Source organism: Halostagnicola alkaliphila (assembly GCF_055379965.1).
Window position 1 is genome coordinate 724608 of record NZ_AP043826.1, and the last position, 110338, is coordinate 834945.

Annotated in this window: 112 protein-coding genes, 5 tRNA genes and 1 pseudogene (2 of these 118 only partly in view); 81 read left to right on the plus strand and 37 right to left on the minus strand. The window is 61.2% G+C overall.

Annotation, left to right across the window (positions count from 1 at the left end):
• Positions 1-216 carry the beginning of a tetratricopeptide repeat protein gene (locus tag ACZ5C7_RS08715; protein WP_464375941.1) on the minus strand. Its footprint begins 546 nt before the window's first position, so 216 of the gene's 762 nt are visible here — the first part of the coding sequence; it begins with the start codon at positions 214-216; the stop codon falls past the left edge of the window.
• Positions 217-379: 163 nt separating this feature from the next.
• Here ACZ5C7_RS08715 and thpR point away from each other — a divergent pair, with 163 nt between their 5' ends.
• Together thpR and ACZ5C7_RS08725 are read left to right on the plus strand one after the other, a co-directional pair.
• Complete coding sequence (gene thpR, locus ACZ5C7_RS08720) at positions 380-937, plus strand: RNA 2',3'-cyclic phosphodiesterase (protein WP_464375942.1); 558 nt, start codon at positions 380-382, stop codon at positions 935-937.
• Positions 938-1059: 122 nt separating this feature from the next.
• The gene (locus ACZ5C7_RS08725; RefSeq protein ID WP_464375943.1) at positions 1060-1821 is read left to right on the plus strand and encodes a protein-L-isoaspartate O-methyltransferase family protein; all 762 of its coding nucleotides are present in this window, start codon (positions 1060-1062) and stop codon (positions 1819-1821) included.
• On the opposite strand, the gene ACZ5C7_RS08730 is transcribed toward ACZ5C7_RS08725, so the two are convergent.
• The 3 genes from ACZ5C7_RS08730 to ACZ5C7_RS08740 form a co-directional block, all read right to left on the minus strand.
• Positions 1802-2254 carry a DUF7382 domain-containing protein gene (locus ACZ5C7_RS08730; protein ID WP_464375944.1) on the minus strand — a complete coding sequence of 151 codons (453 nt, stop codon included), beginning with the start codon at positions 2252-2254 and terminating at the stop codon, positions 1802-1804. The two genes, ACZ5C7_RS08725 and ACZ5C7_RS08730, sit on opposite strands and share 20 nt — an antisense overlap.
• Positions 2255-2497: 243 nt before the next feature.
• Positions 2498-2570: transfer RNA gene (locus ACZ5C7_RS08735), tRNA-Asp, on the minus strand.
• An 899-nt stretch (positions 2571-3469) separates the two neighbouring features.
• Positions 3470-3542 (minus strand) — tRNA-Asp (locus ACZ5C7_RS08740).
• 301 nt (positions 3543-3843) lie between these two features.
• On the opposite strand from ACZ5C7_RS08740, the gene ACZ5C7_RS08745 reads away from it, so the two are divergent.
• The 8 genes from ACZ5C7_RS08745 (at position 3844) to ACZ5C7_RS08780 (ending at position 13382) form a co-directional block, all read left to right on the plus strand.
• Positions 3844-4071 (plus strand): DNA-directed RNA polymerase subunit H, encoded by a 228-nt coding sequence (locus tag ACZ5C7_RS08745; RefSeq protein ID WP_464375945.1) that lies wholly within the window; start codon positions 3844-3846, stop codon positions 4069-4071.
• Positions 4072-5652, plus strand: a complete 1581-nt coding sequence (locus ACZ5C7_RS08750; protein ID WP_464375946.1) for a DNA-directed RNA polymerase subunit B'' — start codon at positions 4072-4074, stop codon at positions 5650-5652.
• A gap of 7 nt (positions 5653-5659) precedes the next feature.
• Positions 5660-7489 (plus strand): DNA-directed RNA polymerase subunit B, encoded by a 1830-nt coding sequence (gene rpoB / locus ACZ5C7_RS08755; RefSeq protein WP_464375947.1) that lies wholly within the window; start codon positions 5660-5662, stop codon positions 7487-7489.
• Positions 7490-7492: 3 nt separating this feature from the next.
• On the plus strand, positions 7493-10456 hold the full coding sequence (locus tag ACZ5C7_RS08760) for a DNA-directed RNA polymerase subunit A' (RefSeq protein ID WP_464375948.1): 2964 nt from the start codon (positions 7493-7495) through the stop codon (positions 10454-10456).
• Positions 10449-11642, plus strand: a complete 1194-nt coding sequence (gene rpoA2 / locus ACZ5C7_RS08765; protein WP_464375949.1) for a DNA-directed RNA polymerase subunit A'' — start codon at positions 10449-10451, stop codon at positions 11640-11642. Before ACZ5C7_RS08760 ends, rpoA2 begins: the two co-directional genes overlap by 8 nt.
• Positions 11642-12061: a NusA-like transcription termination signal-binding factor gene (locus ACZ5C7_RS08770; protein WP_464375950.1), complete on the plus strand. Its 420-nt coding sequence runs from the start codon at positions 11642-11644 to the stop codon at positions 12059-12061. Before rpoA2 ends, ACZ5C7_RS08770 begins: the two co-directional genes overlap by 1 nt.
• Positions 12062-12342: 281 nt before the next feature.
• Positions 12343-12771: a 30S ribosomal protein S12 gene (locus ACZ5C7_RS08775; protein WP_004267302.1), complete on the plus strand. Its 429-nt coding sequence runs from the start codon at positions 12343-12345 to the stop codon at positions 12769-12771.
• 2 nt (positions 12772-12773) lie between these two features.
• Entirely contained in the window at positions 12774-13382 is a 609-nt protein-coding gene (locus ACZ5C7_RS08780; RefSeq protein WP_464375951.1) for a 30S ribosomal protein S7, read from the plus strand.
• A gap of 92 nt (positions 13383-13474) precedes the next feature.
• On the opposite strand, the gene ACZ5C7_RS08785 is transcribed toward ACZ5C7_RS08780, so the two are convergent.
• Positions 13475-14230, minus strand: coding sequence for a DUF5781 family protein (locus ACZ5C7_RS08785; RefSeq protein ID WP_464375952.1), 756 nt, complete (start codon positions 14228-14230; stop codon positions 13475-13477).
• A gap of 240 nt (positions 14231-14470) precedes the next feature.
• Here ACZ5C7_RS08785 and ACZ5C7_RS08790 point away from each other — a divergent pair, with 240 nt between their 5' ends.
• The 3 genes from ACZ5C7_RS08790 to ACZ5C7_RS08800 all read left to right on the plus strand — a co-directional run bounded on the left by ACZ5C7_RS08790 (position 14471) and on the right by ACZ5C7_RS08800 (position 17566).
• Positions 14471-16657, plus strand: coding sequence for an elongation factor EF-2 (locus tag ACZ5C7_RS08790; protein WP_464375953.1), 2187 nt, complete (start codon positions 14471-14473; stop codon positions 16655-16657).
• A gap of 280 nt (positions 16658-16937) precedes the next feature.
• Positions 16938-17171 carry a hypothetical protein gene (locus ACZ5C7_RS08795; protein WP_464375954.1) on the plus strand — a complete coding sequence of 78 codons (234 nt, stop codon included), beginning with the start codon at positions 16938-16940 and terminating at the stop codon, positions 17169-17171.
• The gene (locus tag ACZ5C7_RS08800; protein ID WP_464375955.1) at positions 17168-17566 is read left to right on the plus strand and encodes a PIN domain-containing protein; all 399 of its coding nucleotides are present in this window, start codon (positions 17168-17170) and stop codon (positions 17564-17566) included. The genes ACZ5C7_RS08795 and ACZ5C7_RS08800 overlap by 4 nt, the downstream gene beginning before the upstream one ends.
• Before the next feature lie 76 nt (positions 17567-17642).
• Here the strand turns inward: ACZ5C7_RS08800 and serS are convergent, their stop codons facing one another.
• Positions 17643-19022, minus strand: a complete 1380-nt coding sequence (gene serS / locus ACZ5C7_RS08805) for a serine--tRNA ligase (RefSeq protein WP_464375956.1) — start codon at positions 19020-19022, stop codon at positions 17643-17645.
• Positions 19023-19214: 192 nt separating this feature from the next.
• Here serS and ACZ5C7_RS08810 point away from each other — a divergent pair, with 192 nt between their 5' ends.
• On the plus strand, positions 19215-20423 hold the full coding sequence (locus ACZ5C7_RS08810) for a potassium channel family protein (protein ID WP_464375957.1): 1209 nt from the start codon (positions 19215-19217) through the stop codon (positions 20421-20423).
• A gap of 30 nt (positions 20424-20453) precedes the next feature.
• Here the strand turns inward: ACZ5C7_RS08810 and ACZ5C7_RS08815 are convergent, their stop codons facing one another.
• The 3 genes from ACZ5C7_RS08815 to ACZ5C7_RS08825 form a co-directional block, all read right to left on the minus strand.
• Complete coding sequence (locus ACZ5C7_RS08815; RefSeq protein WP_464375958.1) at positions 20454-20831, minus strand: hypothetical protein; 378 nt, start codon at positions 20829-20831, stop codon at positions 20454-20456.
• A gap of 82 nt (positions 20832-20913) precedes the next feature.
• A complete protein-coding gene (locus ACZ5C7_RS08820; RefSeq protein WP_464375959.1) occupies positions 20914-21492 on the minus strand; it encodes a magnesium transporter in 579 nt (192 codons plus the stop codon).
• A complete protein-coding gene (locus ACZ5C7_RS08825; protein WP_464375960.1) occupies positions 21492-22061 on the minus strand; it encodes a magnesium transporter in 570 nt (189 codons plus the stop codon). Before ACZ5C7_RS08825 ends, ACZ5C7_RS08820 begins: the two co-directional genes overlap by 1 nt.
• 158 nt (positions 22062-22219) lie before the next feature.
• Between ACZ5C7_RS08825 and ACZ5C7_RS08830 the strand changes: the two genes are divergently transcribed.
• The 3 genes from ACZ5C7_RS08830 to ACZ5C7_RS08840 are packed head-to-tail and all read left to right on the plus strand — an operon-like array spanning position 22220 to position 23326.
• Positions 22220-22372 (plus strand): 50S ribosomal protein L39e, encoded by a 153-nt coding sequence (locus ACZ5C7_RS08830; protein ID WP_049951558.1) that lies wholly within the window; start codon positions 22220-22222, stop codon positions 22370-22372.
• 8 nt (positions 22373-22380) lie between these two features.
• The gene (locus tag ACZ5C7_RS08835; protein WP_464375961.1) at positions 22381-22659 is read left to right on the plus strand and encodes a 50S ribosomal protein L31e; all 279 of its coding nucleotides are present in this window, start codon (positions 22381-22383) and stop codon (positions 22657-22659) included.
• Between the two features lies 1 nt (position 22660).
• Entirely contained in the window at positions 22661-23326 is a 666-nt protein-coding gene (locus ACZ5C7_RS08840) for a translation initiation factor IF-6 (RefSeq protein WP_464375962.1), read from the plus strand.
• Positions 23327-23469: 143 nt separating this feature from the next.
• Here the strand turns inward: ACZ5C7_RS08840 and ACZ5C7_RS08845 are convergent, their stop codons facing one another.
• Together ACZ5C7_RS08845 and ACZ5C7_RS08850 are read right to left on the minus strand one after the other, a co-directional pair.
• On the minus strand, positions 23470-23781 hold the full coding sequence (locus ACZ5C7_RS08845; protein WP_464375963.1) for an ASCH domain-containing protein: 312 nt from the start codon (positions 23779-23781) through the stop codon (positions 23470-23472).
• 60 nt (positions 23782-23841) lie between these two features.
• Positions 23842-24750 carry an AEC family transporter gene (locus ACZ5C7_RS08850; RefSeq protein WP_464375964.1) on the minus strand — a complete coding sequence of 303 codons (909 nt, stop codon included), beginning with the start codon at positions 24748-24750 and terminating at the stop codon, positions 23842-23844.
• A gap of 155 nt (positions 24751-24905) precedes the next feature.
• On the opposite strand from ACZ5C7_RS08850, the gene rpl18a reads away from it, so the two are divergent.
• The 10 genes from rpl18a (at position 24906) to ACZ5C7_RS08900 (ending at position 34508) form a co-directional block, all read left to right on the plus strand.
• Positions 24906-25082 (plus strand): 50S ribosomal protein L18Ae, encoded by a 177-nt coding sequence (rpl18a, locus tag ACZ5C7_RS08855; protein ID WP_464375965.1) that lies wholly within the window; start codon positions 24906-24908, stop codon positions 25080-25082.
• Complete coding sequence (gene pfdA / locus ACZ5C7_RS08860; RefSeq protein WP_464375966.1) at positions 25079-25537, plus strand: prefoldin subunit alpha; 459 nt, start codon at positions 25079-25081, stop codon at positions 25535-25537. The genes rpl18a and pfdA overlap by 4 nt, the downstream gene beginning before the upstream one ends.
• A 14-nt stretch (positions 25538-25551) precedes the next feature.
• Positions 25552-26970: a signal recognition particle-docking protein FtsY gene (ftsY, locus tag ACZ5C7_RS08865; protein ID WP_464375967.1), complete on the plus strand. Its 1419-nt coding sequence runs from the start codon at positions 25552-25554 to the stop codon at positions 26968-26970.
• A 143-nt stretch (positions 26971-27113) separates the two neighbouring features.
• On the plus strand, positions 27114-27965 hold the full coding sequence (locus ACZ5C7_RS08870; RefSeq protein WP_464375968.1) for an NmrA/HSCARG family protein: 852 nt from the start codon (positions 27114-27116) through the stop codon (positions 27963-27965).
• Between the two features lie 399 nt (positions 27966-28364).
• Positions 28365-30065: a nitrite/sulfite reductase gene (locus tag ACZ5C7_RS08875; RefSeq protein ID WP_464375969.1), complete on the plus strand. Its 1701-nt coding sequence runs from the start codon at positions 28365-28367 to the stop codon at positions 30063-30065.
• Positions 30055-31785 carry a Coenzyme F420 hydrogenase/dehydrogenase, beta subunit C-terminal domain gene (locus ACZ5C7_RS08880; RefSeq protein ID WP_464375970.1) on the plus strand — a complete coding sequence of 577 codons (1731 nt, stop codon included), beginning with the start codon at positions 30055-30057 and terminating at the stop codon, positions 31783-31785. The genes ACZ5C7_RS08875 and ACZ5C7_RS08880 overlap by 11 nt, the downstream gene beginning before the upstream one ends.
• A gap of 126 nt (positions 31786-31911) precedes the next feature.
• Complete coding sequence (locus ACZ5C7_RS08885) at positions 31912-32529, plus strand: N-acetyltransferase family protein (protein WP_464375971.1); 618 nt, start codon at positions 31912-31914, stop codon at positions 32527-32529.
• Positions 32530-32592: 63 nt separating this feature from the next.
• Positions 32593-33312 (plus strand): thiamine phosphate synthase, encoded by a 720-nt coding sequence (thiE, locus tag ACZ5C7_RS08890; RefSeq protein WP_464375972.1) that lies wholly within the window; start codon positions 32593-32595, stop codon positions 33310-33312.
• Positions 33309-34142, plus strand: a complete 834-nt coding sequence (gene thiM, locus ACZ5C7_RS08895; RefSeq protein ID WP_464375973.1) for a hydroxyethylthiazole kinase — start codon at positions 33309-33311, stop codon at positions 34140-34142. Before thiE ends, thiM begins: the two co-directional genes overlap by 4 nt.
• 93 nt (positions 34143-34235) lie before the next feature.
• Entirely contained in the window at positions 34236-34508 is a 273-nt protein-coding gene (locus tag ACZ5C7_RS08900) for a DUF7553 family protein (protein ID WP_464375974.1), read from the plus strand.
• 34 nt (positions 34509-34542) lie between these two features.
• Here the strand turns inward: ACZ5C7_RS08900 and ACZ5C7_RS08905 are convergent, their stop codons facing one another.
• Entirely contained in the window at positions 34543-35172 is a 630-nt protein-coding gene (locus tag ACZ5C7_RS08905) for a rubrerythrin family protein (protein ID WP_464375975.1), read from the minus strand.
• A 218-nt stretch (positions 35173-35390) separates the two neighbouring features.
• Between ACZ5C7_RS08905 and ACZ5C7_RS08910 the strand changes: the two genes are divergently transcribed.
• Positions 35391-36614 carry a polysaccharide deacetylase family protein gene (locus tag ACZ5C7_RS08910; protein WP_464375976.1) on the plus strand — a complete coding sequence of 408 codons (1224 nt, stop codon included), beginning with the start codon at positions 35391-35393 and terminating at the stop codon, positions 36612-36614.
• A gap of 1637 nt (positions 36615-38251) precedes the next feature.
• Here the strand turns inward: ACZ5C7_RS08910 and ACZ5C7_RS08915 are convergent.
• Entirely contained in the window at positions 38252-39118 is an 867-nt protein-coding gene (locus ACZ5C7_RS08915; protein ID WP_464375977.1) for a sulfurtransferase, read from the minus strand.
• Positions 39119-39400: 282 nt separating this feature from the next.
• Between ACZ5C7_RS08915 and ACZ5C7_RS08920 the strand changes: the two genes are divergently transcribed.
• From ACZ5C7_RS08920 to ACZ5C7_RS08930, 3 genes are all read left to right on the plus strand, one after another.
• On the plus strand, positions 39401-40195 hold the full coding sequence (locus tag ACZ5C7_RS08920) for a sulfurtransferase (RefSeq protein ID WP_464375978.1): 795 nt from the start codon (positions 39401-39403) through the stop codon (positions 40193-40195).
• A 99-nt stretch (positions 40196-40294) separates the two neighbouring features.
• A complete protein-coding gene (locus ACZ5C7_RS08925; protein WP_464375979.1) occupies positions 40295-40495 on the plus strand; it encodes a hypothetical protein in 201 nt (66 codons plus the stop codon).
• Positions 40496-40662: 167 nt separating this feature from the next.
• Positions 40663-41052 carry a hypothetical protein gene (locus ACZ5C7_RS08930; RefSeq protein ID WP_464375980.1) on the plus strand — a complete coding sequence of 130 codons (390 nt, stop codon included), beginning with the start codon at positions 40663-40665 and terminating at the stop codon, positions 41050-41052.
• 179 nt (positions 41053-41231) lie between these two features.
• Here ACZ5C7_RS08930 and ACZ5C7_RS08935 read toward each other — a convergent pair whose 3' ends face one another.
• Both ACZ5C7_RS08935 and ACZ5C7_RS08940 read right to left on the minus strand, forming a co-directional pair.
• Entirely contained in the window at positions 41232-42686 is a 1455-nt protein-coding gene (locus tag ACZ5C7_RS08935; RefSeq protein ID WP_464375981.1) for a dihydrolipoyl dehydrogenase family protein, read from the minus strand.
• An 89-nt stretch (positions 42687-42775) separates the two neighbouring features.
• Positions 42776-42982: a type II toxin-antitoxin system HicB family antitoxin gene (locus tag ACZ5C7_RS08940; protein ID WP_464375982.1), complete on the minus strand. Its 207-nt coding sequence runs from the start codon at positions 42980-42982 to the stop codon at positions 42776-42778.
• A gap of 136 nt (positions 42983-43118) precedes the next feature.
• Here ACZ5C7_RS08940 and ACZ5C7_RS08945 point away from each other — a divergent pair, with 136 nt between their 5' ends.
• A complete protein-coding gene (locus ACZ5C7_RS08945) occupies positions 43119-43649 on the plus strand; it encodes a cupin domain-containing protein (protein WP_464375983.1) in 531 nt (176 codons plus the stop codon).
• An 89-nt stretch (positions 43650-43738) separates the two neighbouring features.
• On the opposite strand, the gene ACZ5C7_RS08950 is transcribed toward ACZ5C7_RS08945, so the two are convergent.
• Positions 43739-44578 (minus strand): hypothetical protein, encoded by an 840-nt coding sequence (locus tag ACZ5C7_RS08950; RefSeq protein WP_464375984.1) that lies wholly within the window; start codon positions 44576-44578, stop codon positions 43739-43741.
• A 114-nt stretch (positions 44579-44692) separates the two neighbouring features.
• Between ACZ5C7_RS08950 and ACZ5C7_RS08955 the strand changes: the two genes are divergently transcribed.
• The 4 genes from ACZ5C7_RS08955 (at position 44693) to ACZ5C7_RS08970 (ending at position 48583) form a co-directional block, all read left to right on the plus strand.
• A complete protein-coding gene (locus tag ACZ5C7_RS08955; RefSeq protein WP_464375985.1) occupies positions 44693-45331 on the plus strand; it encodes a hypothetical protein in 639 nt (212 codons plus the stop codon).
• 88 nt (positions 45332-45419) lie between these two features.
• Positions 45420-46022 carry a hypothetical protein gene (locus tag ACZ5C7_RS08960; RefSeq protein ID WP_464375986.1) on the plus strand — a complete coding sequence of 201 codons (603 nt, stop codon included), beginning with the start codon at positions 45420-45422 and terminating at the stop codon, positions 46020-46022.
• A gap of 66 nt (positions 46023-46088) precedes the next feature.
• Positions 46089-47486 (plus strand): signal recognition particle protein Srp54, encoded by a 1398-nt coding sequence (locus ACZ5C7_RS08965; RefSeq protein ID WP_464375987.1) that lies wholly within the window; start codon positions 46089-46091, stop codon positions 47484-47486.
• Between the two features lie 146 nt (positions 47487-47632).
• Positions 47633-48583, plus strand: coding sequence for a hypothetical protein (locus tag ACZ5C7_RS08970; protein ID WP_464375988.1), 951 nt, complete (start codon positions 47633-47635; stop codon positions 48581-48583).
• A gap of 1 nt (position 48584) precedes the next feature.
• On the opposite strand, the gene ACZ5C7_RS08975 is transcribed toward ACZ5C7_RS08970, so the two are convergent.
• Together ACZ5C7_RS08975 and ACZ5C7_RS08980 are read right to left on the minus strand one after the other, a co-directional pair.
• The gene (locus ACZ5C7_RS08975) at positions 48585-49010 is read right to left on the minus strand and encodes an RNA-binding domain-containing protein (RefSeq protein ID WP_464375989.1); all 426 of its coding nucleotides are present in this window, start codon (positions 49008-49010) and stop codon (positions 48585-48587) included.
• The gene (locus ACZ5C7_RS08980) at positions 49007-49573 is read right to left on the minus strand and encodes an AAA family ATPase (protein ID WP_464375990.1); all 567 of its coding nucleotides are present in this window, start codon (positions 49571-49573) and stop codon (positions 49007-49009) included. Before ACZ5C7_RS08980 ends, ACZ5C7_RS08975 begins: the two co-directional genes overlap by 4 nt.
• Before the next feature lie 201 nt (positions 49574-49774).
• On the opposite strand from ACZ5C7_RS08980, the gene ACZ5C7_RS08985 reads away from it, so the two are divergent.
• From ACZ5C7_RS08985 to ACZ5C7_RS09010, 6 genes are all read left to right on the plus strand, one after another.
• Complete coding sequence (locus tag ACZ5C7_RS08985; protein ID WP_464375991.1) at positions 49775-50152, plus strand: YccF domain-containing protein; 378 nt, start codon at positions 49775-49777, stop codon at positions 50150-50152.
• A gap of 47 nt (positions 50153-50199) precedes the next feature.
• Positions 50200-50274: transfer RNA gene (locus ACZ5C7_RS08990), tRNA-Arg, on the plus strand.
• Between the two features lie 284 nt (positions 50275-50558).
• On the plus strand, positions 50559-50894 hold the full coding sequence (locus ACZ5C7_RS08995; RefSeq protein ID WP_464375992.1) for a hypothetical protein: 336 nt from the start codon (positions 50559-50561) through the stop codon (positions 50892-50894).
• Positions 50855-51232 (plus strand): hypothetical protein, encoded by a 378-nt coding sequence (locus tag ACZ5C7_RS09000; RefSeq protein ID WP_464375993.1) that lies wholly within the window; start codon positions 50855-50857, stop codon positions 51230-51232. The genes ACZ5C7_RS08995 and ACZ5C7_RS09000 overlap by 40 nt, the downstream gene beginning before the upstream one ends.
• A gap of 209 nt (positions 51233-51441) precedes the next feature.
• Positions 51442-51918 (plus strand): type IV pilin domain-containing protein, encoded by a 477-nt coding sequence (locus ACZ5C7_RS09005; protein WP_464375994.1) that lies wholly within the window; start codon positions 51442-51444, stop codon positions 51916-51918.
• Positions 51919-51995: 77 nt separating this feature from the next.
• Positions 51996-52769: an SDR family oxidoreductase gene (locus ACZ5C7_RS09010; RefSeq protein ID WP_464375995.1), complete on the plus strand. Its 774-nt coding sequence runs from the start codon at positions 51996-51998 to the stop codon at positions 52767-52769.
• Between the two features lie 138 nt (positions 52770-52907).
• Here the strand turns inward: ACZ5C7_RS09010 and ACZ5C7_RS09015 are convergent, their stop codons facing one another.
• Positions 52908-54014, minus strand: coding sequence for an aminopeptidase (locus tag ACZ5C7_RS09015; protein ID WP_464375996.1), 1107 nt, complete (start codon positions 54012-54014; stop codon positions 52908-52910).
• Positions 54015-54167: 153 nt separating this feature from the next.
• Here ACZ5C7_RS09015 and ACZ5C7_RS09020 point away from each other — a divergent pair, with 153 nt between their 5' ends.
• Positions 54168-55187, plus strand: a complete 1020-nt coding sequence (locus ACZ5C7_RS09020; RefSeq protein ID WP_464375997.1) for a threonine aldolase family protein — start codon at positions 54168-54170, stop codon at positions 55185-55187.
• A gap of 78 nt (positions 55188-55265) precedes the next feature.
• Here ACZ5C7_RS09020 and ACZ5C7_RS09025 read toward each other — a convergent pair whose 3' ends face one another.
• The 3 genes from ACZ5C7_RS09025 to ACZ5C7_RS09035 form a co-directional block, all read right to left on the minus strand.
• A complete protein-coding gene (locus ACZ5C7_RS09025; protein WP_283836856.1) occupies positions 55266-55400 on the minus strand; it encodes a DUF7859 family protein in 135 nt (44 codons plus the stop codon).
• A gap of 422 nt (positions 55401-55822) precedes the next feature.
• Positions 55823-56341 carry a metallophosphoesterase gene (locus ACZ5C7_RS09030; protein WP_464375998.1) on the minus strand — a complete coding sequence of 173 codons (519 nt, stop codon included), beginning with the start codon at positions 56339-56341 and terminating at the stop codon, positions 55823-55825.
• A gap of 68 nt (positions 56342-56409) precedes the next feature.
• Positions 56410-56922 (minus strand): hypothetical protein, encoded by a 513-nt coding sequence (locus tag ACZ5C7_RS09035; protein WP_464375999.1) that lies wholly within the window; start codon positions 56920-56922, stop codon positions 56410-56412.
• A 193-nt stretch (positions 56923-57115) separates the two neighbouring features.
• Here ACZ5C7_RS09035 and ACZ5C7_RS09040 point away from each other — a divergent pair, with 193 nt between their 5' ends.
• Positions 57116-59290 (plus strand): ATP-dependent DNA helicase, encoded by a 2175-nt coding sequence (locus ACZ5C7_RS09040; RefSeq protein WP_464376000.1) that lies wholly within the window; start codon positions 57116-57118, stop codon positions 59288-59290.
• A 33-nt stretch (positions 59291-59323) separates the two neighbouring features.
• On the opposite strand, the gene ACZ5C7_RS09045 is transcribed toward ACZ5C7_RS09040, so the two are convergent.
• The 3 genes from ACZ5C7_RS09045 to ACZ5C7_RS09055 all read right to left on the minus strand — a co-directional run bounded on the left by ACZ5C7_RS09045 (position 59324) and on the right by ACZ5C7_RS09055 (position 60539).
• A complete protein-coding gene (locus ACZ5C7_RS09045) occupies positions 59324-59689 on the minus strand; it encodes a hypothetical protein (protein WP_464376001.1) in 366 nt (121 codons plus the stop codon).
• A 75-nt stretch (positions 59690-59764) separates the two neighbouring features.
• Positions 59765-60265 (minus strand): 2'-5' RNA ligase family protein, encoded by a 501-nt coding sequence (locus ACZ5C7_RS09050; protein WP_464376002.1) that lies wholly within the window; start codon positions 60263-60265, stop codon positions 59765-59767.
• Positions 60266-60356: 91 nt separating this feature from the next.
• Positions 60357-60539 (minus strand): DUF7554 family protein, encoded by a 183-nt coding sequence (locus ACZ5C7_RS09055; protein ID WP_464376003.1) that lies wholly within the window; start codon positions 60537-60539, stop codon positions 60357-60359.
• 86 nt (positions 60540-60625) lie between these two features.
• Between ACZ5C7_RS09055 and ACZ5C7_RS09060 the strand changes: the two genes are divergently transcribed.
• The 13 genes from ACZ5C7_RS09060 to ACZ5C7_RS09120 all read left to right on the plus strand — a co-directional run bounded on the left by ACZ5C7_RS09060 (position 60626) and on the right by ACZ5C7_RS09120 (position 74117).
• Positions 60626-61762, plus strand: coding sequence for a helix-turn-helix transcriptional regulator (locus tag ACZ5C7_RS09060; RefSeq protein WP_464376004.1), 1137 nt, complete (start codon positions 60626-60628; stop codon positions 61760-61762).
• Positions 61763-62137: 375 nt separating this feature from the next.
• Positions 62138-63379 (plus strand): argininosuccinate synthase, encoded by a 1242-nt coding sequence (locus tag ACZ5C7_RS09065; protein ID WP_464376005.1) that lies wholly within the window; start codon positions 62138-62140, stop codon positions 63377-63379.
• A gap of 2 nt (positions 63380-63381) precedes the next feature.
• Entirely contained in the window at positions 63382-64941 is a 1560-nt protein-coding gene (gene argH / locus ACZ5C7_RS09070; protein WP_464376006.1) for an argininosuccinate lyase, read from the plus strand.
• 221 nt (positions 64942-65162) lie between these two features.
• On the plus strand, positions 65163-65327 hold the full coding sequence (gene lysW / locus ACZ5C7_RS09075; RefSeq protein ID WP_049951598.1) for a lysine biosynthesis protein LysW: 165 nt from the start codon (positions 65163-65165) through the stop codon (positions 65325-65327).
• Positions 65328-65329: 2 nt separating this feature from the next.
• Positions 65330-66208: a lysine biosynthesis protein LysX gene (gene lysX / locus ACZ5C7_RS09080; protein ID WP_464376007.1), complete on the plus strand. Its 879-nt coding sequence runs from the start codon at positions 65330-65332 to the stop codon at positions 66206-66208.
• Positions 66208-67284 carry an N-acetyl-gamma-glutamyl-phosphate reductase gene (argC, locus tag ACZ5C7_RS09085; RefSeq protein ID WP_464376008.1) on the plus strand — a complete coding sequence of 359 codons (1077 nt, stop codon included), beginning with the start codon at positions 66208-66210 and terminating at the stop codon, positions 67282-67284. The genes lysX and argC overlap by 1 nt, the downstream gene beginning before the upstream one ends.
• Complete coding sequence (locus ACZ5C7_RS09090) at positions 67285-68148, plus strand: acetylglutamate/acetylaminoadipate kinase (protein ID WP_464376009.1); 864 nt, start codon at positions 67285-67287, stop codon at positions 68146-68148.
• Positions 68145-69287: an aspartate aminotransferase family protein gene (locus ACZ5C7_RS09095; RefSeq protein ID WP_464376010.1), complete on the plus strand. Its 1143-nt coding sequence runs from the start codon at positions 68145-68147 to the stop codon at positions 69285-69287. Before ACZ5C7_RS09090 ends, ACZ5C7_RS09095 begins: the two co-directional genes overlap by 4 nt.
• A gap of 2 nt (positions 69288-69289) precedes the next feature.
• On the plus strand, positions 69290-70399 hold the full coding sequence (locus ACZ5C7_RS09100; protein ID WP_464376011.1) for a [LysW]-lysine hydrolase: 1110 nt from the start codon (positions 69290-69292) through the stop codon (positions 70397-70399).
• A complete protein-coding gene (gene argF / locus ACZ5C7_RS09105; protein WP_464376012.1) occupies positions 70396-71304 on the plus strand; it encodes an ornithine carbamoyltransferase in 909 nt (302 codons plus the stop codon). The genes ACZ5C7_RS09100 and argF overlap by 4 nt, the downstream gene beginning before the upstream one ends.
• Positions 71305-71383: 79 nt before the next feature.
• A complete protein-coding gene (thrC, locus tag ACZ5C7_RS09110; RefSeq protein WP_464376013.1) occupies positions 71384-72643 on the plus strand; it encodes a threonine synthase in 1260 nt (419 codons plus the stop codon).
• A gap of 131 nt (positions 72644-72774) precedes the next feature.
• Positions 72775-73110 carry a hypothetical protein gene (locus ACZ5C7_RS09115; protein WP_464376014.1) on the plus strand — a complete coding sequence of 112 codons (336 nt, stop codon included), beginning with the start codon at positions 72775-72777 and terminating at the stop codon, positions 73108-73110.
• 125 nt (positions 73111-73235) lie between these two features.
• A complete protein-coding gene (locus tag ACZ5C7_RS09120) occupies positions 73236-74117 on the plus strand; it encodes a transcription initiation factor IIB (protein WP_464376015.1) in 882 nt (293 codons plus the stop codon).
• Here ACZ5C7_RS09120 and ACZ5C7_RS09125 read toward each other — a convergent pair.
• From ACZ5C7_RS09125 to ACZ5C7_RS09135, 3 genes are all read right to left on the minus strand, one after another.
• On the minus strand, positions 74096-74782 hold the full coding sequence (locus tag ACZ5C7_RS09125) for a MinD/ParA family ATP-binding protein (protein WP_464376016.1): 687 nt from the start codon (positions 74780-74782) through the stop codon (positions 74096-74098). The genes ACZ5C7_RS09120 and ACZ5C7_RS09125 overlap by 22 nt on opposite strands.
• Positions 74779-75138: a DUF7857 domain-containing protein gene (locus tag ACZ5C7_RS09130; protein WP_464376017.1), complete on the minus strand. Its 360-nt coding sequence runs from the start codon at positions 75136-75138 to the stop codon at positions 74779-74781. Before ACZ5C7_RS09130 ends, ACZ5C7_RS09125 begins: the two co-directional genes overlap by 4 nt.
• Positions 75139-75274: 136 nt before the next feature.
• Positions 75275-77926 (minus strand): AAA family ATPase, encoded by a 2652-nt coding sequence (locus ACZ5C7_RS09135; protein ID WP_464376018.1) that lies wholly within the window; start codon positions 77924-77926, stop codon positions 75275-75277.
• Positions 77927-78515: 589 nt separating this feature from the next.
• On the opposite strand from ACZ5C7_RS09135, the gene ACZ5C7_RS09140 reads away from it, so the two are divergent.
• From ACZ5C7_RS09140 to gvpO, 5 genes are all read left to right on the plus strand, one after another.
• The gene (locus ACZ5C7_RS09140) at positions 78516-79166 is read left to right on the plus strand and encodes a hypothetical protein (RefSeq protein WP_464376019.1); all 651 of its coding nucleotides are present in this window, start codon (positions 78516-78518) and stop codon (positions 79164-79166) included.
• Positions 79163-80422 (plus strand): thiol-disulfide oxidoreductase DCC family protein, encoded by a 1260-nt coding sequence (locus ACZ5C7_RS09145; protein WP_464376020.1) that lies wholly within the window; start codon positions 79163-79165, stop codon positions 80420-80422. The genes ACZ5C7_RS09140 and ACZ5C7_RS09145 overlap by 4 nt, the downstream gene beginning before the upstream one ends.
• A gap of 93 nt (positions 80423-80515) precedes the next feature.
• Entirely contained in the window at positions 80516-80803 is a 288-nt protein-coding gene (gvpA, locus tag ACZ5C7_RS09150; protein WP_464376021.1) for a gas vesicle protein GvpA, read from the plus strand.
• Between the two features lie 5 nt (positions 80804-80808).
• The gene (gene gvpN / locus ACZ5C7_RS09155; RefSeq protein ID WP_464376022.1) at positions 80809-81831 is read left to right on the plus strand and encodes a gas vesicle protein GvpN; all 1023 of its coding nucleotides are present in this window, start codon (positions 80809-80811) and stop codon (positions 81829-81831) included.
• A gap of 43 nt (positions 81832-81874) precedes the next feature.
• Positions 81875-82462 (plus strand): gas vesicle protein GvpO, halophile-type, encoded by a 588-nt coding sequence (gene gvpO / locus ACZ5C7_RS09160; RefSeq protein ID WP_464376023.1) that lies wholly within the window; start codon positions 81875-81877, stop codon positions 82460-82462.
• A gap of 316 nt (positions 82463-82778) precedes the next feature.
• Here gvpO and ACZ5C7_RS09165 read toward each other — a convergent pair.
• A tRNA-Ile gene (locus ACZ5C7_RS09165) sits at positions 82779-82852 on the minus strand.
• Between the two features lie 67 nt (positions 82853-82919).
• A complete protein-coding gene (locus ACZ5C7_RS09170) occupies positions 82920-83546 on the minus strand; it encodes an FxsA family protein (RefSeq protein WP_464376024.1) in 627 nt (208 codons plus the stop codon).
• A 166-nt stretch (positions 83547-83712) separates the two neighbouring features.
• On the opposite strand from ACZ5C7_RS09170, the gene ACZ5C7_RS09175 reads away from it, so the two are divergent.
• Both ACZ5C7_RS09175 and ACZ5C7_RS09180 read left to right on the plus strand, forming a co-directional pair.
• Entirely contained in the window at positions 83713-85365 is a 1653-nt protein-coding gene (locus ACZ5C7_RS09175; RefSeq protein WP_464376025.1) for a DUF255 domain-containing protein, read from the plus strand.
• A gap of 81 nt (positions 85366-85446) precedes the next feature.
• Positions 85447-86250 (plus strand): TrmB family transcriptional regulator, encoded by an 804-nt coding sequence (locus ACZ5C7_RS09180; RefSeq protein ID WP_464376026.1) that lies wholly within the window; start codon positions 85447-85449, stop codon positions 86248-86250.
• A 211-nt stretch (positions 86251-86461) separates the two neighbouring features.
• Here ACZ5C7_RS09180 and mptA read toward each other — a convergent pair whose 3' ends face one another.
• Complete coding sequence (gene mptA / locus ACZ5C7_RS09185; RefSeq protein WP_464376027.1) at positions 86462-87397, minus strand: GTP cyclohydrolase MptA; 936 nt, start codon at positions 87395-87397, stop codon at positions 86462-86464.
• 363 nt (positions 87398-87760) lie between these two features.
• Between mptA and ACZ5C7_RS09190 the strand changes: the two genes are divergently transcribed.
• Positions 87761-88099, plus strand: coding sequence for a cupin domain-containing protein (locus tag ACZ5C7_RS09190; protein ID WP_464376028.1), 339 nt, complete (start codon positions 87761-87763; stop codon positions 88097-88099).
• Positions 88100-88214: 115 nt separating this feature from the next.
• On the opposite strand, the gene ACZ5C7_RS09195 is transcribed toward ACZ5C7_RS09190, so the two are convergent.
• A complete protein-coding gene (locus ACZ5C7_RS09195; RefSeq protein ID WP_464376029.1) occupies positions 88215-89144 on the minus strand; it encodes a ferritin family protein in 930 nt (309 codons plus the stop codon).
• Between the two features lie 132 nt (positions 89145-89276).
• Between ACZ5C7_RS09195 and ACZ5C7_RS09200 the strand changes: the two genes are divergently transcribed.
• Positions 89277-90308: an ABC transporter ATP-binding protein gene (locus ACZ5C7_RS09200; protein WP_464378419.1), complete on the plus strand. Its 1032-nt coding sequence runs from the start codon at positions 89277-89279 to the stop codon at positions 90306-90308.
• Positions 90309-90387: 79 nt separating this feature from the next.
• Positions 90388-91155 (plus strand): ABC transporter permease, encoded by a 768-nt coding sequence (locus tag ACZ5C7_RS09205; RefSeq protein ID WP_464376030.1) that lies wholly within the window; start codon positions 90388-90390, stop codon positions 91153-91155.
• 371 nt (positions 91156-91526) lie between these two features.
• Here ACZ5C7_RS09205 and ACZ5C7_RS09210 read toward each other — a convergent pair whose 3' ends face one another.
• Positions 91527-92534, minus strand: a complete 1008-nt coding sequence (locus ACZ5C7_RS09210) for an NADP-dependent oxidoreductase (protein WP_464376031.1) — start codon at positions 92532-92534, stop codon at positions 91527-91529.
• A gap of 287 nt (positions 92535-92821) precedes the next feature.
• On the opposite strand from ACZ5C7_RS09210, the gene ACZ5C7_RS09215 reads away from it, so the two are divergent.
• Together ACZ5C7_RS09215 and ACZ5C7_RS09220 are read left to right on the plus strand one after the other, a co-directional pair.
• The gene (locus tag ACZ5C7_RS09215) at positions 92822-94690 is read left to right on the plus strand and encodes a polysaccharide deacetylase family protein (protein WP_464376032.1); all 1869 of its coding nucleotides are present in this window, start codon (positions 92822-92824) and stop codon (positions 94688-94690) included.
• 68 nt (positions 94691-94758) lie between these two features.
• Positions 94759-94972: pseudogene (locus ACZ5C7_RS09220) on the plus strand (carbonic anhydrase); the annotation flags it as partial.
• A 114-nt stretch (positions 94973-95086) separates the two neighbouring features.
• Here ACZ5C7_RS09220 and ACZ5C7_RS09225 read toward each other — a convergent pair.
• The 3 genes from ACZ5C7_RS09225 to ACZ5C7_RS09235 form a co-directional block, all read right to left on the minus strand.
• Complete coding sequence (locus tag ACZ5C7_RS09225) at positions 95087-97552, minus strand: DUF2309 domain-containing protein (RefSeq protein ID WP_464376033.1); 2466 nt, start codon at positions 97550-97552, stop codon at positions 95087-95089.
• Positions 97542-99038 carry a proton-conducting transporter transmembrane domain-containing protein gene (locus tag ACZ5C7_RS09230; protein ID WP_464376034.1) on the minus strand — a complete coding sequence of 499 codons (1497 nt, stop codon included), beginning with the start codon at positions 99036-99038 and terminating at the stop codon, positions 97542-97544. The genes ACZ5C7_RS09225 and ACZ5C7_RS09230 overlap by 11 nt, the downstream gene beginning before the upstream one ends.
• Positions 99039-99313: 275 nt before the next feature.
• On the minus strand, positions 99314-99778 hold the full coding sequence (locus tag ACZ5C7_RS09235) for an Lrp/AsnC family transcriptional regulator (protein ID WP_464376035.1): 465 nt from the start codon (positions 99776-99778) through the stop codon (positions 99314-99316).
• 83 nt (positions 99779-99861) lie between these two features.
• On the opposite strand from ACZ5C7_RS09235, the gene ACZ5C7_RS09240 reads away from it, so the two are divergent.
• From ACZ5C7_RS09240 to ACZ5C7_RS09260, 5 genes are all read left to right on the plus strand, one after another.
• Complete coding sequence (locus tag ACZ5C7_RS09240) at positions 99862-100080, plus strand: hypothetical protein (protein WP_464376036.1); 219 nt, start codon at positions 99862-99864, stop codon at positions 100078-100080.
• A gap of 106 nt (positions 100081-100186) precedes the next feature.
• On the plus strand, positions 100187-100381 hold the full coding sequence (locus ACZ5C7_RS09245) for a cold-shock protein (protein WP_049951623.1): 195 nt from the start codon (positions 100187-100189) through the stop codon (positions 100379-100381).
• 319 nt (positions 100382-100700) lie between these two features.
• On the plus strand, positions 100701-101099 hold the full coding sequence (locus ACZ5C7_RS09250; protein ID WP_464378420.1) for a cupin domain-containing protein: 399 nt from the start codon (positions 100701-100703) through the stop codon (positions 101097-101099).
• 116 nt (positions 101100-101215) lie between these two features.
• Positions 101216-102745, plus strand: coding sequence for an NAD(P)H-dependent oxidoreductase (locus tag ACZ5C7_RS09255; RefSeq protein WP_464378421.1), 1530 nt, complete (start codon positions 101216-101218; stop codon positions 102743-102745).
• Between the two features lie 105 nt (positions 102746-102850).
• On the plus strand, positions 102851-104905 hold the full coding sequence (locus ACZ5C7_RS09260; protein WP_464376037.1) for a DEAD/DEAH box helicase: 2055 nt from the start codon (positions 102851-102853) through the stop codon (positions 104903-104905).
• A gap of 80 nt (positions 104906-104985) precedes the next feature.
• Here ACZ5C7_RS09260 and ACZ5C7_RS09265 read toward each other — a convergent pair whose 3' ends face one another.
• Positions 104986-105240: a pro-sigmaK processing inhibitor BofA family protein gene (locus tag ACZ5C7_RS09265; protein ID WP_283836915.1), complete on the minus strand. Its 255-nt coding sequence runs from the start codon at positions 105238-105240 to the stop codon at positions 104986-104988.
• A gap of 84 nt (positions 105241-105324) precedes the next feature.
• On the opposite strand from ACZ5C7_RS09265, the gene ACZ5C7_RS09270 reads away from it, so the two are divergent.
• From ACZ5C7_RS09270 to ACZ5C7_RS09300, 7 genes are all read left to right on the plus strand, one after another.
• Positions 105325-105397: transfer RNA gene (locus ACZ5C7_RS09270), tRNA-Pro, on the plus strand.
• An 88-nt stretch (positions 105398-105485) separates the two neighbouring features.
• Positions 105486-105779 (plus strand): DUF7563 family protein, encoded by a 294-nt coding sequence (locus tag ACZ5C7_RS09275; RefSeq protein WP_464376038.1) that lies wholly within the window; start codon positions 105486-105488, stop codon positions 105777-105779.
• A 295-nt stretch (positions 105780-106074) separates the two neighbouring features.
• Positions 106075-106566 carry a hypothetical protein gene (locus tag ACZ5C7_RS09280; RefSeq protein WP_464376039.1) on the plus strand — a complete coding sequence of 164 codons (492 nt, stop codon included), beginning with the start codon at positions 106075-106077 and terminating at the stop codon, positions 106564-106566.
• A complete protein-coding gene (locus ACZ5C7_RS09285; RefSeq protein ID WP_464376040.1) occupies positions 106563-107081 on the plus strand; it encodes a DUF488 domain-containing protein in 519 nt (172 codons plus the stop codon). The genes ACZ5C7_RS09280 and ACZ5C7_RS09285 overlap by 4 nt, the downstream gene beginning before the upstream one ends.
• Positions 107081-108493: a DUF7845 domain-containing protein gene (locus ACZ5C7_RS09290; RefSeq protein WP_464376041.1), complete on the plus strand. Its 1413-nt coding sequence runs from the start codon at positions 107081-107083 to the stop codon at positions 108491-108493. The genes ACZ5C7_RS09285 and ACZ5C7_RS09290 overlap by 1 nt, the downstream gene beginning before the upstream one ends.
• A 420-nt stretch (positions 108494-108913) precedes the next feature.
• Positions 108914-109696: a hypothetical protein gene (locus tag ACZ5C7_RS09295; RefSeq protein ID WP_464376042.1), complete on the plus strand. Its 783-nt coding sequence runs from the start codon at positions 108914-108916 to the stop codon at positions 109694-109696.
• 26 nt (positions 109697-109722) lie between these two features.
• A protein-coding gene (locus ACZ5C7_RS09300; RefSeq protein ID WP_464376043.1) for a hypothetical protein crosses the window boundary here: on the plus strand, positions 109723-110338 show its 5' portion. Its footprint extends 143 nt past the window's final position; only the first 616 of its 759 coding nucleotides appear in the window; the start codon lies at positions 109723-109725; the stop codon falls past the right edge of the window.

Sequence of the window (110338 nt, forward strand, 5' to 3'; positions counted from 1 at the left end):
GCCGACCTCGAGCAGTTCCTCGGCATCGACATCGTCACTCCCGATGTTCCGTTTGTCCAGAAGGTCCGTCACGGACCGGGAGTCGACCGGGTCGACTTTCGTCGGATCGACGCCGAGCTCGGGCGGGTCGAGATCGAATTCGTCGTACGACTGGTCGATCCCTTCCCCCTCGGAGTACTGATGTTCGGGATCTCGGTCGTCCTCTCGTTCGGTCATTACTATTTTTTGGCGGCGACGACTGTTAAGACCTGCGACCCTCGCCAACCGAGAACTCCTTAGCGCACGCTCTGCTCCGCGAGAAAAACGGGACGACACTGGTTTCTTTTCAAGCGTTGTGGCTCCCCATTCGTTGAATATCCTGCCCGTCGAACCGTCACCCATGCGACTGTTCGTCAGCGTCGATCTCCCCGAGACACTCACGGAGTCAGTCGCCGACCTCCAGGCAGTCTTCGAGGATGCCGGCGGCCTGAACTTCGTCGATCCCGGTCAGGCACACGTCACGCTCAAATTCCTCGGCGAGGTCGACGAGGAGCAGGTGCCGGAACTCGAAGCCGAACTCGAGGCCGCCGTCGCCGACGCGGCTATCGACCCGTTCACCGTTCGGTTCGGCGGTCTCGGCGTCTTTCCGGACCTCGAGTACATCAGCGTCGTCTGGATGGGCGTCGAGACGGGCGGCGATCAGCTTCGGCAGCTACACGAGGCGATAGAAGCTCGAACGACGGCGATGGGCTTCGACCCGGAAGAACACGACTTCACCCCACACGTCACGCTCGCACGGATGGAACACGCGGGCGGGAAGGATCTCGTCCAAGAGGCCATCCGAACCCGCGACCCGACCGTCGGCGAGACCCGCGTTACGTCGGTTCGGTTGACCGAGAGTACGCGCTCTCGAGATGGGCCGCAGTATTCGACGGTCGAACGGTTCTCGCTCGAGTAGCTAGCCTCGCATGCTCGACTTCGTTGTTGGCCACTGTGAGAGGGAGAGGGGCTTCTATTTGGCACATGACTGCACGGTAGCGCAAGCGCGTCTTTGATTACTGCCGGCGGTTTACTCGTCGTATGGATCTGGCGGTACTACGAGAGGATATGGTCGACGGACTCGAGTCCGCGGCTAAGGGAATCCTCACCGACGCCGATATTGGCGTCGCGATGCGTGATGTCCCTCGCCACGAGTTCTTCGACGACGAGCAGTTGGCGTACGCTGATCGGGATGCCGATTGCTTGGGAACGCGAATTCTCGCCCCGAGCGTCGCTGCGCGCCTGTTGCAGTTTCTCTCGCCTGAAGCGGACGACGAAGTCCTGATCGTCGGCGCCGGCGTCGGCTACACGGCGGCCGTCGTCGCCGAACTCGTTGACGAGACGAACGTCCACGCGATCGACATCGCGCGACCGGTCGTCTACGAGGCGCGGACGAACCTCGAGGATGCCGGCTACGAAGGAATTCTCGTCGACTGTCGCGACGGTGCGTACGGGCTCCCGGAGTATGCACCGTTCGATCGGATTCTCCTCGAGGCCGCGGCGATTTCTCCGCCCCAGGCGCTTCTCCAGCAGTTGGCCGACGACGGCCGACTCGTGTATCCACAGGGGAGCAACCCCCAGCGGTTGACAGCCGTTTCGGCCGACGGATCGCCGGTGGAAGTCGAACGGAGCGCCGTCTCGTTCGATCCGCTATTGGTCGAGGGCGAACAGTCCGGTGCCGTCGAGCGAAACCGCACCGCTCGAGAGGATCGCGAGCACGCCGTTCGACACGCCCAGTCCCGCCGCGGCTGGGAACAGGAGTGGATCGAGTGGGAAGACACGATCAGCCCTCGGTCACGATAATGTCGTTGTTCGCCTGCTCGTCGACGTAATCGGTGCTCGTCGGCGGATGGACGTCGATCTCGAGCGTTCCCGTTCCCTGCCCTTGTCTGATTTCCGGCTCGAGGTTTAACGTGGTCGTTCCGTCGCTGTTCGTTTCATTGTCTGTCGTCTCATCGATCGACGCGCTCCCGCTCGAGACGATGACGGTCGCGTCTTCGACCTCGTTTCCGTCTTCGCCGATAACAGTGATATTGACCTCTTGTTGTGCATCTGCGGGAATCGTGGTCGGATCAATTTCGACGTCGACTTCGGTTTCGGAGAGCGTCCCGATGCCGCTGAGCATGTTCATCATGATCCCGAGACAGGCGACGCCGACGACGAGTGCGATAACGAGCCGAATCGGCAGCCCTTCGATAGCTCGGTCGTCCTCGTGGAATCGTGAGGGAGTTCGCATACGCCGTATGGCAGCCACTTCGTATATAAACTCACGTCCGAACCGTCGGGACCGAACGACTTGTTCGTAGATTACAATCGAAGAAGACGCCCGAGGCGGGATTTGAACCGAAGCCAGACGTGCTCTCTCACTACGTTCGCTGCGCGCGACTGGCAGGGTTCAAATCTCTCTTTGCCGTCGTTTCCGCCCACGGAGACGAGCACACGCTAGGCGGTGCTCGTCGAAATTGTTCGCGGAAGAAGACGCCCGAGGCGGGATTTGAACCCGCGTCACAACCGTGACAGGGTTGTATGATGGGCCACTACACCACCCGGGCACCTGACAACCATTCCTTTCCCGGTGATGGTATTAAGGCTTTCCAATCGATGGCCGCGTGGTAGTGCGAACCGAGGGAGTACTCGAGCATCCCAACTCCGTTCACCATCTGTTCCATTTCGGTTCTGACGTTCCGGTGAAACTGGACGTTGCAGTACCAGTTTGAACGACCTCCGAACTCCCGTTGGAATCGCGAACAGGGTCGCTACCTGTTGAAAGGGTCGTCGAAGATACCGGTGTAGACCGAATTCGCGTCTTCGGATTCGTGTTGTTGCTTACGGCAGTCCAACTCTGTATCACCCAGGGTAGGGGCTACGAACTGTAGGTTCTCCCCGCACTGCTCACGATGGAGTTTGCACTCGCCGCGGTCGTGGTACTCTTTCGGTCGCTCGAGGAGGTTACCGGCGGCGGCTAACGTGGCGCAATCGATTGCGGTTCGTTCAGCACCTCGCTGTACCGCGTTACAACTGGCATTAGAGGACGGAAAGCGGAACTGAGTCCGCTCGAAGTCTGCTTTCTATCTTTGCTCGTCAGAAGTGCTTCTCGCTCCGACGTTGGACGGAGGGAAACGCTCGAGGCGGGATTTGAACCCGTGCGTAGACGTTCCGGGCATGCGGCCTCACTTCGTTCGGCCGTTCCGGGCAGTGCGACTACTTGTGTTCAAAATCCCTCTTTGCCGTTTCGCTGACGCTGTCACTCGTTCGTCGTTACACTCCTCACTCGCGATGTAGCGTCAGCAGAAAGCGCCCGAGGCGGGATTTGAACCGAAGCCAGACGTGCTCTCTCACTGCGTTCGCTGCGCGCGACTGGCAGGGTTCAAAATCCCGTACCGCGTTTCTCGAAATTCGGATGTTCGCAACACAGCAAGCTGGTTGCTCACGAGGTTGAATTTCGAGAAAGCGCCCGAGGCGGGATTTGAACCCGCGTCACAACCGTGACAGGGTTGTATGATGGGCCACTACACCACCCGGGCACCTGACAATCATTCCTTTCCCGGTGATACTCTTAAGGATTCTTACTCGGGAGCCGTGTGGTAGATATCCTCGAGGAAGTGAAATCCACCCCTCCAAAAAACTCAATAAAATAACATCTCCCAAAAGGGATTTAACTGATAACAGGGTATTTTGGAGTGTGAACGGCTACTCTGGTCAGGTTTGGCCGGCCGGATAGCGCTACGCTTGCGTCCAACTTAGAAACTCTTAACTGCCTGCCGCCGATAGCTAACTGTAGTATCTCGTGACAGCAGCTTCTCTCCCCATAGCCCAGCACAACCCATGGTAGACGTAAGCCAACATGAACTCGTTCCAGAGCACACTATCCTCGAGGACGATGTCCTCGATGAAGTACTCGACGAGTACGACATCGGCCGTACAGACTTGCCCAAAATCAAACGAAACGACCCTGCACTCCCCGACGACGCGGAGATGGGGGACGTAATCAAGATCGTTCGAGATTCTCGAACGACCGACCAGGCGATAATTTACCGACTCGTGGTGGAATAAATGGCAACAGAACTTAACAGAGCAAAACGACGGGACATTTCGCGCGAATATTTTTCGAGGGAACGACTCGCAGAACACCACTACCGTTCGTTCAACTCCTTTCTCAATCGGGGGATGCAACGGGTGGTCGACGAGAAGGAAACGATCGATACGGACATCGGCGACAAAGAAGGCGAGGAACCGGTTCACGTCAAGCTCGGTGATGTCCGCGTCGTTACGCCCCGCGTTCGAGAGGCGGACGGCTCGGAAGAATTGTTGTACCCACAGGAAGCTCGACTTCGAAACATCACCTACTCCGCGCCGGTCTTCATGGAGATGTCCATCGTCAAGGGCGAAGAGGGCGATCAGCGGGTCGTCGACTCCACGGAGACGAAGATCGGTCGGATGCCGGTCATGGTTGGTTCCGATAAGTGTAACATCGCAGGCTTTTCCGACCAGGAACTGATCGACATCGGTGAGGACCCCGCCGATCCCGGCGGCTACTTCATCGTCAACGGCTCCGAGCGAGTGCTGATGACCAGCGAGGACCTCGCGCCGAACAAGATCCTCGCGGAGTACGACACCAAGTACGGCGACGAGATTCAGGTCGCCAAGACGTTCTCCCAGCGCCGTGGCTACCGCGCGCTCGTTCTCTGTGAGCGAAACCGTGAGGGGCTGCTAGAAGTTTCGTTCCCGTCGGTTTCCGGTTCGATCAACTTCGTCACGCTCGTCCGCGCGCTCGGTCTCGAGTCCGACGAGGAGATCGTTCACAAGGTTTCGAACGACCCAGAGGTCGTCAAGTACATGCTCGAGAATCTGGAGGAAGCGGAAGTCCAGAGCGAAGAGCAGGCGATCGAGGAACTCGGGAAACGCGTCGCCTCCGGCCAGGGTAAGAATTACCAGCTCAAACGAGCGAACTACGTTATCGACCGCTATCTGCTCCCGCACCTCCACGAGGACGGTGTCGAGGAGGAAGACGTGCGAATCAACAAGGCCCACTACCTCTGTCGGATGGCCGAAGCGTGTTTCGAACTCGCACTCGAACGCCGCGAATCCGACGACAAGGACCACTACGCGAACAAGCGACTGAAGGTCAGCGGCGACCTGATGAAGGATCTGTTCCGAACTGCGCTCAACAAGCTGGCGCGGGACGTGAAGTACCAGCTCGAGCGAGCTAACATGCGAAATCGTCAGCTCTCGGTCAACACCGTCGTTCGATCGGACGTGCTTACGGAACGACTCGAGCACCCGATCGCGACGGGGAACTGGGTCGGCGGCCGTTCGGGCGTCTCCCAGCTGGTCGATCGAACTGACTTCATGGGGGTCCTTTCCCACCTTCGCCGTCTTCGCTCGCCGCTTTCCCGGTCACAGCCTCACTTCGAGGCGCGGGACCTGCACGCGACCCAGTGGGGTCGTATCTGTCCCTCGGAGACGCCGGAGGGGCCGAACTGCGGACTGGTGAAGAACTTCGCACAGGCGATGGAGCTCTCCCAGAACGTCGAGGACGAGCAGGGACTCAAACGCGAACTGGCATCGATGGGGGTCGAGGGAATCCCGGGCCTCGAAGGCATCGAACGAACGACATCGCCGGCAGACGACTGATCTATCAATGAGCAGCCAACAACGAGAAGCCAAGGTGTACGTGAACGGATCGCTGGTGGGGACACACGACGATCCGCACGAACTTGCCGAACAGATCCGCGAAGCGCGACGCATCGGCGACGTTTCGGAGATGGTCAACGTCTCCGTGAAAGATCGCACGCGAGAAGTAATCATCAACGCCGACGCCGGCCGAGCGCGACGGCCGCTCTTGGTCGTCGAGGACGGCGAACCGCGAATTACCGACGACGAAATCGAAGCGCTCCGGAACGACGAACTCGAGTTCGAAGACCTCGTCGCTCACGGTTATATCGAGTTCATCGACGCCGAGGAGGAAGAGGACATCTACGTGGCCGTCGAAGAGGACGATCTCAACGATCGCCACACTCACCTCGAGATCGACCCGCAGCTGATCTTCGGGATCGGTGCGGGGATGATTCCGTACCCCGAACACAACGCCTCGCCGCGTATTACGATGGGCGCAGGGATGATCAAGCAGTCGCTGGGGCTGCCGTCGGCGAACTACCGAATCCGTCCGGACACGCGCCAGCACTTGCTGCACTATCCGCAGCTCTCGATGGTCAAAACGCAGACGACCGAACAGATCGGCTTCGACGACCGACCCGCCGCACAGAATTTCGTCGTCGCCGTGATGAGCTACGAGGGGTTCAACATCGAGGACGCCCTCGTCATGAACAAGGCCTCGGTCGAACGCGCGCTCGCTCGCTCGCACTTCTTCCGGACCTACGAGGGCGAGGAACGACGCTATCCAGGCGGTCAGGAAGACCGCTTCGAGATTCCGTCACAGGACGTCCGCGGTGCTCGAGGCGAGGATGCCTACACGCACCTGGACGAGGACGGACTGGTCAACCCCGAAACGAAGGTCGACGAAAACAGCGTGCTGCTCGGGAAGACGAGTCCGCCGCGCTTCCTCGAGGAACCCGACGACATGGGCGGCCTCTCGCCACAGAAACGCCGCGAGACCAGCGTCACGATGCGCTCGGGAGAGAGCGGCGTCGTCGACACGGTCACGCTGATGGAAGGCGAGGACGGCTCGAAGCTCTCGAAGGTCTCCGTGCGCGACGAACGGATCCCCGAACTCGGGGACAAGTTCGCATCTCGACACGGCCAAAAGGGAGTCGTAGGCCACCTCGCACCGCAAGAAGACATGCCCTTCACCGAAGAGGGCGTCGTCCCCGACCTCGTGCTTAACCCGCACGCGCTGCCGTCGCGGATGACCGTCGGACACATCCTCGAGATGATCGGCGGGAAACTCGGCGCGATGGAAGGACGCCGCGTCGACGGAACGCCGTTCCTCGGCGAGGACGAAGACGAACTTCGAGGCGGACTCGAGGAGTCCGGTTTCGAGTCGTCGGGCAAGGAGACGATGTACTCGGGCATCACGGGCGAGAAGATCGAGGCCGAGATCTTCGTCGGGATCATTTTCTATCAGAAGCTCTACCACATGGTCTCGAACAAACTGCACGCCCGCTCTCGCGGGCCCGTGCAGGTTCTTACCCGTCAGCCGACGGAGGGTCGTGCCCGCGAGGGTGGACTCCGTATCGGTGAGATGGAACGGGACGTTTTCATCGGTCACGGCGCGGCGATGACCCTCAAAGAGCGACTCCTCGACGAATCCGACCGCGAATTCATCAACATCTGCGGGCAGTGCGGGATGAGCGCAGTCGAAAACGTCGAGCAGCGCCGGGTCTACTGCCCGAACTGTGACGAGGAGACCGACATTCACGAGATCGAGATGAGCTACGCGTTCAAGCTCCTCTTGGACGAGATGAAGGCGCTGGGTATCGCACCACGACTGGAACTAGTAGACGCCGTCTAACCCATGCAAAACAGCACACCAAAAGACATCGGATCGATAAACTTCGGGCTCATGGAGCCCGAGGAGTATCGGGAGATGAGCGCGACGAAGATCATCACCGCCGACACGTACGACGACGACGGGTTCCCCATCGACATGGGGTTGATGGACCCGCGACTGGGCGTCATCGACCCCGGTCTCGAGTGTAAGACCTGCGGAAAACACTCCGGGTCGTGTAACGGTCACTTCGGCCACATCGAACTGGCCGCGCCGGTCATCCACGTCGGCTTTACGAAGCTCATTCGACGGCTCCTTCGCGGGACCTGTCGAGAGTGTTCGAAGCTCCTGTTGACCGAAGACGAACGGGACGAGTTCCGCGACGATATCACGGAATCTCGAAAACTAGGCCGGGACTTAAACGACGTCACCAAAGCGGCGATCCGGCAGGCTCGAAAGAAAGATCGGTGTCCACACTGTGGCGAAATTCAGTACGACATCGACCACGAGAAGCCGACGACCTACTACGAGGTCCAGCAGGTCCTCACGAGCGAGTTCTCCCAGCGTATCGCGGGAGCAATGCAGGGCGACGAAGAGGAAGGCATCGAGCGAACGACGCCGGACGAACTCGCTGAAAAGACCGAAATCGAGATCACTCGAGTCAACGAGATTCTCTCGGGATCGTTCCGTCCGCGCGAGAGCCAGCGAAAGGCTATCGAGAAGGCGCTGGACATCGATTTGACGGAGGAGGACACGAACAAGCTGATGCCGAGCGATATTCGGGATTGGTTCGAGGCGATTCCCGACGAGGATATCGAAGTGCTCGGAATCGATCCCGATCGTTCCCGTCCGGAGTGGATGATCCTCACCGTCCTTCCGGTCCCGCCGGTGACGGCGCGACCGTCGATCACACTGGATAACGGCCAGCGGTCGGAAGACGACCTCACGCACAAGCTCGTGGACATCATCCGGATCAATCAGCGGTTCATGGAGAACCGTGAGGCAGGAGCGCCACAGCTGATCATCGAGGACCTCTGGGAACTGCTGCAGTACCACGTCACGACGTTCATGGACAACGAGATTTCCGGAACGCCGCCGGCCCGACACCGCTCGGGTCGACCGCTCAAGACCCTCAGCCAGCGACTTAAAGGCAAGGAGGGCCGGTTCCGAGGATCGCTGTCAGGAAAGCGTGTGAACTTCTCTGCCCGGACCGTCATCTCGCCTGACCCGACCCTCTCGCTCAACGAGGTCGGCGTTCCCGACCGGGTCGCCTCGGAGATGACCCAGACGATGCTCGTCACGGAGCGAAACGTCGAGGAAGCACGGCGATACGTCGCGAACGGACCGAACTCACATCCCGGTGCGAACTACGTTCGGCGGCCCGACGGCCGTCGACTGAAGGTCACCGAGAAGAACTGCGAAGCGCTCGCAGGAATGACTGAGGATTCCGACGCGGAAGGGATTCAGACGATCGGCCCCGGCTGGGAGGTCAACCGACACCTCATCGACGGCGACATCGTCATCTTCAACCGACAGCCATCCCTGCACCGGATGTCGATCATGGCCCACGAGGTCGTGGTCATGCCGTACAAGACGTTCCGTCTCAACACCGTCGTTTGTCCGCCGTACAACGCCGACTTCGACGGCGACGAGATGAACATGCACGCCCTGCAGAACGAGGAAGCCCGCGCGGAAGCGCGCGTCCTCATGCGCGTGCAAGAACAGATCCTGAGCCCTCGCTTCGGCGAGAACATCATCGGCGCGATTCAGGACCACATCTCCGGAACGTACCTGCTGACACACGACAATCCGCGGTTCAACGAGACGCAGGCACTCGACTTGCTCCGCGCAACGCGGATCGACGAGCTGCCGGAACCGAGCGGTATCGACGACGAAGACGAGCCGTTCTGGACCGGCCACGACGTCTTCTCCGAACTCTTGCCGGACGATCTCGACCTCGAGTTCGTCGGGACTGTCGGCGAAGACGTTGTCGTCGAGGACGGACAGCTCCTCGAGGGTACCATCGCCGAGGACGAGGTCGGCGAGTTCGGCGGGGAGATCGTCGACACGATCACGAAAGAGTACGGGAACACCCGCGCCCGCGTCTTCATCAACGAGGTTTCGACGCTGGCGATGCGTGCGATCATGCACTTCGGGTTCTCGATCGGGATCGACGACGAGACGATTCCCGGGGAAGCTCAGGACCGCATCGACGAGACGATTACCGACGCCAACGACCGCGTCGAAGAGCTGATCGACGCCTACGATGCGGGCGAACTCGAGTCCCTACCGGGACGGACGATCGACGAGACCCTCGAGATGAAGATCATGCAGACGCTCTCGCGGGCGCGTGACAACGCGGGTAACATCGCGGAGGAGCACTTCTCGGAGGACAACCCAGCGGTTGTCATGGCCGAATCCGGAGCACGTGGCTCGATGCTTAACCTGACCCAGATGGCCGGCTGTGTCGGCCAGCAGGCGGTTCGGGGAGAGCGTATCAACCGCGGCTACGAGGATCGGACCCTTTCGCACTACGAACCGAACGATCTCTCGGCTGAGGCACACGGGTTCGTCGAGAACTCCTACACGAGTGGACTCACCCCGCGTGAGTTCTTCTTCCACGCGATGGGTGGCCGCGAAGGGCTGGTCGATACGGCAGTCCGGACGTCGAAGTCCGGCTACCTTCAGCGCCGACTGATCAACGCACTCTCGGAACTCGAGACCCAGTACGACGGGACCGTTCGAGACACGAGCGATACGATCGTTCAGTTCGAGTTCGGCGAGGACGGCACCTCGCCCGTCAAGGTCGGCTCCGATGAGGAACACATCGTCGACGTCGACGGAATCGCCGACCGCATCGTCGAGGCCGAGTTCGAGGACGACGCCGAGAAGGCGGCGTTCATCGGCCCGAAACAGGAGACGACGAACCTCTCTGAGCACGCGGACAGTCGTCGATTGCCCGACGGCGCGGAGGTGAGCTCCGATGACTGAGGTCGCCTACGACGTCAGCGAGGATACGATCGTCCTCGTCGAGGACTCGGATCTGCCCCGGCGACTCAAGGACAACGTCTACGAGACGATCGAAGCTCGAGCCGGAATCACGAACGAGCAGATCGACGAGATCGTCACCGCAGTCGAGAACAAGTACGTCGACACGCGGGTCGATCCGCTCGACCCCGTCGGTACCGTCTCCGCGCAGTCGATCGGCGAGCCCGGAACGCAGCTGACGATGAACACGTTCCACTACGCCGGTGTTGCGGAGATCGACGTGACGCAGGGGCTGCCACGCCTCATCGAACTCGTCGACGCCCGGAAGACGCCGGATACGCCGATGATGACGGTGTTCCTCGAAGACGAGTACGCGACCGAACGCGAGAAGGCCCACGAGGTCGTCTGGAAGATCGAGGCGACGCAGATCCTCGCGCTCGGTGACGTGTCGACGAACGTCGCCGACATGCGTGTTCAGATCTCGCTGAACCAGGACACGCTCGAGGAGCGAATGATCTCCGCCGAAGAGGTCGCGGGGATCATCGAAGACAACCTCGGCGTGAAGACAGTCCAGCAGGGGCCAACGATCGAATTCGGCCCCGAAGAGCCGTCCTACCGCGATCTCCTCCAGCTCGTCGAAGAGCTTCGTGATATTACGTTCAAGGGAATCGAGGAGGTCTCTCGGGTCGTCATCCGGCGCGAAGAACTGGACGACGGCAGCGAGGAGTTCGTCCTCTACACCGAGGGATCGGCCTTCGGCGACGCGCTCGCGATCGAGGGCGTCGACGCCTCGCGGACGAAGTGTAACAACATCCACGAGATCCACCGTAATCTCGGGATCGAGGCCGCTCGAGAGACGATCATCGAGGAGACGAACAACACGCTGGCCGAGCAGGGTCTCGACGACGTGAACGTTCGCCACCTGATGCTCGTCGCCGACATGATGACCAACGAAGGGACGATCGAGTCGATCGGTCGTCACGGCATCTCCGGATCGAAAGACTCCGTCCTCGCACGGGCGGCGTTCGAGGTCACGGTCAATCACCTCCTGAACGCGGCGATCCACGGCGAGATCGACGAACTCGACGGCGTCACGGAGAACGTCATCGTCGGCAAACCGATCAAGCTCGGAACTGGGGACGTCGACCTGCGGATGGGCTCGACCGGGCCGAGTAGTCAAGCCGACTGATGGGCGTCACCCTCGAGGACGAGGCACGCCGGTACCTCGCGGCCTTCGAAGACGTAACGGAGACGACGGGGCGGGATTGTCTCGTCGACGACGAGAAGTTACTGATCGTCGTAAACAGCGGCGAGATGGGTGAGGCGATCGGTCCGGGCGGTCAGAACGTCATGCAGTTCGAGGATCGAGTCGACAAGTCGGTTCGGCTCGTCGAGGGCGCGGACGATCCCGAGACGTTCGTCGCGAACACCCTTGCACCCGCCGCGGTGTACAACGTGACGGTCAGCGAGAACGACGATCTCGTGGCGTACGTCGAGGTCGCGGACGAAGACCGCGGCGTCGCGATCGGCTCGAACGGCGAGACGATCGAGCGAGCACGCACCCTCGCGGATCGCCATTTCGGGTTCGACGACGTGCAGTTAATCTAACTGCGATCGTGAATTTTCTCTTGTGAATAACAAGTTGTTTCGAGAGGTGTCTCTCGAGATGATGGGGCCCGCGATGTGTTCTGGAACGGGACGGCCGAGTAGGTCCCTAACCGTTCGGAAACCTCCTGTCCGCCGAGGCGCGCTCCGCCGCGCTCTGTCCGTAACTCGAGGCGTTATGAAACGCGCTCAGATTCCTCGAGGGGGGTACGTCGGCGGTTCTCGAGGCGTAACGCCGACTCCAAAAGGGGACGCTTAAGTACCTCCATCGGATACCGACGTGCATGGCAAACGGCAAATACGCCGCGCGCAAACTCAAGAAGGACCGCCAGAATCAGCGGTGGTCCGACTCTGACTACGCGCGCCGTGCACGTGGACTTCGAGAGAAGTCGGACCCGCTCGAGGGTGCCCCGCAGGCTCGCGGGATCGTCCTCGAGAAGGTCGGTATCGAGGCGAAACAGCCGAACTCGGCGATTCGAAAGTGTGTCCGGGTTCAACTCATCAAGAACGGAAAGCAGGTCACCGCGTTCTGTCCCGGTGACGGTGCGATTTCGTTCATCGACGAGCACGACGAAGTGACCATCGCCGGTATCGGTGGGGCGAAGGGTCGTGCGATGGGTGACCTTTCCGGTGTTAACTACAAGGTTGACAAGGTCAACGGCGTCGCACTCAAGGAACTCGTTCGCGGAAACGCAGAGAAACCGGTGCGATAATCATGGCGGCAGAAGACCAACCAGACCCAGACGCACCCGCCGGCGATGCCGACGTTTCGGCACAACTGTTCGGCAAGTGGGACATCGGCGAGATCGAGTACGGCGACCCGTCAACTGAGCGCTACATCAACGCGACGCCAGTCGCACACACCGCGGGTCGACACGCGAGCAAGCAGTTCCAGAAGTCCCAGATCTCGATCGTCGAGCGCTTCATCAACCGACTGATGCAGACCGAAGAGAACACGGGCAAGAAACAGCAAACGCTGAACCTCGTCCGCGACGCTTTCGACATCGTGCACGAACGTACGGAGGAGAACCCCGTACAGGTGCTCGTTTCGGCCGTCGAAAACGCCGCGCCTCGAGAGGAGACCGTCCGCCTGAAATACGGTGGCATCTCCGTTCCGAAGGCGGTCGACGTTGCGCCCCAGCGGCGTGTCGACCAGTCGTTGAAGTTCATCGCAGACGGCGTCCAGAACAACTCTTTCAAGTCGCCGACGCCCGCCGAAGAGGCGATCGCGAGTCAACTGATTGGCGCTGCGGACTACGATGTCCAGACGTACGCGATCAGCCAGAAAGAAGAAAAAGAGCGCGTTGCGGCGGCCGCACGCTAACGCTCGAATTGGTTTTTCGATTTTTCAGGGTCGGTAGCGATCGCTCTCGAGCTTGGTACGATTCGCTTTCTCGAGTACGTCGTCGCTTCGACTCAATCCGCGGCCGTGCGTTCGTCGCTGACGTAGGACCGAGTCGCGTCTACTAACACTTGCTTGTAGGAACTCGAGTCGGGTTCGTCGGCTAGCCCCCGGAAGCGCCGCCGAAATCCTTCGAAATCGACCTCGGGGGCGTCCATCGAGGCGGCGTGGGCGAGGTCGTACAGTCGGTGGTCGTCCTCGAGGAGGTCGTGACGTTCGGCCAGCGCGAGCGCGAAGGCGGCGTTCACCGCCGTAATTTCGGGATCGGCGCTCGGCGAGATTCGCTCGAGGCCGGGGCGGGAGGGAGGCTCCGGACGATCCGCAACTGCCGCGGCCAGCGAGGATTCGAGGAAGGCGAGCAGCTTCTCGCCGGGGCCTACGGAGAGGGTGATGTCGTCGGCGTAGATGTCTTTCATGTGGTTGGCGATCTGGTAGCAGTGGGCGAGTTTTCGGCGCTCGACGCGTTTTCCCGCGAGCGCGAGATAGAGTACCTCGTCGATCGACTGGGTGTGAGAGGGGTGGGCTTCCTCGTTGCGGGCCATGTGAGCGAACTCGTGGAGGGCGAGTTCGCTCGCCATCGCGCTCGAGGCGACCTGTCTCGAGATGTTCAGGACGTGGTAGTTGTCGTAGTGGGCGGCCCAGGTTCGTTCGTCGGGGTCGTCTCTGAGACGAACGGTGACGGGCAGCGAAAGGTCGTGTTCGGTTTCGAAGCGGTCACGGGCGCTGAGAAAGGGAGCGGCGGGGCCCGATCCGCGAACGCGGAGATCCATGGTTATCAGTAGCAAGGGCTGGTCGTGTATGTCTTTTTCGCCCGTACGTGGGGAACGTTGCTCGAATTAGTGACGGGTTGGTTGAATATAGTCGTTTGAACGGCCGTTCGCTCGGCTTAGTCTTGCGTGGTATTCACTCACTAAAACAAGCGATTCACGCTAGCTAACCGGTTATTGTCTCGATTTCCGACGCCAGCGAAACACTACCCTTTTGACCCCACTGCCGGTAAAGGTGAATATATGGGCCGACGCAAGAAGATCGTACAGGAGTGTGAACGGCTGATGGACGAACCGGAGAACATCCGGAACATCGCTATCGCCGCTCACGTCGATCACGGTAAAACGACGCTTTCGGACAATCTGCTGGCCGGTGCCGGCATGATTTCCGACGACACTGCCGGTGAACAACTCGCGATGGATACCGAAGAGGACGAGCAGGAACGTGGGATCACCATCGACGCGGCGAACGTTTCGATGACCCACGAGTACGAGGACACGAACCACCTCATCAACCTCATCGACACGCCGGGCCACGTCGACTTCGGTGGCGACGTGACCCGTGCGATGCGCGCCGTCGACGGTGCGCTGGTCGTCGTCGACGCCGTCGAGGGTGCCATGCCACAGACCGAAACGGTCCTCCGGCAGGCACTTCGCGAAGGCGTCAAACCGACCCTGTTCATCAACAAGGTCGACCGCCTGATTTCTGAACTGCAGGAGGGTCCCGAGGAGATGCAACAGCGTCTCGTCTCCGTCATCAACGACGTCAACGAACTGATCCGGGGCATGACCCAGGATATGGACGACATCGAGGACTGGACGGTCTCCGTCGAAGGCGGTACCGTCGGCTTCGGTTCCGCACTCTACAAGTGGGGTGTCTCCATGCCCTCGATGCAGCGAACCGGCATGGACTTCGCCGAGATCATGGAACTCGAGCGGTCGGACAGTCGTCAGGAGCTCCACGAGAAGACGCCGCTGTCGGACGTCGTGCTCGACATGGTCTGTGAGCACTTCCCGAACCCGGTCGATGCACAGCCGCGTCGTATTCCGCGAGTCTGGCGTGGCGACGCCGAGTCCGAACTCGCAGAGCAGATGCGCCTCGTCGACGAATCCGGCGAAGTCGTGTTGATGGTCACCGACATCGCGATGGACCCACACGCCGGCGAAGTCGCCTCCGGTCGCGTCTTCTCGGGATCGCTCGAGAAGGGCCAGGAGCTGTACGTCTCCGGAACCGCGGGCAAGAACCGCGTCCAATCCGTCGGTATCTACATGGGTGGCGAACGCGAGGAAGTGGACCACGTTCCCGCGGGGAACATCGCCGCCGTCACCGGTCTTCGAGACGCTATCGCCGGTTCGACCGTCTCGAGCACGGAGATGACGCCGTTCGAGTCGATCGAACACATCTCGGAACCGGTCATCACCAAGAGCGTCGAGGCGCAGACGATGGATGACTTGCCAAAGCTGATCGAAACGCTTCGACAAGTCTCCAAGGAGGACCCGACGATCCAGATTACGATCAACGAGGATACGGGCGAACACCTGATCTCCGGTCAGGGTGAGCTCCACCTCGAGGTCATCACTCAGCGTATCGAGAAGAACCAGGGAATTCCGGTCAACACCGGTGAACCGATCGTCGTCTACCGCGAGGCGATCCAGCAGGCGAGCGATCAGGTCGAGGGTATCTCACCGAACCGCCACAACCGATTCTACATCTCGGTCGAGCCACTCTCGAAGGAGCTCGTCGAGACGATCAAGATGGGCGAGGCGTCCATGGACATGCCCGAGCAGGAACGCCGCGAGTCCCTGCAAGAGGCCGGTATGGACAAGGACGATTCCCAGATCGTCGAGCACATCCACGGCTCGAACATCCTGCTCGACGCCACGAAGGGTATCCAGCACTTGAACGAGACGATGGAGCTGTTCATCGAGGGACTCGAGGACGCCCTCGATAACGGGCCGCTCGCGAACGAGCCGGTTCAGGGAACGCTCATCCGACTCCACGACGCGCGACTCCACGAGGACACCATCCACCGTGGCCCTGCACAGGTTATCCCGGCAACGCGAAACGCCGTCCACAAGGCGCTGATCGACGGCCAGATCAAGATGCTCGAGCCGATGCAGGACGTCCGTATCGACGTACCGAACGACCACATGGGTGCCGCCTCCGGCGAGATCCAGGGTCGTCGTGGTCGCGTCGACGACATGTATCAGGAAGGAGACCTCATGGTCGTCGAGGGTATCGCACCCGTCGACGAGATGATCGGATTCGCGAGCGACATTCGCTCTGCGACCGAGGGACGTGCCTCCTGGAACACCGAGAACGCAGGCTTCGAGGTCATGTCCGACTCGCTCCAGCGTGACAAAACGATGGAGATCCGCGAACGCAAGGGCATGAAACTCGAGCTGCCGCCGGCAATCGAGTACATTTAAGCGACGACTCATACGGTCTGCTATAACGATTTACCGGTGGTGAGTCGAACCGTGTGAGACGAGCCTCGGTGGAGGAGCGAAGCGAGTCAACCGTTGCAACCGCAAGACGGGTCGCGGTTGCGCTGGAAATGACTTACAGCAGTCCGTATCAGTTGACAGCCGATTTGACGGTTCTTTTCGTTTCTTCTTGCTGCTGGGTGTGTTGCTCTCGAGTCGCTTTGATGCCTCGAACGAGTAGTTCTGCGGAAGCTTTTTCGTCTTGTAAATCCCATTTTACGACATGGCGAAGATGATCCGCGTTCCCGACGAGTACCACACGTGGGTCAAAGCTCACAATCGGGAAGGCGAGACGATGTTCGAGACGCTTCGACGGCTGACTCGAGAACCCGATCCGGAAGCGCTTGCAGGAATTCTCTCTTCAGAGGAGGTCGACGAAGCGCGAACGGCAGCTCAGCGATTTGGCGGGCGCGACGAGGACCGACTGCAGCGAGCGCGGGAGGCGTTCGAGGAGTGATTCTGGATTCGTCGTATCTCTTCGATCTGATGGACGGGAGTCAGGCGGCGATACAGAAGGGTCACGACCTCACGGAAACGGGAGAGGTGCAGTGGCTTCCGGAACCGGTTGTCGCTGAGGTGTACTACGGCGTCGTGTATACGAAAAGCGAGGACGAAAGACGGCAGGTACAGAACGCGTTTCTCGGCTATCCACGAGTGGATATTGACGAAGAGATCGCCCGGACCGCCAGTACGCTGCTCGCGCAAGCGGACAGAGAGGCAGACGGAAACAGTGGAGTCGAGACGAACGATGCGTACATCGGTGCGATCGCTGCTGTGTTGGACGATGCCGTGCTAACGGCTAATCCGACTGATTTCGAAACGTTAGGAGTCGACGTTTCGACGTATCGTTGACATCCTCCCGCGCTGAAGCGCGAGGTTTTGTGCCTGTTCATCGCATAACCCGTACTCGCGGCAGACGTCCACGTACCTACTCGCGCTCGCCCGCACCCAACGCGCTCTCGCCGACCTTCTCGTGGCCCTCGATGACCTCCTGACCGCCCATGTACGGCCGAAGGGCTTCGGGGACAGTCACGGTTCCGTCCTCGTTCTGGTGGTACTCGAGAACGGCCACCATCACCCGAGGGAGCGCGAGTCCGGAGGCGTTCAGCGTGTGGAGGTACTCGGCCGATTCGTGGCGTTCGGGTCGGTACCGAAGCCCGGCGCGCCGGGCCTGAAACTCCTTGAAGTTCGACGCCGAGGAGACCTCGAGCCACCGGCCGCCTTTTTCGGGGCCGTCCTCCATGTCGTCGCCGGGCGACCAGACTTCGATGTCGTAGGTCTTGGCCGAGGCGAAGGTCAGGTCGCCGGTACAGAGCTCGAGGATTCGGTAGGGAAGCTCGAGTTTTTGCAGGACTTCCTCTGCTTCCCCGAGCAGCGACTCGAGGCGCTCCTCGCTGTCCTCGGGGTCGACGAAGTTGACCAGTTCGACTTTATTGAACTGGTGGACGCGGACGATGCCGCGGGTTTCGGTCCCGTGTTCGCCGGCTTCGCGTCGGAAGTTCGGCGAGTAGGCCTGATGTTTGAGCGGGAGGTCGTCGGAAAGCAGGATCTCGTCGGCGTACATGTTGGTGACCGAGACCTCCGCAGTCGGACAGAGCCAGAGGTCGTCGTCGTCGTAGGCCTCCTCGTTGTCTCCGCCCAGGCGGTAGGCGTCGTCGGCGAACTTCGGGAGCTGTCCCGTTCCGCGCATCGACTGGCTGTTTACCGGCACGGGAGGGAAGATATCGACGTAGTCCTGTTCCCGGTGGACGTCGAGCATGAACTGGATTAGCGCGTGCTCGAGGCGGGCACCGTCGCCTTTCAGGAAGTAGAAGCCGGAGCCGGTCGTCTTCGCGCCGCGAGCCTCGTCGATGATATCGAGTTCCTCGCCTAAATCGTAGTGGGGGACGACTTCGTCCGGAAGGTCGTGCTGGTCGTCGAATCCCCAGCGGCGGTGTTCGACGTTGTCGGCCTCGTCCTCGCCGACGGGGACGCTCTCGTCGGGTACTTGCGGAACTTCAAGCATCCTCTCTTCGAGTTCGTCCTCGAGTTCCGAGGCCTCGGATTCGACGTCCTCGATGTCGGCTTTGAGCGACTGCGATCGCTCGATGGCCTCCTCGGCCTCGTCGTCTTTGCCCTCCTGTTTGAGTTCGCCGATCCGGGAGCTGATCTCGTTTCGCTCGTGACGAAGTTCGTCGCCGCGTGCTTTGAGTTCGCGCCACCGTTCGTCGATCTCGAGGATCTCGTCGAAATCGACATCAGCCCCTCGATTCTCGAGGGCATCGCGCACTGCGTCGGGGTTCTCGCGTAGATAGGTCCGATCGAGCATTGAACGGTGATTCTTTGTCATTCGGCAAAACCGTGTCGGAAGACGACGTTTTGCGTGAATCTGTCCCCGTGACACCACCCGATCCGAAACGGGCTGTCGTGATTCGTCTCGGGATGACTCATATCGGTACTGTCCGCTTCGAAGCCGCGGTTCGCGGGAAACGCTTTTTTGCCGGGAGCGCAGTTCTCCGCTATGGATCCGTTCGAGGGTGAGGCGTCGTCGCGGCCCGTCGAGTACGAGCCCGTCAGCGTCAAAGACGTTCTGGTCGAGATGAAAGACACTGCGGAGCTGTTGATAGACCTCTCCTACTCTGCGGTATTACACCGCAACGAAGAGCTTGCGAAGGAGGTCCTCCGGTTGGAAGAGCGCATGGACGTTCTCGAGCTTCGCGCACGAATGAGTTTGATGATGGCCGCTCGCAGTCCGGACGAAGCAGAACAGCTTGCGCCCGTACTCAGTATCGTCGCCGCGGCGGGACTGATCAGCGACGCCGCCGGGGATATCGCGAAGATCGTCCTCGAGGATATCAGGCTTCCAGAGGCGATGCGTGCGGCGCTTCCCGAGGCAGTCGAAATGCTCGTCCGCGGGGTCGTCGACGGCGATTCCGAGTATATGGGCCGGACGCTCGAGGAAATCGACCTCGAGTCCGAGACCGGCGTGCGCGTCATCGCGCTCCGGCGCGGTGACGACTGGCTGCTCAACCCCGGTCCGTCGACTCGTATCGAGGCCGATGACGTCGCATTCCTCCGCGGCCCAGAGTCGTCCATCGGTGACGTGTTCGAACGATTGGCCGGCGAACCTTACGACCCGCCGTCGGTTGATGCCCCGGCCATCGAGGACTTAGAGCGTGCCGTCGATACGATCGTTCACATGAAGAACCTCTCCGAGCTAGCCGTCGACCTGGCCTACAGCAGTATCCTCTTCGACAGCGAGGAGCTCGCCGAGGAAGTTCGGAATCTCGAGGTCGAAGTCGACGCCATGGAGTCACGCTTCGAGGCCTGGACGCTTCGTGCGGCCGCCGACGCCGAAGACCCGGTCGCGCTTCGGGGGCTGATTCACCTCGGTAGTAGCACGGAGGTCATCAGCGATGCCGCGGTCGACATCAGCGAGGGCGTCCTTAGAGATATCGACGTTCACCCGGTCGTCCACCTTGCGGTCCAAGAGAGCGACGAGATCCTCACCCGCGTCGAGCTCGAGGAAGGAAGCGAACTCGACGGCACGTCCGTGACAGCCGGCGTTCCCGATGTCGATGCGACGATGTCCGTTATCGCGATCCGTCGCCCCGAGGAGGGATGGTTACTCGTCGGCGAAGCCGGTGCCGAACTTCGCGGTGGAGACGTTCTCATTTCGAAGGGGACGCGAACGGCGGCCGACGAGTTCGAAAAATTAGCGCGGGTCTGACTCGCGAGCGTTGGCTTATCGTGGCGACCGTTATCGCTCGTCGAGAACGTATTTTCCGACGGCGATCACGAGGACGAGACTGATCAGAATCATCGCCCCTTGCGAAACCGTGGCGACGCTCGAGTCGACGCTTTCCCCGGTAACCAACGCGATGATGTCCGGAACTCCGCGCAGGGAACCCACGACACCCAGCAGTGCCAGGATACCGACCCCGTAGATGCTCAGCCGTTCTCGATCCGTTTCCCGGCCGACGGCACCCAGGGTGGCTATCACCACGCCGAAGATAGCCGGGATCAGCGCCGTAACGCTCGCGAAGTCAGAAAGCACGTATGCCCCGACACCGAGCGCGACGAGGACGATTCCGAGTACGATCGAGAGCGTCGTCTGTAGCGTTCCGTTGTCTCTCATAGTTGCTGCATGTCGGGGAGTGTGAATAAGCGTTTCTCGAGACCGTTCGCAGAGTCCACGATAGCGGGTTTCCCGGTACCGATCAGAACCCGAGCACGAGCGCCGAAACGCCGATGAAGATGACCATCCCGAAGACGTCGACGACGTTCGTGACGATCGGAATCGTCGTGTCGTCGGGGTCGATTCCGAGCCGGAACGAGGCGTACGTGGCGGCGAAGCTGAAGATCACGGCGATTACCGCAACCGACATGCCGCTGATCAGCGAAATCGTCAACAGGGCTGATAGCGGAAGGGCGGCCCCGATGACTTGTCCGATGAACCACGCACCGACCCCCAGAGCGGTGAATATCGTCGCCGCGAGTGCGAGGACGGCGAGGACGTTGGCCCACAGTTCTCGGTCTCCCGGATCGAAATCCGTCGTCCCCAGGTGGAGTCGCGTCGAGAGTCGCGAACTCAAGATCGCACCCAGGTTGCCGCCCATATCGACCATCGTCGGAACCATCACGGCGAGCAAACCGTACTCCGTGAGCATCTCTTCGGCGTCCTCGAGCGTGATTCCTGCGATCAGCACGATCACGGTGAGAACGATCAACAGCGGGAACATGTTCCCGACGATGCTCCGGACGTCCCACGTTCCGAGCGAGCCCTGGGGAACGACCATCAGAGGATCACCTCGACGATGCCGATGGCGAACAGCAAGAACAACATGCCGAAGATGTCACCGAGCGTGGTGACGATCGGCCCGACGAGGTTGTCGGGGTCGTACCCGTACTTGTAGCCCGCAAAGATCAACGTGAGCAACCCGAATATCAGCACGATCGAGGTCAGCACGCCCGCGATGAGCATGATCCCGACGAACTCGTAGAGCGCGGCTGACTCCCAGCCGAGCAACTGGAGCGCGAGCCACGTGACGACGCCGATGACGACTGAGATTCCGATTCCGTTGATGAACGACGCTACGACTGCGTTGACGAGTCGTTCGTCCCAGTTAAACCGCGGTTCGATCAGTCCCTGGTGGAGTCCGCTCGAGATGCGCCCGCCGAGTGCGCCGTAGACGTTTCCTCGGGTGGCCAGAAAGACGGGGACCATCACGAGCAGACCGGGGAATCGTTCGACGCTTTCGACCATTCCCTCGAGAACTAACCCGGCGAAAAGACCGCCTCCCAGCGCGATGAACAGGATGGGGATCGTTTCACGGTAGATCGACCAGACATCACCGCGGACACTCATATCTGTGACTCACACAGTACCCTGTTAAACCTAACGAGAAGGGTCTCTGACTCCCAGTTATCGGGCTCTCGTCGCTTCAGATGGCCTATCAAAATCGGACGGACGACCGGAGACGGATGGACAGGATTTTAAGCCAGCGTGGGTTAGACCAGCCCACTATGGGTAAAAAATCGAAGGGCAAGAAAAAACGTCTCGCTAAGCTCGAGAACCAGAACAGCCGTGTTCCGTCCTGGGTCATGCTCAAGACCGACATGAACGTCCAGCGAAACCCGAAACGACGCAACTGGCGTCGTAGCGACACCGACGAGTAAGGATATCTATGAGTGCAACTGATTTCGAAGAACGTGTTGTTACCGTCCCACTGCGCGATGTGAAGAAGGGTGCAAACCACGAAGCCGCAGATCGTGCAATGACAATCATCCGCGAACACCTCGCGAAACACTTCGCGGTCGACGAAGACGCCGTCCGTCTCGACCCCTCGATTAACGAGGCCGTCTGGTCGGAAGGCCGATCGAACCCGCCGCGAAAGCTTCGTGTTCGCGCCGCGCGATTCGACGAAGACGGCGAGGTTATCGTCGAGGCCGAGGTCGCCGACTAACTTGCTACGCGCCTCCTTCACCGGATCGTCCTATATCGGCGTTTTCGCCCGTGCGACCGATTCGTGTCTGTTCGTTCGGCCCGATGCCGACGACGACACCGTCGACGGGCTCGCCGACGAACTGGATGTCGATCCGGTACGGACGACCGTCGGCGGCTCTTCGACAGTCGGAGCGCTGGCTACCGGTAACGAAAACGGCCTGCTCGTCAGCACGCGGGTCCTCGAGTACGAACGCGAAGACTTAGAGGACGCCGCCCGCGTTCCCGTCGCGGAGCTTCCGGGGAATATCAACGCTGCCGGAAACGTCGTCTTGGCGAACGATTACGGCGCATACGTCCACCCCGACCTGCCGCGAGAGGCGATCAAAGTCGTCAAGGATACCCTCGAAGTGCCGGTCGAACGCGGCGATCTCGCAGGCGTTCGGACGGTCGGAACCGCCGCCGTCGCGAACAACACGGGCGTTCTCTGCCATCCGAAGGCGACCGACGCGGAACTCGACTTGCTCGAGGAGGCCCTCGACGTCAGGGCCGACGTCGGAACGATCAACTACGGCGCTCCGCTCGTGGGCTCCGGGTTGCTCGTAAACGAGTCGGGCTACGCCGTCGGCGAGGATACGACGGGGCCCGAACTCGGTCGGATCGAAGACGCGCTCGGTTACATCGACTGAGCCGCCGACTACACCGATTGAGCCGTCGAAGCCGATTTACTATTCCGTGGACGTTTTGAGATACTCTCTTTTCTTGATGGCCCCGTTCGGGACGCTTCTCGTGTCACCCTTCGTTTCAATCCAGTCGTTTCGCTTCGACACGGTCACCGTCTCTCGAACTCGTGTCGAACGACCTCGCTCTCTTCGTTCCACTCGAAATGGTCGTGGGCGCGCTCGAGCATGGATCTGTAGGCCTCGAGATCATCGAGGCCCTCGGCCCGCGCGTCCTCGTCGGTCACGTCGCCGAGGGTCCGCTCTGTGACCTCGGTGATTTCGAACGTCGTCCCGTCGATAGCGAACGTATCGCCCGAATCGGCGTACTGGTGGCCGCGGTGGATTTGGGTGACGTCGCCCTCGAGCGCTTGTTCTCGCATTCGTTCGCTCGGCAGGAGTTCGTCGGGTTCGATTTCGCTCATAGCTCGAGTTCGCCCGCCAGCAGGAAAACTGTACGGCCGAACGTGCCGGGCTCTCTCGAGTTAACTAACGAGCGTGATGAGTACGAACAGGGTTCCAACGGAGACGAGCGTCGTCGCAAAGACGTTCAACGATGCGAACTCCTCGTCGCCGCCGAGTTCGTTCGCGAATACGAACGTCGAGACGGCCGTCGGCGTTCCGAGCATGACGACGCTCGCGGTGAACGTCGCGTCGTCGACGGTCAACAGCGAGAAGACGATCCAGGCGAGCAGCGGCATACAGACGATTTTGAGCGCGACGACGGAGCCGGAAGCTCCGAAATCGACCGAAGGCAGATCGACTTGCAGAGATGCGCCGACACAGAGCAGTGCGAGCGGGAGCGCGAACGCGCCGACGATGTCGAGTCCGCTCACCGCAAGCGGGGGAACGGCGACCGACGACGACCCGACGCCGAGCCCGGCGATCAGTGCGAGGAGAACCGGATTCGTGAGGAGTCCTCCGAGCTCTCGGCCGATTTTCGTCTCCGCTTCGTTGACGAAGACGAGGATCAGAACAGTGAGGGGTACCTGAACCAGCGACAGGATGCCGAGAACCACGCTCGCGATGGCGGTTACCTCGGCGTCGAACGTCGCGGCGACCAGCGGAAGCCCGAGATAGCCGAGATTCGAGTGATACGATTGGACGATGGCGACGCTCTGGCGCGGCCTCGAGGAGCGATTTCGGTGGACGAGCCAGGCGAGCCCCGCCGTCGAGAACAGGACGAAGAGCAATCCGACGAGCAGGGCCGGGGTGAGGAGTTCACCTATCGCTTGATCGTACGTCGAGATGAAGATGAGTGCCGGAAGCGCCACGTAGTAGGCGATATCGTTTAGCCGCGCGGTTCTGCTCGTATCGAGTATCTCGCTCGCTCGTAATCCGGTCCCGACGAGTAATAACACGAGCAGGGCTAGCAGACGCCCGACAACCTCCATGCCCCCGCACAGTTCGTGCGGTGTCTTTTACCGTTCGGTTTGGAGCAAATCCGTTCATAATTCGTTATCCTTGTCCGAGCAGATTGGGTCGTCGTTCGGACACGACTTCGGATTGGAAGGCAAGGTTCTTCCGGCTCCCCGACGGAACAATGAGCATGAGTGAATTCAACGTTAGCGGTCGATTCAAGAATCGAGATGGGTACGCACCATTCGAGACGACAATCGAAGCCGAAAACGAGAACGTCGCCCGCGAGCACGTGCTTTCCCAGATGGGGAGCCGCCACGGTGTCAAACGCACCGGAATCGAACTCGAGGAGGTATCCCAGCAATGAGTAGTCAACAGGAACTCCAGCAGCTCTCCCAGCAGATTCAGGAGCTCGACGAACAGATCGAAGCCCTCGAGGGCAACGTCGAAGCGATCCAGCAAGAGCAGACTGAAGTCGACGAAGCGATCGACGCCGTCGAAACCCTCGAATCGGACTCGGTCGTTCAGGTTCCACTCGGTGGCGGCGCGTACGTCCGCGCAACCGTCGAAGACATCGATGAAGTGATCGTCGAACTCGGTGCCGATTACGCCGCAGAGTTCGAGCGAGAGGGCGCAGTCGACACGCTCGAGAACAAAAAGGAGAACCTCGACGACGAAATCGACGAGGTCAACGCACAGATCTCCGAACTCGAAGCCGAGAGCTCGCAACTCGAGCAGAAGGCTCAGCAGATGCAACAGCAAGCGATGCAACAGCAGATGCAGCAGATGCAGGGTCAGCAGGGCCAAGGTCCTGACGAATAAGCCGTCCACGCTCCATGTTCGATAACCTGAAGGAGAAACTCGGGAGCTTCCGGAAAGACGCCGAGGAGGCCGCCGAAGAGAACGTCGAAGAAGTCGAAGAGCCTGTAGAGGACCTCGCAGATGATGCAGTCGCCGAAGGCGAAAGCGAGAAAGTCGCCGAGGCGGATGCAGGTAGCGAGACCGCCGACACAGCGGCAAGGCCGGAAGCGTCCGAGGAACCACGAACAGATACCGTCAACGCGACACAGGACGGTTCTTCGGTCGATTCGGAGCTCGAGGATGTAACTGCGGCCAACGCGGCAGATGGCTCCGCGGCCGTAACCGATGCCGACACCGCTTCGGCCGACGAGGCTTCGAGCGATCCGTCGGCGCCAGTCGATAGTTCGTCTCCGTCGGGAACCGGTGGCGTGACGGCGGGTACTTCCGCCGACGAACCGGTGCCGTCGGAGACGGACGCGCCCGACGCCGAAGCGACCGCAGATGCCGCCGAATCGGGCACTGACCAGGCGGATGCGGACGACGAAAGCGACGACAACGGCTCGACCGGTTTCGGTCGCAAAGCCAAATCTCTCGTTCGCGGAAAGTTCGTTATCGAAGAAGAGGACCTCGAGGCTCCGCTTCAGGAACTCGAGCTCGCGTTGCTCTCGAGCGACGTCGAGATGGGCGTTGCGGAAGAAATCCTCGACAACATCCGCGACGAACTGATCGGCGAGACGCGGACGTTTACGACCTCGACGGGTGATGTCGTCGAGGAGGCATTACGAGATGCTATTTACGACGTTATCAGCGTCGGGCAGTTCGACTTCGACGAGCGCATCGCCATCGAAGACAAGCCGATCGTCATCATCTTCACCGGCGTCAACGGCGTCGGAAAGACGACCTCGATCGCGAAACTCGATCAGTACTTTGAGGAACGTGGATACTCGACCGTGATGGCCAACGGCGACACGTACCGGGCGGGTGCCAACGAGCAGATCCGCGAGCACGCCGAGGCGCGGGACAGCAAGCTCATCGCCCACGATCAGGGCGGCGACCCCGCAGCGGTGCTGTACGACGCCGTCGAGTACGCCGAAGCGAACGAGATCGACGTCGTCCTCGGCGATACGGCGGGTCGGCTCCACACCGACGAAGGGCTGATGGACCAACTCGAGAAGATCGGCCGCGTGGTCGGCCCGGACATGACGCTGTTCGTCGACGAGGCCGTCGCCGGCCAGGACGCGGTGAACCGCGCTCGAGAGTTCAACGAGGCCGCCGAGATCGACGGTGCGATCCTGACGAAGGCGGACGCCGACTCGAACGGCGGCGCGGCGATTTCGGTGGCTCACGTCACCGGGAAACCGATCCTCTTTCTCGGCGTCGGCCAGGAGTACGACGATCTCGAGCGATTCGATCCCGACGAGATGGCGGATCGACTGCTCGCAGACGACGAATAGATCGGCTCACTTCGTTTTCCGATTCGTCGTCTGTCGGTCAGTTCAACGTATTCGTTCCCGACCCACCGAGGTTTCACGTTGATTTTGGAGGTTGCAAGCGCCCGGACCAGTTTCTTACTCCCTGCTAGTATAACTCGCCCGTCATGGCTATCGACACAGTTCTCGTGGTCGGTTCGACCGGTACGCAAGGTGGTGCCGTTGCTCGGCACCTCCTTGAGCAGGATTTCGAAGTCCTCGCACTGACTCGAGACAAAGACAAACACGAGTCGCACCACCTCGCCGAACGGGGGGCCGAACTCGTCGAGGGAAGTCTCGAGGAGAAAAACAGCATCGAACCGCTCATCGAAGATGCCGACGGCGTCTTCCTGATGACCAACTACTGGGAGCACGGCTACGATGACGAGGTCGAACAGGGGCGAAACGTAGTCGAACTGGTCGAGGACGTCGGGGTCGACCACCTCGTCTTTTCCTCCGTCGGCGGGGCCGAACGCGACAGCGGCATTCCACACTTCGAGTCGAAGTGGGAGATAGAGGGACTGATCGACGACCACGATATCCCAGCGACCGTCGTTCGACCGGTGTTCTTCGCACAGAACCTCGAGGGCTTTCGCGAGTCGATCGAGGACGGAACGCTCGCGATGGGACTCGAGCCGTCGAATCCGTTGCAGGTCCTCGATGTCGAGGACCTCGGCGCGTTCGTTGCGGACGTGTTCTCGAATCTCGAGGACCATACGGGAGAATCGTACGAACTCGCGAGCGACGAACTCTCCCTTCGCGCGATGGCCGTTCGCTTCGCAGACGTGCTCGAGACGCCGGTTCGCGCCAAGCATCTCTCGATCGAGGACGTAGAAGAGAGTCAGGGAGAGGAGTACGCCGTGATGTTCGAGTGGTTCAACGAGGCGGGTTACGAGTCGCCGATCGACGAACTTCGAGCCGAGTACGAGATCCCGTTTAATCGCCTCGAGACCTATCTCGAGCGAGAGTGGCATAACTGAGTTCGAATCGGAATACATTCGGTTCGCCGTGACGTTCATATTGGACTACCGACCGCGCCGTTTTGATACTCGTAATTGGTCGAGAAATGATAGAAAGGAGGACTGTCTCTCGAGCCAATATTCAGTCCCGTAGCACCTACCGGAAACAATCTCCGCAACTCCGCTAGGACCGGTTCGGTGCCTGTGAGTACCGCACTAGTTTCGTTCGTCTCGAAGTCTCGTTTCGCTCACACCGGCTTTGGTTGTGGTAATACTCGCCGGATTATCCTAGCTCCGTCATGGTTCGCCTGATTACGGAGGCGTATAGTGTTAGGGTGGTAGTATCCAGTAACCGATGAGCGTGACAACTATCTCGAGTGCGCAACCAGCTGATCGTCTTTTGACACGGCGGTGGTCCGCGTGAATACGACCGAACAGTACAAACAGAACAAGCATCCTCTCGACGTCCTCGACGATGTCTACGAGTACGCCGAGGACGATCTCTCCTTCGAGGAGATCGAAGAACGAGCGGGCGACGGCGAGTGGGAGCGCCTGAAGTGGGCCGGCATGTACGCCCAGAAGCAGGAGGGCTACTTCATGATCCGGACGAAGGTTCCGGGGGGGAAACTCACTCCCGAGCAGGCCGAGGTCATTGGCGAAGTTACCGACGACCTCGCGGTCGCCCCCGAAGAGTACGGCGGCGAAGAGCAGAACGAACTCTGGGGAGACGCCTACCTCGACATCACGACCCGACAGGACATCCAGAAACACTGGATCCGAATCGAAGACGTTCCCGAAATGTGGGACCGTTACGACGAAGTTGGCCTGACGACGGTGCAAGGCTGTGGCGACTCCGCCCGGAACGTCCTCGGGTGCCCGGCTGCCGGACTCGACGATCACGAGTGTTTCAACGCACAGCCGGTCATCGACGCCGTCTCGGACTTCTTCACCGGCAACCGTGAGTACGCTAACTTGCCCCGCAAGTTCAAACTCACAATTACGGGCTGTGCTCACGACTGCGGACAGTCCCAGATCAACGATATCGGGCTCGTTCCAGCCAAGAAGGAAATCGATGGCGAGTACCTCTACGGCTTCCACGCCCGCGTCGGCGGCGGGCTCTCGGACGGGCCGCGGATGGGCTCCGAACTGGACGCGTTCATCCAACCCGAGGACGCCGTCGAGTTCTGTCGTGCCGTCGCCCAGACGTTCAAGGAGATCGGCGACCGAAACAACCGCGGTGTCTGCCGCATGCGCTATCTCGTCGAACAGCTCGGCCCGGAGAAGTTCGAAGAGGCAATCCGCGACCGTTGTACTGTCGACCTCCCCGACGGCGGCGAGAACCTCACCGTTGGCTACAAGGGCGACCACGTCGGCATCCACGACCAGAAACAGGACGGCCTGCAGTACGTCGGTTTCAACGTGATCGCTGGTCGCATGGGTGGCGACGAGTTCGCTGAGGCCGCTCGAGCGGCCGAAAAGTACGGTACCGAGGACGCCTCCGTGCGCCTCGCGACCGACCAGAACTTCCTCATTACGCACATTCCAGAGGAGAACGTCGAGGACCTCCTCGCCGAACCGTTCGCCGAGGACTACCAGCCAGATCCCGGTCCGTTCTCCCGCGGTGCGGTCGGCTGTACGGGTAACGAGTTCTGTAACTACGCTATCATCGAGACCAAAAAGCGCACCAAGCGCTGGGCTCGAGAGTTAGACGAGCGCATCAACACGCCCGACGACCTCGACGTCGTCCGGATGCACATGTCCGGCTGCTCGGCCTCGTGTGCACAGCCACAGATCGCGGACATCGGCTTCCGCGGCGAGACCGTCAAACTGGAAGACGAAGACAGTCCGAACGAGGAAGGAGACAACCTCGTCGAAGGGATGGACTTCGGTCTCGGCGGTTCGCTCGGTGAGGATAACGAGTTCCTCGACTGGATCGAACACGCCGTCCCGGCTGACTCAGTAATTCCTGCCCTCGAGCGGCTGTTCGATGCCTACGCCGAGGAGAAACACGACGACGAGCAGTTCTACGCCTGGTGTCGCCGCGTCGACAATGGGCGGCTTCGCTCGATCATGCAACAGGCCGACGCGCCGGTTGCAGGAGGTGTTGCCCATGGGGATTGATAGCGAGGCCGAACGTAGTGAGGCCTCGAAGAAGCGAGCGGGAGATGCGGGATCCGAGCACAGCGAGGATCCCGGTGAAGCGAGCGGTAAAACCGCGAGCGGCGAAGCCGCGAGCCCCGAGGACGGCGAGGACGAGCAGCCGTTCCCGGGCGTTCCCGAATCCAGTAGCGACGACGGCGACGATGACGTTATCGTCCCCGAAACGAGCGGTCGAGCGCCGCGCTCTCGAGCCGACACCGACCACGCTCGAGAGGGGGCCATTCAGCCCGCAGGGAGAAGTGCAAGCGGTGACTCCGACGCTGGCGACAGCTGTTCGCCGAACACCTGCACCTGCGGTGAGAAGACCCAGGAGAAAGCAGTCGCGACCGACGGTGCAGGGGTTGCAAACGTCGACGAACAGGGCAACCTCGGCGACCTCGAGTTTACCGAACCTGCAGAAGATGTCAGTCAGGACGTCGACAACGGTGCACCGGACCAGCGCGTCGGCGTTCCCGACGGCGTCGACCTCGATACCCCGACGTATTCGATCCGGTCGGAGATGAACGACATCGAGACGCCCGACGAGAAAACCTGGTTCATGGAACTGGACGAAGCCGTCATCGACGACGGCCGCTGTATCCAGTGTGGGACCTGTGTCGCCGCCTGCCCGTCCGATTCGATCGGGATCGGCGACGATGGCAAGCCGGAACTCGTCAAGATGTGTACCGGCTGTTCGCTCTGTTGGGACTTCTGTCCCCGCGGCGGCCTGCGCTATGAGCGCCAGTGGAAGATCACCGGCGGCGACGACAACGTCAAAGGCGCCGGCGATCCGATTACGGAGTTCTCCGCGCGGGTCGACGAGGACTGGACGAAAGGCGCACAGGACGGCGGCGTCGTCACGACGGTTCTCTCCCACCTCCTCGAGGCGGGCGAGATCGACGGCGCGCTCATCGCGACCGAGAGCGAGGACGAGGCCTGGAAGGCCGAAAGCTACCTCGCGACCAGCCACGAGGACCTGATCGAGAACGCTGGGACCATCTACAATCAGACGATGGCACTCGGCAACCTGAACCTCGACCGGTGGGAGCACAAGCTCCCGGACAAGCCGTTCGACGAACTCAGTCTCGCGCTCGTCGGCACGCCGTGTGAGATCGAAGGCATCCGTGCCCTGCAGGACTTCGAGTGGGACTACCAGGAACAGAACGAGGGCATCCGCGCGGTCGACTACACGATCGCCCTGATGTGTACGAAGAACTTCAACTACTACAGCCTCATGGGCGAGCAGTTAGAGGACCAACGCGGCATTTCGCCCGACGAGATCGGCAAGATGGACGTTCTCCACGGCAAGCTCATGGTCTACGACCACGACGGAGAGATGATTCTCGACGAAGATATCGAGAACTTCCACGACGCCGCGCTCAAAGGCTGTGACGAGTGTGCCGACTTCACCGGATTCTGTGCCGACCTCACCGTCGGATCCGTCGGCTCGTCCGACGAGTACTCGAGCGTCATCGTCCGAACCGAACAGGGACTAAAAGCCTGGGAGATCACCGAACCCGATCTGGACTACCACGATCTCGAGGACAAGTCCGCGGTCGGCAAGCTCCAGGGCTGGGACAAGAAGAAGGCCTTCGAGAGCCTCGAGCGGCCGTTCGATCCCGACGCGCCCCGGTTCATCGACTACACGGACCACGCCGAGAACTACGGCACCGAGCTGAACCCCCACGACTACGGCCACTAGCGGTCACCGCTGCGGTTTCGGCTGATTCGTTCTCTTTCAGTTTTCACGTTTATCGGCTCTCGAGCGTCAGCGCCGAGTCCTCGCCTCGTTCAGCGGACTTATTGGCGGACGGCCGGAAGTGCGGCCATGGAATTCGGAATTCGAGTCGCGACGCCGGGCGACGCTGGCGCGATTCGACGAATCTATGCACCGTTCTGCGAGGATTCGGCGGTGACGTTCGAGGAGGCCGTTCCCGCCAGAGCCGAAATGGTCGACCGAATCGAGGGGACGCTCGAGACCTATCCGTGGCTCGTCTGCGAGCGCGACGGCGAGGTCGTCGGCTACGCGTACGCGGGCAAGCTTCGCAAGCGTCGAGCCTACGAGTGGGTCGTCGAACTCTCCGTTTACGTCGACGACGACGCCCGTCGATCGGGCGTCGGCAGAGCGCTGTACGAGTCGCTGTTCGCTATTCTCGAGCGCCAGGGTGTCTACGATGCCTACGCCGTGACGACGCTTCCGAACCCGGCGACGGTTCGGTTTCACGAACGACTCGGTTTTGAGCGCTTCGCGGACTTTCCGCGGGTCGGCTACACGCAGGGCGAGTGGCACGACGTGCGGTGGTGGCGACGGGAAATCGCAGACAAACCCGAGAGTCCGTCCCGTCCCGATCCGTTCCCCGACGTTCGCGAGTCGGGCGAGTTGGACGAACTGCTCGATACCGGGAACCCCCATCTCGAGTTCGGGTATCAGGATGTAGCCAACTGATTTCGGCCTTTGGGACCTGACGCAGTCCAAAGCGATTTATCGGACCACCCCCTGGTATCTCCCATGAATCCATCGACGTGGCGGACCTATCTCGTCACCCAATCGTCGATTTCGGCCGGTCGATCGTCGCCCGAAATCGTCCGTGCCGCGATCGACGGCGGCATCGACGTCGTTCAGCTCCGAGACAAGGGACTCGAGACGCACGAGCGATACGAGATCGGCCTCGAGTGTCGGGAACTCACAGAGGCAGCCGAGGTCGATCTGATCGTCAACGATCGAGTCGACCTCGCGCGAGCGATCGACGCCGACGGCGTCCACCTGGGCCAGTCGGATCTCCCGGTCGCCGTCGCTCGAGACCTGCTCGGATCCGACGCGATAATCGGCTGTTCGGCCTCGACGCTCGAGGAGGCCGCGCGGGCCGAAGCCGACGGTGCGGATTACCTCGGCGTCGGCGCAGTGTACGGTACATCCTCGAAGGACGTCGAGGAGTCCAAAGACGGGATCGGCCACGATCGAATCCGCGAAATCGTCGACGCCGTGTCGATCCCGGTCGTGGGGATCGGGGGGATAACCGCCGAGAACGCGGCCCCCGTCGTCGAAGCCGGCGCTACGTGCGTCGCGGTCATCAGCGAGATCACGGCCGCCGACGACCCGAAAGCGGCGACCGAATCGCTCGCCGAGGCCGTCGAGGCGGGAAGGGCGGACGGCACCGAGACGAACGAGACCCCCGAAACGGCCGGGGAAACCGGAAAGACCGTGGACGACGGAGGGGTGGTACAATGACCGACTTCAGCTCGGTGACGGCCGAGGAACTCGAAGCGACACTCGAACAAATCGACGAGGCGGAGCCGCTCGTGCAGGCGCTGACGAATCAAGTGACGATGAACGACGTGGCGAATATCATCCTCCATTGGGGTGCGTTGCCCGTGATGGCAGACTCGTTCGGCGACGCCGGCGAGATGGCCGAAATTGCGGGCGCGATCCTCATCAACGCCGGCCAGATCGCGGACGACAACGTCGAAGCGATGCATGAGGCCGGTCGGATGGCTAACGACCGCGGAATCCCGGTCGTTCTCGACCCCGTCGGCGTCGGTTCCACGCCGTCGCGGGAAGCCGTCGCCGAGAGCCTCCTTTCGGAGGTCGATTTCGCCGTAATCAAGGGCAACTACGGCGAGATCAGCGCGCTCTCGGGCGTCGAAGCGGACGTCAAAGGCGTCGAATCCATCGGCGACTACGACGAGATCGACGAAACGGCCCGATCGCTCGCCGAGTCGACCGGCGCGACCGTCGTCGCCTCCGGCGTCGAGGATATCGTCGCGGACGCGGACGATGCGGTCTCCATCTCGGCCGGTCACGAAATGATGGGCGAGGTCGTCGGCACCGGTTGCATGCTCGGGGCGACCGTCGCCGCGTTCGCTGGCGCACTCGAGGACGACCGCGCGGCGGCGGTTCGAGGGACGCTCGCGTTCGGGCTCGCCGGGGAACGGGCGACCGACCTCGAGTACAACGGGCCCGCGAGCTACCGGACGAACTTCCTCGATTCCGTCGCCGGGCTCTCCGCCGAAGTCGTCGACGAGTTAGCACTCGAGGGGCGAGTAACCTCGATCGAGTAACAGTCGGGAGCCGTTTTCGTCCTCGCCGACAGTTTTCGGCATCGACTTGTCCAACAGCTATTGCGCTCGAGCGTGAACCTCGAACCGACACCAATGTCACGAACTGACCTCGAGAACGCGGCCGAATCGCTGGCCGATGCAGCCGACGCTGCCGGCAGCGGCGAAGCGCGTGAGCGCCTAGAGAAACAATCGAACCAACTCGAACAGCTCGCGACGGCCGATCGCGGCCCCGATCACGGTCGACTCGCCCGTCACGAACACATCATCACCGAAATCGCGGACGAGGAAGGCGGGGACGTTGCCGACCGCGCTGATGATGCTCTCGAGTCGATTCACGACTTCCGGGAAACGCTGGAAGGCGTCTGATCGACTCGGAGAACTGTCGATAGCTGCGATCAAATTAACAGACCGGCTTCGGGTTCGCGCCCATGGCCTCGAGATTCTCGACGTACTCGCCGTAGGCGGCTTCGATCGCTCCCGTTGCAGCTTCCTCGGCCCGATCCCAGTCGTCATCTCCGTCACAGACCGCCTCGAGCAGCTCGGTCACCCGCTCGAGTTGGTCATCTAAGTCGTCGCCAAAGTCGCGGAACAACTGCGCGCTCTGGGGATCCGCGTTCCCGACGAAGTAGCCGACGACCTGCTCTTTTGAGCGCTTGCTCGCGAGAATTCGTCCGGCGAACGCACCGGCTCGTGGTACCGTCGCCTCGAGCCCGCGGAGGTACTCGTGAAGTGCGGGAACGTCCTGAGGGTCGTACGCTTCGAGCTGTTCGGAGACGGTTTCGTAGTGTCCCCGCTCTTCGTCGGCGGTCGCCTCGAACGCCTCGCGCGCCAGGTCGTTCGATTCGTCCTCGGCCCACTCGCCGAACGTCTGCCACGCGGCGTACTCGGCGTCTGCGGTCGCCTCGAGGACGGGCTCGGTGTCGATATCGCCGTCCGTGGCGGCGTACAGTGACTTCGACGACCCGAGTCGGGACAGCGGCGTCTGGTTCGTCTCGCGAACGCGTTCGAGGAACGTGTCTGCATCGGTCATGGATCGTCCTACGTGCGGACTCGAGTTAGTAGTGTCGTGATCGAACCGTGATGGAGTTGCAGTGCGGTGCTATCGTGTCGACGACTCGGTGCGTTTTGCGCTGCGTGAAACAGCGGTTTTACGGCCCTTACTCCGCGGTATTCTCACCCTTCTACCGCTCATACTGACGGTAACAGGGCCATAACAATCACCAAACACGGACAGTCTCCGGATGAACAATGAAACGACGAACGTATCTCGCAACGACGGCAGGCATCGTCGCGCTCGCGGGCTGTGCGGGCTCGGGAGACGACCCGAACGGTGATGACGATCCGAACGGCGGTGACGACCCCAACGGCGGCGACGATCCGTCCGGAGACAACGGTGAGACAGGCGACGGCGAAACGTTCGACGATTTCGAGGATCTCGACTACTGGACGGAAGTCGAAGGCTCGCTCACGGCCGACGAGGATCGATCGCTCGTCGGTTCCCAGTCGGCCTTCCTCGAGGCGTCGGAATCCGAAAGCGGCGTCATGATCCGGCGCGAGTTCGATTCGCCGCAGGATTTCTCCGACGAAGTCCCAGGGCTCGCGGTCGCCTCCGATGACCTGCAGAATCCGATCATCCAGCTTACCGACGCCGACGGCGATCGGGTCGATTTCCGCGGCCGATCCGCGGCGGACATGCCGTTCATGCGGTACAACTTCGGTGTCGGCTCGATCGACGGCGACCCGGATCTCTCCGAAGTCGCTTCGATCCAGATCGCGGCCTGGACCGGCGACGAAAAGGAAAAGGAGTTCTGGTGTGACGATCTGTACTTCACGCCGCGTCCGGACACGGGCACGGTGATGGTCCAGTTCGACTACGGCTACGAAACGACCTACACCGAGGGGTTCCCGGTTCTCGAGGAGTACGACATCCCCGCGACGGCGTTCGTCAACACCGACTTCGTCGGCGGCGAGTCCCGGATGAGCCTGAGCGAACTCGAGGAACTGCACGACGCCGGGTGGACGATCGCCAGTCAGTCGGCGAACAACGGCGACCTGACCGACACGGACGATCCGTCCGCACAGATCGAATCCGCCGTCGAGTGGCTCGAGGATAACGGCTTCGAGGACGGTGCTGGCTACTTCGCCTATCCGCTCGGAAACTTCGACGAAGACGCCGTAGAAGCTGCGGGAGACAATCACGACCTCTGTTTCGCGAGCGGCTACGGTGCCGGCGGACAGCTCACCAACACCAAACTCTGTCCGCGCGTCGGCGATCCGGACCCGGACGACGCACGAGACTTACTCGAGTGGACCGCGGAGATGAACGGCCTCACGACGCTTTACTACCACGAGCTAGAGGACGACCTTCTCGAGTCGTTCGAGGAAACGATGTCCGATCTCAGCGAGATGGAAGCAGACGGCGACCTCGAGGTCGTTCTCCCCGGTGACGTCGAAGAAGCGTACGTGCTCTAGGGATTCGTATCAAGAACGCAAATTCGGGTAGTGAAGTGCGTCGACACCGTGTCTCGAGAAATCGGCGACCGAGATCGAATCAGACCCGGTTTGACGTCGCTGAGGAACGAGCGTTCGAGGTTCCCTGTTTGTCACGCTCCGCCTCGAGGGCTGGTTCGGCAGTGACGCCCAGTGGTGCCGTTCTGTCGGTCGTCCTTGAGTTAGTCGTTGACCTTGCCTTTCTCGAGGCGAACTCCTTCACTCCGCGCTCACGGCTCTCGCCGTTCGCACATACCGAGGACTCCTTAACAGTCGTCCTCGCGTCAGTCGTCAGCTTCGCCCGCTCCGCGGTTCCCTACCGGTCACCGCTTCGCCTCGAGGCTTCGTTCCCGTTGGTCACTCAGCTTCGCCCGCTCCGCGGTTCCCTACCGGTCACCGCTTCGCCTCGAGGCTTCGTTCCCGTTGGTCACTCAGCTTCGCCCGCTCCGCGGTTCCCTACCGGTCACCGCTTCGCCTCGAGGCTTCGTTCCCGTTGGTCACTCAGCTTCGCCCGCTCCGCGGTTCCCTACCGGTCACCGCTTCGCCTCGAGGCTTCGTTCCCGTTGGTCACTCAGCTTCGCCCGCTCCGCGGTTCCCTACCGGTCACCGCTTCGCCTCGAGGCTTCGTTCCCGTTGGTCACTCAGCTTCGCCCGCTCCGCGGTTCCCTACCGGTCACCGCTTCGCCTCGAGGCTTCGTTCCCGTTGGTCACTCAGCTTCGCCCGCTCCGCGGTTCCCTACCGGTCACCGCTTCGCCTCGAGGCTTCGTTCCCGTTGGTCACTCAGCTTCGCCCGCTCCGCGGTTCCCTACCGGTCACCGCTTCGCCTCGAGGCTTCGTTCCCGTTGGTCACTCAGCTTCGCCCGCTCCGCGGTTCCCTACCGGTCACCGCTTCGCCTCGAGGCTTCGTTCCCGTTGGTCACTCAGCTTCGCCCGCTCCGCGGTTCCCTACCGGTCACCGCTTCGCCTCGAGGCTTCGTTCCCGTTGGTCACTCAGCTTCGCCCGCTCCGCGGTTCCCTACCGGTCACCGCTTCGCCTCGAGGCTTCGTTCCCGTTGGTCACTCAGCTTCGCCCGCTCCGCGGTTCCCTACCGGTCACCGCTTCGCCTCGAGGCTTCGTTCCCGTTGGTCACTCAGCTTCGCCCGCTCCGCGGTTCCCTACCGGTCACCGCTTCGCCTCGAGGCTTCGTTCCCGTTGGTCACTCAGCTTCGCCCGCTCCGCGGTTCCCTACCGGTCACCGCTTCGCCTCGAGGCTTCGTTCCCGTTGGTCACTCAGCTTCGCCCGCTCCGCGGTTCCCTACCGGTCACCGCTTCGCCTCGAGGCTTCGTTCCCGTTGGTCACTCAGCTTCGCCCGCTCCGCGGTTCCCTACCGGTCACCGCTTCGCCTCGAGGCTTCGTTCCCGTTGGTCACTCAGCTTCGCCCGCTCCGCGGTTCCCTACCGGTCACCGCTTCGCCTCGAGGCTTCGTTCCCGTTGGTCACTCAGCTTCGCCCGCTCCGCGGTTCCCTACCGGTCACCGCTTCGCCTCGAGGCTTCGTTCCCGTTGGTCACTCAGCCTCGCCTCTCACGGGTCACTTCGTTCCCCGTTCGACTCTACGAGGCGAACTCCTTCACACCGTTCAGTCGTCCGCCTCGCCTGTCTCTACCGGCGCATTCACAAGATTACCCCACTCGGTCCAGGATCCGTCGTAGTTGACGGTGTCCTCGTAGCCGAGCAGTTCGTGCAGCGCAAACCACGCAACCGAGGAGCGCTCGCCGATTCGGCAGTAGGCGACGGTCGTTTCGTCGCCGTCGATGCCCTTCTCGGCGTAGAGTTCCTCGAGTTCCTCGGGACTCTTGAACAGCCCGTCGTCGTCCGTGACGGCCGCCCAGGAGATGTTCTGCGCGCCGGGGACGTGGCCGCCGCGCTGGGCCGTCTCCTGGAGCCCTGGGGGCGCGAGGATCTCGCCGCGGAACTCTTCGGGCGATCGAACGTCGACGAGCGGAACGCCGCGCTCGATCGCGTTTTCGACGTCTTCGCGGTAGGCGCGGATGCTCTCGCGCGGACCGGCGGCGTCGTACTCGACTTCCGAGAAGTCGGGCTCCTCGTCGGTCGTCGGATAGTCGTTCTCGAGCCAGTACTCTCGGCCGCCGTCGAGCAGGTAGACCTCGTCGTGGCCGTAGTACTTGAACTGCCAGTAGGTGTAGGCGGCGAACCAGTTCGAGTTGTCGCCGTACAGGACGACGGTCGAATCCTCGGTGATGCCGTGGTTTCCGAGGAGCTCTTCGAAGTCCTCCTTCTCGAGGATGTCTCGTCGCGTCTGGTCTTGCAGTTGGGTTTCCCAGTTAAACCCAATCGCGCCGGGTGCGTGTGCGTCGTCGTAAGCTTCCGTATCGACGTCGACCTCGACCAGTCGAAGCTCCGGATCGTCGCTCTCGAACTCATCGAGTCGTTCTTCGACCCAATCAGCCGTTACGAGCACGTCGTTGGCGTAATCTGTTGCCATGAAAATACCTTGGAGCGAGAACCACATAGAACCCCGTCTAACCGGACAATGCGGTCACAGCTTCACTTTTCCGGATAATATTACTCCTTGTTTCTGAGGGCGTTGACCCCTTCGAAGCGGAAACGGCACGTAGTGGAGTTCTGCTGCGAGTTCTAACGTTTCTTACGTGGATTTCACGAGCGCTCCCAACGGATGGCGGAAACATTTGCCACCACCTCGGCACCCACGAGAGCGGTGCCGGAATCGGTGCCCTCTCGAGTCTCCGACGACATGGAAAAGCCAATGGATAATTCGCTCGTCGTTTCGCCGGAGTGGCTCGCAGAGCACCTCGAGGATCCAACTGTCCGCTCCGTAGATGTTCGGGACGCCTGGGAGTTCGACGGTATCGGGCACGTTCCGGGCGCGACGAATATCCCCTTCGACAGCTACCGCGACGGGTCGAACGACGAACCCGGGACCCTCCCCGGCGCGGAGGCGTTCGCTGGTCTGCTCGAGGAGGCTGGGATCGAATCCGAGGATACGCTCGTCGCGTACGACGACATGCACGGCGTCTTCGCCGCCCGATTCGTCCTGACCGCACACGTCTACGGCCACGGGGACGTTCGGCTTCTCGACGGCGATTTCAGCGCTTGGAGCCGCGAGTACGAGACGACGAGCGAGACGGCCGAACACGAGCCCTCGAGCTACGCGCCCGAGCCGCTAACCGACGAGGAGAGCCCGCTGATCGACCTCGGGGGTGTGGAGGCGGCGCTCGAGTGCGACGCACTATTCATCGATACGCGCGAGCGTGACGAATTCGCGGAAGCCCACCTCCCCGGCGCGGTTCGGTTTGACTGGCGGGAGGTCGTCGACGACGAGACGCGGCGGCTAAAGCCCGAAGACGAACTCGAGGACCTGCTCGCCGACCACGACATTACGCCCGACCGCGAAATCGTCCTCTACTGTAACACGGCTCGGCGAATCAGCCACACCTACGTCGTCCTCCGGGCGCTGGGCTACGAAGATCTCGCGTTCTACGAGGGGAGCCTCGCGGAGTGGATCGCGGCGGACGGTGCAATCGAGAGCGGTGGAGCATAGAGCGTCGTCGAAACCACGGAACGAGAACGACCACCCTCGACCCCTGCAGATGCAACCCTCCCGAGTTTTGCGTTCGCGTTCGTTACCTGAGCCGTACCCATGACAGAATCTGGTAATCGAACGGACGCGCTGAAGAAAGCGAGCACCGTTACGACGGTAATCGACGCGATGATGGAATTTGGAAAGGGTCGACGCTCGAGCGGTCTCCTGTTGCTCGGTGCCGCGGCCCTTTCGTCGCGCATTCCCGGCGTGGGGACCGCCGCTTCACTCGCGCTTCGAGCGTATCGCCGATTCCGGTGAGGATCGTCCCCTCACGTCCGGCGTTTCTGGTTCTACTCGGTCGAAACCCGCGTTCGGAGGCGCTTTCTCGGCAACTGTGATCGATGCTTCTGGCTATGATGAGTGGGCAGATGTCGTCGATGAAGCATACTACAAAGGGTTATGAGTGAGTCACGTCAACTCTCTATATGATTTCTCGTGACACGACCGTTCACGTTGCTGCCGTCCTTTCGGGTTTCGGCGTTCTGGCGGGAGTCGAATACTTCGGGATCGGCCCGGAAACCGGTCCGGCACCGGTAGCGGTATTCCTGCTCTTCTACGGGTTCGTCTTCGGCGGTGCACACCTCTATCTCGCGATCCGCGGCGAGGACGGAATGGTCCCGGTCGAGGCGCGCTGGCGATACCTCGCGATGCTGGTCGTCCTCCTCGGCGGCGGGGTGGCGTTCTTCTACGGCGGCGATCGAACCGTCGGTTCGCTCGAGCTCACAACGCTCGGTACCGCCATTATCGTCGGGACGTTGATCGTCTACTTCCTGACCGAGTCCGTCGCCGGGTATCGAGCATCGCGCGGGGAGTAACGTAATGGTTGACTCGGCGAACTCGTCTCCCTCATCGTCATCGACCACCTCGTGCCTGGACCGGAGATGCAGTCGACGCGTCGTTCCCGTCCGATTTCTTCGTCGTTGTCGAACGAATTCTCGGTGACGTTGACGGCCCGCCTCGGCGAACTCTGGGAGGAAGAACAGGGATAGCTCCGTTAACTTTGCTTGCTTTCACTCACGTCTCGCCAGTCCGGCGTCGTCGAGTACGGCCTCGAGGCGACCTCGTCGAACGCCGACACCACGACCTCGTTCAACGCCGGGTGGACGTGAACCGTCTCGGCGATATCCGATACCGTTCCCTCGCCACGCTGGACGACGACGGCGACCTCGTGGATCAGCGTCGAGGCTTGCGGACCGACGATATGACAGCCCAAAATTTCGCCGTCGGAACCCGCGAGTACCTTTACGAGCCCGTCGTCGGCCTCGAGGATCAGTCCCATCGGCGCGGTGCCGTAGGAAACCGTCGCCGAGTCGTACTCTCGATTCTCGTCCTCGAGTTCCGATTCCGTCTTCCCCAGACTCGCGACCTGCGGCGACGTGAAAACGGCGTGGGGAACGCCCGTGTAGTCGACCGCACGCGACTCGTCGCCCAGCACGTTCGCTGCGACGATTTCGCTCTCGTAGTCCGCGACGTGTTTGAACGGGAACTCGCCGGTGACATCTCCGAGCGCCCAGATTCCGTCCACATCGGTCTCGAGCCCCTCGTCGACCGGTATCGATCCGTCCTCGGCCGCCTCGAGGCCAGTTTCTTCCAAATCGAGCGTGTCCGTGTTGGGTCGTCTCCCGGCCGCGACGAGGAGGTCGTCAGCCTCGAGTTCCTCCGTTGGGCCCCCGTCGTCTCCGCCGTCGGCCGGTTCGATGGTGACCGAGACCCCCCCGTTTCGACTCGAGACGGCCGTCGCCTCGAACCCGGTGTAGAGTTCGCAGTAGCGCTCGAGCGAATCGGTCACGACGGCGCTAATGTCGTCGTCCTCTCGAGGCACGACCCGATCGCTTCGTCCGACGATCGACACCTCGGTGCCGAGCGCGCCGAAGAAGTAACCGAGTTCGGCTGCGATGTAGCCGCCGCCGACGATGACGAGCCGTTCGGGTTGCTCATCGAGGTACAACGCGTCATCGCTGGTCAGGTACTCGAGGTCCTCGAGGCCGTCTATCGGCGGCTCTGTCGGTCTCGATCCGACGGCGATGATTACGTTTTCGCCCCGAATTCGGTGGCTCTCGGTATCGCTGCTATCGTCGACGATTTCAACGGTTCGCTCGTCGACGAACCGCCCCGCCGACTCATAGAGGGTGACGCGTTCGTTCGCCTCGAGACTCTCGCGTTGTCGATCCGCCTTTCCGAAAACGGCTTCGTGGATCGCATCGGTGATCTCCTCGTAGGCGACGTCGTGGACTTCGGCGTCGATTCCAAAGTGATCTGCGCAGTGAATCTCCTTGAGGATCTCCGCTCGGTGGATGAGCGCCTTCGAGGGAATACAGCCTCTGGTGATGCAGGCCCCGCCGAGCGGGCCGGGCTCGAGGACGGCCGCCTCGAGGCCGTCGTCGGCCGCCGCCGTCGCGACTTGCGAGCCCGAGCCCCCACCGAGGACGACGATGTCGTACTCTTCCATGGATGGTTCTTGACTACGAGCAGGTGCAAATAAGTGAAGCCTGCCGTTTGGGTCGAAAGCGGCCCGGCTCACTCGAGGAGTCGACCTGACTACAGCCAGCCGCTATCGTCGTCCGTCTCTCCCTCGCGGTACGTCTCGAGCGACGCGGCGAGGTTCTCGAGGGCCGCCTCCTCGGTCTGCCCCTGGCTCGAGATACCGGTTTCTTCGTCCTCTGCGATGAAGAGGTCGTTCTCGACTGTCACGGTGATCGACTCGTCATCCGAGAGATCGCTCGCGTCTCGAGGGTCGCCTGTCATACCCGAAGCTATCGCTGGCGGCGTCAAATATCTGCTGACAACGGGTTCCCGACCGAGTGTGGATTAGCTCTGGCTGCACGAAATCACGTCCGGCCCGGATCACAGTTATTTGCCACTCCGTATCCCTGTCTCGAGCATGGAGCGCGTTTCCATCGACGAGGTCGAGCCCACCCCCTACGACGACTGTCACTCGGATCGGCGCGCGTTAGCCGACCCGTTGGGAACGTCCAACGTCGCGATCACCCACCTCGAGCCCGGCGAACGATTCAGCGGCTCGATCCACACGCACATGGATCAAGAAGAAGTGTTTCTCGTCCTCGAGGGGACCGTGACGTTCGAACTCGCGCGGTCTCGCCGGAGTTCGAACGGAGAGGATGGGGATGGTCACTCGGGTAACGGAAACGAAATCACCGTCGACGCTGGCGAAGCGATTCGGTTCGCTCCGGGCGAATTCCAGTCCGGGAAAAACGACGCCGACGAGCCGGTCGTCGCGTTCGCGCTGGGCGCGCCGAAGGAGAGCGAAGACGTGCGAATTTCTCGAATTCCGACCCTTGGAGGGAGGGATATCGGGTGTCCCGAGTGCGAACTCGAGCACATGCGGATCTCGTCGGGAACCGAATCGGAACTCGTCTGTCCCGGGTGTGGCGCGATGATGGACGTTGAGTAAGTGGGTTCTCGAGTCGTTTTGCTCGCTGAATACCCGACGATCGGAGAGAACAGGAGTCAGTGAACGGTACGGTGTGTCTGTGCGTGTAGCTATTCGTCGCGGAACGTCCCTACGGTAAATTCAGTTTCCCACTGCGGGCGTTCTGGCCCCGGCATCTCGTCGACGAGATCTCGCAGCTCGGCCATCGTCGTCCAGGGGTGGCACTGATTCATCGCCTCAAACCGTTTGAAGAAGCTTAGGTGGACCCAGCTATATTCGGCGGGCGCCTCGTCAATGTCGTTTTGACGCTCTTTGATGATGTCTGTAAGTTCTCTCTCGGTGATGTCGACGCCTTCCTCTCGCGCTGCTGTCAGCAGTGATGCGATTTCCGCTTTCTTTATCTTGGCGACCCTCTGTTTACTATCGATATGATCGAATTCAGCGTAGTAGACCGCCAGAGCAGCTTGGATGACGTTTTCTCGCGTCTCCAGGCTATCGCGGGTGAGGCCAGTATAGTCACGCGGCAACACGAACGTCTTGTTCACGAAGAGTGCTCTGACAACCCCGAGCTCCGGACTCTCCCCACCGCTTTCCTTCTCATAGACGCCAGCGATGTAATCTGCTGCCTCACCGAGGAGGTTGATCTTGATGTCGAATTCGGGGACAACTTCGGTATCCAAGTCGATCGTATCTCCGAGAACGATTGATTCAGCGTTCGTTGGCATGTTGAGGCAGTTAGCGAACTCTCGAAGGCGTCGTCCGTATGCACTGCGGTAGCTACCAAGAATCAGGTAGCTACTATCGGCTTGCTCGAACCGGGGGAGTTCTTCGTTCATATACCGGACGACTTCGTGGTAGTCTCCCTGCGGTGGGGAGCTAACCCCCTCGAAAATTCGGTCGACAGCCCGGTAGATGGCGTGAGAATTGCGCGGAACCCCTGGACCGTTCATATCTTTGACTACAAACGTGTTCGACTTAAACGTTCGTACGCGGGTTGTAAATATACTATAATCCCAACCCGCCTACCCCGAACAGTTACAGGAGTAGAGACGAAACAGACACGTATGAGCAACAGTGCGGGGAGTCCACGAAGTTCGGGCGGCGGCGAGAAAGACCCATTTGGCGATGCTGACGTCATGCCGATCGAGAAACAGCGACGAGCACACCAATTCCTCACGCAAGAAACCCGCTACCACATCATCCAAGCCGTGCTTGGGCATCCGAAGTACCTGACGACGCTCGACGAACTCGAGTACCTCGTGCCCAAGAATCGCTCCACCATCCGGGAGCACCTCGACCGACTTGCAGAGAAGCAGGTGATGGCGAAGTACAAATACCGCGGAGATGAGGCCGAGCATAACGACCCGCGGGAGTTTTGGGGATTCACCAGTTACGGAATCTCCCTCTTAGATGAGTACGGCTACCTCCGGTACGTTCCGGTTCTGCGTGCCCTACAGGAAAACCTCTATCTTACCGAGAAAATCGAGCGACATCAGGATGCGCCGCGGCCAGAGCTGCCAGAAGCCGTCAGTGATCCCCTCAAAATCCCAGAAATCGACGACGAAACGGAGGCGATTATCGATAGCGCGCTCGCTGCCCGAGAACGTGATGGCGGCCGACTCTTCGATGCCCCCCCTATTGAGCCGGATGAGAACGTCGAAACCAAAGACGGAGCAGACCGGCCTCTCGACGAACTCTTCTGATCGGTGTCGAATTTTTCTACTGGTCAACCCTGTACTGACCGCACACTGTCGAAATATTTCAGTAGTCGCGACCGAGTAACTGACCAGCATGGTCATGCGAATTCGGATCGGATCGGGCGACGACGATGATGACGACGAAAGCGAGTGGCCAGAAGCCGACACCGAAAACGGGAGGTGGGGCGAAGCCGGTGAGGACGAAGACGGCGAGGGCGACGACCAGTCGTGGATCCGTGCGATCGTGATCCCGCCCGATCTGGGTGGGCTGTTCGCTCGGCTCGCGTTCGCGTTCTTTCTGCTGACGATACTCTCCATGCTCGCGTTGGTCGCGGTCTTGCTCGTCGAGTCCGACGAACCGTTCGTGGATCAACCCCACCTCGAGGACCCGATCACCGGATGGGTATGGCTGCTGTCGCTCACCGGAACTGCGGTTTCGATGGTCGGGTACATCGCGTGGTCGTTCTGGAAACAGCGGCGACTCCGACGACGCTACCTGCAGGAGCAGCCGCCGAGCTACCGCGAGACGCCGATTTATAATCGTCCGATTCGGGCCTTCCAAATTGCGACCGCCGACAGTGACGAACTCGGAGAGTACGAAAAACAAGTCCAAAAGACGGTTACAGCTCTCGTACTCTGTGTTTTCGTCGGATACCTCCCCGGCCGAATCGCGTTGGACGTCGTATTGGGACTGTAATCGCTCGAGTCGCTGTCGGCCACCACAGAAAAAGGCTTTAACGCCACCGCCTCGTACACCGAGCAAATGGTACTCGACGATCTCGGGAGTTCCCTTCGGGGTACCCTCGATACACTCCGCGGGAAGTCACGGATCAGCGAAGAGGACGTCGAGGAGATCGTCAAGGAGATCCAGCGATCGCTGCTCTCCGCCGACGTCGACGTCTCGCTCGTCATGGAGCTGTCGGACAACATCGAACGGCGGGCGCTCGAGGAAGAGCCCCCCGCCGGGACCCCGGCACGCGATTTCGTCCTCCGCATCGTCTACGAAGAACTGGTCGACCTCATCGGCGAATCGACGGATCTGCCGCTCGAGGAGCAGACAATTCTGCTCGCCGGTCTGCAGGGATCCGGTAAGACGACCTCCGCGGCCAAGATGGCGTGGTGGTTCTCGACGAAGGGCCTCCGCCCCGCCGTCATCCAGACGGACACGTTCCGGCCCGGCGCGTACGATCAGGCAAAGCAGATGAGCGAACGTGCGGAGGTCGACTTCTACGGCGACCCCGACGGCGAGGACCCCGTCCAGATCGCCCGCGAGGGCCTCGAGGCGACCAGTGACGCCGACGTTCACATCGTGGACACGGCGGGTCGCCACGCGCTCGAAGACGATCTGATCGCCGAGATCGAACAGATCGAAGGCGTCGTCGAGCCGGACCGATCCCTGCTCGTCCTCGACGCGGCGATCGGCCAGGGCGCGAAAGAGCAGGCCCAACAGTTCGACGAGTCCATCGGCATCGACGGCGTCGTCATCACGAAACTCGACGGGACCGCGAAGGGTGGTGGCGCGCTGACGGCGGTCGATCAGACCGATTCCTCGATCGCGTTCCTCGGTACCGGCGAGGAGGTTGAGGACGTCGAACGCTTCGAGCCCGACGGCTTCATCTCGCGACTGCTCGGGATGGGCGACCTCGGCCAGCTCGCCGAACGAGTCGAGCGGGCGATGGCCCAGACGGATGTCGAAGAGGAAGACTGGGATCCCGAGGATATGCTTCAGGGTTCGTTCACCCTGAACGACATGCAAAAGCAGATGCAGGCGATGAACAACATGGGGCCGCTGGATCAGGTCATGGACATGATCCCCGGCTTCGGCGGCGGGATCAAAGACCAGCTCCCCGACGACGCGATGGACGTCACCCAGGACCGGATGCGCACCTTCAGCGTCATCATGGACTCGATGACCGACGCCGAGAAGGAGTACCCGAAAGCGATCGGTGCGAGCCAGGTCGAGCGGATCGCTCGCGGCTCCGGCACGGACGAGGATAAGGTCCGAGAGCTGCTCGAGCAGTACAAGATGATGGAACGGACGATCAAGCAGTTCCAGGGTATGGGTTCCGAAAAGGAGATGCAGCGCATGATGCAACAGATGCAACAGGGCGGTGGCGGCGGAGGCGGCGGCGGAATGGGCGGCATGGGTCCGTTCGGATAATTCTCACCCGCTCCTCGCCCGCTCTCGTCCCACCCGCTCGTTTTCACTCCGTCCATCCCATTTCTCACCGTTGCTGACGGCCGTCCAACACCTTCTGAAGCCAATTCGGCCATCAGTTTCTTACCCTCGTAGCAGCGTTCGTCAGTATGAATCGCCGCCAGTATTTCTCGACTGCGGGTAGTCTGGCCGTCCTCTCTTCTCTGGCCGGCTGTCTGGGTGGAATTATGGACGACGACAACGGAGAAACGCTTCCGGACGACCACCGCGCCGAAGAACGCAGTATCAATCGCGCCGTTGGTAACCTGAACAAAGCGGCAGTTTCTATCGAAGGCGCCGAAAGCGGCCTCGAGAACCCCGATGATGTCGACTTTTCGCCCTCGGAGCCTCGAGCGTTCATCGACACTGCACGAACCGAACTCGAGGGGATCGACGAATCGGATATCGTCGACGAGTTACGGAGTTATTCGAACGTTCTCGAGGCGATGGTCGACGTTCTCGAGACGCTCACCGACGATACGCTCGAGGAGGATATCGAGACGGTTTCCGAGGAAATGGACGGCGGTGATACGGCGACGGCCAACGACACGATCGAGACCCGAAGTGCGGAGACGGACGACGCTCGATTGAGCCACGACGAGGCGATGGAAATCCTCGATGCGCTCGACCGAGACGGTCTCGAGGACCACTCGATCGTCGAACTCGCCCGCGTCGAATCCGGGGCCGAAACGCTCGGAGAGGTACTCGGATCGTTCGAATCGCTGATTTCGGGATACGATTCGATGCTCTCCGGACACGAAAAACTTGACGAGGGAGAGAAACGATTCGACGCGGGCGAGTACGAACGCGCGGCAACGGCGTTCGATAACGCGAAAAGCTCGTTCGCTGACGCAGCGGAGACGTTCGGCGACGGCGAGTCCAGCGCTTCATCCGGTCTCGAGGGGTACTTTGACACCGCTACCTGCCAGAGCGGTCACCTTGAGACGGCCGCGACGGAGTTCGCCGACGGAGCGCGGGCCGCAGACGACGGGGACGTTCTCAGTGTACAACAACACCAAAGCGACGGAGAGGATGCGCTCGAAGCGGCCGAAAACTGTTAACTCAGGAATCGACCGGCCGGCCGTCCTCGGTCGGCGGCGCGACGTGATCGACGTACTCCTCCAGGCTCGGTTCCTCGACCCGGACTCGGACCGCGATTTCGCCGAGTTCGTCGGGCTCGCCGACCGAGAAGTTTATCCGGTTTTCGAACGCCGCCTGTTTTTTCAGCGCGAAACTGAAGGTCTGTCCCTCTCGGTTCGAAAAGAACTCGCCGCGAGCGGTGTCGAGGATTTCCTGTCGGTGCAGTAGCTCCGAGAACTGCTCGAGTGAGTGTGTTTCGCCCCTGATTTCTCCGAGGCTCTCCTCGAGTTCGGCGTTCGGAAAGATGTTCGACACGGCGTCGGCGACGCGGGAGGTAACCTCCGTGTCGTACACCGGTGCCGTGATCTCGACGTCGACGCGGTAGATTTCGGTTTGATTGACACTCATGAATTTTGCACCTGTCGTTCGCCGTCTCGAATGACGGTTCGGATCCGGTCGTGAAACGCCGCGAGCGTCTCGGCGTTCTCGACGACGACATCCGCTCGCGCCATCGCGTCGTCCATCCCGAACCCGCGTTCGCGTTCGTCGCGTGACTTGAGGCCTTCGCCCCCGTCGTCCTCGCTCGCGTCTCGCCCGCGCGTATCGATCCGTTCAGCGCGAAGATCGAACGGCGCTTCGATACTTACGAGCGTGAAGTCCGCGCCGAAGCGCTCCTCGAAGGCGTCGACCTCCACGCCCGACCGAATGCCGTCGACGAGGACGGCGTCGTGATCCTCGAGGCGATCCTCGATCATCGGCAGCGACCGTTCGGCGATCGCCGCCGGACCGTTCTCCTCGCGAAGCGCTTGCGCGACTGTTCCGTGGTCTTTCGCGGGGTCGAGCCCGCGGTCGGCGGTCTCCTGACGGACGACGTCGCCCATCGTCACGACCGGAATTCCCGCTTCGCGTGCGACGGTGGCGGCCTCGCCCTTGCCGCTGCCGGGCAATCCCACCGTTCCGATGACGTGCATCGGGAAAGAGTACAGGCGAGGACTGCATAAGGGCTGTGTCTCGCCCGCGATTCGGGGGCGGTTAGACTCGGGATCCGCATCGAGCAGTCGTCTTTCCCGTCTCGAGAGTCGCCCATTGTCCGTCTCGAATTCCTCGAGAGTTGCCCACAGAGAACGGATTGACCGACGAAGTTATTTCGAAGGAAGAGCTTCTGTTATCCCATGTCCCAGCATTCGTTTTTCGTCCGGGCGCTCTGGTTCGTCTTCATCGGCTGGTGGCTCACGCCGATCGTGGTCAATCTGGCCTGGTTCCTGAACGTTACCGTCGTCCTCGCACCGATCGGGATCAAACTTATCAACCTCGTTCCAACCGTGTTGACCCTCCAGGAGTCCCGTTCGTTTACCGAACCGGATCTCGCTCGCGGTCAGCACTCTCTGCTCGTCCGTGCGCTGTATTTCGTCTTCGTGGGTTGGTGGCTGAGCTTCCTCTGGGCGAACGCCGCGGCCATCCTCGCGATCACGATCATCGGGCTGCCGATATCGATCTGGTTGGCTAACCGGCTCCCGTTTGTCACCTCGCTCTATCGGTTCCACGGCTGAGGGAAATCCCAACTGCTTATGGCCTTTGGGGGGCGAAACGTACTCGAGGGCACGTAGCTCAGTCTGGATAGAGCGTCGGACTTCTAATCCGACGGTCGTGGGTTCGAATCCCATCGTGCCCGTGATTCTGCGACGAACGGACGTGAGGAGCGAATCACTCACCGAGATGGGATTCGAATCAGGCTGAGGTTCTGCGCGAAGCGCAGAACCTCAGCCGTGGTTCGAATCCCTTGTCCCTTTCCTCGCTATAACTCGCTCGAGCGATTTCCTCCATCCCCACTCGAGTGCTCTACATTCACGTTCCGCTTTGGTTCTCCCCGAGACACAGTTTTCTCGAGCAGTACGCCTCGAGAATCGCGTCTCTCCACGAACCTTTTCCCTTCCTCTCGTGGTCATAGAACCCATCATGTCCGGGGAAACCGCCGCGCCCGCCGACTCGAGAACGAGCAGCCATCCACGCGAACTTACTCGAGCGAGCGCCGCTTTGATGGCCGCCGGAATCCCGTTTTATATCGGCGGACTGCTGGTCATCCAGACCGATACGCCGCCGTCGTTGTCGCCGACGCTGGGAATGCTCAGTCACGCGCTGTGGGCGCTCGCAGTCGCGATTCTGGCGCTGGGTGTCGCTTCTTGTTACGGTGGGCCGAGCCACTCAGACGGGGTCTCGCGGGCTTTCTCTCCGTCGGAATCCTCGGTCTGGGTGTGCTTCACGGCCTGCAGTGGGTCACCTGGGCCTACGTAGACGTTCGGGCCGCTCGAGAGGGCGAACACGAGCTGGTGGTCGACGCGATTATCGTTCCGTTCGGTGCCGGTCACCTCCTCATGTACTGCGTCCTCTTGGGGAGCGCGATGGCGTTGCTGGGGTGGGCGCTCCGTCGGACACGAATCACACACCGATACGTCGGACCGGTCGGCGTCGTTCTCGGCGCGCTTACCGTGGCGTTGACAACGTACCCGCTCGTCGCCGCCTACGGGGGTGGCTCGGAAGGGCATATTGTGTTCGACCTGGCGACGCTCATGCTCCCGGTGTTGTATCTGTGGGCGATGGCGCTCGGCATCGATATCTATCGACGGCAGTAGCTCGAGGGTGCTTTGCTGGTGGATTGTGACGTTCTCTCGGACGGGCGAGCGTTTTTAGTGGATAACGAGGGAGGCTTGCTTAGCACTACGAGTCGGACGAACCTCCGCGGCACTTTCAAAAGGCGCTCGAGACCCAACTCTCTTGAGGTCGCACGCGCCTCGGCGATCGTTCCGCGTCACCCCTCGTCCGTCCGCAGGTGTTTCCACCAATGGATCTGAACGCACCTTCACTCGAGCGAGCGGCACCGTCGGACGAACGCGCAGTGAGTCCCGTCATCGGAATCGTTCTGATGGTCGGAATCACGGTCATCATGGCGGCTATAATCGCGGGATTCGTCATGGGGATGATTCCCGACGAACCGTCACAGCCGACGGTCAATCTCGAGTTTCACCAGCAGGACGGAACCGTGACGGTTGCCCACGCCGGCGGCGACGACTTCGATGCGGCGGGCGTGCGGATAACCGGAGACGGGATGACGGGTGAACTGCGTGCGACGACGAACAGTTCCAGTAGTAGCGTCGATGCAACTACCTGGGGTAATTCGACGTCGACCGGCGATTCGATCACGATCGCCGAAGATTCGGATGCTGGGCTCGACGACGACGGCGGTACGATTCAGCTCGTCTGGGACGCCGGCGACGGAAGCACACCCATGGATCGGTTCGAGTACGGTGGTGGCGGATAGTTCGAATGTCGGGGTTCAGCCACTGAACACCCCCCCCTCTCGAGTTTATTAGCTCCCTCGTGGTCCCTCTCACTGCAATGTCTCCAATGCTCTCAGACCGCGTCGCAGTCATCACCGGTGCATCAAGCGGGAATGGCCGAGCGATCGCTCGGCGATTCGCCGAGGAAGGTGCCGACATCGTAGTAGCGGATATCCAGAAGGATCCTCGAGAGGGCGGCGAACCGACCCGCGAACTGATCGACTCGGAGACGGACGCCAGCGCGACGTACGTCGACTGTGACGTCTCAAGCCAATCCGATCTCGAGGATGCCGTCGACGCGGCCGAGGAGTTCGGCGGCGTGGACGTGATGGTCAACAACGCGGGCATCTTCCACGGGGACGAGTTTCTCGAGGTCGACGAGGAGACGTACGGCCGAATGATGGATATCAACGTCAAGGGGACCTACTTCGGAGCGCAAGCCGCGGCCAAACGGATGGTCGAATCGGACGGCGGTTCAATCATCAACCTCTCGTCGGTAGCGGGACTCGAGGGATCGGCCGACTTCGTCACCTACTGCGGCACGAAGGGGGCGGTTCGGCTCTTGACCTACGCGATGGCCGCGAACCTCGGTCCGGAGGGGATCCGCGCGAACGTCATCCACCCCGGATTGATCGAGACGACGATGACGACCGAGGACGCCGAGATCATGGGAACCGAAGCCGAAGAGGGATTCGTTCAGGGGATCCCCTCGCGCCGCGCCGGCCAACCCGAGGATGTCGCCGACGCCGCGTTGTACCTCGCGAGCGACCTTTCGGGGTACGTCAACGGCGAGTCACTCGTGGTCGACGGTGGGATGACGAACACTCAGTAATCCGCGACCGCTCGCGCAAAAACTTCGATGAAAAAGCGCGACTCACCGTCGTTCGTCGCGGTGCTCCTCCTCGAGTACGTTAGAACCCGTCTCCACGGCTCGCGTTGCTCGGCGTTTCGACTCGAGGCCCTCGCGGGCTTAGACCTCGCCGTCTTCGAACTGGAACGTTCCATCACGCTGGACGACCTCACCATCAACCTCAATGAACGAATTTTCGCTCATATCCACGATCATATCGACGTGGACGGCGGACTCGTTTGCTTCGTTGTTCTCGCCGACGGTATCCTCATACGCTCGGCCGACTGCCATATGGACGGTGTCGCCCATCTTCTCGTCGAACAGCATATTGTAGGTGAACTGGTCGATATCCCGGTTCATCCCGATGCCCAGTTCGCCGAGGCGTCGGGCTCCGTCGTCGGTCTCGAGGACCTCGGTGAGCGTCTCCTCGTTTTTTGCCGCGGAGTGGGAGATCACTTCGCCGCCCTCGAACTCGAGGTATGCGTCCGTGATCTCTCGGCCCTGATGGTACAGCGGCATGTCGAAGAGCACCTCGCCCTCGACGCTGTCGGGAACGGGTGCGGTGAAGACTTCGCCGCCTGGGAGGTTGTTCTCGCCGTAGTCGTTGATCGTCGGATTGCCGCCGACGGACATGGTCACGTCGGTCGTCTCGCCGCTGACGATGCGGACTTCGTCGGCGGGGTCGAGGATCTCGACCATCTGCTGTTGGTGTTCTCGGACCTCTTCCCAGTCTTTGTTGACGGCATCCCAGACGTAGTTCTCGTAGGCCTCGGTGCTCATCTCGGCAAGTTGGGCGTTGGCTGGGGCGGGGTACTGCGTGAGACACCAGCGCTTCGAGAGCCGCTCCTCGAGGATCGGTTGCTGGGCCTGTCGGTAGGCGGCGCTGAGTTCCGGATCGACGTCGCTCGTCTGGGTGACGTTGTCGCTCGCTCGAATCGCGATGTAGACGTCCGTGTTCTCGATGAGTGCTTGCTCGTGTTCTGGCGTTTCGAACTCGACGTCCTCGGATTCGCTTCCGGCGGCTTTCAGAAACGCGCGTCGATTTCGGGTTCCGGTTCGCTGGCTCGTTGCGACGGGGTTTGCTCCTTTGTCGCCGATCACTTCGTGGAGGGCGACGACGAGGTCTTCGGCGACGGGATGGGCGTCGATAACGACGTTATCACCCGCCTCCATGTCGACGGAGTGGTTTGCGATGATCTCGGCGTGTTCGCGGATGCGTGGGTCCATGCCCGGATACTCGGACCCGGCCGTGAAAAACGGTTTGTGATCCGGTCAGCGACGCGTATCGGTTGTTGGGACCGGTAGATTCGGCGATACCGGTTCGGATCTCCCTCAGCCGTCTCCGACAGCGTTAGGGAGGATCCGCTTTCAGTATCCGGTATGATCGACCTCCGCTCGGATACCGTAACGACCCCCGACGAGGAGATGCGCGAGGCCGCCCGGACCGCCGATGTCGGCGACGACGTGTACGGCGAGGATCCGACGGTCAACGAACTCGAGGCGCGCGCCGCCGACCTGGTAAACAAGGAGGCCGCCCTGTACGTTCCGTCGGGAACGATGGGGAACCAGATCGCCGCCCGCGTCCACGCGGAACGCGGTCAGGAGGTGCTGGCCGATCGCAAGAGCCACGTCGTCAAGTACGAACTCGGCGGGTTCGCCCAGCACGCGGGGCTTCAGGTCCGGATGCTCGAGGCGAGTCCTCGCGGCGTCCCGACCGCAGAACAGGTCGCGTCGGCGTCCGTCGAGGAGGATCTCCATCGGCCGGGAACCGGCTTACTCTGTCTCGAGAACACGCACAACGCTCGCGGCGGCCTCGCCATCGCGCCCGAACGCATCGCGACGGCCGCCGACGCCGCTCGTCAACGCGGCGTGGCGGTCCACCTCGACGGTGCGCGGGTATTCAACGCGGCCACGTCGCTCGAGGTTCCCGCGACCCGTCTCACCGATCACGTCGACTCCGTCATGTTCTGTCTCTCGAAGGGACTCGGTGCGCCCGTCGGGTCGATGCTGGCCGGCAGCGAGGAGTTCGTCGAGCAGGCCAGACGCGTTCGCAAGCTCTTCGGCGGGGGGATGCGCCAAGCCGGAATCGTTGCGGCCCCCGGAATCTGCGCCCTCGAGAACGTTTCCGATCTCGAGACGGATCACGAGAACGCACGCGTGCTGGCCCACGGACTCGACGGTATCGGGGGTCTCGAGGTCGCCGAACCCGAGACGAACATCGTCATCGTCGATGTCTCGGAGCTGGCTGGCGATGTCGAGTCGGTGATCGACCGATTACGCGAAAACGAGGTCGGTGCGACGCCCTTCGGTTCGACGACGATCCGGTTTTGTACGCATCGTTCCGTTACTCGGGATGAGATCGAGCGTGCGGTCGATCGAGTAACGAAAGCGCTCGCCTGAGAAACGAACGACCGCATAGAACGGTCCGCTGTGATCACGCGGCTCCGCGTCTGGGGTGGGTTGTCCGACAGGTTCCTCTCACCGACCGCCGTCCATTCCATCCCGAAACTCGAGGATGGTTCGACGGACCAGCAGATACGAAAAGAAGATCAGCGACAGCAGTATCAGGACCACCACGATGATGACCGGGTCGTCGGGAAGAAATCCCAGCATAGCCGAGCCTACAGCGCGGCGGCGCAAAATCGTTTCGACCTCTCTCGAAGGTCTCCCGTCTGATATGTCTCGTGCTCCCGATCGGAAAACCTGGCGTTCTCGACGACGATCCCGCTAGCTAAAACTGGAATTTTAGCTTACCGCGGGTATTTTTCAGTGGGGAACGTAGTCGTATCTGTCCCGGTCGAAGCCCTTCGCAGCCTTCGGCTGTTCCCCCGTGACCGGGGCTCCTGTCCGCGGTCCCCGTCCGTCGGACCGACCACAGCCGGTCCGACCATTCGACCACCCCTACTCAGAGTCCACCCGGACTCTCTCTGCCTCGGACAACCGAGCTGAGTTCCCCGTTCTGCTGGTCCCCGCTGACGCTCCCGAATTGCTGTCTTGCTGTCTCACTTTCCAGCCCGGACAGAGGATCCGGTCGATCAGTCAGTCCTTTTTTCGCCGCCGAAGGTCTCGAGCACCGTTCCGTCGGTCTCGAGCAAGCGCCCTTCGAATCCGTCCGGTCCGGACTCGATCGTGGCGAACCCGGGTCTGTTTCCGCGAGGATCGGCGTGACTGCCGGGGTTGAGGAGGATGCCGTCCTCCGTTTCGACGACGACGGGTCGATGGGTGTGTCCGGAGATGACGATGTCGGCGTCCCGCGACCGGCCGAACATCGCGAGGCCCGTTTCGCCGCCGTCTCGACGATGCGTCACGGCGATTCGGAGTCCGTCGTATTCGACTGTTCGTGCGGTTGGCAGTCGATCCCGGACCGCGACCGAGTCGGCGTTTCCGTGAACCGCGTACAACAGGTCGCACTCGGATTGGAACGCTTCGAGCGCCGTTGCGCTCGTGAAATCACCCGCGTGGACGACGACGTCGGCATCGCGAGCCGCCTCGAGCGGGGCTCCCTCGAGTTGGTGGCCACCGGTGCTGTGCGTGTCGGAAAAGATCGCGATCATGAAGTCGCTACTGTATCAGGGACGACGAATGTTTCGTTCGCCCGAGAAGCCGTTCGTTTCGAACCCAATCATTCGACCCGGCCTACCAGTTTCTCGTCGTTCTTCTCGTACATTGCGACGACCGTCTCCCCCGACGGTGGTTCCGGCAGAATAGCGGTGACGGTCGTCTTCTCGAGGTCGACTTCGGAGGGGAGCTGGTCGTATCCTGTCGGCGTCTCGAGGCCGACTGCGACGTCCGTCGGGCTCGCTCCGGGCGGGAGCCCCGCGGGATCGTACTCGAGCGTAAGTTGAATCGCCTCGAGTCCGTCGACCCCTTCGAGACCGACGAGTTCGACCGGTTCAGTAAGCGCACCGTCGGGTGCTTCGCGATCGCTCTCGCGAATACGAATCGAGTCGGGGACCGTGGTAGCGACGATCGCGGCGTGTGCACGTTCGCGAACGGCGGCGTCTTCTCGTTCGCCGGTTCCCTGCTCACCGGTTTCTTTCTCCCGTTCTTCCGAACCAAGCGCCGCCGGTCCGTCGTCCTGATACTCGAGGGCGATTTCGTGAACGTCGGTCGGGTCGTATCCGGGGATTGCCATGGTTTGCCGTCAGCGTGGCGGGGTAGTAGGGTTGGTGCGTGCGTACGCCGGGTTTCGACGTCCTCGAAGCGGGACGTTTCGTTCCGAATCACCTGGGAGAAGGGCTTCTTCCGCCACGCTGTAAGCTTCGCCGGTCGAACGGGTGTCGAACCGAGACGAATCCTTTTATCGGAGTGGGGACGTATCACTCATCGTGGCCGAGACTGACGGGTACATGCGCTTTTTCCCCTACGAAGAGCCGTACGATAACCAGCGTGAGGCGATGGAGCGGATGTACAACTCGCTCGTGCGCGGACAAGATGTCCTCTTCGAAGGTGCCTGCGGAACGGGCAAGACGTTGTCCTCGCTCGCACCAGCCCTCGAGGTCGCCCGCGAGCAGGACAAGACGGTCGTCATCACGACGAACGTCCACCAGCAGATGCGCCAGTTCGTCGCGGAAGCTCGAGCGATTTCAAACGAAGAGTCCATTCGAGCGATCGTGTTCAAAGGAAAGTCCTCGATGTGTCACATCGACGTCGGGTACGAGGAGTGTCAGGCTTTACGCGATAACACCCGGTCGCTCGTCGAGACGGAACGGGATCGCGAACAGCTAGAGCAACGCCAGCAGGAGCTTCTGGCCGAAAGCCGGGAGGGCAACGAGAGCGCGGCGGAGGCCAGAAGTGCGGTGATGGACGAACTCGAGGAACTCGAGGACGATATCGAAGACATCGACGACCAGAACGTGTGCGAGTACTATCACAACAACCTCACCGAGAACACCGAGGACTTTTTCGGCTGGCTGTTCGAGGACGTTCGAACGCCCGACCAAATTTACGAGTACGCCGACGAGCGGAAACTCTGTGGCTACGAACTTTTGAAGGAGGGGATCGAGGGCGTCGATCTGGTCGTCTGTAACTACCACCACCTCCTCGATTCGGGGATCCGCGAGCAGTTCTTCCGCTGGCTCGGGCGGGATCCCTCGGACGTGATCGCCGTCTTCGACGAGGCGCACAACGTCGAGGACGCCGCGCGCGAACACGCGACCCGAACCTGTACCGAACGGACCTTCGAGTCCGCGCTGGACGAACTCGCGGACACCGACGACCCGCTGGCCGAGGACGCGGCCAACGTCATCAGCGCGTTCGGAACCGCACTCGTCGACACGTACGAGGAGTCGTTCGGCTTCGGCAAGCGAGAGCGGATCGACGAGAACTGGGAGGACGTGCCTATCAGCAGCGACGACGGACGAGACGACCTTACGATCGCCTTCCTGCAACGGTACTCCGGTCAGGGCATCGATTCGGATCTCGAGATGGCGCTGAAACTCGGAAAACGACTCGACGAGAAGTATGCGGAGCAGTACCGAGAGGGAGAGACGGCGACGCGAACGGAGTGTCAGACGTTACAAGCGGCGGCGTTCGTCAGCGCGTGGATGGACGAGGGGGCGAACCAGGGATTGTACCCCGTCGTTTCGGTCCGCCAAGACGCGGGAACCAGCGAGGTCTACGGCCGTGCCGAACTGTACAGCTGTCTCCCGCGACAGGTAACGGGCGAGCTGTTCGAGGAAGTACACTCGACCGTCTTGATGAGCGCGACGCTCCAACCGTTCGACGTGACCGGAGACGTGTTGGGTCTCTCCGAACCGGTGACGATGGCCTACGGCCTGCAGTTCCCGGAGGAAAATCGTCGAACGTACGCCGTCGAGACGCCGCCGCTTTTCTCCTCGGATCGCGACGATCCGGCCGTTCAAGAGACCGTCACGGAGACGATCCACAACGCGGTTCGGCTCACGCCCGGCAACACGCTCGCCTTTTTCCCGAACTACAACGAGGCGACGCGGTACGCGGACCGACTCGAGCAGCGGGTCCCCGCCACATCAGTCTACAAGGACGAGCCGGGCGTGTCGGTCGAAGAATTGCGCCAAAAATTCGTCGCGGACGACGATGCCGTATTATGCACGTCGCTGTGGGGGACTCTTGCGGAGGGGGTGAGTTTCGACGGGGACGACGCCACGACGGTGCTCGTCGTCGGCGTCCCGTACCCGCACCTCGACGACCGGGCCGAAGCGGTTCAGGAGGCCTACGACGCCGCGTTCGACGGCACCGATACGGGCTGGCGATACGCCGTCGAAATTCCGACGGTAAGAAAAACCAGACAGGCGCTCGGCCGGGTGATTCGATCGCCCGAAGACGTCGGCGTGCGCGTCCTGCTCGATCGACGGTACTCGTCTCGAGCGAAGTCCGACCTCGGCAAGTACAGCGTCAACAGCACGTTCCCGCTCGAGGAACGCGAAGAGCTGATCGATATCGATCCGGAGAAACTCAAGTTCGCAATGCTAAACTTCTACGCGGATCACGATCGGTACGACGGCGAGGCGCCGGCGCCGTGAACTGAGACGCGTTTCGGTTCGTCCACCGCTTGCTCATTCGATCGTGATGTCTGCGGTACCGCTCGTGACGACCGCGAAGTGCGTGCCCTCGTTCTCGATGGTAACATCGAACGTCTCCTCGTCCTCGATACTCCACGTGCCGATGGGGCCCTCATCCTCGTGTTGGATCTGGAACCCGAGCGAGTCTCGTTCCGCCTCGATGTCCTCGTTTTCGTCGTCGCCGGGTTCTGCGATCTCCTGAACGTCGACGGTGACGGTTAGTTCGGCTCCTTCGTCCGCTTCGAACTCCGCTCGCTCTTCGTCGTCTAACGTGGTATCGACGCCACCGCCGCCTAACACTCCCCCGCAGCCGGCCAGTGGGGTGATCGCTACGATCGCCAGAAACGCTCGTCGGTGCATACAGTCAAATTTTGACACCGGCGTGTAATACTTTCTGGCTATTTTCTGACCCGATCAAACCAATCAGGGATTCGTTCAGGCCGGCAACGAGACTCGACTCACCGGTAACTTGTCCGTCCCGTCCCAGAACTCGAGGCCGTCGACCGTCCACGTGATCGGCTCGATCTCCCGTGAGGCGAGCCGTTTTGCATCTTCGAGATCGCCGCCGCGGGCGAGCGTGATGTGCGGGACGTAATCCGCTCCCTCGAGTCCGTCTACGGGTTCGAATGCGCTAGTCAACTCCCGATGGATCGACTCGAGTCCGGGGCTTTCGACGGCCAGATAGACGACCGGAGCGGTTCCAAGCGGTGGATCCGCGAAGTAGTCGATGCTTGTAATCCGTGCCTCGACGGCCGGCGTTCCCTCGAGTGCACGGTTAAATCGGTGTTGTAACTGCGAGATGTGATCGGCGTCGCCGAGTCGCTTAAGTACCATCGAGTGCTCCTCGCGAGTCGTCTCGAAGGCCTGCAGCGAAGGATAGAGATCGGACGCGAGCTTTCGAACCTGACCGGGAACCGGGACGTTGACGCTGTACACGTACTCGCCGGTTCGATTCGGTGCCGTATCAGTGTTCGGTTCGCGCTCGTTTTGGGTTCGGTTCGGTGGATGGTCGATCGCTAATGGAGCGCTATATCATGTCGAGCAGCCAGAGGATGATCAGGACGATTGTGCCCAACAGCAGGATCGGCATGAGAGCCTGGATCCAGCCGACGACCATACTAGCGATAGAGAGGACGAGCCAGATTGCGAGCAGTCCGAGGACGATTTTCAGCAGCGTTTCGACTTCGATGTTACCTCTCGTATCGATCATACGTTCACCTTGGCATGACTGTCTCATAAGCACTGTGTCGTCTGAGTCGGAAAGACCTATTTAGGCGGCCATACCATCACCGTACAATGGTCGGGAAGGGGCTTCGAGCCCTGGTTTGTGTGCTCGTGGTAACAGGTTTGTTGCTCGTGGTGGGCCCGTCAGCAGCTGCGATGTCGGAGACGTCGACAGCCCCGTCACCGACACTGCAGGAAGCGGCTGACGAAGAACTGACGCTCGACGACGCCGACACGATTAGTACCGAGATACAGCTCGAGCCGAACGGTAATGCTACCGTCTTTGTCGACTACCGGTACCAGATTGGGAACGATAGCGAGGCCGAACAGCGGTGGGACGAATTAGCGGACGATGTCGATTCGAACTCTGAAACGTATATAGACGAAGAATCCGACCGCTGGCAGAACACGCTTGAGGAAGGAGAGAACGCAACGGATCGCGAGATGAGTCTCTCGTCGTTCCAGGTCGAAACGGATGAGAGTTCGACTCCACGCGAGTACGGTCACGTCGAGTTCGCGTTCGTGTGGGACTCATTCGCATATGTCGAACTGAACCGTATCGAGGCGGGTGACGCACTGGAAGGGTTCATGTTCGACGACGATACCGAACTGCAGATGTCCTGGCCCGAAACGCACAACGTAACTGCGGTTGATCCGGAGCCAGATACGCTCAACGACAACTGGGTGATGTGGGACGGTGACAGCGCTGGATCCGACAGTCATCCGCCACAGATCGAACTCATCGAGGAAGGGGCCTCACAAGACGAGTCTCCACCCGCCAATGGCGATACGGAAGTTCTTCCGGTAGATGGTCTCGTTGCCGCACTCATCCTCGTCGCCGCTGGGACGATCGCAGTCGTTGCAGGATGGCTGTTTAGACGCGACGCCGACGATTCGGCGACCGATTCGGATATCCCGTCAGAATCATCGGAGTCGGCGACGGTCGACTCCGGTCAAGTGACGATGCCACCTCCGGATCTCTTGAGCAACGAAGAGCGCGTCCTGCGCTTGCTCGAGGAACGAGGCGGCCGACTCAAACAGCAACAAGTTGTTTCGGAACTCGAGTGGACCGAGGCCAAGACGAGCCAAGTTGTTAGCGGACTCCGTGAAGACGGCGAAGTCGACGTCTTCAGGATCGGTCGTGAGAACGTGCTAACGTTGCCCGAGGAGAGCGAAGACGACGGTTCCGAAACTGAAGCATCCAAATAGTGTCCGTAATCGTTCGATACGAGACTCATCTCGTTCGTTTTAACCTTCCTCGCTTGCTTTGGTTACTATCAGCGTCTACAACTCGGCTTCCGTAACATTTGCCCGGCAAGGAGGATTTAAGGGACTCGAGTGTGTTACACCAAGCAATGAGCAACCTCGTCGGTAGTTCGGATTGCGACTCCGCAACCGACAGGTTCGTCCCACGGCGGCGGCCGCGGCGGGCCCTTTGAGCCCGTACTATTTCATTCCCACAAGTCCCGATGTTTTCCACACCCTCGAACTCTCGATTTCGTAGTTAGCAGGCGCTCTATCTTAATTTTACGGAACTTAAACCAACGAACTTAAGTCTCCCCTTCCGTTCCACTCGAGTACGATATGACACGTGTGGCACTTGCGTTTTCGGGCGGACTGGACACGACCGTCTGTGTCCCGCTGCTCGAGGAAGAGTACGGATACGACGACGTCATCGGCGTCACCGTCGATGTCGGTCAGCCGGCCTCCGAGTTCGACGAGGCCGAAGAGACGGCCGACGCGCTCGGCCTCGATCACTACGTCGTCGACGCGAAGGAAGAATTTGCACAGCTCTGTCTTGAAAGCGTTCGCGCGAACGCGACCTATCAGGGATACCCGCTTGGAACCGCCCTCGCTCGCCCGGTGATCGCCGAGGCGATTCTCGAGGTCGCAGAGGAAAACGATTGTACCGGCATCGCCCACGGCTGTACGGGCAAAGGAAACGATCAGCTCCGATTCGAAGCGATCTGGCGCGACTCGGATCTCGAAGTCATCGCGCCCGTGCGTGAGCTCGGTCTCACCCGCGAGTGGGAACAGGAGTACGCCGACGAGAAGGACCTCCCTGTCGAGGGCGGCAGCGGCGGCGACTGGTCGATCGACACGAACCTCTGGAGTCGCTCGGTCGAAGGCGACGAACTCGAGGATCCGAGCTACGTTCCGCCGACGGAGATCTACGAGTGGACCGAGGACCCGACCGGCGAAACCGAAGAGATCGAAATCTCCTTCGAGCAGGGGTACCCCGTCGGGATCGACGGCGAGGAGTACGACGCCATCGATCTGATCGAGACGCTCAACGAGCTCGCCGGCTCCTACGGCGTCGGTCGCACGGACTCGATGGAAGACCGCATGCTCGGTCTCAAGGTTCGCGAGAACTACGAGCACCCGGCCGCGACGACGCTGCTCAACGCCCACGAAGCGCTCGAGGGGCTGGTCCTCACGCAGGAAGAGCGCCAGTTCAAACAGCAGATCGACCAACAGTGGTCCCAGAAGGGCTACGAGGGGTTGATCGACGCGCCCCTCGTCGACGCGCTCGAGGCGTTCATCGCCGAAACCCAAAAACGCGTCACCGGAACGGTGACGATCCGCTTCGAGGGCGGGAAGGCCCGTCCGGTCGCTCGCGACAGCGAGTACGCCGCGTACTCGGCTGCCCACGCTTCCTTCGACACCGAAACGGTCGGTAAGATCAAACAGGAAGACGCGACTGGGGTCGCGAAGTACCACGGCTTCCAGCGCCGTCTCGCCAACGCCGCGATCGAAGACATCGGCGGCGACGCCGTCTCTCTCGCGACGGACGGCGGCGAAGACGACGATTCGACCGAGGAGTAAGTATGACAGGAGAGAACGCTGACGACGGGACACTCGACGGCGGTAACGGGTGCGCTACGGACGAGACAGCCGACGCGGTCGACTCGACCGAGACAGCCGCCGCAGACGCGTCGACCGGCGGCGACGCCGTCGTCCGTCGAGACCGATTCAGCGGCGGCCCCGCACGGAGCTTTCTCTCCTCGCTGGCGGCGGACGAACGCATCTTCGAGGCCGACCTCGAGGTCGACCGCGCGCACGTCGTAATGCTCGCCGAGTGCGGAATCGTCGAGTCGGATATTGCGGGCGAGATCCTCACGGCGCTCGACGCGATCGAAGTCGAGGGCCACGGAAACTTACCCGACGGCGAGGACGTTCACGAGGCGATCGAGACCGCTGTCATCGAGCAGATCGGTCCCGATGGCGGGAAGATGCACACCGCCCGCTCGCGCAACGACGAGGTGGCGACCTGCATCAGGTATCGTCTCCGTGAGGACGTTCTCTCGGCGCTCGAGACGACCTTCGCGCTCCGTGAAGCCTTACTCGAGGTGGCGGCTGAACACACCGAGACGACGATGCCGGGTTACACGCACCTTCAGCCGGCCCAGCCGATCACGGTGGCACACTGGGCGCTCTCTTACGAGAACGCGGTGCGCCGCGACACGGCTCGGCTGGTGGATGCGTATGGCCGAATCAATCAGTCGCCCCTCGGCGGCGCGGCCTTTGCAGGAACCACGTTCGACATCGACCGCGAGCGGACGGCCGACCTGCTCGGCTTCGAGGCCGTTCTCGAGAATTCGATGGACGCCTCCTCAAGTCGGGATTTCCTGCTCGAGACGACCCAGGCGCTGTCGACGCTCGCGACCACACTATCGGGGCTTGCTGAGGACGTGATCATCTTCGCGAACCGCGGCTTCGTTTCCCTTTCGGACGATTACTCCTCGACGTCGTCGATCATGCCCCAGAAGAAAAACCCGGACACGCTCGAATTGGTTCGCGCGGTCGCGGGCGACGCTGCCGGCGAGGTGCAGGGACTGACGACGACGTTGAAGGGACTGCCGCGCGCGTACAACCGCGACTTACAGCGCGCCACGCCCCACGCCTGGGAAGCGGTCGACGCCGTCACCGAGGCGACTGACGTTGCGGCGGGTGCGGTCGCGACTGCGGAGTGGAACGAAGCCGCGCTCGCCGACGAAGCTGGTGCCGGCTTTTCGACGGCGACCGGCGTCGCGGATCTGCTGGCGGCGAACGGGCTGCCGTTTAGAACCGCACACGAGGTCGTCGCACACGCGGCCGAAGCCGACTCCTCGGACGAATTCGAGGCGATCGAAGCCGCCGCCGCGGACGTATTAGGGGAGCCACTCGAGACGTACGTCGATCCCGACGCCGTCGAGGCGGCGCTCGACCCGACCGGAAGCGTGGCCAGTCGAGATTCGCAGGGCGGTCCCGCACCGGCGGCGATCCAGCCTCAACTCGAGTCCGGCCAGACCGCGCTCGAAGCGGACAACGAGGAACTCGACGAACTCGAGGACCACCTCGAAAGCGCACACGAATCGCTTCGCGAAGAGGTGAGTGAGTATGTGTGACGCGATTTCGACACGCCGTCCGGGTGACTCCTCTCCAATCGGCCTCACGGCCCCCTCATTCCGGCCGCCCCCACGGGGGCAACTCATACCTAAATAGTGATATATCGGCTTGGATATTCCTGAAAAAGACACGTACACACCGTTAGTGTGGTGTGCAGTATTGTAATTGTGCTGTTAGGTTCGACAGGTTTAAGGGTAATCACCTCCCAGTTGCGAGTACAATGACCGAATGCGTCGAGTGTGGGGCAGACGTCGCCCTTCACGACGATCTGGAAGTTGGAGAGATCGTTGACTGTACGACCTGTGGAGCAGAGCTGGAAGTCGTCGACACCGCGCCGCCAGTCCTCGAACGGGCCCCGGAGCTCGAAGAGGACTGGGGTGAGTAACCTTGCAAATAGGATTACTCTACTCACGAATCCGCAAGGACGAGAAGCTGCTCCTCTCGGAGCTTCGCGACCGCGACCACGACGTCGAAAAGATCGACGTTCGCAAGCAGACGTTCGACATCTCGGGAGCGCCGGATTCGTTCGCCGATCTCGATGTCGTGATCGACCGCTGTCTCGCGACGAGTCGGAGCCTGTACGCGACGAAGTTCTTCGAAGCGTACGGCATTCCGATTATCAATTCGAACACGACCGCGGACATCTGTGCCGACAAGGTCAAAAACAGCCTCGCGCTCGAGGCTGCGGGCGTCCCGACGCCCGAAACGACCGTCGCGTTCACCAAGGATAGCGCGCTCGAGGCGATCGAGGAGTTCGGCTATCCGTGCGTCCTCAAACCGGTCGTCGGTTCGTGGGGTCGCCTGATGGCTAAAATCGACACTCGAGACGCCGCGGAAGCGATCCTCGAGCACAAGGCGACGCTCGGCCACTACGAGCACAAGGTGTTCTACGTCCAGGAGTTCGTCGAGAAACCGGGACGCGATATTCGCGTGCTGGCCATCGATGGCGAGCCCGTCGCGGCGATGGCTCGCTCTTCGGACCACTGGCTTACGAACGCCGCCAAAGGTGCCGAAACCGACGTCTTCGAACTCGACGAGGAAGCCAAAGACCTCGTCCAGGACGCGAGCGACGCCGTCGGCGGCGGATTGCTCGGTGTCGATTTGATGGAAACTGGCGATAGCTATACGGTCCACGAGGTCAACCACACCGTCGAGTTCAAGGCCCTCGATTCGGCCGTCGAAACCGACGTTGCCGGTACCGTCGTCGACTGGATCGAACGGAAAGCCGAGGAGGGAGTCGACTCCTCGCTTGAGGTGACCGCCTGATGGCGGTCGATTCGCTGGACGATGTTGCCACGGGAGCCGAGTCGGTAACCGCCAGCATCGTCGGCGGGAGCGGCTTTACGGGCGGCGAACTCCTGCGATTGATCGCGGGTCACCCGACCATCGAACTCGCTGAAGTGACCAGCCGATCGAAGGCCGGCAAGAGCGTCGGCTCCGTACACCCGCCGCTTCGCGGGAGCGACCTGCGCTTTACGGAACCCGACGACTTAGCGAGCGTCGATGTCCTCTTTACGGCGACGCCCCACGGCGTCTCGATGGGCCAGATCGACGACTTTTTCGACGTTGCGGACACCGTCGTCGACCTCTCGGCGGACTTCCGCCTCGAGAGCGAATCCCAGTACGACGAGTGGTACGACGGCCACGACGCGCCGGAGTACCTCGAGAAATCCGAATACGCGCTTCCCGAGATCAACCGCGAGAACCTCGAGGGTGCGGACCTCATCGCCGGCGGCGGCTGTAACGCCACGGCGACGATCCTCGGACTGTATCCGCTGTTCGAACACGATATCCTCGAGGGAGGAGAACAGATCGTCGTCGACGTCAAAGTCGGCTCTTCCGAAGGCGGAGCCGGCGGCGGCGAGGCCTCGAGCCATCCCGAGCGCTCGGGCGTCGTGCGCCCGTACGCGCCGACCGGCCACCGACACGAAGCCGAGATCGAGCAGTTCCTCGGCACGTCGGTTTCCTTTACCTGCCACGCCGTGGACATGATCCGCGGCGCGAGCGCGACGAGTCACGTCTTCCCGTCGGGTCCCGTCTCGAAGGGAGACCTCTGGCAAGCCTACCGCGGCGAGTACGAGGACGAACCGTTCGTCAGGATGGCCGCAGGCGGCTCCGGCGTCTATCGCTACCCCGAGCCGAAAGCCATTGCAGGAACGAACATGGCCGAAGTCGGCTTCGAACTCGACCCATCGAACAAACGCATCGTGGTCTTTTCGGCCATCGACAACATGATGAAGGGATCGGCCGGACAGGCCGTCCATGCGGCGAACATCGCGCTCGGCTTGGAGGAGACGGCCGGACTCGAGTTCGCGGGACTCCATCCCGTGGGGGCTCCGTAGATGGCCGTTGTCGTCAAAATTGGCGGCGCACGCGCCGTCGACCCCGAAGGGGCACTCGGCGATGTCGCACAGCTCTCCGAAGCCGGCGAAGACGTAGTCGTCGTCCACGGTGGTTCGACAGCTGTCGACGAGACGCTCGAGGAACTCGGCGAGGAGCCGACCTACGTCGAGACGCCCGGTGGCGTCGTCGGCCGATTCACCGACGAACGCACGATGGACGTCTTCAAGATGGTGATGCCCGGAAAGCTCAACACGGATCTCGTCGAGGCCCTGCAAAACGAGGGCGTCGATGCGGTCGGGCTCACCGGAACGGACGGGAAGTTGCTCGAAGGGAAACGCAAGTCCGCGGTCCGGGTCAAAGAGGACGGCAAGAAGAAGATCAAACGCGGCGACCACTCGGGGACGATCGAGTCGGTCAACGCGGACTTGCTCGAGACGTTGCTCTCGAGTTCGTACACGCCCGTCGTCTCCGTTCCGGTACTCGGGAGGGAGAAAAGCGGGGGTTACACCGCCGTCAACGCCGACGCGGATCGCGCGGCCGCCGCGGTCGCGGGCGCGCTCGAGGCTGACCTCGTTCTTCTGACTGATGTTTCGGGGATCTACGAGGATCCAGACGACGAGTCGACCAAGATCGATGAGGCCGCGACGCCCGAGGTGTTCGAGATCGTCAAAGACGCCGCGGAAGGATTCATGACGAAGAAAGTAATGGCGGCCGAGGAGGCTCTCGAGGACGGTGCCGTCTCGGTTGTCGTCGCCGACGCGAACGCGGACGAGCCGATCACGAACGCGCTCGAGGGCGAGGGAACGACCCTCTCTCCCGCTGCGCTCGCAGACGAGGACGAGACAATGGAGGCCACAGAATGAGCGACCACGATTTCATCTCCGGCAGCAAGCCGATCGGCATCGAACGCGGCGAGGGACCGCACCTCTACACCGCCGACGAGACGGAGTACCTCGATGCGGGTGCGAGCTTCGCGTGTACCCCGCTGGGTCACTCTCATCCCGCGGTCGTCGACGCGGTCCAAGAACAGGTGGGCGAGCTGACGTTCGTCGACTCCTCGTATCCCGTTCAATCGCGCGAGGACGCCTACGCTGCGTTCGTCGCATCCACTCCAAGCGGACTCGAGCAGGCCTGGTTCTGTAACTCCGGAACCGAGGCCAACGAAGCCGCGTTGAAGTTCGCCCGCTCGGCGACCGGCGACTCGAAAATCGTCGCCGCGACTCGCTCGTTCCACGGTCGGACGATGGGCGCGCTCGCGGCGACCTGGAAGGACAAGTACAAGGAACCGTACGAGCCATTGGCCGGCGACGTCGAGTTCGTTCCCTACGGCGATAGCGAGGAACTCGCAAACGCCGTCGACGGCGAGACCGCCGCGGTCATCCTCGAACCGATTCAGGGCGAAGGCGGGATCAACGTCCCGCCGGCGGGCTACCTCGAAACCGCCCGCGAACTCACTGACGAGGCCGGTGCGGCGCTCGTCTTCGACGAGGTACAGACCGGCATGGGCCGGACGGGATCGATGTGGGCCTGCCAGAACGCGGGCGTGACGCCCGACGTGCTCACCACCGCGAAGGGGCTGGGCAACGGCCTGCCCGTCGGCGGGATTGCAGTTCGCGACTGGATCGCCGACGGGGCGGCCTCGCACAACGCCACCTTCAGCGGCGGTCCCGTCGTCGCCGCGGCGGTTCACGCGACCATCTCGACGCTGGTCGAGGAGGAGTGGCCCGCCCACGCCGCCGAAATGGGCGACTATCTCGTCTCCGAACTCGAGGCCGCCCTCGGCGACGAGGTGCGCGAAATTCGCGGTGAGGGGCTGCTCGTCGGCATCGAGTTGAAACGCGGCGCGAACCGGGTCGCCCGCGATCTGGCGATGAACCACCAGATCCTGGCGCTTCCGGCGGGTCGGACCGTCCTGCGCTTGCTGCCGCCGCTCGTGATCGACGAGGGCGAAGCGGACCAGCTCGTGGACGCGCTGGCCGAAATCGTCGCCTCCGAGTCCTAATTATGAACGCGAGCAAACCCGAACCGAGCGACATCTCGCCCGAGAACGCGCGGAATCTGCTTATCGATCTCGTTTCGATTCCCTCGCCCAGCGGCGAGGAACGCGAGGCTGCCGAACGCCTCGTCGAGTTCTTCACTGCGAACGGACGTGGGGCCTGGATCGACGAGGTCGGAAACGTCCGCGCGCCGGCCGACGACGCGGTCTTGCTTACCTCCCACGTCGATACGGTTCCTGGCGAAATCCCCGTCGAAGTTCGGTCGGCCGACGCTGACGACCTCGAGGCCGAGGTCGTCCGCGAGGAGGGCGAGGACGTCCTCTGGGGCCGAGGTAGCGTCGATGCCACCGGCCCGCTCGCCGCGATGGCCGTCGCCGCCGTTCGGACGGGGGTTTCTTTCGTCGGTGTCGTCGGCGAGGAGACCAACTCCCGCGGCGCGCGCCACCTGGCCGTCAACCGGGAGGAACCCGACGCCGTCGTCAACGGCGAGCCGAGCGGTGCGACGGGTATCACGCTCGGCTACCGGGGTTTTCTCGCGGGCACCTACGTCGCAACCAGCGAGTCCGGTCACACCTCGAGACCGGAGCCGAACGCGATCCAACACGCGATCGACTGGTGGACGGCCGTCGAGGACGCGTTCGCGGACGACGAGTACCATCCCGTCTTCGAGCGTGTGACGGCCAAACCCGTCGACGTCGACGGCGGCTCGAGCGAGGACGGCCTCTCGGTCGAGACGACGCTGGACGTGCAGCTTCGCGTTCCGCCCTCGTTGACCGCCGAGGCAGTTCGCGAGACAGCAGAAGCCGAACTCGAGATCGGAACCGTCTCCTGGGCGGAGCCGATCCCGCCGGTCATGGAAAGTCCGCGGACCGAAGTCGCTCGGGCGTTCCGTGCGGCGATCCGCCAGCAGGATGCAGATCCCAGATTGCTTCGCAAGACCGGGACCAGCGACATGAACATCTACGCCGGCAGCTGGGACTGTCCGATGGTGACCTACGGTCCCGGCAACTCGGATCTCGATCACGCGCCGAACGAACGACTCTCGCTGTCCGAGTTCGACTGTGCTGTAGAGGTCCTCGAGACCGTTGCGGCCGATCTCAGCGGTGATACGCAATGACGACACGACACTTACTCGATATCGACGACCTCTCCGCGTCGGAGCTCGAGACAATCCTCGAGCGCGCGGAGCGATACAAACGAGCACAGCAACAGGGCGAGAATCACGAAGACCTCCCGGGCCAGACCCTGGGGATGATCTTCCAAAAACCGAGTACGCGAACGCGAGTTTCCTTCGAGACGGGGATGACTCAACTCGGCGGCCACGCGGTTTTCCTCGGCGCGGACGACATTCAACTCGGCCGCGGCGAACCGCTCAAGGATACCGCCAGAACGCTCTCGCGGTACGTCGACGCGGTGATGGCTCGCGTGTTCAAACACGAGAACATCGAGGTACTCGCGGAGTACTCCTCGGTACCGATCGTCAACGGACTCACCGACGACGCCCACCCGTGCCAGACGCTCGCCGATCTGCTGACGATTCGCGACCGACAGGGCGGATTCGAGGGGGTATCAGCGGCCTGGGTCGGCGACGGCAACAACGTCGCCCAGTCGTTCGCGATCGGCGCTGCACTGGCGGGAATCGATCTGACCGTCGCGACGCCGGAAGGTTACGAGATCGACGATGAGGTCGTAAACCGCGTCGACGACCTCGGCGGCGAGCTCACCGCCACGACGGATCCCGTCGAGGCCGTTGCTGACACGGACGTCGTCTACACCGACGTTTGGACGAGCATGGGTCAGGAAGACGAGCGCGACGTCCGGATGGACAACTTCGAGGGCTTTCAGGTCAATAACGACCTGCTCGAGCACGCCCCAAGCGCTTCGGTCATGCACTGTTTGCCGGCCCACCGCGGCGAGGAGATCAGCAACGACGTCATCGAAAGCGGTCGCTCGATCGTGTTCGATCAGGCTGAGAACCGATTGCACGCACAGAAGGCGTTGTTGAGTTGGCTCCTCGAGTAGCCCTTTAGCAGGCGACGAGGGGCCACAAACGACGGCCGAATCCACTCACTTTTTGCCCGTCCCGCTCTTCTCGCCGATAATGAGTCTGAGCCTTTCAGCGGATCAGCCAGAACACCCACCCGAAGCCGAAGACGGTGCCTGGCTCGAGTGTATCGAGTGCGGCGAGACGTTCGCGCCGCTCGAGGATATTCGCTACACCTGCGACGAGTGCGATGGATTACTCGAAGTTCGCTACACCGATCTCCCGAGCCTCGACGATTTCGAAGGACAGGGCGTCTGGCGCTACGCGGACGCCCTCCCGCTTGAGTCGGGCGTAACGACCCAGGAGGGTGCAACGCCGTTGTACGAGGTGCCGCGTCTCGAGGACGATATCGGGGTCGAGGCCCTTCGGATCAAACACGAGGGAATGAACCCGACGGGCTCGTTCAAGGACCGGGGAATGACCGTCGGCGTCGCCGTCGCGAAGGAACTTGGCGTCGATCGACTCGCCTGCGCCTCGACCGGAAACACGAGTGCGGCGCTCGCGGCCTACGGCTCGCGCGGGGGCATGGAGACGCTCGTGCTCCTCCCGGCCGGCAAAGTCGCCGCCGGAAAGATCGCGCAGGCGAGCCTCCACGGCGCGCGGATTCTCGAGGTCGACGGGAACTTCGATTCCTGTCTCGACATCGTTCAGGAACTTGCCGCCCGCGACGAGGCCTACCTCTTGAACTCGCTGAACCCCTTCCGACTCGAGGGCCAGAAGACGATCGGCCTCGAAATCCTCGAGGCGTTCCGCGACGACTACGGCGCGTTCCCCGACAGGATCGTGCTCCCCGTCGGAAACGCGGGCAACACCTCGGCGCTGTACAAGGCGTTTAGAGAACTGGTCCAGGTCGGGGACCTCCCGCTCGAGGAGGTTCCGAAACTGACCGGCGTGCAGGCGGAAGGTGCGGCACCCATGGTCGAAGCGATCGAGAACGACGCCGACGAAGTTCGGCGCTGGGATGACGTCGAGACGCGGGCAACCGCGATCCGGATCGGAAACCCGGTCAACGCTCCGAAAGCGCTCCCGGGAATTCGAGAAACGGACGGTACCGCGGTCGCCGTCTCCGACGAAGCAATTACGGACGCACAGCGCGACCTCGCGGAGGAGGGAATCGGCGTCGAACCTGCCTCCGCCGCTTCGATTGCGGGACTTCGGAAGCTTCGCGCCAAAGGCGTCGTCTCTGACGACGAACGCGTCGCCTGTCTCACGACGGGGCATTTGCTCAAAGACCCCGACGCGGCGGCCGCCGCAGGGAGCGATCCGCAACCGGTTCCGAACGATACCGAAGGCGTTCTTGAGCACCTTCACGAGTAACTTCGAGGAGGAACCTGGCCGAGAGACCTCGACGTTCTTCCTGCCGTCTTTCATCCGCATGCGCTCTGTCTGACGCGTCAGACGGTCGACTGACTGAAGCTTTTGCGGCCAGAAAAGCTATATGCTATCCCATGTCCGTCGAGCACCGACACACCGATACCCCCATCCGAGTGTGCCTGGAGCGAACGAACGCAGACGGTGACACTCCGCACGCATCGAGATTGCCCGAGCGTTCTACTCACACCACTCGAGTTCGAGACCCCCTTCCAGCGAGAATCGAACGAACCCAACTACGGCTTCGAGTCACCGCACTCGAGCGCGAACTCGAGGCTAGTGAAACCGAGCGACAGGAGATTATCGACCGCTACGAGTTCGTGCTTCAGAACCGCGAATCCGGTTCTGCCAAGTCGACAACGACTGATGATGACGACGGAATTATCCGGCGTATTCGGCGTCTTTTCGAGTAACTCGGCCGCGTTTTGATCTTTCTGTTCACGGGAAGATTCCGCGCGCGACAATGTTGGAACTCTAACTAATTAGTATATTTTAAATACCATTGGTATTAGTATATTATCACTAGAGGACATTGCGAATGGATGACGGCAATACGAATTCGACTTGTACAGAATGCGATGGACAACTTCGAAGTAACGGTACCGAGAGGGTCTGTGAAGAGTGCGGTCTCGTTTCCGAGGAGAACGCGATCGATCGCGGACCGGAGTGGCGGTCGTTCGAGGACGACGATATCGATCGGCGGCGGACGGGTGCACCGCTGACTCGCTCCCGTCACGACCGCGGTCTCTCGACGGAAATCGGATACGGATCTGGCTCCCGGTTGACGGGCCGAAAACGTCGACAACTCGCCAGAATGCGGCGAGAACACAATCGAGCGCGTATCTCGTCGAAAGTCGAGCGGAATCAAGTGTACGGGTTCACGGAGATCAAACGCCTCACAACCGAACTCTCCCTTCCCGACGCTGCCCGCGAACAGGCGTGTACGCTCTTTAAATCCGCACAATCCGAGGACCTTCTTCGCGGGCGGTCACTCGAGGGCTTCGCGGCCGCGACGGTGTATGCGATCTGTCGAACCCTGTCGCTGGCTCGAACGCTTTCGGAAATCGTCGCCGTCTCTCGAGCCGACGAATCCGAGCTCAAAGCGGCCTACGATGCGCTCAATAGAGAACTCGGGCTTCCGACGGGGCCGATCGATCCGACGCAGTATCTTCCCCGGTATGCATCGAAACTGGATCTCGACACCGATATCGAACAGTGTGCTCGAGAACACATCGAAACGCTTCTCGACAACTGCGCAATCGGGGGAAGAAACCCGAGCGGGGTTGCGGCGGCGTGTCTGTACGTCGCAGCGAACGATTGTCCCGATTGCGATGGTATTACTCAGGCGTCTGCGGGCGACGTTGCCGATGTTAACCCCGTGACGATCCGGTCGACGATTCACCAGCTCGAGGAATGTTGATTCGATTCACACTGTGTGACGGTCTCTGCGACTGATTCGATACGCTTGGCCGGGAGACAATCGGTGTCTGATTCTCGAACTGGAACTCCGGCCGTTCGTGTCTCGTGAAGTACTTCTGAGCTGGGGACGACCGTTACGGTCGCGCCAAGTGCACGTTCGATCGCAGTCTTTCGATCAGCACTGACAGTGGCCCTGTTGAGGAGGATCGCACCGACCGGCGTATCCACCTCGAGCGCGAGTTCTTTCGTCCGAAGCGCGTCGGTTATCGCTTCGGCCGAATCGGCCGTCACGAGAACGACAAGATCCGACGCGTGTAACTGTACGCCCACGTCACGCGCGATCCCCGACGGACAGTCGATAACGACGCGACCGAACTCTCGTTCGACGGTATCGAGTACGTCTTCGAATCTGGCCAGTTCGGCCGCTCGAGCCCCGGCTAACGATCTGCCACAGGGAAGCAACCGGACCGTGCCGACGGTCGTTACTGCCTCGATCGGATCCGCTCGTTCTGCGAGGACGTCGTGAAGATCCGGTCCCCGTCCGCGAGGCTGATCGGCCATCGCGAGGTCTCCGTCGACGATGACCGCGCCGAGTTCGGCCCCGAGATTCAACGCCACCGTCGACTTTCCGACGCCCCCTTTTCCCCCGCTAACGGCAACGATCATCGTCGGCTGAGGGTCCCTTTCGGTGGCTTCGATCGACTGAGTCTCGAGAGAACCGCTCGCGTCTCTAGTCCCGTCCGATCGTCAACACGCCTCGCTTCGACGAACCTGACCGATTCGTCTGTCGGTCTCTCTGGACTGGCAAAGCCTACACCTCGTTGGCTTTCCGGCTCGAGTCGTCCTTCCCAGCTCGGCCCGTCCCACTCCGGAACGACGACGCCGTTTCGTCGGGGCGGCCAGACTGGCTCGATTGTGCTCCGGAACTGAACCAACTGCGGTGTCGTTCGATCGTTCGTTACCGTGGCGTTGACGAACGTCACGCCGTCGCGGCGATCGATACGCGTCGTGATGGCGACCATATCGCTATTGGTCCCGTTACCGCATTTAAACTCGAGTACCCGGTCGGCGGTAGTGACCGTGTCTTGCCAATGCAATGATTTCTGTCCGGAAAACACGCCGTTCACTATCTCTCGTGCGACGGTCGCCGTTTCCGGATTACGTCGTTCGGAGGTTGTCCGTACTCGGCTCGTAGACCTCGCCTTTCTGTTTGAGTTTGTCGATTTCGTGTTCGGCTTTCGACTGATCCATGCCGATCTCGTCGGCCCGCTCGAGGACGATATCCATCGGTGCACCGTCGTCGTACTCCGCCTCGATATCGCTGATCAGCTGCTTGATGTTCTTGATCCGGTCGCGCTGGGATTTCGTGGTTCCGGCCTCGACGATATCCGCGTCGAACTCGCCCGTTTCGGGGTCGACGCCAATATCCTGGAGCGTCGAGCGAACGATCTCGACGACCCGTTCCGCGTCGTCGACCTCGACCGTGTCGGAGAGGCGAATTCGCGCGCTCGCTTCGGCGAGACGCACCAGCGCCTCGAGTTTTCGCGCGGTAACTGGGATCGGTGCATCGTCGTCGGTCCCCTTCAACCGGAGATCGACGTAAAAGTCCCGAATCGTGTTCCTCGCCTCCTCGGTCATCCGCGGATGACAGTTCTGCTTCGCGTAGGCGATATACTTGCGCAGGAGTTCCGCGTCGATTTCGGGGTCGACCTGCTCGGTCATCTCCTCGATTTCGTCGGTTGACACCTCGAGGGAAGTCATCTCCTCTTGCTGAGTCGTTAACTCTCCTGCGTAGTTCGTCGTCAGGATGTGCTCGGCCAAGTTCCGGTCTTTCTCCTCGTCTGGATCGTCAGTAACCGTGAAAATCAGATCGAACCGCGAGATGAGCGCTGGCTCGAGATCGATCTGTTCGGCGATCGGTTCGTACTGGTCGAAGCGACCGTACTTCGGGTTAGCCGCGCCGAGTAAGGAACACCGTGACTTGAGCGTCGCGTTGATCCCTGCCTTGGAAACCGAAATTTGCTGCTGCTCGAGGGCCTCGTGCATGGCACTGCGGTCCTCGGAGTTGTGGACGACCATGCCATTGGCGATGAAGTTGTGCGTGCCCTCGACCGTGAGGTCGTACACGTACTCCCATTCGTCGTTGACAATCCGCCGAACGTCGACTATTTCTTTCGGCTCAACAGTACGGGAATTCGAGTCGGATTGTGGCGTCGTTGCTAGCGAGCCGCCATCTGTGGCAACCGGTGAGCGGTTTCGTGGTGTGAGCGTCCGATCACCGACCTCGAGTTCCTCCGCGCTCCGCTCGATGATCTCGTCGTTGTTCTGTTGGACGAAGAACGGATGGTCGGGTGTCGACCGAATCCGGTTCCCGTCTATCGTAGTGACTTCGACTAGTTCTCCGGGAGCTTCGTACTGATGAACCGCCGTTGCCGGTCGCTCGACGATCTCCTGGGAGTCAGTTAGTGTCTGGACAGTTAATTCCACATCGCGAATGGTACGTCCGTTTTCGAGCGACTCGATTTCCCCATCAACTTCTGCTTCCTGCACTATCTCCTCGAGTGAATTAGTTGCTCCATTTGTCATCTCGACGGTTGTATCACCAGTCACACACCGCATCTTGTCGAGCTCGTCCACTGCCGCGATTCCCTGATCGGCGAGCACTAACGCGCCAGCCTCGAGCGTCCACTGTTGGCCATCGCCGAAGTCGTCGCGCACAGCCGCGGCCGTGAGACCTGCTGAAGACGAACCTTTGCCGGAGGTGTAGACTGACCGAGGTGCAATATTCCTGATATAACTTAGCATTTGGGACTTTCCTGTACCAGGATCTCCGATCAGCAGCATGTGCAGGTCTCCGCGAATCCTCGAGCCGTCGGGTAACTGCTTGGTGACGCCCGAGAACAACTGGAGCATCATCGCGAGTTTCTCTTGATCGTAGCCGTAGATCGACGGCGCGATGGAGGCGACCATCTTCTCGTAGATGTCGTCCTCCGTCGAGAGTCGAACGATTTCCTTTTTGTCCTCCTCGGTGATGTCCATGTCTTCGAACTGTTCTTCGTCGATATCGACGGAGATCCCCTCCATGTAGAAATCGAAGATCGGGGATTTCTCCTGCTGGTTGCCCTGTTGCTCGAGGCGGAGGACGCCGACGGCCGAAACGTGGTCGCCGGGCGTTACCTGTCCCGTGATATCGTCTTCGACGTGAACGTCGAGCGCCTGTGGTGTCTCACCGCCGCGCAGCCCTTCCGGGCTTTCCTGGATTCGGAGTTTCTGTGCGTCGATGAACTCCGATTGGTCGAAATTAACCTGAAACGGCCCCTGCCGTTCACAGCCCTGACATTCGTGAGGTTCTTGAAAATCGCCGGTGGACTGCGGAATTCGGTTGAGCGTGCCACAGAGTTGGCATTCGAAGGCGGCTTCCTCGATCTTCGGCCGAACGTCCGTCGCCTTCCGGACGATTCCACGTACCTGCACGAGCTTGTTCATGCTCTGTGCACGAATGTCTCGAATTTCGGGGGATTCGGTGTCGGGAAGGTTCCGAATTCGGACGTGTGCTTGCCCGAGGCTGACGTCGATCGGGAGGTCGTACAGTCGGAGCGCTTCCTCCGCGTAGCGTTGCAGTTGTTCGGGCTGGTTCAAATAGTCGTCCGCGAGGTCGGGGTCGTACCGGTAGAGATCTTGCCAGTCGATAAACAGCGAGCGCTGTTCGTTGGGATACTGCTGGGCAAGCTGTTTCACCTCGTTGTCGTAGTAGTTCCGGAAGAACTGCTCGAACGCGTCGACGAGTTCGGAGTTTCCCGCTTGCGCCATTGACCTGTTGTTGGGTCGCCATTGCGTATAAATGGTCGCAAACTCGAGTGAAACTAGTCACCGTGAATATCAGCTAAATTGATGTTTCGGGGTGATATATGGAAGCGCACACGGGACTCGTATTTGTTCCACTCCGTTTCACTTGTTCCACCCCGTTCTCACTGGGACGCCTGTCGGCTGATTCTCGAGCGGTCGATAGAAAATTCCACACGCCGACTCCCTGTCTTCCCATGGCCACTCGTCGGTAGCCATTTCGCTGTACTACGTCGCCCGTTATGTATCTCGGGCCAATTTCTTTTGGCCGGGTCGACGAGTGTCTCGTTGGCGCTGGCCAATTGCGTCTCTGGATTTTCGGCCGGTAAGCCAGCGTGATTGTGGCTGTTGTTAGCATACTACTCTCTCGAGTAGTCGTTTTCGAGATCCATTTAACAACCTGTTAGATACCAAATTGCGCCCGATAACCGCCATCGAACTGTTTTCGAGAATCGGTTTAGTGATCTGTTAGACGGATTTCCATTGGAGATGAACGCAATGAACGTACGGAACTACTATAGTGACATTTCGGATTGGTTAGAACGGAGATGAGAAAATGCTAGAGCTGCTTTCCGAATTCCGGGGGATAATTTTCCCCGTCTTTTACGTCGGGTTTTTCCTCGGAACGCTCGTCCTGCTCGCGCTTTCGGATCGCGAGGTCGCACGGTCCGTCTGGGTCGGGGGATTTTTGCTCGTCCTCCTCGCGGTCACCGTCGTCGGTACGCCGCTTATGCCCGTCGTCGAGATGCACAAGTTCTCGCAGCCGAACGACGAACAGAACACGGCCCACGAGTTCGTCGTCGTCGACGCGGACGGAAACGAACTGTACTACGATTACCGTGCGGCGCCGCCAACGACCGGCAGTCGGTCGTCGACGATCGCTGGACACATGGTCGAGGAGTACCCGGATGAGGATCGACTAGAGATCGCCGATTTCTATCTTTCTAACGCCCAAGAGTATCGTGCTGACGTCGAATCTGGTGAGTATCCGCCTCCCACGGAGCCACTAGAACCACCGCGCTACACCGACGATAAGCAGTGGTCTGCCGAGGAACTCGAGGAATTCGAAGCGTTCGAAGCCATTCGGATCTACGAACGGACGCTGACGGTTACCGACGATAACACCGAGATCGAATCCCACGAGCGCGACCTCCGACTCACGGTCGACGTAGACAATCAAACGATCACCGAACACGAACACACATGAGTGCGTTTATCAACTACTTCGCCGACGACTCCCGTTCGTCACCGATCAACCTCGCGGCCGCTCGAGTCGTGCTCGGCGCGTACGTTCTCTGGCGCGTCGTCTTCCTCGATTGGGGCTTCTACCAGGAGTGGCCTCGGGACTTCAACCCCGGAATTAACTTCCTGTACAACGATCTGCTGTTCTCGTTGTTGCCCTATCAGCAGTGGCTCGTCGCCGGACTGCTCGCGTTGTTCATCGTCGGGTACAAGATAAAGTGGACCGGCGGCCTCGCAAGTCTCCTATTGATGCAGATGCTGTCGGTCAAGTCGACGATCTACATGTCGGGGACCGTCGAGTCGATGTTCGTCTGCGCGTATTTCATCCTCCTGTTCGCGTTCTTCCACGACGACGACGTGCTGTCGGCCGACGCGGTGATTCGAACGAAAGAGCAGTCCATCGATCAACTGAACTGGTTCCTGAAGGAGGGATCGAACCAGAGCTATCGGATGCGGCCGTTCAAATGGGGTCTCGTTATCCTCGGGCTGATGTATCTCGGCGCCGCGTGGGGGAAACTGCTCAACGGCGGGTTGGAAATCTATCTCTCCGGGGCCGACCTCCAGCGCGACATCGTCTACAATCAGGTCGCAACGGGAATGTACCGACCAATCGGTGATTTCGTCGTCCAACACGAGATACTGGCCTGGCTCGGTTTCGTCGGAACCGCGTTCGTTCAGTCGCTGTTTATCGTTGCGATCGTACTCGGCGTGACGGTGACGCCGTTTATCCTCGGTCTGATCGGCTTTCACGTCGGCGTCATCCTGACGCTCGGGATCTACTTCGTCGATATGATCGTCGTTCTCTCACTGTACGTCGCCTGGGACGTTGGCTACCGAAAAATCGCCGCGGATCAGACGAACGCTGTTCAGTTGGTGTACGACGAGCGCTGTTACTTCTGTGCGAGGACCCTCTATCTCTTCAAGCACCTCGACATCAACGATTCGGTGCAGTTCTACACGCAGTCGGACGCTCCGTCCGAACTGGTCGAACGCGACGGTGTCGACCTCGAGAAGGAGATGTATCTCTTTCGCGACGGCAAGGCTTACGGCGGCTACGACGCGTTCCGGCACCTGTTCAAGCAGTTCCGGATCTTCTTCCCGATCACGCTGTTGATGGTCCTTCCGCCGGTCAGAATGGTCGGCGAACGGATCTACGAATACATCGCGGATAACCGAGACCGCCACTTCGTCTGTAGCTACAACCCCGACGAAACCTCGTAGGCGAGCGCTTGTCATCGACTCGAGAACTCCCTCTTCTGGCTTGCAAGCGCAGTGCCAGTCGTCAAACCCATTCACGATGGAATCCAACACGGAATGGCATCACCACAACGAAGACCAGATTCCTCTAGTCTCGCAGAGGTACTCGACCGCGTCCTCGACAAGGGCGTCGTCATCGATATCTGGGCACGAATTTCGGTTGTCGGCATCGAACTGCTCACCATCGAAGCGCGAGTCGTCGTGGCGTCGGTGGACACGTTCCTCCATTACGCGGAGGAAATCGCAAAAATTGAGCAAGCGACGGCCGAGGGAGATCTGGAAGACCTCGAGGAACTCGAGGTCGAGCAACGCCCCGAGTCGTCACCACAGTCGGCCTCACAATAACCTCGATGGCGGACGATTCGTCCTCGCGAAAGCGGAAGGTCCGCGGAAAGAAAATCCGAACCGATCGCGCACAGAAGAGCGGTCGGAGAGCAAAGAAGGAGCTCCGCAGAAAGGCGGCGTCGGCCGGCGAACGAAACGGCGACACACCGCTGTCGTCCCCCGAAGACGTTGCTCCGGAGCCGTTCGTCGAAACCGACGAGATCGATTCGATTCGGGGACGGATTCAGGGCTGGCTCGAGGCCGAACAGCCGGTCCACCTGATCGGACCGACCGGTTGCGGGAAGACGTCATTGGCGCTTTCTGCCGCCGCGGAACGCGGTCGGCCGGTCGTCTGGCTCAACGGAGACGAGGCGGTCGACACGGCAGCCCTCGTCGGCGACCACGCGGGCGGGGAACGGTACGAAGAGCGCGATCAGTTCGTCAGCGGCGTCGACAAACGGACCCAGATCGTTCGCGAACGATGGGTCGACAACCCCCTCTCGGTCGCCGTTCGAGAGGGTGCAACGCTGGTGTACAACGAGTTCTCCCGAAGCGACCCGATCGCACACAACGTTTTGCTATCGGTGTTCGAGGAAGGCGTCCTCGAACGACCGGGAAAACGCGGCGAGGATCGAACGATCGACGTTCACCCCGAATTTCGTGCGGTGCTCACCTCGAACGACGTCGAGTACGCGGGAGTCCACCAGCAACAAGATGCCCTTCTCGATCGCGTCGTCGGCGTCCACATCGACTACTACGACGCCGAAACCGAGCGCGAAATCGTCGCCGCCCACGTCGAGTTGCCTGCCGATCAGATCGAACGGGTCGTCGAGACGACCCAGCAACTTCGCGACGAACTCGATATCGTCGTCGGCACTCGAGCCGCAATCACGACGGCAAAAGGGCTATCGGTGTTCAACGGCACCGAATCAGTCGACGACGAACTGCTTACCGACGTCTTCACCGACGTTCTTTCGCCGAAGGTCGCCGGCGGACGCGAGGGAAGCGACGTGACCGAACTCAGCGATCAAATCGCAGACACAGTGTAAAGTCCAACCGAAGACAGAATTTCCGAGACGAATTCAAACCCCTATGGCCGAAGCCGACACGGACACAAGCGAGCGATGTCAGGCTCTCACCGGCGACGGTGAGCGCTGTTCACGGCCGGCCCAGGACGACGGGTTTTGCTATCAACACGACGAGAGTGATCCAACCGTGAGCGACAGTCAAACAACACAACAGCAAGAACAGGAGGAGCAAGAACAGGAAGAGCAAGAATCGGCGGATGGAGCGGACTCTTCTAGTTCCCAAACGGCCTCGATGGCCGGAGAGGAAACGACGGACCCGGAAGACGTCGACACGAGTTCGCTGGAGGACTCTGATCTCGAGATGGACGATGTCGACGAGAGCAAAATCGAAGGCGTGCTGGCGGTCCGTCGGACCGTTCAGTCGACGGCGGGTGAACTGATCGGTTACCGGTTCGACGGCGTGAGCGAGATTACGCCGACCGACGAGGGCTGGCGTGCGGTCGCCGAAGTCGTCGAACGGGCGTCGGTTCCCGACACGCAGGACGTCCTCGGTCGATACGAGATCGAACTCGACGAGGACGCCGTCGTGCTGGGATACCAGCGGATCGACCGATACCGCCGCGGCGATACGGGTTCGTTCGAATCCGAGTAGCGCGTGCTCGAGCGACCCGCTCTGGACAGCGTTCGTCTCGGCCAGCTGCGCCAGTATCCTCCGTACCAATTACGTTGGTCTCGATTTTCGTAAAACGATCCTCTCTTGGTGCCAGACACCCCCCACATTCGAGTTAGATACTACGATCGGGACTCACGGAGTTGTTCGCCACAAGAAATGGGCCAACTCGGATTTGAACCAACGGAAGACATTCCTGCTCGCTCGTTACACTCGCTGTGCGGGCTGTGACTTCCGAGATTCAAATTTGAGTTGGATTCCATAGTTGCGGCTCGCGGGTTCGCTCGCCACAAAAATATGGGCCAACTCGGATTTGAACCGAGAACCTCCACCTTATCAGAGTGGCGCTCGACCTAATTGAGCTATTGGCCCGCTTCGCATCAGTGAATTGCGGGCTGGTACGTTTAAGCGTTTCTTTCTCTTAGACCCGTGCGAACCGCTACCGAGCGAAGGGGTCGTTGTCCGTCTCGTCGTCTCGAGACTCCTCGTCACCGAACTCGATTGTGTACTCCTCGTCTCCGACGTCCGATTCGACGGTGTAAGCGTCTTCGTCGAGGTCGTAGGTGCCGCCCGTCGCGTCGCTCGCACTCGCCGTACTGTTCGTGTTCGCTGTTTTTGACTGCTGACCACCTGCGCTTTCGCCGTTGGGGAATCCGAACGTGTAGACGCCACCGCTGGCGAAGCCGCCCGTCTTTTTGTCCGCGTAGGGAACTATCACGAACCGCTTGAGGCCTGCCCGAATCGGAATCCGCGTGATCGGAACGACGAGGAGAAAGCCGATCAGGTCCGTGACCAGTCCTGGCGTGAGCAGGAAGGCACCGGCCGCGATCAACAGGCCGCCGTCGAGCAACTGGTTCGTCGGCGGCTTTCCCTCCGCGAGCGACCGTTGCATCTTCCCCAGCGTGCGTCGTCCTTCCGCGCGAACGAGTAACATCCCGATCAGCCCGGTCAGAACGACCAGTAACACCATCGCGGCCCAACCGAAGTCGGTTCGACTGAAGACGAACGCGAGGAGGACCGCGTCCAGAAACGGGATGAGCAACAGCGCAGAGAGCCACCGGAGCATGCCTCGTTCTAGGGTGTGGAGGGTCAAAACCCTTTACTCTCAACGTTCGGATCCCGTTGCCCTCGGAATTCGAAGCCCGCCGCCGTCTTCCTCGAGGCGTGCCAGCATCGAATCCGTCTCGGGCTCGAACGAAGGTCTTACGCACGAGACCCACGTTCAAGCGGGTATGGACGACGCTACGCGAGTCGAGTGGCGCGAATGGGGGCAAGCGGCCTTCGACGAGGCGGCGGAATCGGACATCCCCGTATTGCTCTCGCTTACGGCGACGTGGTGTGATCACTGCCACGAGATGGACGACCAAACGTACGCGGAGCCGCGAATCGCCGCGAACATCAACGACCGATTCGTCCCGATTCGCGTCGACGCGGATCGACGACCTCGAGTGCGAGACCGATACAACATGGGCGGCTTCCCCTCGACGGTCTTTCTCGCCCCCGACGGCTCGCTGTTGACCGGTGCGGGCTATCTCGGACCCGACGGGATGCGGCAAGTTCTCGATAGCGTCGAGACAATGTGGGAAAGTAAAGGGGAGGGCGCGAGTCGAATCCCCCGGCCGCTCCGCGAGGACGAACCGCCGGCTGGAACGCTCTCGAGCGCTATCGAGGAGTCGATGCTCGGCCAACTTACGGAGAACTACGACGAAACCGCGGGCGGCTGGGGAACCGAGCCGAAGTTCCCGCTTCCGGACGCCCTCGAGTTCGCGCTCAAGCGCGACCGCGAGATGGCGCTTCGCTCGTTCGACGCGGTCAGCGCGAACTTGCTCGACGAGTACGAGGGCGGATTCTACCGTTTCGGTGCCGAAGCCGATTGGGGAGGAATTCAACACGAGAAGTTGCTCGACTCGAACGCGGCGCTCGTCCGCGCGTTTTCGAACGCCTATCTCTCGACGGGTCGCGAGGAGTATCAGAAACCGGCATCCCGAACGATCGAGTACCTCACGACGACGCTGTGGAACGACGACGTCGACGCCTTCGCGAACAGTCAAGCACCCGGCGAGGGCGGCTCTTACACCCTCGAGGCGAGCGATCGAGCGGACGCCGACGAGCCGCCGGTCGATCCGGGCGTCTTCGCCGGTCCGAACGGACTGACGATCGAGGCGTTGCTCACTTACTACGCGTACACGGACGACGAACGCGCCCGCCGATACGCCGAGCGAGCGCTCGAGACGCTCCGAACCGATCTCCTCGAAGACGGCGTCACAACGCATCGACTCCCCGGGGCCGACGAAAGCTCGGAATCGATAGAGCAGACGCCGCTGTTGCTAACCCAGGCTCGTGCGCTTCGAGCATTGCTCGCGGGAGCGAGTATTATCGGCGCTGAGACGCTCGACGACGCGCGCTCCGTCGCCGACACCACGGTCGATCAGCTTCGGGACGGCGACTCGTTCATCGATGCGCCAGCCCGAGGAACGGGCCTGCTCGACCGGTCGCTTCGACCGCTCGACGCGAACGTCGCGTTCGCGGACGCGCTCGTGGATCTCGAGGTGCTGACCGGCGAGGAGCGGTATCGAACCGTCGCACGAGAAACCCTCGAGGATTTCGCCGGCGCGAGCGATCGGTTCGGCGTCCAGATCGCGAAGTACGGCTCCGCCGCCGCACGAATGCTCGAGGGCCCACTCGTTATCCGCGTCGGAACGCAAGCCGGCTCCGACCTCCACCGAGCCGCGTTCCGTGTCGCAGACCACGAAAAAGTCGTCGTTCCCAACGCCGCGGGCGAGATCGAACCGGGAACGGCTCGAGTCGAACGAGGCGAACACGTCTCGGAACCGGCTGAAACTCCGCAGAAGTTGAGCGAGCAGGTTCAGCGTCTACTCGAGTGATACAGCGAACGAACGCCGGCGAATCGAATTTAAACCAAACTATCGTAGCGTTTATGACTCTCGAGTTGGTTGCGTATCCATATGGCCAGTCTCAGGGACCTCGGGCTTTCGGAGTACGAGGCTCGAGCGTATCGATCACTGTTGAGCACCGGTCCGACGACGGCAAAAGAGCTGTCCCGGGCCAGTGACGTGCCGATGGGCAGGATTTACGACGTCCTCAACAGTATCGAACAGTACAATCTCGTTCGAAGTCAGACTGCGAGTCGTCCCAAGAAGTACGTCGCCGTCGAACCTGCAACCGCGCTCGATCGGCTGCTGGACGACAAAAAGCGCGAACTCGACGAGAAGGCCGAACAGTACGAATCGATCGTCGACGATCTATCGGACGAACTCGACGCGGCCGAGCCCGTCGAAGAGCAGTTCTGGACTGCCTCAGTCGGTCCGGAGGAGACGATCGATCTCCTCTTGGAACGGCTCACCGCCGCGGATCAACATATCGTGATGGTCTCTGCGGATCCCGCTCCGCAGATGGATATTCGGACCGTCGGCGACGAGGTTCTCGCACATCTCGAGGACGCACTCGATCGCGGCGTCTCCGTCGATGTCCTCATGACTCGCGAACTCGTCGCGTCGCTTTCCGAAAACGTCGGGAGACGATATCAGGCGGCGCTTCAGGAGCGCGATGATTTCTCCGTGCGGATCAACGACGACGTTACGGGCTCGTTCAACCTCATCGACGATGTCGAAGTCTGTATCCAGGTCCCGAACCCGCTCAAATCCAAGGAGGTTTTCGGCATGATCGACCTGAAAGACCCCGAGTTCGCCGCCGACGTACACGAAGAGTTCTACCCGAGCTGGGAGCAAGCGGAGCCCCTCGAGTTCTGACGCTCCGCGGATTTGTTCTCGCCCTGAGCGCTAGATCTGCTCGCTATTCTCCAGACCCGCTCGAGATGCGAGTGTTGACGCCTGCCGATTGTCGACTGCCGATTGTCGACTGCAGCTGCGTGAAAAGATAGTAGCTGTTCAGCGCAACAAAACTGCAGATTGACGCGTATAGTGTCCGAAATCACCCAAACCGGTGAAACCGTGGCGGTCGTTATTCGAGTTCGCCGTTGACTTCTTCGCGAAGCGTTTTCATCTCGACCATCCGTTCGGCGTGTGCGTTGTGCTGGTGGATCGATTCGTCGTTCGACTGGGACATCGTGATCACCGCGTCGTCGGCGAGGTGGTCGAACTCGGAGACTACGCCTTCTGCCATCGCTCGAACGCAGTCCTCGACGAACTTGGCGTCGGAGTGAGCTTCGAACGTCATGTGATCCTCGTCGGGGCGTTTCGCGAGGTTGTAGATCTTGGCGCTCATGGACTCTCGAGCGATGTCGATGATCTCGTTTAGATCGACCTCCGGATCGCCGTCGGCTTCGACCGTGACCGTCGCGTGACCGCGCTGGGAGTGACCCGGCTGTGGAACATCGTCGAGGAATTCGGTGATCTTCGCTTCGGGAATCTCGAGGTCCTCGAGCTTCTGTTTCGCGCGAGCGACGGACATGCCCTGCGAGCACGGACAGACGGTCATCCCGACGACGTGCGCGCCAATTTCCTCTCGAGTGCCGTCTTCGGTTGCGGTCGCCGAGGCGATGATGTCGACGGTGTGTTGGGTTTCCCGATCCGAGGCGGGCGTCTGCTCGCGTCGCATGAACTCCGCTTTCATCGATACCTCGGCCTTGGACGTGTAGTCGTGTCGCTCGAGGAGTCGCTCGGCGGCATCACCGCAGACGTCTTCGACGCGGTAGGCCTCCTCGCGGGTGGCCTCTTCGAGGATTTCGTCGATGACCTCCATGTTTCGGCTCATGTCCGCGCCCTTGCGCCAAGATGGGAGGTCGACGAAGACCTCGAACTCAGCGGTGAGCACGAGCGGTCGTTTGCCGTTGCGAGCGATCTTGACGAGTTTTTCGACGCCGGTGACGCCGACCTGATTCAGGCCGACGGTGACGTCGGGGGCCGTCGCTTGCACGTCGGGAAGCTGTTGACTCATTGCCTGTACTCAGGACAGCGTGCGATTCAACCTTTCGGAAGGGACATCGTTGGCCGAACGTGACGGTTCGACTCGAGCGAGTGTCCCGACTCGAAGCGGGTCGTTCCGCGCGTTCCTTTAAGTGCTTCTCGTCACAAGGTGAAGATACGAACGGCGATCCGAAACTTCTCGAGGTCTCTCTCGTGCGCTCGAACGACAGTTCTGGCGATTCATACTCTCCGAATCTTTCACAACGTGGTTTCTCGAGCATATCGGTTCCGGTGCTATCGTCTCCGCCCTTCGAGCGGAGCCACCCGTGACGGAATCGATTCGAGACCTTCCGGTTCCGTCCAACCTATATGGCGTACGATACAATTCTCGAACATGTCCTACGAGAAGGCTCACAAGACAGATCCGGAATCGTTCATTTCCGAAGAAAGCGGCGGTCTGTGGTTTCTCAAGGAGGAACTCGAGACCGACGAGATCGGACTTTCGATCCTCGAACTCGAGCCGGGCGTCAGCGGTAAAGCCCACGACGAAACCCACACCGGCCAGGAGGAGGTGTACTACGTCGTCGAGGGGACGGCGACGGTCGATCTCGATGACGAGTCGGTAACGCTCGAGACCGACGAAGCGCTCCGGATCGATACCGAAGTGGAGCGACAGATCCACAACGAGAGCGACGAACGGGCGAAACTCGTGCTCGTCGGCGCGCCGCTGTAGCGAAACAACGGGGAGGGTAATTCGACGGATTCGGCCGACGGCCCAACCTACTCGACGGGCCGCCCAACCGATCCGACAGCCAAACTTCTCCGACTTATCCGACCGCCCGCGAAACTCAGTCGTCTCCCTCGAGTTGCACGAGTTCGTCGACGTCGGGAATGTCGGCGGCCGCGTCGGTAATCTGTTGCATGCGATCGGTATGCTTTTTGACGGCGTAGCTCGCGAGCGTTCCCTCCTCGAGACCCGCGGGTTCGCCGTCCTCGGGCTGGAACCGGTTGTCTTCGGTGATCCCCTGCACAAGCGGGACGAGTTCGCTTACGGTGTCTTCGACGAGTGCGGGCTCGACGCCGTCGGCGATGAGCTTCTTGAGTTGGTTCATCCCGAACCCGACGTGGCGGCCTTCGTCGCTGCGGATGCTCGTGAATCCCTCGACGAGGCCGGGGAGATGCGGGAGCTCCTCGAACTCGCCGCCGAACGAGCGTTGCATCCCGTAGTAGCCCGTCTGTGCAAGGATTCCCTCGACCACGAGGTGGTAATGACAGTACGCCTTGGCGCGGTTTTCGGGGGTGTCTTCCTCGAGAAGCTTGTACTGTGCTTGCTTGTTTCGGTCGAACAGTTCGACGTAGGGCTCGTTGAACCACTTCTCCTCGCGGGGATTCGAGCGATCCCACCCGAGCTCGTCTTCGACGGTCCAGACGACCTCGCGCCAGTACCGGTCGAAGAAGTCCGCGTGTTTGGCCTCCTCGTAGAGCTGGGTCGTCAGAAACAGCTGATCGTCGATGTCCTCGAGCACCGTCGCCAGCGGCGCGAGATCTTCGGTGACGGCGTCCTCCCCCGCGCCGAACTTCGCGATTCCGTTTACCATTCCGTCGAGGGCCAGCCGATCGAACCCGTCGGCCTGCTCGGCGAACTCGAGGAGGTTCTCCCGATCCCTCGAGAGATCGATTTCGCCGGGGTCCCAGTGTCGTTCGACCGCGTTTCTGTAATATCGGTTCGACCGTGATTCGCGGTCCATCATCGCCGTAGGCGTGTACTCCGAGGCCATAGTTGGACCAACGGCCCGCTCGTAATAATAGCTGATGCTGTTTGTAGAAAGACACGAAAAGGTAGTAGAATAGTGGGCCGCAGACTGCCGATGACAACACCCTTAACCGCCGTCGTGGCCACCGCTCGAGTGATGCCACCGGCGATCGAGACGCAGGACCTTATCAAAGAATACGGTGAGATACGGGCGTTACAGGGCCTGTCGCTAACCGTCGAGGAGGGTGAGTTTTTCGGACTGCTCGGCCCGAACGGCGCGGGAAAGACGACGTTCATCAACACGCTCGTCGGCCTCGTTCGCAAGAGCGGCGGGGACGTACGCGTCTTCGGCCACGACGTCGAAACGGAGTACCAGCAGGCTCGAGACGCGATCGGGCTCGCGCCACAGGAGTTCAACGTGGATCGATTCTTCCCCATTCGGGAGGTGTTGATGCACAAGGCCGGCTACCACGGAATACCCGACTCGGAAGCGGAGAAGCGAGCCGACGAGGTGCTCAAACGCGTCGGGATCTACGACAAGCGCAACGAGCGCTTCGACTGGCTCTCGGGCGGCATGAAACGCCGACTCCTGCTCGCTCGAGCGCTCGTCACCGACCCTGATCTGTTGATTCTCGACGAGCCGACGGCGGGCGTCGACGTGCAGTTGCGCCACGACCTCTGGGAACTCGTCACCGAACTCAACGAGGAGGGGACGACCGTACTTCTGACGACTCACTACATCGAGGAGGCCGAACGCCTCTGCGATCGGGTTGCGATCCTCAACGAGGGACGAAAGGTGACCGTCGCGACGCCGGACGAACTCAAGGAACGCGGAACGGACACGATTTCGGTCGCCCTCGAGAACCCGCCGTCGACTCCGCCGTCGCTGGGTGCCTACGCCCACGACGCGTGGCTCAGCGGCGACGCGCTCGAGGTTCGGGTCGACGACGGGGGGTCGACCGCCCCGCAGTTGCTCAACGACCTCGAGGCGGCGGGATATGACATCGTCGACCTCGAGATCACCCGGACCTCGCTCGAGGAGGTGTTCGTCGACCTGACCGGACACGAGGATCGATCCGTCACCCGCTCGGACGAGGGGGACGATGCCGGCGAGGACCAGTCGCCCGGCGACGACCAGTCAGGGACCGAGCGCGAGGAGGATTTCCTCGAGCAGGGAGGTGCCGTCTGATGCGGCCAGTCTCCTCGGGGGCGTGTCTGCTCTCACCGGCCGTCGTCGAAACGCGCGCGCTTTCCACAGGTGATCGACTATGAGTATAGCGAACACACAGTTGCGGACGCTGATCCAGCGCGAAGTGCTCCGGTTCGTGCGACGCCCGTACAACACCTTCCTCCCGCCGCTGATCACGAACGTGCTTTACTTTTCGGTCTTCGGGGTCATCCTCGGCAGCCGAATCGGATCGGTCGGCGACGTGACCTACATCCAGTTCGTGCTGCCCGGTCTCGTCGTGCTCGGAGCCATGTCGAACGCATTCGAGAACGCGTCCTTTAGCATCTTTCACGGCCGGTGGAACGAGTACATTCACGAAGTTATCACCTCGCCGCTTTCCCACACGCAGACGGTCGGCGGGTACGTCATCTCGAGTGCGCTTCGGGGCATCATTATCGGCGGGCTGATCGTCGCAGTCGGCTTTTTGTTCACGACAGTGCCGTTCGCACACCCGCTGTACCTGCTTAGCTTCGGCGTCGTGACGACCACTCTCTTCGCCGGCCTCGGGATAATCGGTGGCCTGTGGGCGGAGGACTTCGACCATCTGACGGTCATGAACCAGTTCCTCCTGCGCCCGCTGGTCTTTTTCGGCGGCGTGTTCTACTCGTTAGACCAACTCGAGGGGCTGGCCTACACTGCGTCGCTGCTCAACCCGATGGTCTACATGGTAAACGGCGTCCGCTACGGGATGATCGGCGTGACGGAGATTAACCCGAATATGTCGTTGCTCGTGCTATCCGGGGCGGCCGTGGTCGTACTCGCGATCGATCTATTCCTGTTCAAGCGCGGCTATGGAATCTCTGACTGAGCCGTCTCTTCGGTGAACCGCTTCGAGGGTGACCTCCTAAGCGGACATAAAATTGTAGGCGAACGCTGTGGCTACCAGTAGGACAGCAGTTGCAGCAACAGCCACAATAGGGCCTGTCTCGAGATACTCAGACGTGGCGGCTCCGAGCACGACTGAAATAACCCCCAGTATCGTTGCTACCCGGGCCGGAAGGCGTTTCGTCGATGTAACCGCGCTCATACTGTGAGTCCCATCTCTGTGTTCATGAATTTTATGTGTCTCGGGCTCTGTCGAACGAAAATCAGCGTACGAGATCCGGTACATACTCTGTGACGTATCGAATCAAAACGCTCACATGGTGGCTGTGAGAGCTGTTATTTGACGACCCCGTCTCAGTCGGACGCTTTCACGAGTTGCTTGCCGATATTCTCGCCCTCGAACAACCCGAGGAACGCGTCGGGCGCGTTTTCGAATCCGTCGACGACTTCTTCGCGGTACTCGAGCTCACCCGAGTCGATAAACCCGGCGAGTCGCTCGAGCGCTTCGCCCCAGCGCCCCTCGTAATCGCCGACCAGCAAGCCTTCGACGCGCGCCCGTTTTTCGATGAGCGTCGCGAGTTTGCGCGGCCCGGTCGGCACGTCGGTCTCGTTGTACAGCGCGATCTGTCCGCAGACGGCGACTCGAGCGCGGAGGTTGAGTCGGGGCCAGACGGCGTCGGTGATCGGGCCGCCGACGTTGTCGAAGTATACGTCGATGCCGTCCGGACAGGTCTCCTCGAGCGCGGCTCCGAGGTCGTCGGTCTCCCGGTAGTTGATCGCCGCGTCGAAGCCGAGGTCGTCGGTGAGCCAGTCGATTTTTTCGTCGCTACCCGCGGTCCCGACGACCCGTGCGCCCGCGATCTGTGCGAGTTGACCGACGACAGAGCCGACCGCGCCGGCCGCCGCGGAGACGACGACGGTGTCGCCCGGTTTCGGCTCGCCCACGTCGAGCAGGCCGAAGTACGCCGTCACGCCGGGCATTCCGAGCACGCCGAGGGCGGTCGAGACGGGTGCGAGGTCCGGATCGACGCGTCGGAGTTCGCCCCCGTGGGTGACCGCGTGTTCGGCCCACAACAGGTCGCCCGTCACGATATCGCCGGCCTCGAGACCCTCGTAGTTGGACTCGAGGACTTCGCCGACGACGCCGGCCTTCATCGGCTCGCCGACGTCCCACGGCTCGGCGTAGGATTCGGCGTCGCGCATCCGGCCGCGCATGTACGGATCGACCGACTGATAGCGCGTTTCGACGAGGACTTCCCCCTGTTCGGGCTCCGGCCGATCTACGGTGACTAACTCAAAGGCGTCGTGGGTTGGTTCGCCGACTGGACGGTTCGCGAGGTGCCACTGTCTGGTCGTTGCCATATTTGAGCATCGATCCGACGAAATGTCAACATTTGGCTCCCGGAAACGAGGGTGTCGCTGTTCGCTCAGAAATAGCGTGTTGTGATAGCATCTAATCCACCAATGCGGTGCTATCGACTCGAGCGCGACAATCTGAGTTTCGAGCCGTTTAACAACCGTATAACACCTCTTCGGGCGGAATATGGCGGCTTTAGACCGGTATTCCGTTGCCGGTTCCGCGCGGTTGAATCGACCGAACTCGAGTTAACGGCTCCATTAGAAAGTACTCCGGATGGGGACAGTCGGGTATGGATATCGACTCGTCTCGGCGACGAATGTTAGCTGCAGTCGGCGTTGGTACGGCCTCCCTCGCGGGGTGTCTCGACTTCCTTTCGGGCGGCGATGGTGATGGCGACGGTAATGGAGACGGCGACGGTGACGGCAACGGTGGAGACGGAGCGGGTGCGGCGTGGCCCGCGTCCAATTCGGGCGAACTCATCTCCGACTTTCGCGAGGACGACAACTGGGTCTCCCGACACGGCGAAATCGAACCCGCGCCCGACGAGGCGGTCACCGGTGATCAGGCGATGGTCATCGAAAGCGACAAGGCGGTCGCCAGCGCCGGTCTCGCGGTTCCCGACGGAGTCAACCTCAAAGATTGGGACGCCTCGATGGCGGTCAAGGTGGATTCGGCCACTGACATCCGACTCGAGGTCCTCGCGAGCGGCCGCGAGAACAACCTGACGAGTATCAGACAGATCCCCGAAGCGTACGAAGGGTGGCTCCGCGTCGACTTCGGCTACATCATGAAAAGTGGCGAACCCGATCTTTCGAACGTCACGCAGTTCAATATCGTCGCGAGCGGCCCCGAGGGCGGTCCGACGCGTGTCGTCGTCGACGACCTCCGGCGGACGGAGGCGGCAGTCAGCAGCGGGAAGGCGATTCTCGCTTTCTACGACGGACTCCCTTCGCACTTCGATATCGCCGCGGACATGCTTGAGGAGCGCGGCTGGGCCGGCGCGGTTCCGGTCGACCCCGACCGTATCGGCGGGTCGGGGCGGATGAACGCCAGCCAACTCCAACAACTCAGCGAGCAGGGCTGGGACGTGTGTTCGTATCCGGAAAGCGACGGCCCCCTTCCAGAACAGTCGGAAGAGCGCCAGCGCGAACGGATCCAACAGTCGATATCAACACTCGAATCCTACGAGTTCGAAGACGGTGCGCGTCACTTCTTCGCGCCGGGAGATAGCATGGACGCGACGACCCACGAAATCGTGCGCGAACACCACGAGTCGGGCTTCTTGTTCGGTGCCAGTCCCAATTCCACCTCTCCGACCGGCCCCCACATGACCTCGCTCATCTGGGGTCCCGACCTCCACGGGGGCGTTCGACGTGCGATCAATCTCTCGGATCAGTACAACCAACTCACCGTCCTCCGGATTCCAGCGATCGTCGAGGACGAAGCCGATTCGAACGCGAACAACATGCTCCTCGAGAACTTCGAGCACCTGCTCGACCACCTCGAACACCGCGGCGTCGACGTGATCACGCCGTCCGATCTGGTCGACGGCTCGATGGAGAGCGACGACGAGGGCAGCTCCGAGAGCGACGATGGCGGTCCGATCCTCGAGGCCGGAAACGCACACACGTTCGACGGTAACGGATCCGGCCAGACCGACGAGTTCGACCTCGCGAACAGCGGTGTGGAGTGTACCTTCTCACACGAGGGAAGCGGGGACTTCGTCGTCGAGGGAACGGCGGTCGACGGCGACCTCGCACACGAACTCCTCGTGGACACGACCGGCTCCGGACCGGGCAAGTCGTTCACGTTCGCCGACGAGGGGACCTACCAACTCTCCGTTGAAGCCGACGGCGAGTGGTCGATCGAACTCGACCAGCCCGAAGTCCAGCAGTCGGATCTCACATCGTTGCCGGTCTCCGAATCCGGCACCGGATCGTCGTTTATCGGGCCGCTCGAGAGCGAGGACGACATCAGTCTCGAGGTGTCCCACGACGGGGACGGGACCTTCCTCATCGACGGCTTCGACTCGAGCGGAAGCAGAGAACAGGTCGTCAACAAGACCGGACAGTTTGAGGGCTCGAGATCGTACGCCGTCGGGGACGCGACGTGGTTCAACGTCGAAGCGACCGGCGACTGGGAACTCACGATCGAGTGAGGCGTTTGACTCGGTAGGATTACAGAAAAGCAGCAATTGTTTTGTGGGTGATTCGTCCGTATAGCAGCATGAGCGATGCCAACGACGAACTGCTCGAGGGAAACGCCGCTCACGTAGACCGGCTTCCGGACGGGTACTTCGCGGACATCCAGACGGGCTAGCACCGACCGTCGTCGCGGTCTGCTGTTCGGACTCTCGGCTCTCCTATGAGGGGTTGTGGGGCGTCGATCGGCTGGGCACGATCTTCAGCCTAGCAACATCGGCAATCAGGTCTGGGCCGACGGCGAGACCGATCTCGACGTCCTCGCCGAACGGGTATCGGAGGGATACGAGTCGACAGTGAAGAGTCTGCTGTACGGCGACGAGTCGGCGGCGTGACTGCGACCGCGAGGGTCATCAGTCGTCGGCCGTCGACTCCGCGATCGGGGTCGTCTCCGTCGTCGCCGCCTCCGGCGTCGCTTCCTCGAGCTCGCTCGTCCACTCGAGGTCGCCCGCGTAGCGGAACGGCTCGTTGTCCCGTTCGGGATCGAGGACGGTCAGATCGCCGATCCAGCCGTTGTCGAGCAGCGTGCGCACGTCCTCGTGGTCGCGGAGGATTTCGGTCACGCGCTCGAGGGGCGCGTAGATTACCGCGGTCAGGCGCAGCGGCTGGTGGAACGGGCGCTCGTCGTCGCGCTTGAGCGACTGCAGCGGGAGCCCGGTCAGCAGGTCGCCGCCGTTGCCCTGGACGACGCCGACGTTGCCGACCGGGTTCTGGGTGACCTTCGAACCGCTGCCGTAGACGGCGTTGTCGACCGTCGCGAAGTAGTACTGGTTGTTGATCCACTGCGTGACGACGAGCGGACCCGTGAAGATCGCCTCGAGCGCGTCGCCGTCCGGATCGACCGACCAGTCGTAGGAGTGGAGGAACGCGCGGCCGTCGAGGTCGCGGTCGGCGGTCAGTTCGCGCGGGCCGATGACGAAGGCGGCGTTGCCGGCCAACCCCCACTCGGGACGGGCCTCGGCCCAGTCGGCCGCCTTGCGCTCGACCTCGTCGACGGCCGCGTCTTCGTCCTCGCCGGTGCGCTCTGCCGCCGCGCCGGCCCGGGCGCGGGCGAGGTCCTCGCGCAGGGAGGCGAGATCCTCGCGGTGGCTCTCCGGCACACCGTCGTCGAACAGCGTGATCTCGTCGGTCGTCGTGTTGTGTTCGGCCGCGAGGAAGACGGTGTCCTCGGCGAGGTCGAACCCGCGCTCGCGGAGGGTCGCTCTGACATCGGGATCGTTACAGATCGCCGCGAGGACGCGGGCGTTCGGACCGCCGGGGTTACCGGCGCAGGCCCCGCAGTCGAGGCTCGAGTCGAAGGGGTTGTTGGTCGTCTCGCTGGCGTGGCCCGAGAAGACGACCAGCCGGGCGAACTCGGTCCAGCCCATGAGTTCGAAGGCGGTCCGCGCGTACTCGACTTTCTCCTCGTGGGTCATCCCCTCTGGGAGGTCGTGGTCGGCGTGGTCGTGATCGTCGTACGCGTCGGAGTCGATGGCGGACGCGGCGATTTCGTGGCGGCTCGGAACGCGCTCCGCGATAGCGGACTCGAGCGTAGCGATCGTCGACGGCGACAGCGTCCGCGCGGTCATCGCCGAACCGTAAGCGCTACCGGCCCCCTCGACGAAGGTAAAAGCGGCGACGAGATTCGATTTGAGCGTTTTGAAGTGTTTGTGCGCGGCCGTGGCGAGTCCGGTCCAACGGTCGCGGGCAGCGGCCGACTCGGTGTCGGCGGGCCGGTCGACGATCCGGTGTTCGGGCTCGACGATCGGCGGGCAGGCGTCGGTGTCGGCCGCGGACTCGTAGCCGCGGTGGCGCATCGGGACGCCGAAAAAGCCCGCGTAGCCGTGGGTCTCGTAGGGACCTTGCGCCTCGATGTGGCGGCGGATCACCTCCGAGCGGGTATCGATACAGAACACGAGCTGGGCGGACGGCCGGTCGCCGTTCCCGGTGTCGGCGGGATCGGTCACGGAATCGTCGATCCCCGCGAGGAGCCGCTTGCGGTAGCTCTTCTCCCAGGCGGTCAGCCAGATCTCAGGCAGCGGCACCTCGTCGGCGTCGCCGTTAGTTCCGTCGTCGTTAGTTCCGTCGGCGTCGATGTCGATCGGCGCGTCTAGCAAGTCGGAGAGGGTCAGCCGCACCGCGAGGTACTGCGCCAGCGTGATCGGGTACTGCTCCTGCCACGGGTCGGTGTCGTCGTCGGTCCGTTGCTTGACGAACCCGCTCCAGCCCGGCAGCGCCGCGAGGTGGGCCTCGAGGATGTCGGCCCAGCGCTCTTCGGGGTACTCGCCGAGCGCCGACTCGAGCGCGTCGATCGCCGTCTCGGGGAGGTCGTCGGCGTCGGCGGGTCCGGGCACGTCGCCGTCGTGGGGGGCCACCACGAGCCACGCCTGATAGAACCCGGCCTCGCGGTTGGGCATCTGCCACGTGGCCCGGCCCTCGTCGAGGAAGGCCGCGAGCCACTTCGAGAGGACCCGATCAACGGCCTCGGTCGCGTCATCGGGATCGGTGGTGTCACGGGCCGCTTCGGCGTCGGCCAGCTCCTCGAGAAGCGCCTCGGGATCGCGGTCGATCCCGTGGGCTGTGAGTTCCGACCGGAGCGTGTCGGCGTCGATCCGACCCGACTCCCAAGCGCGACGGAAGACCAACGGGTGAGGGTAGCCCCGGCCGCCGAACAGCTCCTCGGCCGCCGCGACGGCCCGGTGAAACGGCTCGTCCTCGAACCCCGAGAGGGGGTTGGCCGTGACAAACGAGTGCAGCGGCCAGACCGAGCCGATGCGTTCGGCCGCGCTGTCGATTGACTCCTCGATGCGACGGCGATCGGCGGGTTCCTTATGCGTCATCGTATTCCTCCGTGTTGGTGAGGACGGTCGACGGATCGGGTTGGGAAACGTTCAGCAAGGCGACGTAGAGGCGTTCGCTCGAGCGGTACCAGCCCAGCTCCGCGACGAGATACGCCCCGACGAACAGGGCGACGACGAGGTAGTGGATGGGAGTCATCTCGGTCGAGACGTGGGTCATCGGGACGCCGGACAGCATCGTCGAGACGGCGTTGAACGCGACGGCGTAGCCGCCGATGGCGGTCAGGACGACCAGCGGGACGCTGACGAATCTGACCGTCGTCGGCAGGGTCGAGCGTCGGAGGATGTCCCGGGCCGCGGTCAGCGTCGTCAGGACCACGACCAGCGTCAGGATGGAGCCGCTGTTCAGCGTCAGACTCGTCGCTTTCCCGGTGAGGACGCCGAACAGCACGCCACCGCCGACGGCAGTCACGAGGCTGACGGCGATCCCGGAGAAGCCCAGTTGGGTGTGGCCCGTTTCCTTGGGGGCAACGCGCTCGACGCCGGCTCCCGAGGAGAGAAAGAGGTACGCCTTGTAGAACCCGTGGAGGATGAGGTGGGCGATCGCGGCGGCGAAGAAGCCGAGCCCGCACTGCAGTATCATAAAGCCCATCTGGGCGATCGTCGAGCTACCGAGTTTGCGCTTGACATCCGTTTGGACGAGGATCATCGCCTGACCGAGCAGGGCGCTGACCCCGCCGACGAGGACGATCGCCGACATGATCACGAGTCGGTCGCCGACCAGCGGCGCGAACCTGGTCAACAGGACCCCACCCGCGTTGACGAACCCGGCGTGCATCAGGGCCGACGCCGGCGTCGGCGCGGTCATCGACGACAGCAACCAGCCGTGGAACGGCACGAGCGCCGACTGGATGATCGCCGCGAGGACGACGCCCGCGGCCGCGACGAGCGCGACCGTCCGCGAGACGCCCTCGAGCCCCGCGAGGATGCCGGTGACGGTGGTCGCGCCCGTCGCCCAAGAGAGGAGGGCCAGGGACCCGGCCAGCGCGGCGGTGCTGGCGAGGAAGTACCGACGGGCGAGGCGACCGGCGTCCCGAGCCTGCGGCCAGTCGCGAACGTGACCGATGAGTCCGGCCAGCAGCAGTCCCATCGCCAGCCACGCGGCCACAAACAGCGCGACGTGGTTCGCCGCGGTCATTGTCATGACGACGAGAGTAAAGCCGAACACGCGGCTGAAGAACCGCTCGACGTCGCGGTCACCGGCCATGTAGCGCCGCGAGTAGCTGTGGACGATCCCGCTGAAGAACGTGACAACGACCCACATGACCGCGGTCAGCCCGTCGATCCGCAGGAGCGTCGAGAGTTCCCAGCCGGCTCCTCCTCGAATCGTCAGCGCGAGAACGCCGAGACTGGCCAGAAAGAGCGTCCAGACCGTCCAGGTCGACGATCGGGGTACGCCCGAACTCGGCGACATCGGTTCGGGGCGCTGTGCGACGTCGTCGTCGATCGTTGCTGTGTCCTCGGTCATGAATCGTAGTCGACCAGTTCGGGACGGGTCCCGTCGCGACGTGTCGTTCGCGGCACTACTTGCTCAACTGGTCGTCTCTACACCATATGTGAACAGAGTGGTTGTTATAGTCTTCGGTTCGAACAAATCGTTCGTCCTCTCGATGGTATAGAATAGCATGATATATCGTCACCTACCGCTCGAGGGGCGAGAGAAGGGCTGTAACTGACGAACAGGAATCGATCGATCGTCTCGCACCGTCTGCACGCGGTGCCGGGAGACGGTTGACCGTGGTATCAACGGGAGGAGAACTCGTCGAACGAGGTCGATCGGTGGCTGCGAACGAGTACTTCCTCGGTGATCGTCAGTCCCATGTCCGCGATCTGCTGTGCGATCGGCGTGACATCCCTGTCGTTCTCGACGACCACGGTCACGAGGAGGTTCTGTTCGCCCGTGATCAGTTCTTGCACCGAGACGACGCCCGAGATCGCGAGCAGGTCGTCGATGTACTCCCCGCGCTCGGGGATCGGGGCCGTACAGAACAGCAGCATCCGGATCGGATAGCCGGACTTCGTGTAATCGATGTTCGCGCTGTAGCCCTTGATGACGCCCTCCGACTCCAGTCGCTGAATGCGCTTGCGGACCGTACTCGAGGAGGCGTCGGTCCGGTCGGCGATCTCGCTCGAGGAGAGGTTCCGTGCCTCCTCCTGTAACGTGTAGAGGATCTCCCGGTCGACCGCGTCCAACTCGTACTCCGCCATACGGGTTCGTTGCCGCGGCGGCTATAAGGTACTTCGGCTCCCGATGGTTCGAATACTTATATAGGGAGCCGGAAGGGACGGGTATGCGCGAACGTCTCGACTCCGATACGAAGTTCTACTACGCAGTCGGAGTGCTCACCCTCGCCGTCTTCGTCCTCGCGGTTATCGCCGTCACCACACTCAATTCGATCGAACTCGGCAGTCAGGGGCTGTTCGGTCTCCTGGTCGGGTTCGGATTTTTCATGCTCGTCTTTTTCGTCTCCATCGCGATTCACAAACTCGAGGATCTCGAGGACGTGTGAGGCCGAATTTGCGAAATACTCCCGAATACAGCCGTTTGGTCCCGGTTTTCGGTAAAACGGGTGTTCCGGAAAGGTTATCAGTGTTTGTCCCCTTCGTTCAAAAGCAATGGCGAAAGGAACGGTTGATTTCTTCAACGACACAGGCGGTTACGGATTCATCGAAACTGAGGACGCGGACGACGACGTGTTCTTCCACATGGAAGACATCGGCGGCCCGGATCTCGAAGAAGGACAGGACCTCGAGTTCGACATCGAGCAGGCCCCGAAAGGCCCGCGCGCGACGAACGTCGAGCGCCTGTAAGGCGAATTCGCTGAGGTATCGGCATTTCAAAATCGTATTTTACACACCGATGAGCCCCGGCAGTCGGTAGCGTAGTCGGCAAGTCGGGTGGAGCTACGTGGGCATCGGACCCAGCGTTAAGTAGCGACGGCACCGATATGCTGGTATGACTGACTCGGACACGGAACCCGAATCCGACGACGGCTCCAACAGCGAAGACGTCGATCTCGAGCCCGTTCTCCGTCGCAGCGACGACGTCGACTACGAAGCGGTCGACGCTGCGGATGGCCTCGAAAAGGGCGTCCTGATCGGCGAGGAACATGGGGCACCGACCTTCGCGATGCGACGGTTTACGCTCGAGGCCGGCGCGGAGGTCCCAAAACACACGAACGAGGTCGAACACGAACAGTACGTTCTTTCCGGTGAGTACGTTGTCGGTATCAGCGATGCGCCGGAGGCAGATCGAGCAAACGGCGATAGCGCGGAGCGACGTCGAGGGAACTCGGTGAGTTCCCGACCATCGGAAGACAACGTCTTCCAAGACTCCGCGGACCATTCGAGCGAGCAGAGCCCACGAGAAGAAGCCGTCGACGGCGGCGAAGAGTACGCGGTGTCGGCCGGTGACTCGCTCCTGATCCCCGCCGGCGTCGTTCACTGGTACCGAAACGAGGGCGATGAGGACGGTGCGTTCATCTGTGCCGTGCCGAACGGCGACGACGAAATCGACCTCGTAGAGTAACGACCGCGATCGGACATCGTGCAAACGGCGGTCGTGATAGCGAACCCGAGAGTCTTTGAACGTAGCGGGTATCGAACAGCTATTTGGGATACTCCGTTCAACACCGATACCGAGACGTGAACGTCTTGCTCATCCTGGGCCATCCCCGGACCGACAGTTTTTGCGGCGCTCTCGCTCGAGCGTACCGAGCGGGTGCGAGCGACGCGGACGTCAACCTCCGGGAGATTTCCGTCGCAGACCTCGAGTTCGATCCCGACGTTCATACAGAACGTCCGAACGAGCAACCGCTCGAGGAAGACCTGATCGATGCACAGCGTCAGATTGAGTGGGCGGACCATTTGGTCCTCTTTTACCCGAACTGGTGGGGAACCATGCCCGCACGGCTCAAGGGGTTCTTCGATCGGGTGTTCACGTCCGGGTTTGCGTTCTCCTTTTACGACGAGGACGAAGGGGCAGGCCACGAAGCGTTATTGAGCGGGAAGACGGCCGAACTGATCGTCACGATGGATATGCCCGCATGGGTGTACCGTTGGATCTACCGTCAACCGGGAAACAACGCACTCAAGCGCTCGACGCTCGGCTTCGCCGGAATCCGAACCACGCGGGTAACGAACCTCGGATCGGTCGAAGACTCGACGCTCGAGCAGCGAGAGGCGTGGCTGGAGGAAGTGACGGAATTAGGCCGGAGTCTGGCTACCGGCCCGGAGTCGCGGTCGACGCGAGCGAAACGGACGCTGACGACGTGGCTGAAAGCCCTTCGACTGCAGTTCTATCCGATGGCGTGGGTAGCGTACTCGATCGGCGCGCTGGCCGCGGCGGGCTCGAGTAGTGTCTTCGCGACCACCGCTTACTGGGCCGGCTTCGGGTTCCTGTTTTTTCTGGAGGCGACCACGGTGTTGAGCAACGAATACGTCGATTACGACACCGACCGGAAGAATACGTTCGCCGGGCCGTTCACCGGTGGATCTCGTGTTTTGGTCGACGGCGAGCTGTCGTTCGACGAGCTCCGGCGGGGTATCGGCGTCACGGGAGCGTTCACGGCGGTATTCGGACTGGCAGTGGTGACTCTCGGAGCCGGTTCAGTTCTCGCGACAATAGCCGTAGCGGCGGTGTTGGTGACGCTGGCGATCGGATACACGGTACCGCCGCTGAAGTTGGCGTATCGAACGCTCGGAGAACTAGACGTGGCCACAACCCACAGTATCGGCGTTCTGTTGTTAGGATTCGTCGCTTTGGGCGGCTCGTGGCGCGATCCGCTCCCGTGGCTCTTCGGTCTGCCGTTCCTGCTGGCCGTCATCCCGTCGATCACGCTGGCTGGGGTCCCCGACTACGACGCCGACCGCGCCGTCGGTAAACAGACGGTCGCCGTCCGATTCGGAATCGACGGTGCCACGCTCGTCGCGGCGGCTGCAACGCTGGCGGCCACGATAACGGCTGTACTCTTGGGACTTCTGGACGCGGTCCCCGGTGCGTACGGACCGGCTATTTATCTGAGTGTTCCCCACGCCTTGCTTCTCCTCTGGTTGCTTCGGGATCGGTTGTGGGGACAAAACCGGACGACCCCGGGTCGGATCAACGCGTTGATGGCGACATCGCTCGCTTACATCATCTGGTTCGGCATCGTCCCGTTAGTCGAACTCCTGTAGCGAGCCGTTCGGCGGGTTTGACGACGTGCTAACACGAAAGCCAGCGCAACGAATCGAGTACTCGAGTCCGAATCGCTCAAGTAGGACACCGCCGTATCGGCGGTCGTGTCGAAGCAGGTCCAGGACGTCGAAACGATATTTTGCCACGAGGTGGGATCTGAGTATCTCGTCGTGGTCAACCGGGACGGAAAGCGGTTGTTTCGTGCAAAGTTGGGGCTCTCGGAAACGGATGCGGGACCGCGACCTGCCAAATTCAGGCTCAAACAGGGCTCGACCGAAGAGCCCCGCCAACCCGACGAGTTCGTCGAACTCGCTCGGCGAGCCAAACGGATTCGAATCTCCGAGCAAACCTCTCCGCAGGGCCGAGCGGAGCTTCAGGAGATGCTCGACGGCTATCAGTTAGACGCGAAAGTCGTCCGCACCTGTCGGTACTGCGCTTCCGCCGGTCGATACTCGCCGATCACGACCGACACGGCGATCAAGGACGATCGGGACTGGATCTGCACCGATTGTGCCAGTCAGGAACTCGAGCGCCAGCTTTCTCACGTCGGGAACGTGACGGGTGCGGCCAAGGAGCGACTCGAGGAACTCATGCACGACGTACAGGATTTAGAGCGGATCGTCAACCTGCTCAAGGGACAGCTCGATCCCGATCTAACGCAGTTCGATACGATTTCCTCGACCACCGACGAGGTCGATCTCGCCCGCGTCGAGACGCTCGATCTCCATCCCGACCTCCAACAGCTGCTCGAGGATCGATTCGAGACGCTGCTCCCGGTTCAGAGCCTGTCGACCGACCACGGATTGCTCGAGGGCGACGACCAGCTCGTGGTTTCGGCGACGGCGACCGGGAAGACGCTCGTCGGCGAGATGACGGGAATCGACCGCGTGCTCAACGGCGAGGGGAAGATGCTGTTTCTGGTTCCGCTCGTCGCCCTCGCGAATCAGAAGTACGAGGATTTCAAAGACGAGTACGGCGACCTCGTCGACGTGAGTATCCGCGTCGGTGCGAGTCGCGTGGCAGACTCGGGCAACCAATTCGACCCGAACGCGGACGTCATCGTCGGGACCTACGAGGGGATCGATCACGCTCTGCGGACCGGCAAGAATATGGGCGACATCGGAACCGTGGTCATCGACGAGGTTCACACCCTCAAAGAGGAGGGCCGCGGTCACCGGCTCGACGGCCTCATCTCGCGGCTCAAATACACGTGCGAACAACGTGCGAAAACGCGCGAGTCGTACGGCGGTGCCCAGTGGGTGTACCTTTCCGCCACGGTCGGAAACCCCGAGGAACTCGGCCGCGCGCTCGAGGCGAAACTCATCGAGTTCGAGGAGCGCCCGATCCCGATCGAACGTCACGTCACCTTCGCCGACGGCCAGGAGAAGGTCAACGTCGAGAACAAGCTGGTCAAACGCGAATTCGACACGGAATCTTCGAAAGGATATCGCGGGCAGACGATCATCTTCACCAACTCCCGACGCCGGTGTCACGAGATCTCTCGGAAGCTCGAGTACTCGGCCGCGCCGTACCACGCGGGACTTGACTACGGCCGACGGAAAAGCGTCGAGCGCCAGTTCGCCGATCAGGATCTCTCGGCGGTCGTGACGACGGCCGCGCTCGCCGCCGGGGTCGACTTCCCGGCCTCGCAGGTCGTCTTCGATTCGCTGGCGATGGGGATCGAGTGGCTCTCGGTCCAGGAGTTTCACCAGATGCTCGGCCGGGCGGGGCGACCGGATTACCACGATACCGGGAAGGTGTACGTCCTCGTCGAACCCGACTGTGCCTACCACAACTCGATGGAGATGACCGAAGACGAGGTCGCGTTCAAGCTACTGAAAGGCGAGATGGAATCCGTCATGACTCACTACGACGAGGCGGCGGCCATCGAGGAGACGCTGGCGAACGTCACCGTCGGCGGACGCGCGGCGAAGCGACTCAACGACCGAATGCTCGGCGAGGTGCCGACCAAACACGCGCTCGGGAAACTCCTCGAGTTCGACTTCATCGACGGCTTCGAGCCGACGCCGCTCGGTCGCGTCGTCACCGAGCACTTCCTCGATCCCGGTCAAGCGTTCTCGATGCTCGACGGGATTCGGAAAGAGGCCCATCCGTACGAACTGGTCGCGGAGATCGAACTCCGCGATACGGAACTGTAACCCATCTCGGCCTCCTGCAGAAAACACCTTTCAGCGGTTCCTGGCTCTTCGTGACTTGTGGCTTCGAGTTCGATGCCTCCTTAGACGAACGCGATCTCGAGCACCGAAAGCAAGATCACGAGAATCGAGCCCGGGACGCCGCCGATGGCCACAATCAGGAGGGCAATCGGCGTGATGGCCACGGACAAGTTGAACAGTGCCTGTGCGAGAAAGAGAACGAGCAAGCCGACGACTGCATTGAGGATAAACGGTTTGACGGCCTGGATGACCTGCGATGCGCCGACGATCACCGCGAGTACCAGTACGAGAAGCAGAATCTCGAGTCCAGTTACCATAGTAGATTGTTCGTCACGAGAAGGGTAAATCGTTCGATCGCATAACGAAACCCTTTAACCCATCTACCCGATAAATGTAGGTACGGGATCGTGGGTTAGCTTGGTATACTTCGGGCCTTGGGTGCCCGTGACCCCGGTTCAAATCCGGGCGATCCCATACGATATTTAAGTAAAGCGGCTGGTTTTGCCGCTTTGCGCCCACCGTTTTCACACCAACCAGCGACCGCTAACGGAGGGGGTCGTTGATGCAGCGCTGGGATACCCAACGAAACGACCAGCGCTGTCTCTGTTGTGGCGGTCACGTTACCCCGGAGTTCCGTCGCGGTTACGGCGATCGCGGCGATCGGGCCCACCGGTGCCCGGACTGTGATACGATCCGCCGACTCGGTAAGGGGAGTGCAGCCGGGAAAGAGGTCGTTGATGTTGACCCGCTCGAACAACCGGGTAGATTCGGTGTTCCCCTAGACGAGCTGCCGTCAAACGTTCGGTCGCTCGTCGAATCTCGAGCTGTCGCGACCGACGGGGGTGAGGAACGGTGAGCGATCACTGTGCGGGCAATACATCCCGAATCAGCTACCACGATGATGAGCTGACGCTCTCCATAATTTCACGTCCGATCACGAACCCAACTACCTCGAGGCCGAATATAACCACGAACAGTCCTAACGCCAACAACACCGGATTCACGGTTTCGATCATATCAGAACAGAACTACATCAGGCGCATTAAATTACCAGGGTGGGGGGTATCCCGATTACGTTCACTGACCACGGCTACTGATCAGGATTTCTCACAGTCTGAGACTTCTACACGAAATAGAGGGGGTGACTTGCGGTGAGTTCCCAAGCGCGGATCTCCGCGAAACAGGGCGGCGAGAATGCCGAAGGCGCTGTTATTCAGACCGTTGCCGAACTCGAGCACCTGGACGATACCGAAGACGTTCACGCCGACGCTCGAGCGACCACGGTGATCGTGCCGTCGCCGGAGCTGCCGACGGTCGCGCTCCCGCTCGTCGAGATCGGGACGCTCGTCGAGATCAAATCGGCGATGGTCGTGTACGGCGAGAGCCAGACGCGCGGGCGCTACTATCTACGAAAGCAACAGCACGACCACCTTCTCGAGAAGGGCGCGATCTACCTGTTCGCTGTTTGTGCACCCACCCCCGCCCGGCCGGTGATCGCTATGAAGCTGGTGCCGGCGATGATCGTCGACGACATCGTTTCTTCGTGGATCGACGCGGGCGATAGAGCCGATTACGCACAACTCGCGTGGAGTCGGATATTCGATCCGTCTGAAATTCAGCGGAAGGGAGGTGCGTCGGCGTGACTGTTCGAACGACGTACTTCACCGGGCTCTCGCCGTCGTCACCGTTCGAACCAGCGGACGATGACGACGTTTTTGGAGTGGTCCGACGACCTCGAGACTTCATCGACAAACTGGTCGATCGCAATATCCCGGCCGTCGCACCGCCCGAACCACTGCTCGAGGCATTCAAGACCGTCGAGAAAGCCGCCGAACTGAACGACGATCCGATACCGGCGGCTGTCGCCTGGGATAACGTCGACTACGAACAGAGATACCGCGCGCATCTCGCGCGTCCAGGCCCGGCCGTGGTCGTGAATGAACTACGCGATCGCGCTCGCGAGCGTGATATCTGGTTGGTCTGCTGGGAGAAGGATCCGCGTTGGTGTCATCGGCGGCTACTCGCCGAGACGATCGTCGACGAGCTCGAGGATATCGAGCTGGTTCACCACCCAGATCCGACGACGATCCCGCTCGAGGTCGGCGACCAGGAGGACGATGCCGACGCGACGCTCGCGGACTTCGCCGGTGATGCGTGATGGCGCAGGTAGAGACGACGCCTCATGAGGTCGAAGGGCGCTGGAAGTGGCCAGATTGGGGCCGCGGTCCGTACGACGCGCTCTCGTCGATCATGCTCGGGCCACCATTCGAAGGCCACCTCGAGCTGGACGTCGAGATTGACGGCGAGCCCTGGCACCTGCTCATCAAATACCAGAAGTCGGGGTTCGCCCCGCGGCTTTCAGACGGGATCAACGCCGAGAGACTGTACGAGTGGGATATCATTGGCCGCGGTCGTGGTGAGCGGAAAGCATCGTTCAATATCTCACCGCGATTCCCGAATATGCGCCACTGGGAGACCGGCGACCCGGTGAATCTCCCGTGGGAAAATCAGATCGGTGACGTCGACGGTGTGGACGTCGAGTTCCACACGAGTAATATTGAACCAGAACGCGGCCTCGAGCTTCTGCCAGAGTTCTACGGAGCGATATTCGAGCATGCGGGTGAACAGATCCACTCGAGCTATTTCCGCGAACAGCCTCATTCAGCGAGTCGGATCTGGGCGTACGAGCGCTACGTTCGGATCTTACGCGAGTGGGCTGAAAAGCTCTCGTCGGCCGGTGTACTCCAAAAAGTCGCTCACTATCTCTCCGACCTCGAGGGCGTGAAAGCCGAGCTGCACATCGACAACGAGGAAGTGATCAACCACCAGAACCGGCTCTTTCTGAATCCGACATCAGCGAGTAAGCTGTTGCCGGGCCACACCTACGGCCGCAAACTGGAAATCTACCAGCTGAAGGATCCGGACGCGGTCTCGAAAGATCACCCGTCCTACCACCCGAAAGTGGAGGTGCTGGTGAACAAGTCGATGAACGACCGTGAGGCGTGGGCGTGGGATGATCGCCACGACGTGACCGAACAAATCGAGGAAACGCTACTGAATGCACTTCACTGGGAAGACATTCCGCTCAATCCCGACGGGAACGGCGTGTACGTCGCCGACGACCATTTCGACGCCGTTGCGCGAGACGAGCCGGTCGAACTCTACGAGGATCCGACGCCACGCCTCGAGGCAAAGAGCGACCACCTGTTGCTAACGACGCTTCGAGATATGGGCGACACGCCTCGAGAAGTCACGGAGACGGTCGCGACCGATGGCGGCTCGACGGTCGACGCCCTGGTCGACGATCTCGGGAAGCACCCCGCGACGATTTACCGCGCGATCGAAGATCTCGACGACAGCGGGAATCCGAAGCAAATGCGTATCGATACGATTCTCTCGCGGTTGAAGTACGACAGCTTCGAGAACGTTGCGACGATCGCGTCGGAAGCCCTCGAGAAGTGGTCGAAATCGGGTAACGATCCGACGGTTCTTCGCGGTGCTCGGTTGACCTGGAAGGATCCCGGCGGCGGGAGAGAAACCGGATTCATCGGTGCTGTTGCGGATCGGTGAGTCGATCTCCGTAGTGGCAACGCTATTTTAGGTGCCGTTTTCTACAAGCCAGCTTGACTAACACGACTTCTTAGACAAATCTGGTTGTACTCAACTCCTCGAGGGCGGGGTTCGCGCCGCGATCGCGCCGCACCGCATGCGGGGTCGTTTCGCGCTGCGCGCGAAAGCCCCCTTGGCGGGTGTCCCCAAGGGGACAGAGCCAAAAAATTACAACGCCCCGCCCCCGCTTCCGCACGCGGATCTCGAGTTGAAGCAGTCGAAATGAGGGTATTCTATCTAACATCCGACACTCGGTGGCTAAGACACAATACCGTATGGGGCCCTATAAGCAGCATTCGCTATATATCATCCGTAATAAACCCGCATCAGCCGCTCTTCTTCCGTAAATTTGATAATTCAATAGACTAATGTTTCTTGTAGATGGTTCCGTTCGGCGTCTCTTGGGGGGAAGTCACGGTAATCGGCACCTTGGTTACATTAATAGCGATTCTCGCCGACAGAAAGTTGAATTTGAGAATCCAAAGGAAAGAGAAGCGACGGGAACGCGTCCTTGATTGGCACCGGGACTTGCAGCCATTGTTCTCTGAGATAATCTCCGTGGGTCGCCGGATGGAAAACGGGAGGAAACCTCCTATCGAACTCGTCGATCAGTTGTTTCCGGCGGTTACGGAGCTGGATGCCGAAGTGAACACCACACCGGTTTGGGTTAAGTGGAAAGTAGAATTGGAGGTTCGTAGAAGCGTTGAGGTAGCAGCAGGAATGGCGTACCACCTTGCGCACTTACCGCAACCGGACAGGGAATCCGACTCCATTGCAGGAGTGATGTACCATATGTACGAAATGATGGATTTGTTGGGCGTCGACACCAGTGTCGAGGTGCGGGAGATTATCGAGTTAATTGGCGAGTTCGACGAACCGGAGGGGTTGGAGGTAACCGAGAACGAGGCCGAGCGCGTCCTTTCGGAATTCGAAGAGGAGTCGAAGCGACAGATGGACGAGTGGAGGGAGATGACAGTGGATGAGTTAATGCAGTTACCGTGGGAGAAGGTGGACGAAGTGTTCGGAGATCAGGATCGGGAGAAGTTGGTAGGATACTGCGTGAGGACGTATTACGAGAAGGCATTGGTGGAGAAGCCGTTGCAAGCGAGAAAGGCGTTGAAGGAGTCAGAGGAGGAGTTGTTCGAGTCATATGGTATTAACTAATATCCGTCCTGAATAACACGATAAGAATGTCTAAGTACGAAGAAGTCCGCGAAGAGCTACTCGGAGACACAAGAGACTTCTCCGAACTGAATGTACCCAATACGGTCGTACAATCCTTTGCCATCTGCACCTACAATCTCAGGACAATCAAACAACTAATTGAGACAGAAGAGGAGTACGCGAAACACATCGAGGATCGACACAAGTTTCAGCACAAACTCGTTCACAGAGCTGTGAACAGTTTTCGGTCTACCTACATCCTCCTCAGCCACAACTGTTACAATTCTTGTTACCGTGAACTCCGACATCAATACGAGACGTACCTCACACTAAAAGGAGTGAACACGGACGATTCTGAGCGAGTAGCGAGGAAGTGGCACGAATTCCGCGTTCAACTTGACGCGTTAGTCGGTGGTACAGACGAATTCCCATTTTTCGGCTTCAAGTACATCGATTACCTTCGTAGCCGGCGAGCTAGCGGGAAAGATACACTTGAAAATGAATATAAGAGTTATGGGGAGATATACGGGTACTTGAGTGAACGAGCAGCGCATCCATTTCGAATTGATGGATCATATCTCGACGGAAAGTATAACGAGCCTCAAATGGGTGAGAATGTATACTTCTCATTGTTTATCCTAT

Bases quoted from the DNA above. Each gene is read 5' to 3' on its own strand.
- thrC (WP_464376013.1), top strand. From the start codon at position 71,384: ATGAGTCTGAGCCTTTCAGCGGATCAGCCAGAACACCCACCCGAAGCC.
- ACZ5C7_RS08820 (WP_464375959.1), bottom strand. From the start codon at position 21,492: ATGGTCGTTCCCCAGGGCTCGCTCGGAACGTGGGACGTCCGGAGCATC.
- ACZ5C7_RS09230 (WP_464376034.1), bottom strand. From the start codon at position 99,038: ATGACCGAGGACACAGCAACGATCGACGACGACGTCGCACAGCGCCCC.
- ACZ5C7_RS08870 (WP_464375968.1), top strand. From the start codon at position 27,114: ATGGCTATCGACACAGTTCTCGTGGTCGGTTCGACCGGTACGCAAGGT.
- ACZ5C7_RS08730 (WP_464375944.1), bottom strand. From the start codon at position 2,254: ATGCGAACTCCCTCACGATTCCACGAGGACGACCGAGCTATCGAAGGG.
- ACZ5C7_RS09295 (WP_464376042.1), top strand. From the start codon at position 108,914: ATGGTTCCGTTCGGCGTCTCTTGGGGGGAAGTCACGGTAATCGGCACC.
- ACZ5C7_RS08930 (WP_464375980.1), top strand. From the start codon at position 40,663: ATGATTTCTCGTGACACGACCGTTCACGTTGCTGCCGTCCTTTCGGGT.
- gvpA (WP_464376021.1), top strand. From the start codon at position 80,516: ATGGCATCACCACAACGAAGACCAGATTCCTCTAGTCTCGCAGAGGTA.
- rpoB (WP_464375947.1), top strand. From the start codon at position 5,660: ATGAGCAGCCAACAACGAGAAGCCAAGGTGTACGTGAACGGATCGCTG.
- ACZ5C7_RS08970 (WP_464375988.1), top strand. From the start codon at position 47,633: ATGAATCGCCGCCAGTATTTCTCGACTGCGGGTAGTCTGGCCGTCCTC.
- argF (WP_464376012.1), top strand. From the start codon at position 70,396: ATGACGACACGACACTTACTCGATATCGACGACCTCTCCGCGTCGGAG.
- ACZ5C7_RS08900 (WP_464375974.1), top strand. From the start codon at position 34,236: ATGTCACGAACTGACCTCGAGAACGCGGCCGAATCGCTGGCCGATGCA.
- gvpN (WP_464376022.1), top strand. From the start codon at position 80,809: ATGGCGGACGATTCGTCCTCGCGAAAGCGGAAGGTCCGCGGAAAGAAA.
- serS (WP_464375956.1), bottom strand. From the start codon at position 19,022: ATGCTCGATCGGACCTATCTACGCGAGAACCCCGACGCAGTGCGCGAT.
- ACZ5C7_RS09120 (WP_464376015.1), top strand. From the start codon at position 73,236: ATGGATGACGGCAATACGAATTCGACTTGTACAGAATGCGATGGACAA.
- ACZ5C7_RS08985 (WP_464375991.1), top strand. From the start codon at position 49,775: ATGTCCCAGCATTCGTTTTTCGTCCGGGCGCTCTGGTTCGTCTTCATC.
- ACZ5C7_RS09060 (WP_464376004.1), top strand. From the start codon at position 60,626: ATGGTCGGGAAGGGGCTTCGAGCCCTGGTTTGTGTGCTCGTGGTAACA.
- ACZ5C7_RS08830 (WP_049951558.1), top strand. From the start codon at position 22,220: ATGGGTAAAAAATCGAAGGGCAAGAAAAAACGTCTCGCTAAGCTCGAG.
- ACZ5C7_RS08795 (WP_464375954.1), top strand. From the start codon at position 16,938: ATGGCGAAGATGATCCGCGTTCCCGACGAGTACCACACGTGGGTCAAA.
- ACZ5C7_RS09225 (WP_464376033.1), bottom strand. From the start codon at position 97,552: ATGACGCATAAGGAACCCGCCGATCGCCGTCGCATCGAGGAGTCAATC.
- ACZ5C7_RS09135 (WP_464376018.1), bottom strand. From the start codon at position 77,926: ATGGCGCAAGCGGGAAACTCCGAACTCGTCGACGCGTTCGAGCAGTTC.
- ACZ5C7_RS09140 (WP_464376019.1), top strand. From the start codon at position 78,516: ATGCTAGAGCTGCTTTCCGAATTCCGGGGGATAATTTTCCCCGTCTTT.
- ACZ5C7_RS08835 (WP_464375961.1), top strand. From the start codon at position 22,381: ATGAGTGCAACTGATTTCGAAGAACGTGTTGTTACCGTCCCACTGCGC.
- ACZ5C7_RS09170 (WP_464376024.1), bottom strand. From the start codon at position 83,546: ATGCTCCGGTGGCTCTCTGCGCTGTTGCTCATCCCGTTTCTGGACGCG.
- ACZ5C7_RS09130 (WP_464376017.1), bottom strand. From the start codon at position 75,138: ATGGTCGCCATCACGACGCGTATCGATCGCCGCGACGGCGTGACGTTC.
- ACZ5C7_RS08770 (WP_464375950.1), top strand. From the start codon at position 11,642: ATGGGCGTCACCCTCGAGGACGAGGCACGCCGGTACCTCGCGGCCTTC.
- pfdA (WP_464375966.1), top strand. From the start codon at position 25,079: ATGAGTAGTCAACAGGAACTCCAGCAGCTCTCCCAGCAGATTCAGGAG.
- mptA (WP_464376027.1), bottom strand. From the start codon at position 87,397: ATGAGTCAACAGCTTCCCGACGTGCAAGCGACGGCCCCCGACGTCACC.
- thiM (WP_464375973.1), top strand. From the start codon at position 33,309: ATGACCGACTTCAGCTCGGTGACGGCCGAGGAACTCGAAGCGACACTC.
- ACZ5C7_RS08980 (WP_464375990.1), bottom strand. From the start codon at position 49,573: ATGCACGTCATCGGAACGGTGGGATTGCCCGGCAGCGGCAAGGGCGAG.
- ACZ5C7_RS09035 (WP_464375999.1), bottom strand. From the start codon at position 56,922: ATGGCAATCCCCGGATACGACCCGACCGACGTTCACGAAATCGCCCTC.
- rpoA2 (WP_464375949.1), top strand. From the start codon at position 10,449: ATGACTGAGGTCGCCTACGACGTCAGCGAGGATACGATCGTCCTCGTC.
- ACZ5C7_RS08885 (WP_464375971.1), top strand. From the start codon at position 31,912: ATGGAATTCGGAATTCGAGTCGCGACGCCGGGCGACGCTGGCGCGATT.
- ACZ5C7_RS08750 (WP_464375946.1), top strand. From the start codon at position 4,072: ATGGCAACAGAACTTAACAGAGCAAAACGACGGGACATTTCGCGCGAA.
- ACZ5C7_RS09275 (WP_464376038.1), top strand. From the start codon at position 105,486: ATGCAGCGCTGGGATACCCAACGAAACGACCAGCGCTGTCTCTGTTGT.
- ACZ5C7_RS09015 (WP_464375996.1), bottom strand. From the start codon at position 54,014: ATGGACCCACGCATCCGCGAACACGCCGAGATCATCGCAAACCACTCC.
- ACZ5C7_RS09250 (WP_464378420.1), top strand. From the start codon at position 100,701: ATGCGACGGTTTACGCTCGAGGCCGGCGCGGAGGTCCCAAAACACACG.
- argH (WP_464376006.1), top strand. From the start codon at position 63,382: ATGACAGGAGAGAACGCTGACGACGGGACACTCGACGGCGGTAACGGG.
- ACZ5C7_RS08825 (WP_464375960.1), bottom strand. From the start codon at position 22,061: ATGAGTGTCCGCGGTGATGTCTGGTCGATCTACCGTGAAACGATCCCC.
- ACZ5C7_RS08955 (WP_464375985.1), top strand. From the start codon at position 44,693: ATGAGCAACAGTGCGGGGAGTCCACGAAGTTCGGGCGGCGGCGAGAAA.
- ACZ5C7_RS09210 (WP_464376031.1), bottom strand. From the start codon at position 92,534: ATGGCAACGACCAGACAGTGGCACCTCGCGAACCGTCCAGTCGGCGAA.
- ACZ5C7_RS08925 (WP_464375979.1), top strand. From the start codon at position 40,295: ATGACAGAATCTGGTAATCGAACGGACGCGCTGAAGAAAGCGAGCACC.
- ACZ5C7_RS09010 (WP_464375995.1), top strand. From the start codon at position 51,996: ATGTCTCCAATGCTCTCAGACCGCGTCGCAGTCATCACCGGTGCATCA.
- ACZ5C7_RS09045 (WP_464376001.1), bottom strand. From the start codon at position 59,689: ATGCACCGACGAGCGTTTCTGGCGATCGTAGCGATCACCCCACTGGCC.
- ACZ5C7_RS09200 (WP_464378419.1), top strand. From the start codon at position 89,277: ATGCCACCGGCGATCGAGACGCAGGACCTTATCAAAGAATACGGTGAG.
- ACZ5C7_RS09235 (WP_464376035.1), bottom strand. From the start codon at position 99,778: ATGGCGGAGTACGAGTTGGACGCGGTCGACCGGGAGATCCTCTACACG.
- gvpO (WP_464376023.1), top strand. From the start codon at position 81,875: ATGGCCGAAGCCGACACGGACACAAGCGAGCGATGTCAGGCTCTCACC.
- ACZ5C7_RS08845 (WP_464375963.1), bottom strand. From the start codon at position 23,781: ATGAGCGAAATCGAACCCGACGAACTCCTGCCGAGCGAACGAATGCGA.
- ACZ5C7_RS09095 (WP_464376010.1), top strand. From the start codon at position 68,145: ATGAGCGACCACGATTTCATCTCCGGCAGCAAGCCGATCGGCATCGAA.
- ACZ5C7_RS09215 (WP_464376032.1), top strand. From the start codon at position 92,822: ATGGATATCGACTCGTCTCGGCGACGAATGTTAGCTGCAGTCGGCGTT.
- ACZ5C7_RS08945 (WP_464375983.1), top strand. From the start codon at position 43,119: ATGGAGCGCGTTTCCATCGACGAGGTCGAGCCCACCCCCTACGACGAC.
- ACZ5C7_RS08920 (WP_464375978.1), top strand. From the start codon at position 39,401: ATGGATAATTCGCTCGTCGTTTCGCCGGAGTGGCTCGCAGAGCACCTC.
- thiE (WP_464375972.1), top strand. From the start codon at position 32,593: ATGAATCCATCGACGTGGCGGACCTATCTCGTCACCCAATCGTCGATT.
- ACZ5C7_RS08775 (WP_004267302.1), top strand. From the start codon at position 12,343: ATGGCAAACGGCAAATACGCCGCGCGCAAACTCAAGAAGGACCGCCAG.
- argC (WP_464376008.1), top strand. From the start codon at position 66,208: ATGGCGGTCGATTCGCTGGACGATGTTGCCACGGGAGCCGAGTCGGTA.
- ACZ5C7_RS09175 (WP_464376025.1), top strand. From the start codon at position 83,713: ATGGACGACGCTACGCGAGTCGAGTGGCGCGAATGGGGGCAAGCGGCC.
- lysW (WP_049951598.1), top strand. From the start codon at position 65,163: ATGACCGAATGCGTCGAGTGTGGGGCAGACGTCGCCCTTCACGACGAT.
- ACZ5C7_RS08780 (WP_464375951.1), top strand. From the start codon at position 12,774: ATGGCGGCAGAAGACCAACCAGACCCAGACGCACCCGCCGGCGATGCC.
- ftsY (WP_464375967.1), top strand. From the start codon at position 25,552: ATGTTCGATAACCTGAAGGAGAAACTCGGGAGCTTCCGGAAAGACGCC.
- ACZ5C7_RS09055 (WP_464376003.1), bottom strand. From the start codon at position 60,539: ATGATCGATACGAGAGGTAACATCGAAGTCGAAACGCTGCTGAAAATC.
- ACZ5C7_RS09265 (WP_283836915.1), bottom strand. From the start codon at position 105,240: ATGGTAACTGGACTCGAGATTCTGCTTCTCGTACTGGTACTCGCGGTG.
- ACZ5C7_RS09020 (WP_464375997.1), top strand. From the start codon at position 54,168: ATGATCGACCTCCGCTCGGATACCGTAACGACCCCCGACGAGGAGATG.
- ACZ5C7_RS09180 (WP_464376026.1), top strand. From the start codon at position 85,447: ATGGCCAGTCTCAGGGACCTCGGGCTTTCGGAGTACGAGGCTCGAGCG.
- ACZ5C7_RS08965 (WP_464375987.1), top strand. From the start codon at position 46,089: ATGGTACTCGACGATCTCGGGAGTTCCCTTCGGGGTACCCTCGATACA.
- ACZ5C7_RS09065 (WP_464376005.1), top strand. From the start codon at position 62,138: ATGACACGTGTGGCACTTGCGTTTTCGGGCGGACTGGACACGACCGTC.
- rpl18a (WP_464375965.1), top strand. From the start codon at position 24,906: ATGAGTGAATTCAACGTTAGCGGTCGATTCAAGAATCGAGATGGGTAC.
- ACZ5C7_RS08905 (WP_464375975.1), bottom strand. From the start codon at position 35,172: ATGACCGATGCAGACACGTTCCTCGAACGCGTTCGCGAGACGAACCAG.
- ACZ5C7_RS08880 (WP_464375970.1), top strand. From the start codon at position 30,055: ATGGGGATTGATAGCGAGGCCGAACGTAGTGAGGCCTCGAAGAAGCGA.
- ACZ5C7_RS09030 (WP_464375998.1), bottom strand. From the start codon at position 56,341: ATGATCGCGATCTTTTCCGACACGCACAGCACCGGTGGCCACCAACTC.
- ACZ5C7_RS08785 (WP_464375952.1), bottom strand. From the start codon at position 14,230: ATGGATCTCCGCGTTCGCGGATCGGGCCCCGCCGCTCCCTTTCTCAGC.
- ACZ5C7_RS09005 (WP_464375994.1), top strand. From the start codon at position 51,442: ATGGATCTGAACGCACCTTCACTCGAGCGAGCGGCACCGTCGGACGAA.
- ACZ5C7_RS08950 (WP_464375984.1), bottom strand. From the start codon at position 44,578: ATGAACGGTCCAGGGGTTCCGCGCAATTCTCACGCCATCTACCGGGCT.
- ACZ5C7_RS09100 (WP_464376011.1), top strand. From the start codon at position 69,290: ATGAACGCGAGCAAACCCGAACCGAGCGACATCTCGCCCGAGAACGCG.
- thpR (WP_464375942.1), top strand. From the start codon at position 380: ATGCGACTGTTCGTCAGCGTCGATCTCCCCGAGACACTCACGGAGTCA.
- ACZ5C7_RS09245 (WP_049951623.1), top strand. From the start codon at position 100,187: ATGGCGAAAGGAACGGTTGATTTCTTCAACGACACAGGCGGTTACGGA.
- ACZ5C7_RS08995 (WP_464375992.1), top strand. From the start codon at position 50,559: ATGTCCGGGGAAACCGCCGCGCCCGCCGACTCGAGAACGAGCAGCCAT.
- ACZ5C7_RS09145 (WP_464376020.1), top strand. From the start codon at position 79,163: ATGAGTGCGTTTATCAACTACTTCGCCGACGACTCCCGTTCGTCACCG.
- ACZ5C7_RS09125 (WP_464376016.1), bottom strand. From the start codon at position 74,782: ATGATCGTTGCCGTTAGCGGGGGAAAAGGGGGCGTCGGAAAGTCGACG.
- ACZ5C7_RS08960 (WP_464375986.1), top strand. From the start codon at position 45,420: ATGGTCATGCGAATTCGGATCGGATCGGGCGACGACGATGATGACGAC.
- ACZ5C7_RS09290 (WP_464376041.1), top strand. From the start codon at position 107,081: ATGGCGCAGGTAGAGACGACGCCTCATGAGGTCGAAGGGCGCTGGAAG.
- ACZ5C7_RS08745 (WP_464375945.1), top strand. From the start codon at position 3,844: ATGGTAGACGTAAGCCAACATGAACTCGTTCCAGAGCACACTATCCTC.
- ACZ5C7_RS08725 (WP_464375943.1), top strand. From the start codon at position 1,060: ATGGATCTGGCGGTACTACGAGAGGATATGGTCGACGGACTCGAGTCC.
- ACZ5C7_RS08910 (WP_464375976.1), top strand. From the start codon at position 35,391: ATGAAACGACGAACGTATCTCGCAACGACGGCAGGCATCGTCGCGCTC.
- ACZ5C7_RS08915 (WP_464375977.1), bottom strand. From the start codon at position 39,118: ATGGCAACAGATTACGCCAACGACGTGCTCGTAACGGCTGATTGGGTC.
- ACZ5C7_RS09190 (WP_464376028.1), top strand. From the start codon at position 87,761: ATGTCCTACGAGAAGGCTCACAAGACAGATCCGGAATCGTTCATTTCC.
- ACZ5C7_RS08790 (WP_464375953.1), top strand. From the start codon at position 14,471: ATGGGCCGACGCAAGAAGATCGTACAGGAGTGTGAACGGCTGATGGAC.
- ACZ5C7_RS08975 (WP_464375989.1), bottom strand. From the start codon at position 49,010: ATGAGTGTCAATCAAACCGAAATCTACCGCGTCGACGTCGAGATCACG.
- ACZ5C7_RS09195 (WP_464376029.1), bottom strand. From the start codon at position 89,144: ATGGCCTCGGAGTACACGCCTACGGCGATGATGGACCGCGAATCACGG.
- ACZ5C7_RS09090 (WP_464376009.1), top strand. From the start codon at position 67,285: ATGGCCGTTGTCGTCAAAATTGGCGGCGCACGCGCCGTCGACCCCGAA.
- ACZ5C7_RS08940 (WP_464375982.1), bottom strand. From the start codon at position 42,982: ATGACAGGCGACCCTCGAGACGCGAGCGATCTCTCGGATGACGAGTCG.
- ACZ5C7_RS08810 (WP_464375957.1), top strand. From the start codon at position 19,215: ATGGATCCGTTCGAGGGTGAGGCGTCGTCGCGGCCCGTCGAGTACGAG.
- ACZ5C7_RS08760 (WP_464375948.1), top strand. From the start codon at position 7,493: ATGCAAAACAGCACACCAAAAGACATCGGATCGATAAACTTCGGGCTC.
- ACZ5C7_RS08850 (WP_464375964.1), bottom strand. From the start codon at position 24,750: ATGGAGGTTGTCGGGCGTCTGCTAGCCCTGCTCGTGTTATTACTCGTC.
- ACZ5C7_RS08935 (WP_464375981.1), bottom strand. From the start codon at position 42,686: ATGGAAGAGTACGACATCGTCGTCCTCGGTGGGGGCTCGGGCTCGCAA.
- ACZ5C7_RS09025 (WP_283836856.1), bottom strand. From the start codon at position 55,400: ATGCTGGGATTTCTTCCCGACGACCCGGTCATCATCGTGGTGGTCCTG.
- ACZ5C7_RS09115 (WP_464376014.1), top strand. From the start codon at position 72,775: ATGTCCGTCGAGCACCGACACACCGATACCCCCATCCGAGTGTGCCTG.
- ACZ5C7_RS09205 (WP_464376030.1), top strand. From the start codon at position 90,388: ATGAGTATAGCGAACACACAGTTGCGGACGCTGATCCAGCGCGAAGTG.
- ACZ5C7_RS08815 (WP_464375958.1), bottom strand. From the start codon at position 20,831: ATGAGAGACAACGGAACGCTACAGACGACGCTCTCGATCGTACTCGGA.
- ACZ5C7_RS09240 (WP_464376036.1), top strand. From the start codon at position 99,862: ATGCGCGAACGTCTCGACTCCGATACGAAGTTCTACTACGCAGTCGGA.